We start from the raw sequence: 113,187 nt of genomic DNA, 5'->3' as shown, positions 1-113,187 counted from the left end.
ATTTCTCAGGAACAAATCTGTAAAACAGCTTTGTAATTTCAGTTGAAACTCTGATGAAAAGCTTCATTTGTGGATTTACAATGTGTATTCTTGGATCTTCAGGTATCTCAAATAGTCTCGATCCTGTTTTGATTCCAAAATCTTTTTTAAGTGCAGGAGATGCAGCTCACACTACACTTCCCTGTCTCTCCGTATTTCCTACAACTGCAAGGTAGCATGTTAAAGGATTAAGTCCCATTGTTACAGCCGATACAGAAGCATAGAAGGATTTCATATCGACACAAAGTATATTCTTACGTGGAAATTGTGAGTAATCAATCATTGTATGTAACTCCTATGATGTTATTCATGTTGATATATTCTGTTTTGTCATGCTGATCTTTTACATGAAGCCTGTGTTGTTCAAAATTAATGTAATGGACTCTGAATGTTCTTTATTCAATATAAATAAGAACAAAAGTTCGATGTAAATGTTGGTAATAAAATATAAAGGTCAATAATGATATACGTAGTATTAATAAAGGAGAGATTCTTATCGACAAGGGAGAGTGAGATGGTGAATGAAGAAGAGGTTAATTGGATTTTTGATTTTAGTTCCTGTTTTGATTATATCGGGTATTACTTTAATCGAATCAAACAAAAAAGCACCTGAAGAAGTTTTAGAAAGTGCTTGGGATGAATTTGGTTTATTTAGTTTTCAAATTGGAATAACAGATCCGGCAATTACAATTGGCATGGATCAAACCAAAAGTGAAGCAAAGCTCCGTGAATATTTAGAACATAATCTGTCAAGAGAAGCAAAGGAAAAATATAAGATTTATATATTCAAAGATGATATTGATAAATTGGAGAAAGAGCATCGAGAGTATTTGAAAGCAAATAACCCTAATAAGTAAAACGCCCAGCACTTTTATTAAGCTGGGCGTTAGTTCGTACCTATTTTCTAAAGCCCGGAGAGAAGAGTTCTAAATTGTACCTAAGGAATGTCTATTAAGAATATCTTAATATAGACTGCTGCTTCAAAATGCACTTTTAAAGAATATCTTAGGTATTTGTTATTATAAGTAATATGGTGTATCAAAATAGTTTGTTCCGTACGTTTACTTCTTCAAATGTACTAACTCACTATACATTAGTGCTACAAAAAGGTAAGGGTATAGTGTTTTTATACCTTATTGTCCCTCAAGCACATCTCTTAGAAAAAATTTAGCTATATATTACCGTGCCATCACTCTATGTCACGTTGCAAGCGAATGATTATTCTTTCCGCTTCAACTGACTTAATTGGCTGATTAGCTAACTTACTTAATAGAACGTAGCATTGCTCCCTTTCAAATCTCTTGCATTCTGATCTTTTTGAAATGGATTGAATAACTTCAGCCGCATAATCGGAAATTTTTCTCCAAGAATACCATTCATTATTTTGGGGATCTGTAACATTAATTTCGTCAGGAGTAGCAAGGATACGCTGAATAAACAATTCAATTAATTCAATACCTTCTAATGCCTGAACCATTTCTATCTCGTTTCTACTTAAAGCAAAGATAACCGTCTGGACTTCGCTTCGTGTACCTTCAAGTACTACTCTTTTTAACAGTGGATAAATAGAATGCCACCATACAGAAATGTCATTTATTTCTACATCACTGTCAGGGTTTACAATCCAATGCATGGAAAATAGTATTAAATCTTTACCCCTGTAATATTTCTCGTCTTTAATTATTTCCCAAAAACGAAACATCCAGTTCCCATATTCGTATGCAAGTTCATTATTGCTAACAGACTTAGAGGCGCCCTCTTTCAAACCGAACGCCATTCCGTTGAAGAAATCGACTCTATTCTTTTTATCATCTAATAACGGAAATTCTGAAGGTTTATATATAATATCATCAATCAACTTTCCAATTAATAACCGCTTATTTTTATCATTCGTGGGCATTGCCCGATATCCGGTAAACCGGCCTAGCTGATCCACGAATTTACCAATAAAAGGAATTGATTTTCTGCTTAGCAACACTCTTATTATTCTATCTAATTCCAAAGCAGGAAAATAGTCTAATAGATTGATACACCAACTCAGAGCAATGCCTGTTGTATTATCTCCTAAAATGAGTCTTTTTAATAATTCGATTCTTTGCTTGTCGGGTCTAAACCAATGCCATGCCCGAAACTCAATCATACAAAGACATTGTTGAAACGGCAGAGCTTGACTATATACTTTTTTTATCTCAGCATAAGCATTATTAAATAGCTCATCCATATTACGAACTGTATCCTCAGTCATTACCTGATCAAGTAAACATAAGCTTTGTGTCCAAGAATCCCCAGGAGTCAACATGCTATTACCCTGGTAAAAGTCTTCTGGAGTCTCTGGCAGAGGGCTTTGCTGTAGCAATTTCGTAGCAACTTGTGCAATAGTGTAGATTATCTCTCTTTGGAGAGGCAGTAATCCTTCACTATTGGTTTTGGTTTGAAGCAACTTTTGATAAGTATTTAACAATATTTGAATCTGCCTAATCGGCCACGAATTATTTTGTAACTGATTGAGAGATGCAGAAATAGCGGGCAACACTTTTTGAATTAGGATTATAGCACGATTAACAGTGGCAACTTCATAAGACTTATTTGGTTTATCAAGCTCACACATTACTTTATAAAAACTAACCATTAATCCTTTATCAATTGGTTCTTCCCACTCACCTACTGCTTTTAAAATGAAACGTTCGTTGATTTCATAATCCATATCCTTCCATATACTCTTATCAATCTCTTCTCTTGGATCTCTAAGACTGGTACTGTAACCTTGTTCGTTAAAATCATTAAGAATAGTTTTTAACTTGTCATCGCTATTACTTAAAGGAATACAGGATAAAATAACCCCTGCAACATACAAACCATTTACGTAAGGAGATTCAGACACATTAATCAAAATATTAAAGATTTGTTCTTGTTCTTTTTCGTTAAGAAAATTCCATATACTTTGTATAGTTCGTCCTACCCAATAGTGACTTTCCAATACATGATAAATTCGTTCGTCAAGAATAATTCCTTTTATAACTGATAGAAGTTTCTCTCCATTTTTCTCCTCTAAAAAAATTTGCAATAATAAGGTTCGAAAACTAGCTAGCGGGGACTCTAAAAAAAATGTCATAAGGTCGTCGATTAACATTTCAGGTTTCGTTGCCAACCAATTTTTTAAACGTTGGTGAAGCCCATTGTATAGTTTAATTTCCATATCATGCTCATAGGATCTATTCCAATAATACATCGAAATCTTATCATCCAATATCTTTTTCCCTGATTTGATCTTTACCTCTATGCCTTTTTGATAAGAAGCCTCTGTTAGTTGCAAAGCTAATAGAAAATCTATCAAAATAGGAAAAAAAATGCTTGGCATTTGGTCGACTAAAGGAAGAGTGTTAACATTGTGAGTACCGATTAAAGAGCAGTCAACAGCATAGTGTTGTAGCATGTTATCAGAGGCTAATGTTTTATCTAAAACGGGCAAATCCCCATTCCGATATAATCCTATAAACCCGCAATATATTTCGCCCAGAACCTTGCCATGTCCTTGATTTTCGGTCTGATCTCTAGCAGCAAGTAACACTAAGGATTCAAGTGCCACGTGTCTAGTCCGCCATGTGCTGTTAGGTATTTCTTCAAATAGCCACTCAATGGCTCGTTCAAGGTCTGACCATCTACTAACAATGGGAATGATTTTCATCATTAGCCAAGAATCGTTTTTCCTCAATTCTGATTGAAATTTAGCTGCGCTTGCCCATTCTAAAATAATATTTCCTATTAAATGATTATTTTCATTAGCGTCTTTAGTTTCAAATAATTGAGGGTTTGCTAGTACTTCTAAGTAATCAGAGAGCCTTTCTAGAGTAGTTTCACCAATCCACGTTTGCTGTTCAGTCCAAACTTTTGAAGCTGGCCAAGTTGAAAATATAGAAGCCCAGTTACTATTCAAGTGATATTGTGCTGAGAGGATCAATGAATCTACGAAGGTTGGTTCTGGTTTCCTATTCCAGGCGACAATATCCATTGATGGATTAGGATTAAGTCCCCCTAGAATCCGTGCAATTTCCTTTTTTTCAAGATCATTTGCATGGAAAACGTAATCTTCAATTTTGCAGCCGGTATTATCTACATCAGACAAAGCTTCTAATAAGGCTCTCTGAGCTCCAAACCGAATAATAGCAGAGGATCGAATTGCATCTAGACTGGAATCAATAGCAGCTGGGTCTTCTTCACTCGCTTCAAGAATCCATTGGGATAGGGCGAAGTCTCTCAACAAAGAGTGACGGAAATCATAACGAGCCCGAGCGTTTACTCTTATGAATAACCCCGATGATATTAATGACTCTAAAATGTCATCATCTATTTGCTCTGAGGGTATCCAATAATTTTTTTCCGAAATTTGATCACAGGCTTCTTTTAGAACTTTCCATTTCTTTATACTTTGGTCGTTAAGGATAACATGCTCCCAATAAGCCTTTAATAATCCATGCCTCGTTTGCAAATATTTCTCCTTTTTGGTTGGAATTGCAAATACACGGATGAAAATATCAAGATAAAGGGGAATGCTAAGTAGCGCAATAATCCCTTTGCTCAAATTCCGATTAATACCATACTGGTTCAGAGCAGACCTCACAACAATTTCAGGCCATTTAGCCAAAGATTTTTTTTGCCATGTCTGTAAATTTTCTTTTAGCTTTCCTTGCTCTTCCCAATCTACCTTGCGACTTGTGATTACACCTAAAAATCCAGGACGTTGACTTACTATATGTAGCAGGGAAGATAAGATTGAGCGCTTTTGTTTTGAAATTTGGTCTAACCCATCGACAAGAAGTAAAAGCCTCTTGTCGCTTAGAACTGCCAAATCTACTAATAAAAGCAGTGCTCTCAAGAGAACAGATTTTTTCTCTCCTGCTAGATATTCGACAACGTCTTCAGTCAAAAGTGTTACTATGTCAAATTTGACTGAAGTTGCTCGGTTTAATTGTTTATGTAGCTCATACAAAGTGCGTGACTTTCCATACCCAGCATCCGCTAAAAGAGCAATCGACTGTTGTTGTTTATCCCAATCAATTTCAAAGATACTATACTGTACTTCTTTTAATGGCTTATACTGTAGACCATTTTGTTCCGAGAATTTACTTTTCCAATTATTTAAACATCCTAAGCTATATTCGTTCTTTAGTAATTTAGCAAGACGGAGGGTATCAGAATCTTGTTCTAAAAATTTTTCTAATAACCTTATTTCATGAACCATTTGATTAACAGTAAATAGATGAATCGAATGTATCTCGCTGGTAGCACAGTTGGATATCCATCCTTCAAGCTGGTGCCGTAGAACGGAAGGTTCTGGGATAAACGTCAGCCTTTCGATTATTGATTCAACCTTTTGTTCCAAATTTTTTCCGGATACTTGATAAAGTTTGAATTGAAGCAGTACACTTAAAGCCTTATCTTTTGAGACTTTGCTACTCAAAACTCTTTCCCCTATGGTTTCAGCTGAACAAATCCAGTATAGAGCCTCATCAATTAATTGCGTTTCTGTTGCTACACGTTTTGGAGCTTCATTTGGGATTTTCCAATTGGTATTATTATCAAAACTGGTTCTTTTGCTTAAATCCAGCCAAGCCTGCAAGGCAGCTGGTTTTTTATCTGAGTTTATAACTAACCCCGGAGAAATGTCATTTGGTTTAATATCAGTTTGAAATATTTCTTCTCGAATCCTTAGCCAAAAACTTACTCGGTCTTTTTGATTAACGGCCCCACTTTTCACTTCTAACACTTTATGCTTTTCATCATCAATGACAAGAATATCCCAATCTGTTGTTCCTGTATCTGGCGTTTGAGCTTCAACGCCGAATTTCTTTTCCTTATGGACCTTACCAGAAATTTCGTCCTTTTTCCGACTGGCTATATCCAAGAAAATTTGCTCTAGTAAATACAAATCTTGAAACCGAAAGCCATATCTTGATGTTTGCCCTGACATAATACACCCCTAACTTCTTGTTGGCTTGATCCGTCGAATCGTAGTAATAATCCAATCTTTTTAATTCAAATCCTGGTATGCTATCTATTCCTGACCTTGTGAAAAAAAGTATCCTTAAAAGATCTATTTGGCCTATTGGTTGACAGAACCTTTTCCCTTCTAAAACAGTCTTTATAATGAGTGGAGAGATTATTCAATTTCTACGCCATCATATGCATCACCTAGTGATATATGATCATCCCTTAACCAATACCAATGTTTACCCTTATTCTCAAGCAGTCGCTGTATTAAATCTGTAAATGAATTTGCTATCACCTGTGTTTCACCAACTATTCCATGTCGATCAAAAAAGCTGTCATAGCATTTTCCTTTTCGTTCTTCGTTTAAGTCAATTGTTAGGTATTCTCCTTTTCCATCCGTGCAAACAATATACCACTCGGATGAAATGTCTTCTTCACAGAGTTCCCCAACAATAATGGGATTAGCCAATTCAAACTCAGCTGGTCGTACTATGTATATTGGATAATCCGCATTTTCATATAAAACTGCTCCACCACACTGTTCATAAAATTCACCTATATCTTTTGGTAGTTGATGCTTCTCGTCTATTACTGGGAGACCATCTGCTTCAAACAGCCGGCAGTCTGGTGTGGAAGCAATCTTCTTGATTAACATATCAATGCTCAAGTCTGCACCTACTTTCTAAAGTTGTATTGATTAAATGCGTTATAATATTGCTGTCTCGCTTCTTTAGGAACATTTGCAGCATCAAACATCTTCTCAGTAAGCTCTTGTATTTCCCTAGGTGATACTTCTTTCCAATTTACTTTACCGCCAACTTTTTTCCCTGTTTTTTTGTACAGCCATTCTCTATAAACTTTCTTGGTAGCATTGTGTTGCTCCTTAGTTAAAGCTACTGTTGGCGTATTACTACCTCTGCTCACATAATTCGGAACATTATGTTTAGCCCATACATCCATTACACCATGGTGATTCTCTAAAGGACTGTTACTTGGTCTATAATCAACGACATCAAAAGGTTTAACTTCTTTATCTGATCCTTTAGCAAAAATCATTAGTTGATTTTTTAAGTTTTCTCCATCCACTACATTGTATGGCACGCCCCCTGCCATAGCAAAGTCGTACTTAGGATTATAAGGCAGCAAATCTGGAATCTTGACGTCTTTTATTTTCTTCCCTGCCTGACTTGCTTTGTTTATGACCTTCCCCGTTGCATCTGCTTTGTTAATGGCTCCTGCACCTTTTGTACCAACAACAGCTACAGCCACTGAACCAATAGCATAGGTAACCCATCTTGATCTAGAATAGGCATCTCCATTCACCATATCCTTTTGATATGACTCTTCTATGGCTACTGAAATGGCATCATATGTTTTCACTGGATGAATAACTGCATTGCCCAGCGCTAAGAGTGTTTCTCCTGGATCGGTGATGAAGTCCCATATGCCGGTTACAGTGTCTTTTCCTACATCATATAAGCCTACTCCTACACCTTTTACGATATCCCAAGTGATTTCTCCTGCTCCTTCTAGTTGCTTCGCTTGTTCAATTTGCATTGCAAGCTGTACTTGAGCTGGCTCCAGATTCTCGTACCCTACTTTCTTAGCAATCTCTAAATATTCATCAGGGTCAGAGACACCGTCATTAAGTTTTTTCTTTAATTCCTTGATTTCACGTTCCTTTGCTTCTTCTTTCTTCACGCTTAAGTAAGCTTCAGAATGCTTCTCTATGTCGCCTTTTTTCTTATGTATGTCACTTTCTCTATACGCTTTGGCGTTATAGTGAATCGGAGTGGCGTTCTTCCCTTTGCCTGTTGATTCCTGCAGCTTTTTAAAATCTTGCTGGATGAACTGTTCGTTAGGCTCTGTTTCAGCGTATTCTGTTTTTAAATCCTCATCAAGCTTGTTTAGCTTATCGATTGTTTTTTCACGTTTGTCATCTGCAGAAGAAAGTTTGTCTTTGAAGTCTTCTGTTGAGAATATTTCAAGGGGAAGAATATCATTGATGTCGTTTAATATGTCTTTCATTGCTTTTTTCTGTTTAGACATAATGGATTTTGATTTTGTATAGGCGTTAGCCAACTCGTGTTCTAAAAAGGATTCTTCTATGTAAGCATCAGACATCTTAGCATCTTCAAGTTTTGCAGACATGCTGCTTAAGAAAGCAATCTTCATGTCAATTAAATCAATCCATTGATCGGTAACACCGACATGACCATGATAAAATGCTTTAATGTTGTCAGCACCCTTGCCTGAAAATTCACTGTCATCTAGGTTAGCTACGTTTTGAAAAGCTTTTCTTAGCTTCACCATTTGCGACCTTAGTTCCTTAAACTCTTTGGTTCTTTTATCGGCCTCAAAGAGTAATGAATCAGCCTCAAATACCTTCATATCATTCTCCTTCCTAGACTACTCTATGTAAATTTTACCACAGTAATCTATTTGAATAACAGAAAAAGACAGCCCAAATGACTGTCTTATACATCACACACTATCTTGTTCTATAATAATTTTCTGCGGTATAGTAGCGCCAATCCCAAAAAGGTTCTCCATTGGCCAATATATACCGGTCTAAAAATATTTCAAAGTTTACATTTAATGGATTATATTCTAAACCACTTTCAAATATATAGAGATAGTTGGGATCACCTTGGTTCACTTTATCTTTATCAATCATTAAATGGCATTCTTCCAATAAGTAGCCAATTGGAATACCATTGATATCTTCAAACAAATCCTCATATTTTAACTCCTCTTCAATCACTTCAAGGCTAAATAGCTGAAGTCCTCCACCTATATTCTCCCCATCAGAAAGAATCTCAAAAATTTTCGCGCCGTTATGCAGTGTCATGAACTTCTGATAATCTTCTGGAAGGGTAATCTGATGTTTAGCTTCAAGGCTTTGAATGTCATTCAGGGTTGCTTTGTCCTGTGAAAATGTAACAAGGAACTCCATGATATCCCCTTCAGAACAAAACAATTGAATGGCTCCTTTTTCATCCAAAAGACTTTTCAAGCCATTTACCGTCTTATGAACAAAGTTAGTCACATACATCACCCCTTTATTTCCTTTTAACAATAACCTTTCAAATTCCAAAAGATGTGAACAGATCGTGATAGGTGCTCTTTTCAGCGAATATAATGCAATAAATTCTAAAAAGAGGTGCCTCCAAAAATTGAATTCTCTAATGAATGATGACATGGTAAAGATCATTAGAAATGGCCTTAGCGCATCCCAGCATCCAAAGCATATTCTTGTTGTAGGAGCTGGATTGTCCGGGCTTGTATCAGCATCATTGCTGAAAAATGCCGGTCACAAAGTAACGATTCTCGAAGCGAGCGGCAGAGCGGGCGGCCGTGTCTGCACTTTGAGAGCTCCCTTTAGTGATGATTTGTATTTTAACGCTGGCCCGATGCGCATACCGAATAACCATTCGTTAACCTTAGAATATATAAAAAAATTCAAATTGCCAACAAATGTATTTCTCAACAGAACCCCGATGGACATCATTTATGCAAATGGAATCAAAACACGTCTCCAAGTTTTTGAACGAGCTCCTGGAATATTGAGATACCCAGTTGCACCAAATGAACAAGGGAAAACATCTGAAGAGCTGATGCTTTCTTTACTGCAGCCTATTCTAAATTTTATCAATCAAAATCCAGCGAGAAATTGGCGGATTGTCGAAGAACAATACAAAAATCATTCGTTAAGCTCTTTTTTAAACACGTATTTTTCATATGGCGCGATCGATATGATTGGTGTACTTTTGGATATGGAAGCGTATATGGGGATGTCCCTTGTTGAAGTATTGCGGGAATCTATCTTTTTTTCATCGCCCGCTCACTTCTATGAGATAACTGGCGGCATGGATCTGCTGCCTCACGCGTTTCTTCCTCAATTAAAAACAAACATTCTATACCATCAAAAAATGATGAAAATTTCTCAGGGGGAAAATCGTGTTACGATCCATTGTCAGCATCAACAAACGGCAGAATTCACATCATTCACAGCTGATCTCGCTATTGTAACCATTCCTTTTTCAACATTGCGATTTGTAAAAGTCGAACCATACCATTCATTCTCGTACTATAAACGAAGGGCAATCCGTGAGCTAAACTATATCAGTGCAACAAAAATCGGCATAGAGTTTAAAAGCCGATTTTGGGAAAAAGCCGGGCAGCGCGGCGGCAAATCTATTACTGATCTACCGATTCGTTTTTCGTATTATCCAAGCAGAAATATTGGAGCAAATGGACATGCCGTCATTCTGGCAAGTTATACTTGGGCTGATGAGGCACTGATATGGGACAGTCTTTCAGAAGGAGAGCGAATCCAGTATACTTTACTGAATTTATCTGAAATCTATGGTGATATTGTGTGGTCTGAATTTGTGTCTGGCACTTCTTTTAGCTGGAGCCAGTACCCGTATTCTGCGGGAGGTTTTACAGCTTTCGAACCAGGACAAGAATTAGAGCTGTATCCCTATATTCCTGTCCCTGAGGGCAGAGTTCATTTCGCCGGAGAACACGCCTCACTCACTCATGCGTGGATGCAAGGCGCGATTGAATCTGGAATACGTGTTGCTTATGAGGTCAATCGCTTACCTTAGATCATGCTCACATCTTGTTAAAACTGGTTGATATAAAAAGAAGTGAAGAATTTATACTCCTTTGTTTAAAAGATTAATTCAAATATGGGATGTCTCAACATTCGGTTCTTTATTATTTTTATACACGTTTTGAATGCGGACCTCCCTTTTCTTCCATAATCATTAATAAATACCCAACCATAGAAAACGTTTTAATTAACCATCGGGGGAACTTTCTTTCACTGTATAACGATTCTTAATGTTGCTTTTTATCCTTTACTTGTCCTCTCTTTTTTTCATTGACTTACATTTCTTGAAAACCAGAATAATCCTAAAGGAATTTTGTAACAAATACAGAATTGGAAAGATAAGCGCCAAAAGAAATACTAACTCCTTATCTCAAAGACAAAACAGCGCTTATATTAAAAGAAAGAGGTGTCTTTAGAATGGTTCATTTTAAAAACTGCCCTGATCCTTCTCTAAACGCCAATTCTCAGTCTCACCCCGAATTTTCATCCGAATTAGAACATATTAAGACAAGAATGCAAAACTTTATTAAGCACTCGGTTACAGACCAAAATATCGAAGTTACTGACGCAAGGGTGACGGCCGAAGGAGAGGTCACCTCTCTTTTAAAAGAACGTCTCGACAAGGAATACTATAGGCTTTTATCTAAAATCACCCGGGAAGTAAATGTGGCTGACTTCGGCGCTGTTCCAGATGGAAGAGACAATACTGAAGCTTTTCGAAAAGCAATCGGGAATGGCCGAGTCAAAGTACATGTTCCAGCGGGAGAATACCTCGTTCAAGGGATTAAACTTCCATCTTGGACAACAATTGTTGGACAAGGTAAAGGAATCACAGTGATTAAATTGCATGAAGACACTCCAGCGCATGAATGGGTGATTACAAATGATGATTATCAAAATGGAAATCGCAATATTTTTGTCCAAGGAATGTCATTAGACTGGAATCCAAGTAGACAATGCGGTGTGAGGAATCCAGGGGGACAGTTCTCCAGTTGTTTAACTTTTGCTAAGGTTGAATATGGGTGGATCAAAGATGTGGAAGCGATTAACGCAGGTCTTCATGGTATTGATATTACATCGCCAACGTATGACCATTTACCTGATACCGATTGGACAAAAGACGGATCAAGATATATTTGGATCGATAACTGTGTGACATATGGTTCAGGAGACGACGGCATTACCACCCATTATAGCGAATACATCTTTATTTCAAACTGCCACTCAGGAAATCCGCGGGGAACAGAATTTGCTGAAGGTGTTTCAAACTCCAACGGAATAGAAATTGACGACGGCTCTAGGCATGTGTGGCTTTTGAATAACTTTACAAGCGGCAACATCCGCGGAGTTGAAGTAAAAGCCCATGAACTGTGGCCGGCCTCTCAAAACGTCCATATCATAGGCCATATTTCTTATCGCGATGTTCGTGCATTTGATCTTCGTCATATTGGTCACCATCAAATTACAGATCCTGAAAGCACAACAGCATACGATGTCACACTCATTGATTGTTCAGCAGTTGAACCAGTTTTCAACTCGCTTTACGATGCTGTGACCCCAAGAGCGCTGGTTATTTCGGCATATAAAAACGTTAATGTAAGCGGATTCACAGCGATTGGTGATCCAGACTATGATTATAAAGAAAACCCTGTCGTAGCCTTGCAATATCGCAGCCAAAATATAACCATTAATGGTATTAAAATTCGCGGGTTTAAAAAAGCCGGTGTTGATATTAATTTATCAGGCGGATCAAATAAAACTGATTATATAAAAATTTCAAATTTTGATATTTATAAATCTGCTCCAAAAGGAATTTCAATCGGTGGAGGCCTCTACAATGTCAATATTCTAAATGGAACGATGATTACTGACAATGGGACAGTTGGAATTCAGTCCCCCAATAATCAGGCCACAATTCTCGGTGTACAATCAGAAGGTTATAGTGTGGCAGCCTCAATCAAAGGTCAAACATACCAACAAGTTCCAATCAATTTGAAAGGAGGCATACAGCTTGCAACGACCTCTGGCTTTGCTGTTAACCAAACAAGCGCAGTTATAGCAGGTACCGGCGACATTACGGCCCGTGGAGAAAGAAATGCGGTCATTAGCTCTTCTGGAGGCTCCAGTACTGAAGGCTCTCGCGCATTAATCGCTTCTTCAAATAACGCACATATTAGAGGAAACCATGCGTCAAGAACAATACTGTCTTCTGAAAATATTATACTTGAGGAACCATACACCGTGGCAGGAGGTCACCAATCAATAAAGTGGCTTCTTGACTCTGTTCGGGGAAACGGGACGTTTGCCGGTGCAATCAGTTCTTCTTTAGGTGGATATGTAGAGTATTTTGAGAGTACAACTGGACAGTTAATCCATACTGGTACAATCGTGACTTTAAGAGGTGAAAAAATTGTGCCCGCGAATGTTGGAGATTATATGCTTGGCGTTATTTCAGAAACTTCAGCTTTCATTTCAGGAGCCTCCAGTTTCGTCTGGCAGGGGCGTTATTTGACAAATGAGTTCGGCGGATTTATTTATGAAACGGTGACTGATGAGGAAAGCGGTGAACTCATACGTGTTCCCAAACAAAATCCAGACTACGATACAGCGCTGGAGGCAAATTATCATTCACGGGCAGCAAGAGACGAATGGCACGTAGTAGGGTTGGTAGGCCAACATTATGTTCGTATTGACGAAACTGTCAATCAAGGAGATTATCTTACGGCACATAATGGAATAGGAACAAAAGCCGCTGAAGGAAGCTGGAAAGTAATGAAAATAACCTCTGCTTACACATCAGAAAAAGGGTATGGTATCGCTCTAACCTTCATCAAATAGTGGATACGCCGACCAGTTCAATATATGTTTATCCAAATAATTAAATCTCTTTTCTAGGTTCGTTATTCCTTGTATGTTATTATCAATTTTCAATATATACCAAAATACCCTTAATATACTATCGTAATTAACTTATATTATAATCAAAACAATTTTGACAGCTGTTCCTTCTCGTTATTCATGAAAGTTGCTATTGAAATGAGTAAATGGATATCATATTAGACTTCTATAGCAAATACACCATATATATCCTTTAAGTATTTACAAATTGAAAATGTTTCATGAGGCTTATTAAAAGTATTGTTCTTTTATCATCTGTAAGTCGATACAAACTGCATTAAGATCACACCTAAATCTCACTGAGTTTTTTCTTACAAATAAAATGAAAACTCTTTCCATTATAAATTCATTTCACCGTTACTAAAAGTAATCCTTGCATTCCTTCGCCCTCCATGCTATATTCATATAGCGATGAGCTGAATTGTGTAAGCCGATGTACATGCCTTACGGCACACACGAATGTGGCGTGTGGTGCATCGCCTCAATACGCAAAGACGTTTGCCTTAGGCAAACGTCTTTTTTTGCGTTATCCGATTTTTGTGCCGTTTGGGACAGGCTGATCCGGCTGCAAAAGGACGACGTCGCCCTGGCCGGGTATGCCGCCGAGGACCAAGACTTCCGATTTAAATCCGGCGATCCGGCGGGGCGGAAAGTTCACGACTGCTATGACTTGCTTGTTGATGAGATCTTCTGGCTTGTAACGCTTCGTGATTTGTGCGCTCGATTGTTTTATGCCGATTTCAGTCCCAAAATCTATCACAAGCTTGATTGCCGGTACTCTTGCTTCAGGAAATTCTTCCGCTTTTACAATTGTTCCCGTTCTGATATCCAATTTCTCAAAGTCTTCAATGACTGCCATATCAATAACTCCTTTTTCTCCTATTGTAAAGGAGATATTCAAGATTTGTTTAACCAAATAGCCATTATTTTTTATCTGAATATAAGGTGTTTCGATACAGGCGGGGCGGCATTCCTGTGCTTTTCGTGAACCATCTTGTAAAAGAAGAAAGGTTTTGAAAGCCCAGCGCCTCGCTCACGACGGTAAGGGTTTCATTTCTCTCCATCAGCATTCGTTTTGCTTCCTCAAGGCGAAGGTCGGCAATATAGTTCTGCGGGGACTTCCCTGTCTGTTTTTTGAACCAGCTTGAATAGTAAGCTGGGTGATAATGCTCGATTTCTGCCAGCTTCTTAATCGTCAGCCGCTCAAATAAATGGCTGTGAATGTATGCAATTGAGGCATAGCTATGGGATTGAAGCTTTTCTTTTATGTATTGTACTAGCATATGAAGCGAGTTGGCTGTTCCGGCCTTTGCTTCCTCTGTCAGCAAGTACCTGATTGAAGACCAGAAAGGATCGAGGGCAGCTTCAATTCCCGATCCTGCACGATACTCATCAATTTTCATTGCATGAAGCGGAACATCCAGTACAAGACATTCATTTCTTCCGATAGAACGGAAACGATGCTCACACTGCGGAGGAATATATAAAAAATGATCTGGCTTTAATTTCACCTGGCGCTCTTCAGTCTCAAGATCAATACTCCCTTCAAGCGGAAAAAGAAATTGGCTGTATGCGTGCTTATGTGAATGATAAAGGCGTGTGTACGTCCGTTTTTCGCAAATCATCTCTTGAAGCGAGTCCATCAGCAAACCCCTTCCTTTGGTCATCTTTTAATCCGGTAATGGTGTTCCGATATAGGCGAAAATCCGATTTTTTTATATAAAGAAACTGCCGCCAGATTTTCTTTCATCACTTGTAAAAACATGCGTTCCGCTCCGTTGTTTTTTGCCCATTCAGTCAACACCCTGATCACTTGGGTTCCTGCCCCTTTTCCTCTGTGCTCCTCAGCTACAACGATATTACTAAGTCCGCCATAACCATCAATGACAGAAACCGTGCCAAGCGCTGTCAGGCTTTCTTTGTCATACATCTTGAAAAAAGTTTTACACGGCGGCATGCGTTCGAATATGTGTTTGTAACCTTTGTGACGCTCGGGTGAAAACCCTTCTAATTGAATAAATTCATCTATCCAAACAGATGATGGCTCTTGTTCCCACTTGTATGTAAATCGGCTGTTGTCATTTGTTCGGCTCATAATTGACCGGCACAACGCTGTCATCTGGAAGCACTCGTCTACCTTTTCATAACGGCTGTCTGCCAATGCGTCATCAAGCCCTTTCGGTGATGCGTTGCTAATATGAAAACAAACAGGTAAGCCTAAACTTTGATAAAAAAGTTCGGCCTCTAGCTGAAAATCCCCTTCAGGCATATCCGCAGAAGTCCATACGCTATTTGCCCTTTTGGTTACGCCAAAATTCGCTCTGAGAAGCCATTTCCCTATGCTTTTTTGAAAATAAGCCGGCCATGAAGCTGCCGCTAACCGTTCAATCTTGTGAATGTCATCCATTGCATAATGCCTCTCCCCTATGTATACTCCCTTGATATTATACAATATTCAGAAATATAAGACATCCATTTGTTTGTTTACATAATATTTTTATTGTTTATTAATAATCCTGACAAAAATGTCCTAATTGAAAATGACAGGCTTTCTAAAATGTCCTCCTCACGTTCAAATGCTTCTTTTGCGATTAAAGCAGTAAAGCCATGCAGCAGGCTTCTGAGCCCCCTTGTCGCATGAATGGCAGTCTTTTCACTTGCATAGCCGTTTTCAATGAGCAGCTTCGTCACAAGACAGACAATTTGGTCAGAGACGATTTCCGTCCGTTTGTCCTGAACCTTAAGCAGAGCCGCTTCATAATATCCGGGATTTTCAATTGCAAAATCAACATATGCATGAGCTAAAGAAAGCATAGCGGAATCTCCCTTTCGTTCGGTTACGGAGTCCGCCATTTGATCAAAAAGCTTTGTCAGTCCTCTGACAGCAAGTTCTGCTCTGATCGCTTGCAGCCCGTTGATATGGTTATACAATGACGGGGGGCGAACATTCATTTTTTTAGAAAGTGCGGCAAGTGAGACACCATTTACCCCTTCCTGATCGGCAATCTCTGCTGCAGCGTCTACAATCATTTTTTGGGTCAAACCTATTCTCGGTGACATGCTCATCATCCTTTCTTTGCTTTTTGGATCGCCTGTCTCATCCGCTCTGAAGGTGATCGCAGGAATTTTCCATGTCCGACAGCGAGACAGGAAGGCGCCTTATCGGCGAGCAATTGTGCGCTTTTGATGGCCTCCTCCTTATTCCATGTGGCGAAAGCGGGAAAAGGAAACGTCCATTTTATCTGACCTGATACAGCGATTCCTCCGCGCAACTGAAACGCATCTCCTGCTATTAAAGTGCCGTTTCTTGTATCAAGAAATGACATGCTGCCCGGTGTATGGCCCGGTGTTGGAATGGCAAGCAGAGAACCAATTGTTTCACCGCCCGTCAGCAGTTGGTGAGGCTTTGTTTGTATGTGTTTCGGAATACCTCCTTTTATAGGCGTCTGCGGCTCATCTTGCCGCAAGGATGTGTCACCTTGGAGCAAGAATGAATCCCGTTCCGAGATCATGACCTTTGCATGCGGAAATGTTTGTGCCAATGTATCCAGTGATCCGACATGGTCCCCATGTGCATGAGTCAGTAAAATATGCTGAAGCGGTTTTCCAAGCTGATTCACAGCTTGAATAATCCCTTTATAGCTGCCTGGCAGTGCGGCATCAATAAGGGTGACTTCGTTTTCTTCCTCTACTAAATAGCAATTAACCGGAAACAATGCTGGAAAAAAAGTCAGCTGCCAAACCGTTTGGTACTGAGTCATTCTCATCTTTTTATTCCTCCTAACAAAAACTAATGGTGTTAGTTTTATTATTAACTAACACCATTAGTTTTTCAAGAGTTTATTATTTTTTTATCGCTACATAAATGTTAACTTGTGCTCGCTGTGGCACTGCGGCATTTTGATCATACATCTCAAAGTCACCTGTAAACGTGCGCAGATGCCGCTTATCCCAAGTCCAAATTTCCTTCCACGTTTCAAGCACAATCTCTTCAATAGGACCGATTCTGGAAGTGAAAACGGCGTAAGCGGAAGCCGGCAAATCAATATTTTCATATGGTCCCGGAAGAATGTCGTCGTATTCCTGAAACGTTCCGACTGAAAACGTATAAAACCCATTCGTCTCTTGTTCATAATTCGAATATAAGGCAATAATGCTCTTGTCTTTTTCAGCCTGTGATAAAAGAGCGCTCATATCCTGCTTCCAGAATTGATCCCACAGTGCCGGAATCCTCCTTTCTTCCGTCATTTCCAGTGCGTTGCTTGTCCGTTGTGACAGTCCGGCAAATCGTTTCAGGTCTAAGTGTGTTATATGTGAAAAGCCCATACGATCTCCTCCTTTTTTTAAGATTATAGACAAAGAAACCTGACAGCAGTGTGTCAGGTTTCATATATTTTTTGCATGTGATGAATGGTTTCTTTTACTTTATCCCTTATATGAAGAGGCTGCAGAACCTCAATATCCTTTCCGAACTGGAGCAAAAAACCGATCAGCCATTGATCTTCTGGAAGTGAAATCACCGCCTGGCAGATTTCATCTTCCTCACAACAGTGAAGGACATCATATCCGAACCATTCACCTATACGCTGACGTGCTGACGGCTGAACAAGAATAACCAATTCAGTTAAACGGTCCTTTTGGTACCAACTCTTATCCCATGGCAAAGTGTCCAGCTGAATGTCTTTTCTGATAAATGTCTGATGTAAGATGGCCAGATCTTTCATCCGGTTCAGTTTAAAAAAGCGAAAATCATTTCTTACCAGGCAGTAGGCATATAAATACCAGTGCCCCGCCTTGCAAACCAATGTATAAGGTTCAGTTTCCCGAAGTAGTGTTTCCCCGCTTGCGCTTGTATATGTAAAAGATATCGTTGACAATCGATCGATGGCAGCGCTGATTTTCTCGCGCAGCGTCTTTTGATCCTCAGTATGGCCCCAAGCCGTCATGTCAATAAACCATTTTTCTGTTTGGTGCTTAAATGCTTGAGCAGATTGCTCAGGTATAAGGTGTTTGATTTTTTGATAGGCTGTGCTGTGAGAAACGGGTTCATACATAGATGAAACGCTCTGCAAAGCGGAAGCAATTGCAAACAATTCCTCCTCCTTCAGCCACTCTCTTTCAAGCCGATACGTTTCCATGATGCCAATTCCGCCCCCGGAACCCTGTGAGGTCACAATCGGAATACCAGCCCTATTGATCGTCTCAATATCACGGTAAATTGTTCTGACAGATACTTCAAACAGCTCAGCAAGCTCTGCAGCCTGCACTTGTTTTTTGCTGATCAATAACACAACCATCGCTAACAAACGTTCCAGTTTCATTCTGCGCACCTTTTCTTCTTGTATTTTCCAACAAAACAATCATAACATTTTGATAAAGCTTGGGCATATCTATTATGCGGCGGAATACACCTCGCATATGCTATGAAAACAGGGGTTTCCCCTTCTTTTTTGTGTTCAGTATTTATTTCAGCTACTATTTCTGACCGGATAAGCATACACTTCTCAACGGAGGGGATTTCACATCATGCATCTTACACTGCAGAGCGTTTATCCTGCCATGATCATCATCTTTTTTCTGTATAAAAAAATTAAAAGGTCCATCGGATACCAGCCGCTGAAGCCCCGCTGGCTGTTCACCCGTATCATTCTTTTCTCGCTGTTTGCTTTTGGCCTTTCAATCTTCAGCGCCATTCACCCTTTTTTATATGGATATCTCATTTTGGGCATTCTTGGCGGATGGCTCCTTGTCTTTTTCGCTAAGAAAAACATCTCCTTTGAAAAACGCAGAGGAAAGATCTATTTTCGGACTCATATTTGGGTAGAGGTGATTCTCTTAACTTTATTTCTATCAAGATTTCTGTATCGAGTGACGGAGCTTTATCTTACCTCACCTGATCTAAACAGCCTTGGATCATACAGTCAGTCAATCGGAACGGACCCTCTGACAATTGGCGTCTGTTTTCTGATAGCCGTTTATTATATCGGTTTTTCTTCTTTTGTCATCAAGCTCAGCAGAAACGAACTCGAACAGCACGGACACAATAAAGAAAAAGACATCCTTGCCCGCTAACAGCGTGTTAAGCAAGGATGTCTTTTTCAATCATGCTGCGTATGATGGATCATTTGCTGAAGAACATCTAAAACATGTTCATCCTCCGGAGAGTAATAAATCGATGTTCCTTCTCTGCGCGATTTGACAAGCCGAAGATTTTTCAAAAATCTAAGCTGGTGGGACACGGTGGATTGCAGTAAATTCAGCTTTTCTGCAATTCCGTTTACAGCATGCTCACCCTGGGACAATAAATGTAGAATCCTGATTCGGGTTGGATCAGAAAGCGCTTTGAATGTTTGCGCGACAAGAAACAGCGTCTCCTCGTCCAGATCAGCAGCCGATTGTTCCGTTTCTCTAAATTCAGTCATATGGTATCACCTTTCTTTATTCATAGTTTTATCTTATAACAAATGCGCTTGAGTGCAAACCAGCCTGCTTGTATTCCATTTCAATCTCATAGTTTAAATTTATGTTTCAAATCAGGTTTTTACTTGGTCTGATATACCGTCTTATGTCATAATAAAAAAGGTCAAACTGCTCCAAACATTGAGGGTGAAACACAGTGAAGAAAAAGAGAAAAGGCTGTTTCGCTGCTGCGGGTTTTATGATGATTTTTGTCTTTGTCATCGCCTCTTTTTTATTGGTCCTGCTTTTTTTCAACCGGGATTTAATCAAAAAACTTCCGATCGATACGAAAACGATTGTTTTGGAACGTTTAACCGATTACAAACCTTTGGTGGAAGAAGAGCTTGAAAGCCAAGGACTCTCTAATTATACATCACTCATATTAGGCATGATGTATCAGGAGTCAAAAGGAAAAGGCAATGATCCCATGCAGTCCTCTGAATCTCTGGGGTTAAAACGCAATGAGATAACAGACCCTCAACTCAGTGTTAAACAAGGCATCAAGCAATTTACCCTCATGTACAAGACCGGTAAGGAAAAAGGCGTGGATTTGGATACCATTATTCAAAGCTACAACATGGGGGCAGGTTACATTGATTTTGTAGCTGAACATGGAGGAACGCATACTGAGGAATTGGCAAAACAATACTCCGAGCAGCAAGTCAAAAAAAATCCTGATCTGTATACTTGCGGGGGAAATGCGAAAAATTTCCGCTATCCGTATTGCTACGGTGATTATACGTATGCAGAAAAAGTAAAAGAAAAAACAAAAACTGTTGAAGAATCTTTGCAGGTTGCAACACTTGAAACCATGGAATCCAAGGCTCATGAATAAGAGTCTATCAATTTACTGACAAAAGCCCAAAAATGAATTTGGGCTTTTGCCATGTTTACACGTAAAAAAAGCCATACTGAGTATGGCTTTTAATAATACGGTGAAATCATCAAATATACAATAACGCCTGTAAGGCTTACATACAGCCATAGAGGCATTGTCCATCTCGCAATTTTTTTATGGCGCTCCACCTGCATGCTGAAGCCTCTGATCAGCGTAAACAGCGCAAGCGGCACAATAATTGCAGAAAGGCAGATATGTGTAATTAAAATAAAGAAATAAATCGGGCGCATAATACCTTCTCCGCCATAGAGCGTGTTTTCCGCAATCGAGTGGTACGTCACATAGCAAATCAAAAATAGTAATGTTGTTGTGAACGCAGCCAAAATAAAGCGTTTGTGAGCTTTGATATTTTTCTGTTTAATCATAATCAGCGCGGCCAATAAGAAGATAAACGTAAAGCTATTGAATATCGCATTCAGCATTGGCAAAATGTGAATATTCGCATGGCTGAACTGATCTAATTTAGGCATAAAAAACAGCACTGCGATTAAACCGTTAATCAGAACTGTCAGCGTAAGGACAATCCCCGTGTAATTTTTCGGTTTATTTTCTGTTTGGTTCATTTGGTGACCTCTCCTAATTTGTACTGGCTATCCAAATCGTATGCAAATTCAAAGAAGATGTCAACGGTTTCGATTGCTTCGTCAGAAATTAGACACACTTCAAAGGCCGGAGGCTATTAGCCCCGGCCTGTTAGGTTTACGCCTCTTTTATCAAATGTTCAATGACCTTATGTTCATTTTCATTCAGCAGGTTCTTTTGAATTTTCGAATGAATGGGTTTATTCATATGCTGATCCAAGATATCGGCCGTTTCTTTATCCCCGGCAATAACCATTCGTTCCCATCTTTTCGCGGCAGCTTTTTGATCAAGGCTGGCAGCCAGCCGCTTATACAGTCTCGATTGGTTCTCTGTTACATGTTCCCTCATCCGGTTCTCTTCAAATGGTGGCGCTTTGTCTACAGCGGAATGGCTATTCTTCCAAGACTCATTGATCATATCATACTCATAACGCTCCACCGCCTCAATTTTTCCTAAAACGGTTTCAATAATTTTCACTTCATGCTGCTGAGTTAAAATAAACGCCGTACTTGGGTATGCCTGGCGCAAACCCTTCAGCTGATCCAGGACAGCTGTTTCTTCCCAGTAAAATCTTGTATCTACAGGGACTTGAAGCTTAATAGGCTCCCATATGCCGCTGTCGGAAACAAAAAACACGAGACTGCGGGGCATGTCTTTTCCCATTGCATTCAAGTATTGATTCATTTTAGCCCTGATTCCATCCAGACACTTTTCCTCCTCTGGATCACTAGCTGCCAAATACTCTTTTAATCGGCTGAATCCTGACTTTAGGGCAATCTTCCATTCTCCCCCCTGCTGCTCTGGATCTCTCATGTCTGTATTGAGATACAGAGAGAGAATTTTATCCGGCGGTTCCAATTGGACATACTGTAATTTGTTAATCAATGAATCAATCGCCATTCCGATTCCTCCTTTTTCACAGGTTAGTTTTCTTTTTCCTCTCTTAAAAACGATCAAACCTGACTTTCCGCTAATTTCTAGTAATAATGGAATTGTTGTTTACAATACGCCTCTCTTCTAATACAATTGGTAACTGTGTTTCTAAGCTGATTTTTGAAAGGAGTTTGATCTTGTTTACTATTAAAGAAAAAAATCGTCAAGAGCTTGAAGAAGAATTAAATGATTTAGAATTTCAAATTTATCGCATGCAGGAGAATATGAAGGATTTATCTAAAGATGCCAAAGTGCTTGGTATTGATCAATCGAAACATGATGAGTGGATGATTGTTTCCTCGATTGATGATGGCCAAACATGCAAAATTATGCTAACTGATTGTAAAACGGCTTACCGAGGAAAAGGCTGTTTTTCACTTGTAGCGTCTTACAAGGACGATGCCATTCATATAGGCGATATAAAAGGCCCTCCGAATCACGGGTTTGGTTCCATTTGCATGAAATATTTAAAAGATATAGCAAGAGACCACAATATACCGAAAGTCACAGGAGACATCGCCAAACGGGATTGGAATCATGTAGACCGGCTGATTCACTTTTATGAAAAACATCAATTCAAAGTATGTATCGATCATGATACCCAATCCGGCAGCATTAAGTGGGTTGATTTGTAGAAAAGTCTGGAAGAAAGAGCCAAGATATGCTGTAATGGTAAAAAACCATTGATGGAGGGTTCTATGTACGCCTCAAAACTGAAAAAGGGAGACGAAATCCGGATCGTGTCTCCCGCGACCAGCATGTCTATATTATCAAATGAAGCAAAAATCCGAGCAAAAACGGCGTTAGAACGCTTAGGTTATCGGGTAACCATCGCTGAACACGCAAATGAATGTAATGAATTTGATTCATCCTCTATCGAGTCAAGAGTCCATGATCTGCACGCTGCCTTTTTTGATCCAGGCGTCAAAGCGATTTTAACGACACTCGGAGGGTTTAATTCAAATCAGCTGCTGCGTTATCTTGATTACGAGAAAATCAAACGGCATCCAAAAATTCTGTGCGGCTATTCCGATATAACCGCTCTTTGCAACGCAATTTATCGAAAAACGGGTCTTGTTACGTATTCAGGCCCCCACTTCTCAACATTTGCAATGAAAAAAGGGCTTGATTATACACAAGAGTATTTTCTTTCTTGCTGCGCTTCGGACGACCCGTTTGAAATTCTTCCTTCAAGTGAGTGGAGCGATGACCGCTGGTTTTTGGATCAAGAAAACAGGCGTTTTTATCCTAATAACGGCCCTGTTGTAATCTAAGAAGGTTATGCGGAAGGCACTTTAATTGGCGGAAACTTATGCACGCTTAATTTGCTGCAGGGAACGGAGTATTTTCCCGAAACAGAACATACTATTTTATTGATTGAAGATGATTATATGTCAGACATCCATATGTTTGACCGCGATCTGCAATCACTCATCCACCTCCCCGCTTTTTCACATGTAAAGGCGATTTTGATCGGCAGATTTCAGAAAGCATCAAACGTATCAATGGATCTTGTAAAAGCCATGATCGAAACAAAAAAAGAATTATCCGGCATCCCGATCATCGCAAATATAAATGCCGGACATACCTCGCCAATTGCCACGTTCCCTATAGGAGGAACATGCAGGATTGAAGCTATTTCGGGTACATCACGAATATGGATTGATAAACATTAATCAGCTTGTAAATTTTTTTACAAGCTTTTTTAGCGCAATCGGTTATGCATGCCGCACGAGACATGACAAATGTCATATAGGAGGCATGATGTGTGCTACTACAAAAGACTTCTCTCATTAGCGTATACTGAACCGAGACACACAATGAGAGGATACTTACTATGACTGAACAAACCATTGCACATAAACAAAAACAGCTGACAAAGCAAGTCGCTGCATTTGCTCAGCCTGAAACAAAAAACAGCCTGATTCAGCTTTTAAACACGTTTATCCCATTCTTCGGCCTATGGTTTCTTGCTTATCTCAGCCTCGATGTCTCCTATCTTCTTACGTTAGCATTAACGGTGATTGCCGCAGGTTTTCTGACAAGAATTTTTATCATCTTCCATGACTGCTGCCATCAATCTTTTTTCAAACAAAAACGCTATAACCACATTCTCGGTTTTCTGACAGGTGTCCTGACTTTATTCCCGTATCTTCAATGGCAGCACAGCCATTCGATTCATCATGCAACTAGCAGCAATCTGGATAAACGCGGAACAGGAGACATCTGGATGTTAACAGTAAACGAATATAAAGCTGCATCCAGACGAACAAAGCTTGCATACAGACTTTATAGAAACCCGTTTATCATGTTTATTCTCGGACCGATTTATGTTTTTCTGATCACGAACCGTTTTAACAAAAAAGGAGCAAGACGAAAAGAACGTGTAAACACATACCTTACGAATCTGGCAATTGTCGCGTTGGCTGCCGCTTGCTGTCTGATCTTTGGCTGGCAATCGTTTTTACTGGTGCAAGGCCCGATATTTCTGATTTCAGGTTCAATCGGTGTTTGGCTGTTTTATGTGCAGCATACCTTTGAAGATTCTTATTTTGAAGCGGATGAAAACTGGAGCTACGTTCAGGCTGCTGTTGAAGGCAGCTCATTTTATAAACTCCCGAAACTGCTTCAATGGCTAACAGGCAATATTGGTTACCACCACGTTCATCATTTGAGTCCAAAGGTGCCTAACTATAAGCTTGAAGTTGCTCATGAACATCACGAACCATTAAAAAACGTACCGACAATCACCTTAAAAACAAGCCTGCAATCACTTGCGTTCCGTCTATGGGATGAAGATAACAAACAGTTTGTGTCATTTCGGGCTATAAATCATATAGCTGTAAGCCTTCCGCCTGATTCACCAGAAAAACAGAAGCTGCGGAAGAATGCCTGATGATAAAGGAGGTCTTCTAATATACTAGAAGGCTTCCTTTTTATTGTTGGAGGGTGCATTCTGGCTTTCACAATGATAAAGTTACAAGTAAGATGAAAAGCTGAAAATGAGGTAAGATCATGATTAAAAAGCATTTAACATTTCAAAAACTAAACGGGATTACGCCCTATATATGGACGATATTTTTCATCCTCCCCTTCTACTTTATATGGAAATCATCATCTACATTTGTTATTATTGTCGGCATCATTTTGACGCTTTTATTTTTTTCGGTATATCGATTTGCTTTTGTCTCAAAAGGCTGGACCATTTATTTGTGGGGATTTTTATTAATTGGCATTTCAACCGCTTCCATTACCCTGTTCAGTTATATTTATTTTGCTTTTTTTATCGCGTATTTTATTGGAAACATTAAGGAACGCGTCCCTTTTCATATTTTATATTATGTCCATTTAATAAGCGCAGCCGTCGCAGCCAATTTCAGTCTCGTATTAAAGAAGGAATTCTTTCTGACACAAATTCCTTTTGTCGTCATTACCCTCATCAGCGCAATTTTATTGCCCTTTAGTATAAGAAGCCGCAAGGAGCGCGAACGGCTTGAAGAAAAGCTCGAGGATGCAAATGAACGGATTGCAGAACTGGTAAAATTAGAAGAACGTCAGCGAATTGCCCGCGATCTCCATGATACGCTTGGGCAAAAGCTTTCTCTTATTGGTTTAAAAAGCGACTTAGCAAGAAAATTGATATACAAAGATCCCGAACAAGCAGCTCGTGAACTGAAAAGTGTTCAGCAAACAGCGCGAACTTCTTTAAATGAAGTAAGAAAAATCGTTTCCTCTATGAAGGGCATCCGGCTCAAGGATGAATTGATCAACATCAAACAAATTCTCGAAGCAGCTGACATTATGTTTATCTATGAAGAAGAGAAATGGCCCGAAAATATCTCATTGCTGAATGAAAACATTTTGAGCATGTGCTTAAAGGAAGCTGTCACAAATGTCGTCAAACACAGCCAGGCTAAAACTTGCCGAGTTGACATTCAGCAGCTCTGGAAGGAAGTTGTGATAACAGTGTCTGACGATGGAACATTCAAAGGAGAAGAAAATTCCTTTTCAAAAGGACATGGCTTACTCGGGATGAGAGAACGGCTTGAGTTTGCAAACGGAAGCCTTCACATCGATACCGAAAACGGAACCAAGCTTACCATGGCAATTCCTAATAATTCAAAATAAACATAAAGGATGGCTTATATGATTAGTATATTTATTGCAGAAGATCAGCAAATGCTGCTGGGCGCTTTAGGATCACTTCTAAACCTCGAAGACGATATGGAAGTCGTAGGCAAAGGTACAACCGGCCAAGATGCTGTTGATTTTGTCAAAAAACGCCAGCCTGATGTATGTATTATGGACATTGAAATGCCCGGAAAAACAGGGCTTGAAGCTGCTGAGGAGCTAAAAGATACAGGCTGCAAAATTATCATCTTAACCACCTTCGCCAGACCCGGTTACTTTCAGAGAGCTATTAAAGCTGGCGTTAAAGGCTATTTGTTAAAAGACAGTCCGAGTGAAGAGCTGGCCAACGCCATCCGTAGCGTCATGAACGGAAAACGCATCTATGCACCTGAGCTGATGGAGGACTTATACAGCGAAGCTAACCCTCTTACAGATAGAGAAAAAGAAGTGCTCGAACTTGTGGCTGACGGTAAAAACACAAAAGAAATCGCTCAGGAACTCAGCATCAAAAGCGGGACGGTGCGGAATTATATCTCAATGATTCTAGAAAAGCTTGAAGTGAAAAATCGAATTGAAGCCATTACCCGGTCAAAAGAAAAAGGCTGGTTTAAATAAAAAAGGATCTTGGCATCTGCCAGGATCCTTTTTGTTAACCTGAAATTCCCGTTTGAGAACCTCGCCGCAACCAGAATTAAATTGATCCATATCCTCGCTCCTACGCCCGCTGAACGATTGCTTGGTTAACAGCCCAATAAAAGACTGGATTGAATGATATCCCTGTTAAAATGGTCGGCCATTGCACATCAGCAGAATTTCTGATATTGATTATATTGTATTTTCAGTATGACAAAGTTGTGCCACTTCTCTCCCGAAGCTGCCATGCCCAACTGCAAGAGCCTAATATCACAATAAAAAACCGTCTGAAATCAATCCGATTCCGTAAATGGCATTTGCTACATCCAACTGCTTATTATCTGCCAAAAAAGATACAACACCAGTCGTTTCGCTGATCAAAGATAGTAACAACCAGCTATAAATGTCATGATGCCGAATGTCTCTGTAATGTGGAATCAATCTTTTAACCCGAGAGCCCCTGAATCGCACATAAAGAAAAACGGGACCACTTTCTTTTATCAGCATATGATATAAACAGCTCTAAGCAGAACAAAAAAAGACACAAGCCAAAAGCTTATGTCTTTTATCACAATCTATATTATTAGTTTAAGACTTTAACACTTACAGTTTTGACGCCCCAATTAGAAGCATCACTTTTACTTGGTACAAATACGTCGATTTTATTTCCTTTAATAGCGCCGCCAGTGTCTGCTGCTGTTGCTTCCCCGTAGCCTTCAACATAGACTTTAGAACCTAGCGGAATTACATTAGGATCAACCGCAATAACTTTCGCGTTCGGGTTCTTATTTAAGTCAATGCCTGTAGCTGTAACGCCGGAAATGCCGCCGTCGTTAGCAGTGTAAGCAGTAGCAGTAACTGTTAGTTCTTTTGAAGCTTCTTGATTATTTGTATTTGATTGAACAGCCTTCTCCTCTGTGTTAACAGAAGTTTCTGCCTCAGCCTTTGTTTCTTGTTTAGGTTGCTGTTGTACAGCTTCTTGTTTAGGTTGCTCTTTTTGCACAGCCTCTTGTTTTGGCGCAGCTTGAGGTGCGTTTGTTTGCGCATTCTCAGTAGCTGTGTTTGCTGCTGTTGCCTGACCTTTTACTGAAAGAGTTGATCCAGCATAGATCATGTCAGAGCTTAAGTTATTCCAAACTTTCAGGTTGTTGACTGTCGTGCCGAATTTTTGAGCAATCTTAGAAAGCGTATCTCCCGCTTTAATTGTATATTGCCCAGTCGTGGTTGTTTCTTCTGAAGAAATGGTCAGTTTTTCTCCTGCAATGATTTTATCAGAAGTTAACTTGTTCCATTCTTTTAAGTCCTTTAGGTTCACTCCATTTTTCTGAGAGATTCCCCAGAGCGTATCACCCTTTTGCACCGTAATTTCTTTTGCAGAAGCGTGAGCTCCGAATGCAGTTGTTGAAAGTGCAGCAACTGCCACAAAGGACATAATCGTCTTCTTCATAAGTAAATCCTCCCTTGTTAGCTTTTTATTGGCGGCTAACAGGTGATATCGTAACACACGTAAATGTCAAATCAATAACAAAAAGATATGATTTAGATTACAGTTCCTTTACATGAAGGATTTCTCTCTGATGGAAAGACTTGCTGAACCCTTGATATAATAGGCTTCGCAGGTCTTTTTATTTTGAGGCGAAACAGAGAAAATAAAATGTGTTTTTTATAGAAAAAAAGATTGTTTTTCTGTTTTTTTAGTCTGTCATCCTTGCATAAGCTTGTATTTCTTGTAAAAAAAGCCGGCCGTATTTTGCTCTTTTTTGTTCTCCGACTCCTTTTATAGACAAAAGTTCATCATCATTTACGGGCTGTTTTCCTGACATTTCTTTTAACGTTTGGTCAGAGAAAACAACAAATGGCGGAACACCCTGCTCAGCCGCAATTTCTTTCCGAACCATGCGCAATCGTTCAAATAGCTCGTCATTTTCAGTAATCGCTGCCGCTTTTAACGCTTCTTTTCTCGCTACTGATAATTCTCCTTTCAGCACATTCCTTCCTTTACTGCTGACAAAAAGAGTCGGAAACGTTCCGTCTGACATCCTGATGAAGTCGTCAGAAATAAGAAATTCGATAAAATCACTGATTTCGCCAACGGATTGGTGTTTTAATATCCCGTATGTTGAAAGGTCGGAAAAGCCGTTTTCAAGAACTTTTTTATTTTTGGAGCCGGAAAGCACCTGTGCAACCATCGTCTTGCCAAACCGTTCTTTCATGCGAATGATACAAGATAAGACCATTTGCGCCTCCCGCGTCACGTCATGGGCCGCTCTTGTATCGGTACAGTTTCCGCACTGTCCGCACGCATCAGGCTCCTTTTCTCCGAAATACATAAGGATAAAACGCTGCAGACAATCTTCCGTATGACAGTAGTCGACCATTTGTCTCAGCTTTTTTAAATCCTGCTTTTGTTTCTCTTCATGTTCTGATTGCTCAATTAAGAAACGCTGCACCATAATATCCTGCGGTGAAAACAGGAGAACACATTCACTGGCAAGACCGTCCCGTCCAGCTCGTCCTGCCTCTTGATAATAGCTTTCCATATCTTTCGGGATTTGTGCATGCAGAACAAATCTGATATTTGATTTATCAATACCCATTCCAAAAGCAGAGGTTGCCACCATCACTTGAAGCTCATCATTAAGAAACCTTTCCTGCTGCTCTTTTCTCTCATCATCAGCCATACCTCCATGATACCGGCCTGCCCTGACCTGATTTCGTTTCAATCTCTCATATATCCGATCAGCTTCTTTTCTGGTCGCTGTATAGACAATTCCTGCTTCATGCCTGTTGTTTTGTACATATTCGTCTATAAACCGATCTTTATTTTCTCCTTTTACTACTTTAAAGGTTAAATTATCTCGGGAAAATCCGGTATATACCGTGTTTTCTTTTTGAATATGCAGCTGTTTGCAAATATCATCATGAACCTCGGGTGTGGCTGTTGCTGTTAACGCCATGATAACAGGCTTGTCGTGTAATTCACGGAACAAGATTTCAATATTCCTGTAGCTTGGCCTGAAATCATGACCCCATTGAGAAATACAGTGCGCCTCGTCTATTGCGACCAGAGGAACATCTATGCCCTGCAAAATCCGGATAAACTCTGTGGACGTTAGTCGCTCTGGTGTAATGTAAAAAAGCTTATAAGCCCCTTCTTTGAGTCCGTTCAGCCTCTCATATATTTCCTGATTGGATTGTGTGCTGTTAATGTAGGCGGCGTTAATCCCCGCTTCTTCTAACGCATCAACTTGATCCTTCATCAAGGAAATCAACGGTGAAATGACGATCGTCGTCCCTTCAAACATTAATGCCGGAATCTGATAGCAAATCGATTTGCCGCCTCCCGTCGGCATAATGCAGGCCGTATTTTGCCTCGCTTCCGTCACCAAGCGGATCGCTTCATCTTGGCCGCTCCGAAACTTCTCATAACCAAAATAATGAGCCAGAAGGGATTGGGCTCTATGTAACATAACGTGTAAACCTCGCTTTTCCTTGAATTTCTCCCATCATATCATAAAAAAGCGGCCTTCATTTCTTTCACATAAAAATGGAATATTCACTATACCAAACCTTTTTAGATAAAATAAAAAGCCATTTCCGAAAAGGAAATGGCTTTCGCTACGTCTTGCCGTATGCAAGTAAGAAAGTTTTAAACCACCACTCCTCAAAGTGGGTGTTTGCAGAAACGTTCCTGTCGTCCTCTGCAATGGAGGCATGACATTCCGGCTTCGATATAAAACTCCCTATTACAGCTTAAAGGTTAAAACTTAATTAACAATACGCACAAAGTAGCTTCTTTAATATAGTACACCATCAGGCGCTTTTAATCAAGAGGCCAAAACAATTGTTTAGAAAAACTTTTTCCAGTGAATAAAACTGCTTTTTCTCCAAAATACCTGACAATTCGACAAACAAAAAAATATATTACAATAAAAAAATAGCCTTTTTTGCTAAAAGCGAATGATTATTTTCTTCTATATTAATGTGTATATACAAAAAGACTCCTATTTGTAACGATAGGAGTCTTGGCTTTATTAGAATTTTGCAGCAAGATCTTTTGCTTCTTGTAAACCTTTTTCAACGATTTCTTGCGCTTGATCAGGTGCTGCGTTATGTCCTTCGATGACAACTGTGTGCAAGTCTTGAACACCCCAGAAACCAAGAACTGTTTTCATGAAGTTTAATGACATTTCAAGTGCAGCCATTGGTCCTTCTGAGTAGACACCGCCGCGAGCGTTAAGAAGCGCAACTTTTTTGCCGCCCATTAAACCGACTGGTCCTTCTTGTGTGTATTTGAATGTAACGCCTGCGCGAGACAGATAATCAACATAAGTATGAAGCACTGCTGGCACTGTGAAGTTCCAAAGCGGGAATGCGAAAACAACTTTGTCAGCTTTTACAAACTGGTTCAGATATTTGTCAGCAATTGCTGCTTGTTTTTTCTCATCTTCTGTCATTTCCATTCCTTGACCTGCTTTAAATGTTCCGTTAATCATATCTCTGCCAAGGTAAGGAAGGTTTTCCTTATGAAGATCTAATTCAACCACTTCATCATTAGGGTTGTTTTCTTTATAAGCAGCTAAGAAAGCTTCGTAAAGTTTAGTTGAAACGCCTTCTTCAGCTGTACGGTCGCTTGATTTTACAAATAAAACTGTAGACATTTGTATTCCTCCCGGTAAACTTTTTATATTTACTTACAAATAGTATGTTACTTTCTTTTTTACGCAAAGTCAATCACTTTATTTTGAATATGAGATTTTTTTTCAAAAAAAAGCAAGTACATCTAATATCGGTGTACTTGCTTGCCATTTTTACTTCGAATCTTGTTCACGATCCAAGATTTCATACGTCTGCGAGCTTTTTTGATCAATTGTTTCTTTGTTGGATAAGTCTTTTACCTGTTCATGAAACTCTCTTTCATAAGAAGGAGCATCTGTCTCCAGATCATCCTCCACATCAGCTTGGGCCTCAACTGTCATTCTTGCATAAGGAACAGCTTCAAGTCTTTCGTAAGGAATCTCTTGGCCGGTTTTTTCACACACGCCGTAAGTTCCGTCTTTCATCTTTTGTAATGCACGGTTGACCTCCTCTAACAGCTCCCGGTCAATCTCTTTCACTGTTTGGTCTGTCATCCGGTCTGTGACGAGCGTCCCGTGGTCTGCCATATGGTTGTCAACCCCGTTGGAAAGCTCCCCCACTTCTTCCGTCATTGATTCTGTTTCCTTTTTCTCGCCAGACAATTCTTTTTGCATATCGAGCAATTTATGATAGAGATGCTGTGTTTGTTCTTTTGTCAGTGCCATGTATATCCTCTCCTTTCTATCCTGTTTCCCGTTTTGCCTTCTGTCAAACATGGAAACATCGATGGAAAGATGAGCTACTGCCTTTTTGAACGGATCGTGACCGCTGGCGTCGATGGTGCTTCGGGTTTTCGTTGGCACTTTTTGTCCTTCTCTTCTGGCGGTATATAATAGGTTGCGCCTATATTTAATCTGCCGCTCAGTTCATCAATGGTCAGCTCGCCGAATTCAAGATGATAGTCAACCTTTTCGACATTCAGCGTTTCAATATGTATATAGGTTTCTTCAGACTCTTGTTTGCTGCTTTGTTTTTGTTTCTCAATCACTGAGAGTCTTTCTTCACATTCACGCAGTTTGTCAAGTTCTGGTTTCAAGCAATGCCTGATCAGCGACCGGAACATTTTTTTCATGACATCACGACCCTTTGCATACTCCTCTTTCGTCTACATATATAATGAGGTATATCCCATAGAAAGGAGAGGTTTTCATGCTTCCGACTAACATCAATATTTCTCATCTCAAGACTAACTCGATAGGCACCGGCTCATCCCTTACCTTTGGTTCTGCGGAGTTAAGGAACAGGTGCTCTGCTATCAAAAGAAATAACGGTTTTGGGGAACAAAATGCAGATGTTATTGTCATGGTCATTCCGATTGAATCAATTGATGACCGTGATGGGTCAGATGCACTCAGTATGAAAATCAATCATCAATAACAATGGTTTTCGCTTGACCTTCGTCTTTTTGAATAGTGATGTATAGGATTCCGTCTTTAAAAATGGCATTCATCTTTCCATGAAGATGATCGGAAAGCGGAATTTTCTTTTCAAAACTTCCGTATTTCCCTTCTTTTTGGCGAAAGTCCTGTTCATTAAAATAGGAAAAGCGCTGCCCCTTCACCACTAAATAATCTCCGTACGATAATATGTGAACGTCTTGTTTACGGTAGCCTGGAAGATAAATTAAAAACTGCACTTCCGCAACGGTATCTACAATATCCATGCTCGGAAATGAAGCATCTCCTTTCCCTCGCTGATCTTGCTGCGAAAACGGAAACGGAGATTGGCCATTTGTCATAAAAGGGGTTTTTTGGTCTTCATCAAATACCTGTTTCCAAAAGTCACCGCCGTACATCTGCTGTGCGAATTCCATCCACTGCTTCATCTTTTCGAAATCCATTTGAAGCCCCCTGTCTTAACATACTTTATAACCGCCAGCATACAACTATAGAAAGGAGGTTTGCCTGTGGTTCAACCAACTCCGTATATCAATATTAATATTTTCATGCTGAAAATTAATTCCTTTGAAAATGCTTCAGCTGTAAACGTAGGACAAAATTTATTGGCAGAATGGCAAAATTCAGATAAAAAAAATCAAGGCTACGGACAGAATTTTGGAGATGCGAGCGGATTTATGGGCACGAGAAGCCATGTGGATGACAGAGACCAAATTGATTCTCCGGCCTCTTTTGAAAGTGAAGCGGTTAACTCCTCAATCAAAAGGAAGTGATGAGATGTTCTTTTCACCCTCCGTCGTGAATGTCGGCGGATTTAAAATCAATACGATGGACCGTGGTTCCTCTTTAACACTCGGTCCGTATCAGCAGGTCGATTACTTTTTATCAGCTAAAATAAATCAAGGGTTTGGAGAAGAAAATGGCGACTTTACTCCTCTTGTCGTGCCGATTTCAAATGTATTAGATGCAGATCTTGTTGATTCGAACTCAGCGAAAAACAGTGTGGTGTAATAAGAACAGGGCGCACATGCCCTGTTCTTGTTTTTATATATAAAAAAAAGCCTAACCATTTTTTGAACGGCTGGCTCATCAAATGTTCAGCTGCACAAATGCTTTGTCAGCACCGCCTGAACCTCGCTTAAATCGGTGTCTTTCGCAAATTCTAATTCGAACGTTTTGCTTCTTGTCATCAATAAAAGCCCAGTGTCCGGATCAAACATTCCCGCTTCTTGGATGGCAAAGCTTTCAATTGTTTTATATGGAAGAAATACACGAACCTTCTTTTTAGAAAACATTTTATTGTCAAAGAAAATGATCCGCTTATTTGTAAAGCAAATTTGGTCCACTCGGAGCTTATAAATCGATTCTATTCTTTCCCCTTCAACGAGCAAAGCCTCAAGCTTCTTTGCGTCCGTTGATCTGCTAACAGAAAAAATACCCAATGAAGAACCCCTCTTTCTGCATTTATCTATTTGTTTTATCATTCACTACATAAAAATAAGTCCTTTATCCCTATATAAGAATACGACATAGAAGACATTTAAACCATTACGAACAGATTACATTTTTCAAATTTTTGATTTGTTTTTTGGCTTTTAAGCTGTTGTCATCAAGTAATACGCACATATAGAGAAAAAAGTTTCAATATTCAGCAATGTTTTTATAAAAAAGCGGTTTTTAATGATTTTTTTAATTTTGTTTTATATTTCCTGTTTTAACCACAAAAAAACCGCAGCTGAGCTGCGGTTTTGTGGATTGACCACTTTTAACAAAATATTCCTGATTATTCAAGGAAGCATTACATCTCTTCGAAGTATTCTTTATAATAGCCGCCGACTTTATTCGTATTGTCGACCACAAAGAGAAACTCCTCTGTTTCATTTTTTACTTCATATTCTTTTCCCGGCGTTAAAACGCGGTTTACGATATATTTTTTTGCGTTTGTCTGCACACACTTTACTTTTTTAATTGTTTCTTTTTCAAGCCAATTTTTATGAATCATGATGAAATCTCCTTTTCTTATCTATAAGCTTATTGTAGCTTTTTTCTTTTGTAAATTGCAATATCGGTTATTCATTGATTTTGCCTTGATTTCTATTATAGAATGTTTGTATACGCTTACGTTTGAAGCAACTATCACAGCTTATTTCTGCTATTCAATCCAGGAATCAATGTGCTATCACCAAGAATCTCAGAACAGACCATAAAAAATGACTGGAGGTTTGTTACGGATGAGTTCTTTAACGATGCAAGTGACGAAAAGGCTGGAGACATTTTTACAGGGAACAAAGAAGCTTTATATTGACGGAAAGTTTGTTCCGAGTGCCTCAGGGGCAACCTTTGACACTCCAAACCCGGCGACCGGCGAAACCTTGATGACGCTGTATGAAGCCCAGGCTGCGGATGTGGACAAAGCGGTTAAAGCTGCCCGGAAAGCCTTTGACCAAGGTGAATGGAGAACAATGTCTCCAGCTTCGAGAAGCAGACTGATGTATAAGCTGGCGGACTTAATGGAAGAGCATAAAACTGAGCTTGCTCAGCTTGAAACACTTGATAATGGGAAACCGATCAATGAAACGACTAATGGAGATATTCCGCTGGCTATTGAGCATATGCGCTATTACGCCGGCTGGTGTACAAAAATAACAGGACAGACGATTCCGGTTTCCGGCGCTTATTTTAATTATACGCGTCATGAGCCTGTCGGTGTCGTCGGCCAGATCATTCCATGGAATTTCCCGCTCCTGATGGCGATGTGGAAAATGGGCGCGGCACTTGCAACAGGCTGTACAATCGTCCTCAAACCGGCTGAACAAACACCGCTTTCAGCTCTTTATTTGGCAGAATTAATTGACCAAGCCGGTTTCCCTGCCGGTGTAATCAACATCATCCCGGGATTCGGTGAAGATGCGGGAGAAGCGCTGACGAACCACGAAGCGGTTGATAAAATTGCCTTTACCGGTTCCACTGAAATCGGAAAGAAAATCATGTCCACCGCAGCGAAAAGCATTAAGCGTGTTACATTGGAGCTGGGCGGAAAATCACCTAATATTCTTCTGCCGGATGCGAATTTGAAAAAAGCCATCCCGGGCGCTTTAAACGGTGTGATGTTTAACCAGGGCCAAGTCTGCTGTGCGGGCTCACGTGTCTTCATTCATAAAGACCAATATGATGAAGTTGTTGATGAAATGGCGTCCTATGCTGAGTCACTCCGCCAAGGAGCGGGACTTCATAAAGATACTCAAATCGGGCCTCTCGTAAGCAAGGAACAGCATGAGCGCGTTCTTTCCTATATTCAAAAAGGAAAAGATGAAGGAGCAAAAGCAGTGACCGGCGGAAGCTGTCCTTTTGAAGCAGGATATTTTGTCGCACCGACTGTGTTTGCGAATGTTGAAGACGAAATGACCATCGCAAAAGAAGAAATTTTCGGACCTGTGCTGACTGCAATTCCGTACGAAACTGTTGATGAAGTTATTGAACGGGCAAACCATTCAGAATATGGGCTTGCGGCCGGACTATGGACAGAGAACGTCAAGCAGGCTCACTATATCGCGGACCGACTTCAAGCCGGAACCGTTTGGGTGAACTGCTATAATGTGTTTGACGCGGCGTCTCCATTTGGCGGTTATAAACAGTCAGGACTCGGACGAGAAATGGGATCATATGCCTTGGATAATTACACAGAAGTCAAAAGTGTATGGATAAACCTTGAAGACTAACATGTATTTTTAAAAAACTGCTGCATGCCAGCAGTTTTTTTCTTTCTGTAATGGCAGTAAAAGACGCTGAATATATATGCTTCTGAAGGAGTTGAGCGTGATGGGCACACTTCAGGAGAAAGTGAGGCGTTTTCAAAAGAAAACCATTACCGAGTTAAGAGACAGGCAAAATGCTGATGGTTCATGGACATTTTGCTTTGAAGGACCAATCTTGACAAATTCCTTTTTTATTTTGCTCCTTACCTCACTAGATGAAGGCGAAAATGAAAAAGAACTGATATCATCCCTTGCAGCCGGCATTCATGCAAAACAGCAGCCAGACGGCACATTTATCAACTATCCCGATGAAACGCGCGGAAATCTAACGGCTACCGTCCAAGGATATGTCGGGATGCTGGCTTCAGGATGTTTTCACAGATCTGAGCCGCACATGAAGAAAGCTGAACAATTTATCATCTCACATGGCGGTTTGAGACATGTTCATTTTATGACAAAATGGATGCTTGCCGCGAACGGGCTTTATCCTTGGCCTGCTTTGTATTTACCATTATCACTCATGGCGCTCCCCCCAACATTGCCGATTCATTTCTATCAGTTCAGCTCATATGCCCGTATTCATTTTGCTCCTATGGCTGTAACACTCAATCAGCGATTTGTCCTTATTAACCGCAATATTTCATCTCTTCACCATCTCGATCCGCACATGACAAAAAATCCTTTCACTTGGCTTCGGTCTGATGCTTTCGAAGAAAGAGATCTCACGTCTATTTTGTCACATTGGAAACGCGTTTTTCATGCACCATTTGCTTTTCAGCAGCTGGGCCTACAGACAGCTAAAACGTATATGCTGGACCGGATTGAAAAAGACGGAACATTATACAGCTATGCGAGCGCAACCATATTTATGGTTTACAGCCTTCTGTCACTTGGTGTGTCACGCTATTCCCCTGTTATCAGGAGGGCGATTACCGGCATTAAATCACTGGTGACTAAATGCAACGGGATTCCTTATCTGGAAAACTCTACATCAACTGTTTGGGATACAGCTCTAATCAGCTATGCCCTTCAAAAAAATGGTGTGACCGAAACGGATGGCTCTGTTACAAAAGCAGCCGACTTTTTGCTAGAACGCCAGCATACCAAAATAGCAGATTGGTCTGTCAAAAATCCAAATTCAGTTCCTGGCGGCTGGGGGTTTTCAAACATTAATACAAATAACCCTGACTGTGACGACACTGCAGCCGTTTTAAAAGCGATTCCCCGCAATCATTCTCCTGCAGCATGGGAGCGAGGGGTATCTTGGCTTTTATCGATGCAAAACAATGACGGCGGATTTTCTGCTTTCGAAAAAAACGTGAACCACCCACTGATCCGCCTTCTGCCGCTTGAATCCGCAAAGGACGCTGCAGTTGACCCTTCAACCGCCGACCTCACCGGACGTGTACTGCACTTTTTAGGCGAGAAAGTTGGCTTCACAAAAAAATATCAACATATTCAACGCGCTGTGAACTGGCTTTTCGAACATCAGGAACAAAATGGGTCATGGTACGGCAGATGGGGTGTTTGCTACATTTACGGCACTTGGGCTGCTCTTACTGGTATGCATGCATGCGGGGTTGACCGAAAGCATCCCGGTATACAAAAGGCTCTGCGTTGGCTCAAATCCATACAAAATGATGACGGAAGCTGGGGAGAATCCTGCAAAAGCGCCGAAATCAAAACATATGTACCGCTTCATAGAGGAACCATTGTACAAACGGCCTGGGCTTTAGACGCTTTGCTCACATATGAAAATTCCGAACATCCGTCTGTTGTGAAAGGCATGCAATACCTTACCGACAGCAGTTCGCATAGCGCCGATAGCCTCGCGTATCCAGCAGGGATCGGATTGCCGAAGCAATTTTATATTCGCTATCACAGTTATCCATATGTATTCTCTTTGCTGGCTGTCGGGAAGTATTTAGATTCTATTGAAAAGGAGACAGCAAATGAAACGTGAATCTTATCAAGCGGAGATGTTCAATTGGTGTGAAGCCCTGAAAGATCAGATTCAAAAGCGAGGTCAGCTTGACCAGTTTGAAGATCAAATCGACAAGATGATTGAGGCTCTGGAAGATGACCAAACAACAGAAGAAGATTGGTATAAACAGGCCGCTGCCCTTTATCGGGATATTACAGAATCAGATGATACAAGTGAAAGACGCGCTTATGTCCCTATAGGGAAACACGTGCTGCCAAAGCTTCCTTACAAATACTCCGCCTTAGAACCTTATATATCACGCGATATTATGATCCTTCATCATACAAAACATCATCAAAGCTATGTCGATGGCCTGAACAAAGCAGAATCAGAGCTTAAAAAAGCGAGAGCGACAAAGAATTATGACTTAATCACTCATTGGGAAAGAGAGCTTGCGTTCCATGGAGCAGGCCATTATTTGCATAGTATTTTTTGGTTTTCTATGCATCCAAACGGAAAACGGCGTCCTACAGGGGCATTGTTCCAAATGATAGACCTTTCATTTGGAAGCTATTCCGCTTTTAAAGAACATTTTACCCAGGCCTCTAAAAAAGTGGAAGGCGTCGGCTGGGCCATTCTGGTCTGGGCACCTCGATCAGGACGGCTGGAGATTTTAACGGCAGAAAAACACCAGCTCTTTAGCCAATGGGATGTGATCCCCCTTTTACCGCTTGACGTATGGGAGCATGCCTACTATTTGCAATACAAAAATGACCGGGCCAGCTATGTCGATCACTGGTGGAATGTCGTGGATTGGCGCGAGGCTGAAAAACGTTTTGAGCAGGCAAAAGAAGTCGTTTGGAAGCTCTATTAAAAAAAGCCCCCTTTCCTCGGGGGCTTCGTGTGTTAAAAAATACCTATCACATGCAAAAACACGATGATGATGGCAACAGGAGATAAATATCGAATGAGCAGCAGCCAAACCGCAAACCACTTTCGTTTGAGATTGGAACCGCTTTTCAGCTCGTCAAACAAATCCTGTTTCGGTATTTTTAGCGGAACAAAAATCGAAATCAGTAACGCACCTAACGGCATTAAAATATTGCTCACAAGATAGTCAGCCGCATCAAAAATAGACAGATGAAATATAGTGACGTCACTTAAGACACCGTATGATAATGCAGACGGCACACCGACAATAAAAATAGCAATACCGCCTAACCAAGCGAATCGTTTTCTCTTATTGATATCGCCTTTCGACAGTACTGCGACCAAAATTTCCAGCATTGAAAAAGCAGATGTCAATGCAGCAAATAAAAATAGAAGTAAAAATGCTAATAAAAAGATAATTCCGAACGGCATTTGATTAAACACAGTCGGCAGAACGTTAAATAACAGAACCGGGCCTTGGTCTGGCTTGAGGCCGAATGAAAATACAGCTGGAAAAATCGCAATTCCGGCCATTACAGCAACAAGCATGTTCATAACAGTTACAGATACAGCGGACTGTACCAGATTTTCCTGTTTCTCTAAATAAGCGCTATACGTTACCATGACAGATACACCGACACTTAATAAGAAAAAGGATTGTCCCATTGCATATAAAATGGTATTGGCATCAATTGCAGTTAAATCAGGCATGAGGAAAAATTTGATTCCTTCCATCGCGCCATCAAGTGTAACCGAACGCACCATTAAAATGATGAATAATAGAAAAAGCGCCGGCATTAATACTTGGCTTGCTTTTTCAATTCCGCTGCTTACCCCTTTTGCAACAACTAAAATTGTTACCACCATAAAGAGCAGCTGGCCTCCTACAGCCAAATAAGGATTTGAAATGGTACTTGCAAATATCGTATCAAAACCAGATGTTTGCGATAAACCGCCAGTGAAGCCTTTTATAATATAAATTAAAATCCATCCGCCTACGACACTGTAGAAAGATAGAAGAATAAAGCACGTCACCATGCCTAAATAACCGATCCAATGCCACTTCGTTCCTGGAGCAAGTGTTTTATAGGACTGAACGGCATCTTTCTGTGTTCTTCTGCCTATGATGAATTCACCTAACAATAAAGGCAGTCCGATTAAAACCGTAAATAAAATAAAAATAAGTAAAAATGCGCCTCCTCCGCTGGTTCCGGCAACATATGGGAATTTCCATATCGCACCAAGCCCGATAGCTGATCCTGCCGCGGCTAAAATAAAGCCGAGCTTCGAAGACCATTGATTTGCTTCCTTCACCGTATCACTCCTATTTGATCTAACCATTATAAAGGTTCATTGTAAGAATATCTTCCTATATAGTCAAGAACATTTTAATTAGTTTACATCATATATCTATAGACATCTGCCAAAAACTAATATTGAATTATTCAGAAAATTATTTATAATAAGAGAATGTTATGAAATTTGTAAGAATTTCTGCTGAAGTTCTTGATAAGTGTGTTAGGAGTGTTTTTATGGACATCATTAGAAAAATAAGCCATTTTGCAGGACAAACCTTTGGCATATGGGTCATTGTTTTTGCAGTGCTGGGATTTTCTTTCCCATCTTTATTTACGTGGATCAGTTCTTATATTACGATTTTTCTCGGCATTATCATGTTTGGGATGGGCCTTACACTGCAAGCCGATGATTTCAAAGAGCTGGTCAGAAAGCCTTGGCAAGTTATTATTGGAGTAATAGCTCAGTATACGATCATGCCGCTCGTTGCTTTCGGCCTCGCATTTGGGCTTCATCTTCCAGCTGAAATCGCAGTTGGTGTTATTCTTGTCGGCTGCTGTCCCGGGGGAACTGCATCTAATGTTATGACATTCTTAGCAAAAGGAAATACTGCCCTTTCTGTTGCGGTTACGACAATTTCTACCTTATTGGCACCTGTTGTAACACCGTTGTTGATTATGCTGTTTGCCAAAGAATGGCTTCCTGTCTCGCCGGGGTCTTTGTTTATCTCAATCTTACAGGCGGTTTTATTTCCGATCATTGCAGGTCTGATTGTCAAAATGTTTTTCAGAAAACAAGTGGCAAAAGCCGTACATGCCCTTCCGCTTGTTTCTGTCATTGGCATCGTTGCGATTGTCTCAGCTGTCGTCAGCGGCAATCGGGAAAATCTGCTTCAATCGGGGTTGCTCATTTTTTCAGTTGTTATCCTGCATAACGGTATCGGTTATTTACTGGGGTTTCTTTGTGCAAAGCTTTTAAAAATGGATTACCCGTCTCAAAAAGCGATTGCAATCGAAGTCGGCATGCAAAACTCCGGGCTTGGGGCTGCACTTGCCACGGCTCATTTCTCACCGCTATCTGCCGTACCAAGCGCAATATTCAGTGTGTGGCATAACCTTTCAGGTTCTATGCTTGCAACATATTGGTCAAAAAAAGTGAAAAAGAAGCAAGCTGGATCCAAAAGCAGCAATCTATCACTTTAAATATGCATCAAAAAGGGTACATCACTTTATCGTGATGTACCCTTTTTTATTATCCTTCTAATAAAAGCTGTTCAGGATCTTCCAGTAAATTTTTGATTGTCACGAGGAAACCAACCGCTTCTTTACCGTCTACAATTCGGTGATCATAAGATAAAGCGATATACATCATCGGACGGTTTTCGAAACGCTCTTCATCAATGGCTACAGGGCGCAGCTGAATCTTATGCATGCCCAGTATACCGACTTGCGGGCTGTTTAAAATTGGAGTTGACATCAATGAACCGAAAGTCCCTCCGTTTGTAATCGTGAAGGAGCCTCCCTGAAGCTCGCTAAGGGTTAATTTATTGTTTCTTGCTTTTTTCGCAAGCTCGCCGATCTCTTTTTCGATTCCTGCAAATGTCAGGCGATCCGCATCCCGTACAACCGGAACGACAAGACCTTCATCAGCAGCAACAGCGATTCCGATATCGTAGAATTTTTTAACGATCAACTCATCGCCTTGAATTTCTGCATTCAACAGCGGATATTTTTTCAATGCAGCCACGACCGCTTTCGTGAAGAAAGACATAAAGCCGAGCTTCACTTCATTTTGCTCAAAAAATTGATCTTTGCGGCGTTTTCTGAGATTCATGACAGCCGTCATGTCCACTTCATTAAATGTAGTCAGCATCGCTGATGTTTGCTGTACCTCTACAAGGCGTTTTGCAATCGTTTGTCTGCGGCGTGACATTTTTTGCACTTCAACAGGTTTGTCAAAGCTTTGCTGTGCTTTTTGAGCCTGAGGCTGCTGCTTTTGCTGAGGAGCCGGTTTTGATGCCGGTTTTTCGTACGCTTCGACATCCTGCTTGCGCACTCTTCCAAGCGGATCTCCAGTTGGAACTTGAGACAGGTCAATTCCTTTTTCTCTCGCAAGCTTACGGGCCGACGGAGAAGCGATCGTTCTTGATTTTGCTTCAGATTGTGCTTCCTCGCTCACCTCTTGTGCAGCTGGTTCAGCCTGTTTCTCTTCTTTTACGCTTTCCTTGCTTTCTGTTTTCTCTGTAGGAGCAGGGGCAGAACTTTCACCCGCGCCTTCTGAAATCGTACCGATAATTTCTCCGACCTGGACGGTATCACCCGAATCTTTCAATACCTCTTGAAGTACACCCGATTCTTCTGCTGTCAATTCAACATTCACTTTATCCGTTTCTAGTTCAAGCAGATATTCACCCTGTTCTACATAGTCACCAGGCTGCTTTAACCATTGGGCTATTGTTCCTTCTGAGATTGATTCTGCTAATTCAGGTACCTTAATTTCCGCCATTTTTTCATTTCCCCCTTAGTTTTTGCGAGTCAAGCTATCAGATACAATACGTTCCTGTTCTTTTTTATGAACTGTCGGATCTCCCTCTGCAGGGCTGGATCGTCTTCTTCGTCCAATATATTGAACGCTTACTCCCTCTGGTGCAATCTCTGTCAAATACGGGCTGATATAACCCCAAGCCCCCATGTTCTGCGGCTCTTCCTGCACCCAAACGATTTCTTTCAGGTTCGGAAGTTTTGCAAATAATTCTTTGACTCCTTTTGCCGGGAATGGATACAGCTGTTCGATTCTCGCAATGTGAAGCCACTCTTTACCGTCTTCTAACTTATTAAAATGATCGCTAATGTCTATAGACACTTTACCGCTGGATAATACAAGTCTGGTTACTTTTTCATAGTCATGAGAAAGTCCCGACTGTTCATAAACAGGCTGGAAGCGGCTTTCGCTGAGCTCCTGCACTTCCGACACCGTATTTGGGTTGCGAAGAAGGCTCTTCGGCGTCATAATGACGAGCGGTCTGATTTCTTCACGAAGCAGCATTTTAGCCTGTCTTCTTAAAATATGGAAATACTGTGCCGCGCTTGTCAGGTTGGCAACCGTCCAGTTGTTTTCCGCTGCAAGCTGCAGGAATCGCTCAATTCTTCCGCTTGAGTGCTCAGGCCCCTGTCCCTCGTAACCGTGCGGGAGCAGCATGACTAATCCGGATTTTTGGCCCCATTTCGCGCGTCCGGCAGAAATAAATTGGTCAAAATACACTTGAGCAGCGTTGGCAAAATCTCCGTACTGTGCTTCCCACAAAACAAGCGTTTCCGGTGAATGCACGTTATAGCCGTATTCAAAACCGAGAACCGATCCTTCAGACAGCGGGCTGTTATGAACAGCAAATGATGTGCTGCAGTCAGATAAGTGATGAAGCGGCACAAATTCTTTGCCCGTCTCACTGTCATGAAGCACAAGGTTTCTTTGGGCGAACGTTCCGCGCTCGGAATCCTGTCCTGTTAAACGAATCGGTGTTCCGTCTTTCAAAATTGAAGCAAACGCGAGTGATTCTGCCAAAGACCATTCCACTTTTCTGTCATCATCGAACGCCTTGGCGCGTCTTTCTAAAATGCGCTTTAGCTTGCCGAAAACATTAAATGACTCCGGCCAGTTGATCAATTCGCCATTCAGCTTGCGGAGCACATCAAAATCAATCGAAGTGTCCACATCTGGGAAACCGTTTGATACAGGCTCTGGAAGTTCAATTTCACAAGCAGTGTGTTCCTTTTTAGACGGAACTTTCTGATATGCATCCTCAATGCGCTTCGTTACCGATTTTTCGATGTTTTGAACGACTTCCTCGGTAACCACGCCTTCTTTTACCAGCTTTTCAGCGAAAATTTGTTTGACGGTCGGATGCTTTCTGACAGCATCATACAGCATTGGCTGAGTGGTTGACGGTTCATCCATTTCGTTGTGTCCATAGCGTCTGTACCCGATCAAATCAATCAGAAAATCCTTGTTGAATGTTTTTCGGTATTCGACCGCAAACTTAACAGCTGAAAGACAAGCTTCAGGATCGTCCGCATTCACGTGAACAATCGGAATTTCATAACCCTTGGCCAGGTCGCTGGCATATTTTGTCGATCTGGATTCAGCGCTTTCTGTTGTGAATCCGATCATGTTATTGGCGATAATATGAATCGCACCGCCTACTTGATACCCTTTTAAAGAGCTTAAATTCAATGTTTCAGCTACAATTCCTTCCCCAGGGAATGCAGCGTCTCCATGGATTAAAATGGCCAGCGATTTTGTTTCATCTTGTACCGGGTATCCGCTTTGTGTTCGCGTTTCCTGTGCCGCTCTTGTGCTGCCTTCAACAATCGGATTGATAAATTCCAAGTGGCTCGGGTTGTTCGCTAACGTAATGCGCGCTGATTTTGTTTCAGCGTCTTGAAGCTCCCGATTCGCCCCCAAATGGTATTTGACATCCCCCGTCCATCCGTAGCTGATTCCAATGGATCCCTCAGACGGTACAAGATCTTTGTTCGGCGCATGCTGGAATTCAGAGAAGATGATTTCATACGGTTTGCCGAGCACATGTGCCAAGACATTCAGGCGTCCCCTGTGCGCCATCCCGATGTTGACACTTGTCGTGCCTGATTTGACAGATTGTGCAATAATGTCATCAAGCACTGGAACAAGAGCGTCCAGACCCTCAATGGAAAAGCGCTTCTGCCCGACGAATGTGCGGTGCAAAAACTGCTCAAAGCCCTCTACTTCTGTCAATCTTTCCAGCACAGCTGACAGCTTTTCAGCTGAGTTCTTCTGGAACAGCTCGCCAGATTCAATCTTTCTTGTCAGCCACTCGCGCTCTTTGAAGTCATGCACATGGTCAAATTCAAAAGAGATGGTTCTTTTATACGTATTTCGTAAATACTGAATGGCTTCTAAACCGTTCGAAATGTTTTTAGGAGCGTCTTTGCAGATGACAGACGCAGGTATTGCTTTTATTTCCTCTTCTGTTAGCCCGTAATCGGATAATGGAAAAAGTTCGCTCTTTTTCTCATCCTTTCTGAGCGGATTGACGGAAGCGTTCAAATGGCCATAGGTTCGGATATCTTCTGCAAGTCTGACTGCGGATGCGATCTTTTGAATCAGATCGGCTGTAACACGTCCCTTTTCTTTTGTTCCCGAGGCCTCTTTTATATCGCTTGGCGGAGCACCGAGCTCGTCGAACATTTCCTTCAAATCCGGGTCAATGCTGTTCGGATCCTGGGTATACTGATCGTAAAGCTCCAGCGCATAGCCGAGGTTCGGACCGTAAAAATCTTCCCAATTCATTCGTTGTTTCATACTATTTTGAAACATTTGAATATTACCCCCAACTTAAATAATCAAGTGATTGATTCACTATCTTGAAATAACTTTCGAACGCTGTGTCCAAAATTATGTAATAAAAACGCTTCCAACGATATTTTACCACTGTTTGCAATTTGATTCTACCTTGATTGTTCACAAAATAGTAAAAAACCTTTATAAAAAACAAAAAATTTAATCATTCGAAAAAACAAACGCCAAAAAGCATAGGATTAAGGGCTATCCTATGCTTTTATGAAGCAGTTTTTTCAGCAGCGGATACAAAACATCCGGTAGCTGATCAACATCCGGGACAAATATACTGAATTTTCCGTACATATCCTGGATCGTCTTCATTTGCGATTCTTCTATTTCTGAGTTGGAGAGAAAAACATTTATCACTTCTATTCCTCTTTTTCGGGCTTCGATAACCGCCTCACTTGTATCAACGATCCCATTTTGTTCGTAGCCAAATGCGGCCGGCTCTCCATCTGAGAAAACAATTAAGAACTTTTGCGCCTCGCTGCGATGCAGCATTTTTTTCGTCATCTGCCTAATTGCGTACCCGTCACGGTTATCTTCTTCTGGCTCAAGCTGCATAATGGCCGGTCCAGAATCTTGTCTTAATGATGATTGGAAGGGAATAACCGTATTGAAATAGTTTGGCTGGCTTTTTTCGGTTGCATCATTTGTGTCCTCCCAAAAACCGACAATCTGATGCGGAACCGCTACCGATTTCAACGCTTCGTGAAACAGCACGATTCCTCGTTTTGTTTCGTCCATTTTGTCGAACATGCTGGCGGAACAATCGACCAGCAATGTAAAAACTGCGTCGATTTCTGAAGATGGTTCTTGCTTTTTGTAGAACAGGCGCGGATTTCGCTCAGTGAAGTAACGAAGAAGCTTATTGTTCAGTCTCCCGGCATGAAGGTCTGTTCTCGGCAATGTTTTTTTATGCTCCAGCGTTTTTTGAATCATTTGTTTCAAACGCTTTTGATACGATTCAATCGTTTTTGCCTGCTGTTTATAAGAAAGCTCTTCTTCACTGGTTGCCGGCTGCGGTTCTTTATAAATTGGAAATGCATATTTATTTTCTTTGCCGTCAGCCATACCCGCTCCGTTCGGCTGGTCTTTTTGGGACTCCAGCGCTTCCAGCTTGGAATAGTCTTTCCGTTTCGTTTGTCTGGCTGATCCTTGAACAGAGCCAAGGGCCTGATCTCCATCGTCGCCTTCCCTTGAAGCATCTTTTCCTGAATCTGATTTTGCGCCGTGTTCAATATCAAATTGAAGGAAGCTTTTAGACGGTGCTTCTGTTTCCCGGTGCCATGTCGGCATTTCTTCTTCATGGATATCCTCATCACCGTCTGATTGTTTTGGAAGCGTGATGTCATCACTCAGCTTCGGCGCTTTTTTCTCTTCTTCAAATAACGGCTGTTCTGCAGCTTTTGCGTAATCAAGCTCAGGCAAAAAGAAGTAGGTGTTCAACATGTCTTTATCGAGTACCTCTTCAAGTCCGTCCATGAGGTCCTCAACAATTTTCAGAACCTGCCGTGTCGAATCTGCTTCATACACACGCAAGAGCTGCTGCTCAATAAACGGGCGCATCAGATCGATATCTTCACGCATGGATGGAAGGGTCTCGAGCGGCGATTCCGCTGTGAGCTTGAAATAGATCGCGCAAAAGAGCGCATCGGTAAAAATGCTTCGTTCCAAATTTAAGGTCAGCTGGGTTGAGAAATGTTTTCTGTACATGTCTTTTCGCTTCGCAAATACATGTTTCGTACCCGGACGCTCACGTTTGATGCATTCTTCGATCCTAATGTCTTCAAGCAGCATAAAGAGCTGCTTGGCAAAACTTTTAAAGGTGAGATGACGATGGGTATCATTCAAAAAGTTCGCAAACTCATGCAGCGAGCTATATCTTGTTCCGACTGAACGCAGGTAGACGTCGCTTTTCAGACCCGCTTCCATGTCCTCAGCTGCCCTGTCTTTCCAAAAATGGCTCATATAGATTTTCTTTTCAAATGGATTGTAATAGGACTGAACGCCATACTCCACTTCTACCGCTTCACTCTTGGTGAGTGTTTTAGCCAAATCAGTCAGCATCATAAATAAAAATGAATCAATCGTGCTGTCGTTAAATTTGATAAATTTCATCGCAGCCCCCTCATTCAAACAGAGTTTCTGCAATATTTCGGACGGCCGCTTTTTCCCGATCATCATCAAGCTTTTCTACAATTCCCCGCTCAATGGCACGACGCGGCGGAATATAAGCAGCTAAATCACATGTATCGATTAAAGCTCTGATGGACGCCGCTTCTTCAGACACCTGTCCGTTATTGGCCTGAACGATCAAGTCAGAGGAAAGCGTGATAAATCTGTCAATCAATTTCTCGTCTTTCAGGGCTGACTGAGACATGAGCACTTGTTTCAGCAGCTCGCCTTTAATATAAGGCACATCAATGATGACAAAACGGTTTTTCAACGCTTCATTCAGAGGAACAGTTCCGACATAACCTTCATTGATGGCTGCAATGACTCCGAAACCGCTTTTAGCCCGTATGACCTCGCCTGTAAACGGATTTGTCATCATTTTTCTGTAATCTAATACACCGTTTAAAATAGGCAGTGTTTCTGGCTTCGCCATATTGATTTCATCTATATAAAGAAAATGGCCTTCCTTCATTGCCTTTGTAACAGGTCCTGAAACAAACTCGATTGTCGCCTGCCCAGATTGATTTTCAATCGTTTTATAACCGACCAATGCCTCAGCGTCCAAGTCGACTGAACAGTTGACGCTGTGCATCGGTTTATGAAAATAGCTGGACAATGTTTCTGCCAACTTTGTTTTTCCTGAACCTGTAGGCCCTTTCAGCAGGACATTTTTCCCCATGGCTAATGCAATAATGGCGTCAAATAAAATGGCTTCATCCTCCGCCTCATAGCCTGATGTTCCTATAAGCGATTGAAACTCTGGGGAAATAGGCTGCTCTTTATATGATAAAAGCTTTTGTTGTATATCTTCCGGCAATGTTAAGTGCTGTAGTTGAGTTGTCATAGACAGATTCCCTTTCCTATTCATATTCCATTAACGAGTATACTAAAAAAGCCCCTGTATGCTCAATACAAAAGGGCTTGGATGATATTACTGCTTCTCGTTATTTCCCAAAAGGGCTCCGCAGACAATACGCGCACCGGAATTGCCGCTTGGGTTTGTCAGATAATCGTCCGCTTGTTCATGAATAATAAATGCACTTCCGTCCTCGTCGAGAATATTTAGTTTACTTCCTTTTTTCAGTGAAGTGTCAGGCGCATTCATTATGACATCTACCTTTCCATCAGCACCGACTTCAAGGTTCGGCAGATCTCCGGCATGATGCCCCATCGGATTGTTGAAGCCGTGTTCTTTGTTCAGTGGATTAAAGGGACCGCCCGCTGATTCAAAATCCGGCCTGACACAAGAACCTTTCTCATAAATATGAAAACCGAGAGAAGCACCTGGACGCAGGCTGTTTGCGGAAATATGAATATCGAGGCCTTCATCATCTGATTCTTTGATCTCTATAAAACCGACTGCTTTCCCTTCACGATTGACCAGCTGGACATGATGACCAAACGCTGACGTTTCAACCACTTTTTTTTCCGGCACCCGGTTAGGAGGGTCTGGAGGTTTTTTTTGTCCGCATCCGGCAACTCCCAGTGCCGTCAGCATCATCAACAGCAAGAGACGGTGCATACTGTCTCCCCCTTGTTTTTTCTAACAGTGTGGTCAATCATTGTCTGGTATAAACAAAAAAGCCTATAAAAGGCTTTTTGTCATACTCATTTTTAAAAATAACTTCTTGCGCCCAAGTACCGCTGTTTCCAATACGAATTGCTGAGATTGGAAATGTCGACGCCCGATGAGCTTGCATGAATAAAATCACCGCCGCCTAGATAAATCCCCATATGAGACGGGCCGGATTTATATGTGGTAAAGAAGACAAAGTCTCCTACTGACGGCTGGCTGACTTTCTGCATGACATTCCAATATCCTGCCGTACTCAATCTTGATATAGATGATACATTATTAATGAGGTAATAAATGAAGCCGCTGCAATCAAAACCGGCAGGCGTGTTTCCGCCCCATCGGTAAGGCACTCCGACATATTTTTTCGCTTCCGTGATCATTCTGTCAATCTTCGAGCCTATTTGAATGTTTGACCCTGAGTTATCTTTTGGCTTTGTTGGCTTTGTCGGATTTGAAGGATTAGATTTTGATGCTCCAGAAATAGTCAGAACCTGCCCGATTTGCAGCACATCCGATGATAAATTGTTTTTATCACGGATGCTTTGGACAGTGACTCCGAGCCGATTTGCAATTTTCCACAGCGAATCGCCTGCTTTTACCTTGTACGTCGTTGTTTTTGAGGGATTGGACTTTGACGGCTTTTTGGAACCGCTGTTTCCGTTCTTAGGCGAACTGCTTCCTTTTATTTTGAGCACCTGTTTAGGATAAAGTGTATCTGATGTTAAGCCATTTAAAGTTTTTAATTCGGCTACAGTCATATTTAAGCTGTTTGCGATTTTCCACAGTGAGTCACCAAGCTTGACCGTATATGTACTTTTTGAAGAACCTGAAGAATTGGAACCACTGTTTTTCTTTGATCCATTTGATCCGCTTGAACTGCTTGTCCCTTTGATCTTAAGCTTTTGCCCCGGACGAATCAGGTCACTGCTCAGGCTGTTTAAGCTTTTAAGCTCAGAAACACTCATTTTATGATTTTTAGCAATCATCCATAGGGAATCACCATATGCAACTGTGTATGTTGACGTTTTGCTTGAATTAGATGGGGATGTCGTGCTTTTTTTGCTGCTTTCAGGAACCTTAAGACTTTGTCCGACATAAAGCACCGTTGATTTCAATTTGTTTTCGGATTTCAGAGCTGATATTGTCGTATCATACTGGCGGGAAAGTTTCCAAAGAGAGTCACCGCTTTTTACTTTTATCGTTTTTGCTTCCGCGGGTGCTGCGGCCATCGACGACCCAACAACTGCAGAAACAGCCAAGCCGGCTACAATCTTCTTTTTCATTCATTCAACCTCCTAAACTGTTTTTTTGTAAAAACAGCTAGTATTTTGTTTCCAAAAATGGCACACAACTGTTTTATCGTCAATTTTTCAGCAAGTTAAACCCTTTTCAAACATTTGGCGCAGCATTTTCAGCATCGTTCGACCTTTAAACCTTCAAATAAACATCTAACATTTTACATAAGCACGATATGTTTTTCGAAAGTCTAAGGAACTATTTAAGTGAGGGTAAAAATGATGGTTCTCTATCGATGAACGAAGCAGTTTCTCCTCCTTTCTTGTCTATTTTTCTAATCAATTCTCTATCGGCGTGTCAAATCCCTTCCTCTGCATTCTTATGAAATGGCAAAAAGCCTGTTCTTTCGATAAGAACAGGCTTTTACACTATGCATTTGCTGATTGAGTTTTTTGTTTTACAGCTTCAAGAATGCTGTCGGCTGCTTTTTTAGAGCCGCCTGCCGCTTTCAGTGATTGTCCAATTTCTTTTGCCTTTTCAGCATACGAACGATTATTCATTACTTCTTGTATCGTCTCTTTCAGTAGGCTTTCAGACAATTCTTCCTTTTTAATTACTTTTCCTGCGCCGACTTTTTCTACCTGATCTGCGACAACAAATTGGTCGCCTCCCATCGGAATGACAACGAGCGGGGTTTCAAAATACAAACCTTCACTTGTGCTGTTCATTCCGCCGTGGGTCACAAATAAGCTGGCTCTTTTCAAGATCTCAAGCTGAGGGACATACGGGCGTACAATGAAATTCTCCGGAATGTCGTTTAACTCACTTGTTTTAATATGCTTGCCGATGGAAAGCACAACTTTACCGTCAAAGTCCTTACACACTTCAAGGCATTGATTAAAAAACTGCTTTTGATTATTAAAAATGGTTCCCATTGAAATAAACAGCACGTTTTCATTGTCAATCTGATCAAATGGGAAATCATTGTTTCCGGCTCTTTCTGTAATGGAAGGACCGACAAATACATATCGCTCGCCAAATTGCTCAGCCAGTGGCTGAAATCCCCTTGATGTAAAGACGATTGTCAAGTCACCATCAGCTAAAAAAACATCAAATGGCTTCTTGATCTCTGCTTGAAAATCAGCATTTAACGTTTCTGCAAGCTGCTGGTATGATTCATAATGAGGCGAATCTTCAAGTGATCCTTTCATGTACGCTCCCATCATTTCCTTCGCAAATTCCTCATTCATCGCAAAGGTTGTACACAATGAAAATCTTGGCAGCTTCAGCATGTTGGCAATGACTTTACCCGCGAGAAGATGGTGATCATATATGACATAATCATACGATTCATGTTTGACTTCCTCATAAATATGAGTCGCGATATCCTTACAGGCTTTCAAAAAAGCGCAGAGCATTTCTGTGAAATCTCTTTCTTCATCGCCGGTTGCGTTTTTCCCGAAGTAATCTCCTCTGAAATCATGATACTCACGAAACTCTATATCAAGAGCTGTGATTTTTTCTTTATATTCCTTCACTGCGTAGTACGTAATGTTTTCTCCCCGGGATTTCAGCTCCTTCATCACACCGATAGAGGGATTAATATGCCCTTCACCGGGGAAACCGATCATTAATACATTAGCCATGCGGCAGCACCCTTCCTTTGAGAATTTATGTAATATTTTATACGGTACTATAAATGCATAAACAGGTAAAGTATTTCACTTAATTAATATTCATCATATATAACTTTTCTACCAGTTTATATTCCCTGTCTTCAAGACAAAAAGCATTCAGCTTGAAGCGAATGCTTTAATAAAGATGCGAATTCAGTCATTTTGTCTCATGATAGGATTCTTAATCAGGCCCTTTTTATTATTTTTACGTTCTTGGTGAAATTAACGGATATAATACACCGTCTTTGGCAAACGACATCTTCCCTGTTTCCTCTGAAACCACGAGCACCAGTGCATCCGTATAGCCCGACATACCGAGAGCCGCCCGGTGCCGGGTTCCCAAATGGATATCCACTTCCTTCGTCGTCAGCGGGAGCACATTGGCTGCTGACACGAGTTTGTTTTCCCTCACTAACAAAGCGCCGTCATGAAGAGGGTTTCCGGGGAAAAAGATGCTTTCAATTAATGAAGAGCTGATCTCGGCGTGTAGGGAGGTGCCTTTTTGAATAAAATGTTCAACCGGGTCTGCTCTTTCAATCACAATTAAAGCTCCATGCTTATGTTCCGATAAGGCTTTAATCGCCTTGGCCAGCTCAATAAATGCCGGCGTAAATTCCTCAATGTATGATTGCAAATAAAAGGAGGATGCAATCCCCTGCATGTCCTGAAATATGTGCCCCAAATCATCTAATTCACAAAGAAGACACTGGTCTTTTTCGTGAAGCGTTTTCAAGATTAGAGATGCATCACCTAATATTTGCTCTAGGTACACCTGTATTTTCCCCTTGAACGTATTTTCTGATATCTGCTCATAGCGCATAGCCTTCATCTCCTGTTCAAATTTCCAACTTTTCACGAATGCTTATCTTATTGATGCACATTCTATTGGTAAAGGAGGGATGTAAAGAATGGAAATCGAAAGAATCATTCAGTATATTTGCACCTTTTTAGGCGTGATTTCGCTTTCTTTTATTTATGCCCAAATGTTTAGAAAAACGAAACCGACAAAAAAAGAATAGGCCCGGCGTTCATTGCTTTTTATACATAAAATGTTATAATTTCTCTCGTTATGAAAAAGAAACGGAGATCAATGTATGAAAGAAACTCAAAACGCCCGGGAAAAAATCAAACAGCTCTTGCACATTTTAATACCGATATTCATTACCCAGGCGGGGCTTTCTCTTATGACTTTTCTAGATACGGTGATGTCAGGGAAAGTCAGCCCCGCTGATTTAGCTGGTGTCGCCATTGGCTCAAGCCTTTGGACCCCTGTTTACACAGGACTTGCAGGTATATTAATGGCGGTCACCCCGATTGTCGCTCAGTTATTAGGCGCAGAGAAAAAACAGAAGATTCCCTTTACTGTTTTACAAGCTGTATACGTGGCCGCGCTTCTTAGCATCGCCGTTTTAGTGATTGGATATGCTGCAGTTGACCTTATTCTTGGCCGATTGAATCTTGATATTCACGTGCATCAGATTGCTAAACACTTTTTAGGCTTTTTATCACTGGGAATTTTCCCTTTATTTGTTTACACCGTGTTGAGATCATTCATCGACTCATTAGGAAAAACGAGAGTCACCATGATGATTACACTCAGTTCTCTTCCAATCAATTTTGTATTGAATTATGTATTTATCTTCGGGAAGTTCGGAATGCCGGCACTTGGGGGTGTAGGCGCGGGGCTGGCATCCGCGTTAACTTACTGGTGTATCTGCATCATCAGTTTTTTCATTATTCATAAAAACGCACCGTTTTCTGAATACGGGATTTTTCTTACCATGTATAAGTTCTCTTGGAAAGCATGCAAAAATTTGCTCAAAATCGGGCTGCCTATTGGGTTCGCCGTGTTTTTTGAAACGAGCATTTTCGCAGCTGTCACGCTTCTAATGAGCCATTTTCATACAGTGACCATCGCGTCCCACCAGGCAGCCATGAATTTTGCGTCTCTTTTATATATGCTGCCGCTTAGCGTGTCCATGGCTCTAACAATTGTTGTCGGATTTGAAGCGGGTGCAGCCCGTTTTAAGGATGCACGCTCATATAGCTTAATCGGCATCATGATGGCGATCGGCTTTTCTTTGTTCACTGCCGCCTGTATCCTTTTATTCAGAGAGCAAATTGCGGGCATGTACACTTCTGACCCCAATGTGCTCCGGCTGACACAGCACTTTTTAATTTATGCGCTATTTTTTCAGCTTTCCGATGCTGTTGCCGCACCGATCCAGGGAGCACTCAGAGGGTACAAAGATGTGAACTATACACTTGCGGCCGCTTTTGTCTCTTACTGGGTCATTGGCCTTCCGGTCGGTTTTATGGTCGGTACGTTTACAAGCCTCGGTGCATTCGGCTATTGGATTGGATTAATAGCGGGACTCGCCGCCGGAGCAGTTGGGCTGTTTTTCAGGCTGGCAAAACTGCAAAAACGTTATTCGCAAAAACAACACATTTAAAAGAGGTGATCAATCATGGCAAAAAACAAAAAATTATTCGAGTATCTTTCCCAGCATGCGGAAACCATCAGTTCAACATGGTATGAAACAATCGAGGAGACTGATCCCAATTCCATTTATGCCTCAACAGACCCTGTTGTCATTCACAATTTAAAGAGCCAGAATCTTGCCTTTAACTATAAAATAAACCGTATTTTTATAGATGATGAGGACGTATACTTGCCTATACTGAAAGAATGGGCCTTTGAAGTCACACAGGATCAAGAGCATTTAAAAACTCCTATCCACTATATTATTCGGGAGTTTGTCAGAGTGAGAGATTTATATGTTTCCTATGTGAAAGAATTTGTCCATCTCAATCAGGATACTGTGAAAAGCGAAGAAGCCGAAGACCTGTATCACGCCCTTATAAAAGCGTTTGATCTTGTGATTCATATTTTTATAGAAGAAATGTACAAAAACACAAGCCTTCAGCTTCAGGCCCAAAAAGATATGATTACTGAATTGAGCGCTCCGGTCATCGTGCTGTTTCACAGCGTCGGACTGCTGCCTTTAATCGGAGATATTGATACAGTCCGCGCCAAGCTGATTATGGAAAACACACTGCATCAATGTGCGAAAAAAAAGGTGACACAACTGTATATTGATTTGTCAGGAGTAGCTGTGATTGATACGATGGTTGCCCATCAGCTGTTCAGTCTGATTGAGGCGCTTCGTTTAATCGGTGTTTCTTCAACTTTGTCTGGAATCCGTCCGGAAATCGCGCAAACAGCGGTTCAGCTAGGTTTGTCTTTCGAAGGTATTTCCTTGAGATCCACTCTCGCTTCAGCAATTGCATCGGACTTAAAATTAAAAAAGGTATAAGGCTTAAGGCCTTATACCTTTTTGATTAATCATTCCATTGATACGTCCAATAAATTTCTTCTTCAAACCATGTTGCCATAACAGGTTCATTATTTTTCAATTTCTCTTCAAGCTCTCTGAGCATGCCTTCTGTTTGTGTGCGGTGAGCTCTTAACGCATTCATTTTAATATCAGCTACTTCTTTGATATCAAGCACGACATCAGCTTCGCCGAGAACCTCTTCTCTGTTGCGGGTAATGGCCATGCAGATTGTACGCGGACGGTCTTCTTTCTTTTTGCGGTACAATGCACGGATAACCGCTTCCCCGCATGCATCATGGTCAGGGTGCACACCGTGTCCGGGATAAAATGTGACAATTAAACTTGGTTTTACATCATCTATGATCTCTTCCATGATATCAGCTAAATACTCATCATCTTCAAATTCGAGCGTTTTGTCACGGAGTCCAAGCATACGAAGGTCATTGATATCCATTTCTTTGCAGGCATTGATGAGCTCTTGTTTTCTTAATAGCGGCAACGTTTCCCGATTCGCGAAAAATGGATCGCCCATATTTCTGCCCATTTCACCTAAAGTGGCGCAGGCATACGTAACGGGAATGTCTTTTTTTCTGTTTAAGGCAATGAGGCCTGCCACTCCATATGATTCATCATCAGGGTGAGGCAGGATTACTAGTACATGTTCTTTCATTATTATTCACCCTTTTCTTTAAACTGTGAACGGTTTTTCGCTGATTTGCAGAGAAATAGCCAGTTTACCGCCCGGCAGGTGTCCCGCCATTAATAAACGGTTTTCTTCATCTACCGTGTATTCAGTCAAGCCTTCAGCATAAATCCAGCCTTCTTCTGTTTTCAAGCCAACGCGGTAAGGCCCGTTGCCTTTGATTTTTGCCTGATGATAAGTGACTTTTGCATTGCGGATATACGCAACAACCGTCATGTTCTTTTCATTTAAGTGCGCTGAATAAGAACCTGTGGTGGTTTCTAAATGGATATATACAGGGCGGTCCGCATATCGTTCTAAAGATGCTTGCACATCTTCTTTTATGATCGCTTTCATGATTGCTCCCCTCTTTCTTCTTTTAAATACTCTGCACGTTCTGTATGTAATTTGACCAGCTGATATTTCACAGCCGGTTCGAGCTGTGAATTCACAATGCGCTGAATCGCGGCAAAATATTTTTCCAGCATCGGTTTTCGGAGTCTTGGATGTGTTCGTTTATCCAAGAGCTCAAGATCAATCGCCTCTGCTACCGCTTCTGCGTCATCATGTGCGAGAGATCGGTTATTCCAAAGTGAAGCATAGGCTTTCACTATCTCTTTATCATTGTCCATCGTCTTGCTCCTTTATGTCTTACATACATGAAATGATTATACATAATATATGCATCAGCTGAAAAGCCAAAGGCCTCAATGGCTTTTTGACGCCCGTTTCCACTTCACTTGTGAAAACGTAAACAAGAGCAGCGCAGCCCATATACAGCTGAATGTAAAAGCCTTCGAGCTTGAAAATGGCTCATGGTAAACAAACAGCCCGATCAGCAGGGTAATGGTCGGCGCAATATATTGTAAGATACCGACTTGATACAGCGGCAGCCGTTTCGCTCCTTCCGCAAACAATAAGAGCGGCAAAGCCGTAAACACACCGGCCAAAAAGAGAAGCAGCCACGTCCCTCCGCTTTCTGCACCCGCTGGCTGAACATGTCCGCTGAACAGCAAATACCCTAATGCAATCGGCATAATCATGAATGTTTCCAGCGTTAAACCGATGGCGCTCGGCAGGCTTGTTCTTTTTTTGCTTAACCCGTACAGCCCAAAGCTGAATGCGAGCAGAAGCGCAACATAAGGAATGGAGCCGTATTGGAACGCTGAGATGATGACACCGGCTGCCGCAATCGAAACGGCCACTAATTGCAGGCGATTCAGTTTTTCCTTTAAAAATAAAATCCCAAGGAGCACTGATACAAGCGGATTAATGTAATAGCCAAGACTAGCCTCAAGCAAAAAGCCATGGTTGACAGCCCATATGTATACAAACCAGTTGATCGAAATCAGGATAGAAGCAAGAAATAAAGAGAGGATCCCTCCGTTCTTTTTCAAAGAGCACAGTTCCTGCCATCCTAATTTCCATTGCCGCAAGAAAAAAAGTACGATACACATAAAAACAAAAGACCATATAATACGATGAGCCAAAATATCAAGAGCCGGCAGCTGTTCGAGAAGCTTCCAATAGAGCGGAAACAGGCCCCACATGATAAAGGAAACGGCTGTGTAAATAACGCCTTTTTTTGTTTCTGAATATTGCATTTATATCCCTGCCTTTCTTTAGAGCATCTTATATTATATCACGTGAAAGATCTGGCGGGCATATACTATTTTGTCCGTGAAGAAAGGATGTGAAGACAATGTTTGAGTGGAACAAGTACTTTCCTTTCCACAATCAATTTTCTAAAGAAGCATTAAAAAAAGCTGATCCGAAAGAAGTTGAAACGTATGTCAATCGTGTGATGGAAAGTGTGTTCGGCAGTGATTATGCGGCTCAATTTCCTTTCCGCGATCCTCTCCCCCAAAAAGAACAGCCCGCAAAACCTGATGCAAAACCTGATGTCAAACCTGATATTGATATATTCGAAACAGCAGACCATGTGTTTGTAAAGGTGCCAATCAGCGAAGAATGGCTGGAACAAGTGAGAATCAAACACACATCTCACGAATTATGGTTGGAAAACCTCCCAAGAGCAGATCATCCGAAAAAAGTAAACCTTCCTTGTTTAGTCAAACGCAAAGGAACAAAAGCCGTCTATAAGGATGGCCTTCTGGAAGTCATGTTTCAAAAGCAGCAAGACTACAATATGTCCGAGGTAGAAATCATCCGATAAAAAACGGCCTGCAATCGATGCAGGCCGTTTTTTATTAATAGAAGCCGGGATATCCCCCGTATGGCACGCCGGCACCAAAACCGTACGGTCCGCCTCCATATCCATAAGGGCCAGGAGGATAGGCATAGGGACGAGAATAGTTAAACAGCGCACTCCCGAGAAAACCGCCTAATAAACCGCCGACTAGAGGAGCGCCAAACAAAAAAGGACTACGCGCCGGATATCCGGCTGGACCTGGGATTCCGCGTAAATACGAATGATGAGGGTACATGATTTTTTCCTCCTTTATGTCTGCCTATACGTAAAGTATTCAGCAAGGAAGAAAAACGATTGGGCTACGGACTGTCTATGATTGTTACATCACAAGCCCTGCCAATAACACACAGCCGAGCCCTGTAACCGAAAGAATTGTTGTAAGCAGCGTCCAGGTTTGAAATGTTTCTTTCATGCTCAAGCCGAAAAATTCCTTTACCATCCAAAATCCTGCATCATTTACATGACACGCAATGACACTGCCGGCTCCTGTTGCAAGCACCATTAACGCGGGGTTTACACTGCCAGCCTCCATAAGCGGAGCTGCCATTCCCGCTGTGGTAAGCGCAGCCACGGTAGCAGAGCCTAGACACAGACGCAGAACCGCGGCGATGGTCCATGCAACGAATAGCGGCGACATGTTTGTTTGACGGAAAAAATCAGCGACATAATCGCCGACCCCGCCGTCAATCAGCACCTGTTTAAACGCTCCTCCCCCTCCTATGATGAGCAGCATCATCGCAATTTGCGAAATTGATTCTGAAATAGATCTGCTGATTTCCTGCATAGATATTTTACGGGCATATCCCATCGTATAGAGTGCAAGCAACAGCGAAATGAGCATTGCCGTTCCCGGAGTGCCGATAAATTCTATAATGTCTTTTCCTTTTGAATGTTCACTCAATAATAAAGAAAAAACTGTTGCCATTGCCATAAAGATAACCGGGAATAAAGACGTGACAGCACTGATCGCAAAGCCCGGTGTTTCATTCAGCTGAAATTCTTTCCTTGGTCCTAACCCCGATAGGTTTCCATGCTTTTGATACGCACCAGGAAACCGTTTCATCGCAAATTTATTAAATAAAGGCCCGGCAATCACAGTTGTCGGAACAGCGATGATGATTCCAAAAAGCAGCACCTGGCCAATATGGGCACCATATGCAACTGAGATAGCAGTTGGAGCAGGATGCGGGGGCAAAAATCCGTGAGTAACATTTAAGGCGGCGGCCATCGGGATTCCCAGATACAGAAAAGACATTTTTAATTCTTTAGCAATCGCGTAAACAATCGGTATCAACAGAACAAGACCCACTTCAAAAAACAGCGCAATACCGATGATAAAAGAGGCAACCACAACCGCCGCCTGTATTCGTTTCCTCCCGAATTTGCCAATCAGCGTAATGGCAATCCGATAGCCGCCCCCAGCATCTGAGACAAGCCTCCCAAGCATCGCGCCAAGTCCAAACACTAAAGCTAAATGCCCCAGCTGCCCGCCAATTCCAGCCTCAATTGAAAGAACAATTTTATTGATATCCATTCCAAGTCCGATGGCTACTAAAAATGAAACGACAATCAGTGAGACAAAGGTATTTAATTTTACTTTAATAATGAGAAATAACAGAATCAGCACTCCGACAGCTACAATTAAAATCGGCATGGAACCCCCTCCAAAAGTGTTTTATATGATTCTCGCGACATTGTTTCGGCGCTTTTCATGCCTAAATTAATAGAAAACGCTTTTATTTTAAATAACAACGTCTTGGTTATATGATTGTTATCTTTTGATCAACTAATATGTTCATACTAATCTCCTAATCAATGACTGTCAATCGTTTTTATGAGCTTTTCTCGATTATCTACCGCCTAACCTAATGATTCATTAGTTATATGTTGATTAACTTTTGGTTATATGTTATGTTTTTTAAAATTGACAGCCAATCATTATATCTCTCCATTGTCTGAAAGCAAACGAGACAATATGAGAACAGACGGATAACAACTTCACAAGAGGAGGAGTACACATGCCATTATTGCGTTTTGATGTAATTGAAGGCCGTGACGAAAAATCGCTGCAATTGTTATTAGATACTGCTCACCAAGCGATGGTTGAAGCGTTTGGTGTTCCGGAAAGAGACCGTTATCAAATTGTCCATCAGCATCCCGCAAACGAGCTTATAATCCAAGATACGGGATTAGGGTTTCAGAGAACCAAGGATATGGTCATCATTAGCATGACAAGCAAAGCAAGAACCGAAAGCCAAAAGGAAAAATTGTATGCTCTGCTTGCTGAAAGGCTAGAAGAAAAATGCGGAATTTCCCCTGAAGACCTCATGGTATCTATTACTGAGAATGGTGACGCAGACTGGAGTTTTGGTCTCGGTGAGGCGCAATTTTTGAATGGAAAACTATAAGATTTCGTCTCCCCACAAAAAAAAGAAGAGAGAGCTCCAAAGAAGCTCTCTCTTTTTTCATAAATGCGGAAGTCATCAGTATAGAAGCATCCAGCAATACGAAAAACCTGGATTTCCTTTTATATCCGGTTTAAATGCCAATTGGAAGCTGACTGGGTTTTGGCCGAAAATATAAAATTTTGCTGATTTGCATAATAAGATACATCATAATCCCCATTTACAATAGGTTGGATGTTATAGCTTATTGATCATTTCCTATTTTATATATCCCCTTCATATGCACATGACACTTTTGCCAATCCGGAAATGTCAGTCTGACAAATATAAAAAGTCATGTAAACGGGTGTGAACCGTACTTACATGACTCACCATGGAAACAAGAGCGCTTTTTCAGACGCCGCTTTCCTTATTTCTCTTCTTCACACACTGTGTCACCAGGCTCGCAAAATTGATCGGCCCATGCCTGCATCTCTTGAAATACAGCTTGAAGCGCTGTTCCTTTTTCAGTCAGCGTGTAGATGACTTTGACCGGCGTTTCAGGGAGAACCTGCCGTTCGACAATCTCGTTTTGTTCAAGCTCCTTCAAGCGCTCTGCCAACATTTTTTGGCTGATCATCGGTATTGTTTCCGTTATCTCTTTAAACCGTTTCGGCCCATCCATTAGCACATGGATGATCAGACCGTTCCATCGTTTTCCCAGCAATGAGAATGCGGATTCCATTTTAGGGCACATCGTATTTCCCATAAGTCTTCATCCCTTCATCTATTGATTGACATGTATTCAATGATCCATTACAATAATCTTTCAAGTTACATTTAGTAAGCTTCTAACTTTTCTATTATCATACCACGTTTATCCGAAGGAGGAAACACTATGACGAATACTCTGGATGTTTTAAAAGCACGTGCATCTGTAAAGGAATATGATACAAATGCCCCGATCTCTAAGGAGGAGCTGACTGAGCTATTAGACCTTGCCGCTAAAGCGCCTTCCGCTTGGAACCTTCAGCATTGGCATTTTACAGTATTCCACAGCGATGAATCAAAAGCGGAGCTTCTTCCTGTAGCGTATAATCAAAAACAAATCGTTGAGTCTTCTGCTGTTGTTGCCATTTTAGGCGATTTAAAGGCAAATGAAAACGGTGAAGAAGTTTATGCTGAATTAGCAAGCCAAGGCTATATTACGGATGAAATCAAACAAACATTGCTCGGCCAAATCAACGGTGCTTACCAAAGCGAGCAATTCGCACGTGATTCCGCTTTCTTAAATGCTTCTTTAGCTGCTATGCAGCTTATGATTGCCGCAAAAGCAAAAGGTTATGACACTTGCGCAATTGGCGGATTTAACAAAGAGCAGTTCCAAAAGCAATTTGATATCAGTGAGCGCTATGTTCCGGTTATGCTTATTTCAATCGGCAAAGCAGTGAAGCCTGCCCATCAAAGCAACCGCCTGCCACTTTCAAAAGTATCAACTTGGCTGTAAGGATATGAAAAACCTTAGTCCGAAATCCGGACTAAGGTTTTTTTATACAATCGCCTCTTTGTACCATTCACGAGCCTGTTCAGCTTCATGCTGAGTCAGCTGATGGCCCCCGTCCTGCCAGAAAACGGAGGCTGATGCCCCGCTGTCACGTAAATAGCGGTAAAGCTCTTCTGATTCTTCCTTCGTGCAAAGAGGATCGTATTTCCCGGCACCGATAAAAACAGGGAGCCCCGCCATATCAGGCAGCTCGATACCCCGAATCGGAACCATTGGATGATGCAGAATAGCCCCTTTTAACACATCTTTATAATGAAAAAGCAGGCTTGCCGCAATGTTTGCGCCATTTGAATATCCGACTGCAATCACTTTGCCGCGATCAAACTGATGCGTTTCTGCAGCCTCGTCGATAAAATCTTTCAATTCTCTTGTCCGCACCACAAGATCTTTTTCATCAAAAACTCCTTCACTCAGACGTTTGAAAAATCGCGGCATTCCATTTTCAAGCACCGATCCTCTGACACCAAGCAAATGAGCATTAGGGTCTATAAACCGCCCCAATGAAAGCAGATCGTGTTCATTACCGCCCGTGCCATGCAACAGCAAAAGTACGTTGTCAGATGTTCCTTTTTCATAAATATGCTTCATTATAAATTCCCCCTTTTAAAGTTCAGATAAAATGTCTGTAATTTGGTGTCTATGTTTCTCCAGCCATTCAGGCAGTTTTAAGGAAGTCCCTAGCTCAGAAAACGTTTCATCTGTCATAAAGCCCGGTTCATCTGTGGCAATTTCAAATAAGATACCGCCTTTCTCCCTGAAATAAACTGATGTAAAGTATTCCCTGTCGAGAATTTCTGACGAAGGCAGATGGTTTTCAGCAATAATCGGCAGCCATTTCGCCTGTTCGTTTTTCTTTGTCCGAAACGCTATATGGTGTACCGTACCATATCCTCCGACTCCTCTTTTTTCAGGGTGTAAATGGACATCAATGACACCGCCGACGGCCGCTGAGGTTGCCAGTCTGACAATCTGGTCTTCTTCGGCCACTTTGGTGTATCCAAAGCTTTCCGTTAACAATTGTATGGTCGCCTGCGGGTCGTAGGAATATAGCAGCACACCTTTCATTCCCGTAATTGCTTCATTTGTTGTGATCCCGTCAGGCGTCCACTCGCTTTTGCCGCTTTTCGCATCCTCCATGATCGCCAGCGGAAGGTCTTCTGTATCATCAAAAATAAGACCTTTTTCACCAAACAACGTTTTTTCCTTTAGGCTCAGCCCGCTTTTCTCAAGACGCTCCTTCCAAAAAGACAGGGAGCCTGAGGGAACTGAAAAGTACACCCGGCCCGCTTGGCCTTTTCCTACCGTTCCCTGTCCGCTTCCTTGGAACGGAAAAAAGGTCATTATTGTACCGGGATCTCCGTTTTGATTCCCAAAGTAAAAATGATACGTTCCGGGATCATCAAAGTTTACTGTTTTTTTAACAAGCCTGAGCCCAAGCACTTCTGTATAAAATCGCAAGTTTTCTTGCGGATCTCTGGCGAATGCTGTGACATGGTGCAATCCTTCTGTTTTCATTTTCTCACTCCTATTTATCTCGATTTCAAGATATTTATTATTTTAAACCTTTATTGAAAAGGATGCAAACCATGTGTTTTGATTAAATAATTGAAAAAATCATTTTTTTCTAATAATTATCTTGTGATCTTTTCTTACAACTGCTATTATAGTGAGCATTATCATGTTTCAGGAGGAAAGTAAATGGTTAAAAAAGCACTTATTGTTATTCTCATTCTTTTGCCATTCGTTCAGCTCGCGCTTTTGCCGCTTGTGAATCGAATAGAACCGATTATGTTCGGCCTGCCGTTTTTCCACTTTTGGCTGCTGCTGTGGATTATTGTTACGCCGTTATGCTCGTTTGGCATTTATCAGATGCAAAAAAAAGATGGAGGACTTGAATAATGCAAGGGAATCTGACTGCACTTCTCATTACTGCTATTATTGTTTTAACCGTTGTCTGTATCGGCTTTCTCGCCGGAAGAGACAAATCCTCACGCACTTCTGTGGAAGAATGGTCTGTCGGCGGCAGACGCTTCGGCGGTCTTCTCGTCTGGTTTTTAGTAGGCGCTGACCTTTATACGGCCTATACTTTCTTAGGGTTGACCAGTACTGCTTTTACAGGCGGAAGTGTTGCATTTTTCGCCATTCCTTATTCTGTGTTGGCCTACTTTATCGCCTACTTCTTCTTGCCGAAACTTTGGAAAGTTGCGAAAATTCATAAATTAACAACACTCGCGGATTATGCCCGGGAACGTTTTAACAGTAAGCTTTTGGCAAGCCTCGTTGCCATCGTCGGGGTACTCATGCTTATTCCGTACATATGCCTTCAGCTGAGCGGCATTCAAGACACGCTTCAGGTTGCCGGCACTGGATATATTAACGTAAAATTCGTTGTGATCATTTCATTTATTCTTGTTGCTCTTTACACATTCTTCAGCGGGATTAAAGGGCCTACATATACAGCCATCATTAAGGACATTTTAGTATGGGTCATTATGCTGTTTATGGTGGTGTCCCTCCCTCTCATTCATTTTAACGGCTGGACACCGATGATTGACACGTTAGTGAAGGAAGCGCCGCAAATGCTGACGATACCTGCAGAAGGGCCAAAAGGCATCCCTTGGTTTATCACAGCATCTATTGTTTCCGCTCTGGCACTTTTTATGTGGGCACATGCCGCTACAGGTGTTTTCACGGCGAAAAGCGCTGATGCAGTAAGAAAAAACAGCATGTTTTTGCCGCTTTATAATATCGTGTTAATATTGGTTATTTTTCTTGGCTTTATCGCCTTTCTTGTCCTGCCGGAAGATACAAATCCAAGGCTGGCGCTGCTGCATTTGATTCAAACATCTTACGGCGGCGTGGCACAAGGCTTTGCATATGCCACTATCGCTCTTGCTTCATTAATACCTTGTTCCATTATGGCAATCGGCGCATCGAATTTATTCGCCAACAACCTATACCGGGATTTGATTCATCCGAATGTGTCGCAAAGCAAGCTGACCCTCGTCACACGTTCAATGGTCTTTGTTGTCATCGGTCTTGCGCTGCTGTTTGGAATGCTGTTCCCGACTGCCTTAGTGACACTTCAGCTATTAGGTGTATCCGGTATGGTGCAAATCTTCCCTGCGATTGCTGTCAGCCTGTTCTGGAAAAACCAAACGAAAGAAGCAACGGTTATCGGATTATTAGCCGGCCTAGCGGTAACGTTTATTGTGTATATCACTCAATCCGCACATGGCATTTATGAAGGATTCTGGGGATTGGCCGCCAACATGATCGCTGTGGTTATCCTGAATCCGCTGTTCGTTAAAAACGCGGGATCCAATCCTGTCATTGAAGGTTTATTTGGCAAAAAACAAGACGCTAATCCAAATCAAAAGGGCGCATAAAAAAACCATACGCGGCAGCCGCGTATGGTTTTTTTTACATTTCTTTTTTCAGTGTTTCAATTGCCTTTTCCATTTGCGTATCATTATCAGACAGCTTCTTTTGAAGTTCTATCATTAATTTCGTTGTTGTATCGCCAGTCAGTATGCCTGTTTCATTCAGCTTCTCTTTTTTCTGGAACTGTTTGACGACAGATACAAAATCCTGGTCATACGTACTGTTAACCTTTACCTTGTAACCAAGTGCTTTGAGCATTTTCTGAGCCACTTTGACGTTTGTGCCTGTATCACCTGATTTGTACGTTTTATCTGCGTCCAAATACGGCAGCTTCGCGTAATCAGGCAGCTCTGCTTTCACTTGAGGCTTGATGCCTTTTTTGTGAATCCATTCGCCGTCAGCAGTCAGCCATTTGGCAACTGTCAGTTTGACGGTAGAGCCATCATCATATTCTTTTGCCGTTTGTACTGTACCTTTGCCGAATGTCGTCTCGCCGATTAACGGTACGTTTGACGATTCATGAAGGGCAGCGGCCATAATTTCGGCTGCGCTTGCTGTACCGTCATTTACTAAAACGACGGTCGGCTTGGTCACTTTCCGTTCTTTTTCGGCCTTCATGACTTCTTTTGAACCGTTTTTGTATTCAACCTGCATGATGTTTTTCCCTTTATCAATGAACAGGTTGCTCATCGTAATCGCCTGTTCCATTAAGCCGCCCGGGTTGCCTCTCAAGTCTAAAATATAGCCTTTGGCGCCTTTTTTCTCTAAACTGTCAATCGCATCTGTCAGTTCTTTAGCTGTTGTTTCAGAGAAAGAAGTGATTTGAATTTCTCCAATGTTGTTGTCTTTCATCTCTGAATAGACAGTCTCTACAGGAATGGTATCGCGCTTAATGGAAAGATCGATATTCCCCACTCCCGCTCTGTTCAGTTCAAGCTTTACCTTTGTGCCCTTTTTGCCCCGGATTAAAGCGACGGCTTCATTTACATTCATGCCTTTTACGCTTTTTCCATTCACCTTAATGATTTGGTCTCTCGGTTTGATACCGGCTTTTTCAGCAGGTGAACCTTTAATTGGGGATACAATAAGGATTTCTCCATCTTTCTCCTCTACTTGGGCTCCGATTCCTTCAAAAGATGCTGAAATCGTCTCGTCGAATGATTTCGCTTGCTCTTGATCCATATATGTAGAGTACGGATCATCCAGTGATTGAATCATTCCTTTAATTGCTCCGTCTACTAATTTGTCATCATCTGTTTTTTGGTAATAATCACTTTTGATTTGCTCATACGCTTTATTTAATTTGTCGAACTTACTGTCTCCTGTGCTTGCTGATTTTTGGCCCAGGATACTGGAATTGCCCGTAATAAATAAAGTAAGCGCCGAAGCGACAACTGCAGTGATCAGCACAATAAAAAACAGTTTTAATTGCCGTTTCAATTAAACACCACCTTTTTCTTCTTACATTATTATCATGGACGAATTCTTATTCGTCAACTCGGAGCAGAAATGAAAGAGAAACGCCCTTCTTTTGCTTTTCATAAACCTATGTCTTTATACGACATATGATAAGGAAAAAGGAGGATTCGATATTGAGCCGATATTTAGAAATGCTGTCCTTATTCGGTGTCGCAGGGGCGCACCCAGGCGGGCTGGCTTTTTCAAAAGCGGTCTTGCAAAAGGCTGCGCCCTCCCCGGATCAGCCGATTCTTGATGCCGGATGCGGAACAGGGCAAACGGCGGCTTATTTAGGACATTTGCTGTATCCTGTAACAGTCGTTGATAAAGATCCTATTATGCTTGAGAAAGCGAAAAAAAGATTTGCGAATGAAGGGCTTGCCATCCCTGCATATCAGGCGGAGCTGGAACATCTCCCGTTTTCTTCTGAGTCCTTTTCCTGCGTCCTGTCAGAATCGGTCCTCAGTTTTTCACGCCTGACATCCTCTCTTCAAGAAATTTCAAGAGTTTTAAAACCCGGCGGGATGCTGATTGGTATCGAAGCTGCTTTAAAAAAACCGATGCCCCCTGCAGAAAAGAAGCAAATGATGGATTTTTACGGATTTACTTGCTTACATGAAGAAAGCGAATGGCATAAACTCCTAAGATCCTATGGATTTCAAAAAACAGAAGCGATGACACTTCTTCCGGAAGACATGGAATTTGAACCAACCACAGAAATGGATTTATCGCAAACGATTGATCCCATCTATTACGATACGCTTCAAACACATTATCAGCTCATGCAGTTATATAGTGAGTACATGGGTCATTGTATTTTTATCGCGTACAAGTAAAACGGCGTATCGCCCCCTGTTTTCGTCCAACCTTTTTTCCCTATCTATCATATGCTGATAGAAAGTCAGGATAGGAGGGGAACAATATTGGAGAGATATTATCATCTTTGCAAAAACCATCAAGGTAAAGTCGTCAGAATTACAGAGAGAGGCGGGAGAGTTCACGTCGGCAGAATTACCCGTGTAACAAGAGACAGAGTTTTTATAGCTCCGACCGGCGGAGGGCCAAGAGGTTTCGGTTACGGATATTGGGGCGGTTATTGGGGATACGGAGCAGCTTACGGTATTTCCCTCGGTTTAATTACAGGGGTCGCTCTTGCTGGTTTATTCTTCTGGTAAGCATAGAACAAATGCTAGATTCACCAGACACAATGAAGCCCGCTTATCTAGTGTAAGCGGGCTTTTCATTTTAAATTTTCTTCACTTTTTCAAAGTACTCTTCAAGCGTTAAATCATTATCTTGGATGACCTTTGCGGCTTTTTTGCCTACATAGCGCAGATGCCATGGCTCATATTCATATTTCGTGATATCTTCTTTATTTTTCGGATAGCGAATGATAAAGCCATATTTATAAGCATTGTCCTGCACCCATTTCCCGTCTGCCGTGCTTCCGAACGCTTCATTTAGCTCAAAGCCATTGCTCCGGCTCGAAATGTCCATCGCGAGGCCTGTTTGGTGCTCGCTTTCACCCGGGTAAGCAACCGCTTCCTTTGCCTTCTTTTCCCCTTTTAGGCTTACTTCATTGTCAAAAATAACTTTCTGTCTGTCATACGAACGGTACCCTGAGACAGCTGCCAGTTCATAGCCTTCCTTTTTGGCAGCATCGAACATTGTTTTTAATGCGTCGGCCGCTTCTTTTCTGATGTAACGTTTTTGAATCTTTTCTTCAAAAGAAAACTCTACATCTGGTATGACAAGATCGCTAGGTTCATAGTTTCCGGGCAGTGCATATTGTTTATTGACAAGCGCGAGTATATTTTCTGGATTTTGAATGGTTTCCAGACCATCGACTTTTTTAATATCATTGAAATACTGGCTTTCCAATGAAAACTCACTGTTTTGAGTGTTTGATTTTTTGCTGTCAGCTGTTTTTTGTTCTGTTTGCTTTGTTTCTGCTGTGGTTTTCGTATCCTTTTGAGCATCTCCGTTCGACATGCTGCAGCCGGCTCCGACTATTGCCGTTACACTCAGAGCGGCAGCCAGTGAGAACCATTTACCAGACTTTTTCATATTACATTACCTTCCTTTTATCAATCGTTTCCGCATTCATAAAGAAGAGGCTGCCGGCACCCAGCACGCCTCTTGATATATTTTATTGTGATACGGAATGTAAAGCCACTTCTATCATATCATGAAATGTCGTTTGACGCTCTTCCGCTGTCGTTTCTTCTCCTGTTAATACGTGATCACTCACGGTGAGAATTGACAGGGCTTTTCTTCCGTGCTTCGCTGCTAATGTATACAATGCAGTTGTTTCCATTTCAACGCCAAGCACACCGTATTTTGCAAGTTTTTCAATTTGTGAATCGTCGTTGTAGAACTGGTCAGCAGTAAATACGCTTCCTACAGTCACCGGCACACCTTTATCCTTTGCGGCATCATAGGCATTTTTTAAAAGCTCGAAATCTGCGCAAGGCGCAAAATCAATGCTTCCAAAAGCGACTCTGTTCATTTGTGAATCAGTTGAGGAGGTCATCGCCAAAATGACGTCTCGCACTTTGACATCTTTACGAATAGCGCCGCAAGAACCGACTCTTATTAGATTTTGCACATCGTAGCTTTGAATTAATTCATTCACATAAATTGAAATAGACGGAACACCCATTCCCGTGCCTTGTACTGAGATTTTTTTACCTTTATATGTACCCGTAAATCCATACATGCCTCTGACTTCATTGTAGCATTCTACATTTTCAAGATACGTTTCTGCAATAAATTTTGCTCTGAGAGGATCTCCCGGCAAAAGCACTGTATCCGCAATTTGTCCTTTTTCAGCACCTATATGTACACTCATCTCATATCCTCCTGTAAATCAAAATTATCATCCAGCCCGTCCATTTTACAACGAATGTCATGATGAAACAAACTTCAGCATTGATTATAAAGGAATATGTCGAAAAAAGAAATGTTCGAGGATCTGTTAGGCACTTCCTCAGAAAAACGGATAATCGGGGTGTTAATTTGAAAACCTAACCGCAGGAAGGAGGGGTGGGACATGGGTAAAAAACATCGTAACCGGATCACCGGCCAAAAAAAGAACAATCATATACCTGAAAAAGATATCATTGCAGCTGAAGAAGCACACGGGAAAGAATATTCTGCTGCCAAACGCAAGCCTTAAAACTGCAGAAAACTGCGGGTTTCCGCAGTTTTCTTTTCATTATGTCGTTTGTACAATCAGACGATTGATTTTCCTCCAGCCGGCGGGAAGCAGTTGATAATATGTTTTCCCTTTTCTGCCTTCATCAATCAGGATCACGTCCCCTGTGGCCATAAATCTTGCATCATAATCACTCGGAACAGTGTCGAATACATTAAACAAAGAGAATGCTCTTTTCAGCACGTCTTGATGATCGCTCCCGTTCAGTTCAGTTCGATAGACGGCTCTGTAGCCCTTTTTTTCGCCAAACCGGGGTGTCTGAAATATTGTCACGTCATAGGAACAAGACTTCTTTTTAAACACGGATAACATCATCAAGATCCCCTCCCTTTTATTTCTTTAACATATTGGCGTTTTTGCTGTGTTTTCCTCTCTCTATTTTTGTCGAAACCGCTTAATCTTTTCGTCAAAACCTTTTACTAGGAAAAACAGAAGCAAGCCGAGGCTAAAGCCTCCTAACACATCTGTCACAAAATGAACCCCCAGATACACTCTGCTTATGCCGACTAAAACAGCAATTACACCGGCTATGATATATACCATTTTTTTATGCTTGGACAAAAACGGGAGGTGTTTCACTAAAAAGTAAGCAATAACAGGATAGACACAAGCAGCATTCATGGAATGGCCGCTCGGAAAACTGAAGGATGATTCATGAACCAGCGGTGCAAAATCAGGCCTCACTCTTTCGATCCATTCTTTTAAGACTTTGTTTAACAGCCGATCTGTGCCGAATATCAAGAGCATCAACAGACCGTCCCATGTTTTTCTGTAGAAAAACAGGCCTGCTCCAATGATGACAATTAGAGGGAGCAGAAAAGAAGAAGCACCAAGATGCGTGATCCCCGTCATGACTTCATTAAGCCATGGCTGACGGATCAAAACAGCTGCCTTGCTTATTGCTTCATCTGCAGATTGAACAGCATTTGTATGAATGGCCGCAGCTAGAATTAAAAAGAAAAGAAACAAACTAACGGGCTTGTACAATTTTAACCACCTCAATTTTCACAGAAGTCATAGAACATGAATAATAAAACCGGAGCTGACCGCTCCGGTTTTAAGCCTCACTCATCTTCATCCAGCTCTTCATCTATCATACATTTTTCTATCAAATAATCAAAGGTAATATCAGCGATTTCAAACAGCTCATCCTCACTCGGTATGTAGCCCCGTCTTGCAAGCTCTCTGTAAAAAAATTCAGCGATTTCTTCCGTATCAATCACAAGATCTATTTCTTTCATCTCCGTACCGCCTCCTTTTTTATGTTTTATGAAAAAACAGGCTGAATTATACCCGGTGTTCTAAACAATTCTTTCAGTCATATATTGAATAAAAAACGAGCCATGGGAGGCTGACGCTATGATTGCTAAAATGATGGAAGCACTGGACGGAGAAAGATTTGATATCATAATGGAAAAAACGCTCAAAGGAATGACGCGTGTGATGATTTGGGGCTGTCTGCCATATTTTTTATATGTCTTGATCCGTATGTTCACAAACTAACTGAAATGCTCTTTTAAACTTTCCAAAACAAACATCATCATGTCTTTATATTCTTCATCATGAAACATTTCGTACAGAATTTTGTAGTCATTATAAATATCCAGAAGCTCATCAACAATTGACACAGCAAGGATGTGAAGGGTATCTTGATCTTCATCATCGCCTTCAAACTGAAGAAGAGCAGACGATGCGATATCTTCGCCGATCTCATGGCCAGTTTCTCCGACATAATGGACAAACAACAGCTGATGCACAAACTGGTCCATTTCATATTTTCTAAGCACCAGCGTGAGATCCTCTTCCTCCGTTTCAAGCCACTCTCCATCCTTTAAACGGGTCAGCTCATAAATGATATCTTCCCAGCCATCTTCTAAATATCTCCAAATTTCTGTTCTATGGCCGATAATGCGAAAGAGTTCTTTTCCATAATCTTTTACATAAACAACGTCCCCAATAAGGAATTCATACTCAATATCAAGCTTCTCCATGTCGACAATGACACCCTCATAATCTTTATAAAGCTGAATAGATGATTCAAAGTATAAAACTTCGTTATGATTGACTTCATAAAGATAGTGTTTATCAATTTGGTGTACTTTTGTGATGGTGCCGACTGTTCCATACATAATGACGACTACGATATCCCCTACTTGGAATTTCGGTTTATTTTGCTTCATGGTGTCTCCCCCTCGCCGCAACATTTCTCATACGCTATCGTATGCCGGGTGAAGCCAATTCGCATGGGCATGAAAACCAAAGGAAATATCCAATTATGGTATGGGGGACATAAAAAAATCCGCAGTGATCTGCGGATGAAACAGCTATTATCTGCCGTGCACTTCAGACTCGTATTGATCCCAAGCTTCATCAAACGTCGCCATCGTGTGAAGGTAATCAGCATTCAGCTCCAAATATGAACTGATTTCATGATAATCGGTTGATGTTTTTGGAAAGCTGTGATCCTCATACGCCTGATTGGCAAATTCACTGATGCTGTCCTTCGGCTTAGGGTGTCTGTATTTCAATAAATAGTGATAAAAGGATTTCATGGGTTTCCCCTCCTGGTGTCTGTCTTTTGTTGTTCTATTATACAGTTCAAGTGTAAAATTACAACAAAAGAATACTGAAACATGACTCAGGAGAAGTCAAAATAGTTGCGTTTCAAAATTCTTTCTGTCTCCATGAGCTGCTGATATGTCAGGCTTTCAGGCAGTTTTTTTGTTTGAATTAAAAGCAGCTGATCCTCAATCTCCTTAACCGTGTTTTCCTCTTGATAGGTCATACCGCAGGAAGAACATACCATGGCAGGAGTGTCTGTCAGTTCTATAGCCCTCGTTCCATCAGGAAGCTCCCAGTACACCGTGTTCCTGCCGGGCACCGCTTCAAGCTCGCCGCACCATTCGCATGTTTTCATGAAGAATCCCCTCCGCATTCAGTCTCTTTCTGTTTTTTCTGCTGCGCCAAAAATTTCTTTTCTTTGAGCTGATCTCTTTTCTCACGCCGATCTTTTAATGTTTCATGCTCCGGATTTGCGATGTATGCCTCTCTCCTTTTGATTCTGTCTACATTTTCAGGTGTAAACGAAACTTCTTTGTCAGCAAAAATGGCACTCAGCCCGATCGGCTCCTTTTTGTCAGCGGTTTCAGGGAAAACGGACTCAAAATAGGCGTCTGCCTGATTGGGGATATAATTCTCTGGTTCCGGATATGACGTAATCACACCTTCAAAATTTCTTAAGATCACTTTGTCAGGACTTTGTGACAGGACATAGTTTGGCTGCAGGGCGATTTTACCTCCTCCGCCTGGTGCGTCAACGACAAAGGTAGGAACCGCATAGCCTGAGGTATGACCTCTCAGCCCTTCAATGATCTCCAAACCTTTGGAAACAGGAGCTCTGAAATGCCCGATTCCTTCTGACAGATCACATTGGTAAATATAATAAGGACGGACTCTGATTTTTACCAAGTCATGCATGAGCTTTTTCATAATTGGAACCGAATCATTAATACCTGCTAATACGACAGCCTGATTTCCGACCGGCACTCCCGCGTTCACCAGCTTTTCACATGCCTTAACGGATTCTTCTGTCATTTCGATGCTTGTGTTAAAATGGGTGTTCAGCCAGACCGGATGATATTTTTTCAATATCTCGCACAGATGATCGGTAATGCGCTGCGGAAAGACGACGGGCGCTCTTGTTCCGATTCTGATGACTTCCAGATGCGGAATGCTGCGCAGCTCTTTTAAAATATATTCTAAAATTTGGTCGTTGATGAGCAGCCCATCACCGCCTGAAATTAAACAATCACGGATTTCAGGTGTTTCCCGGATATAAGCAATTGCAGCATCAAGCTGTTTTTTAGGGACGCCCATTCCGATTTGTCCGGAAAAGCGCCTTCTTGTGCAGTAGCGGCAGTACATAGAACATTGATTCGTGACAAGAAACAGCACACGGTCGGGATAGCGGTGTGTCAGACCGGGTACCGGTGAATCTTCATCCTCATGAAGCGGGTCTTCCAGATCGTATTTTGTTTTGTGCATTTCTTCAGAAAGCGGCACAGACTGCATGCGTACCGGGCATCTCGGATTGTCGGGGTCCATTAAAGAAGCATAGTAAGGTGTAATATTTAAGGGGATCGTTTTGGTAGAAATTCTGACGCCTTCCTCTTCATCCTCAGTCAGATTGATGACTTTCTTTAAATCATCTAACGTTCTTACAGTATGTGTCAGCTGCCAAAGCCAATCGTTCCATTTCTCTTCCGGAACGTCCTTCCATAACTCGATCTCCTTCCAATGCCGTTTCGGTTTATACCATTTGTTTTTCAAACGAATTCCTCCTCGCGCATATTTTGACTTACAGTTGCTTGCACCAAATATTCATGTTTTCAAGGCCTTCGGCTATAAAGCAATTATTGATCAGCCTTCCGCCATACTGATAACCTGAATGGTACAACACAGCATTCATCCCAAAAGACGAAGCACGGGCGAGAGAAAATACATGAAAGATATCCTTTCCAGCCATTTCTTTTTCTAACGCCTCGATTAAAAAGCTTGTTAACGAATGGCCGCGATATTCCGGCAGCACAGCGCAATCGGTTATTTCTGCATGCCCAAGCTCTGGATTGATTTCTGCGCTTGCTGCGCTGATCAGGCGGTCATGATCAAGCATGATATAATACACCGTATTTGCATTCATCGTCTTTTCAATATAAGCGGGGTCAAATACCGGTGTTGGGTACGTGCGGAATACTTTTTTATACAGCATCGATAGCTGGTACATGTCGTTTGTTTCTGCTTTTCTCATCGTAAAAACGGGTGTACTGTCGTTGCGAAGACGGGGCGCTGTGCGATATATGGCTTCGATGATTTCCTGTTCCTCTGTATAAGAATCTGTTTGTCTCCGGCTTTCTGAAAGGTAACGTACCATGACACAAGCCGAATAGCCGAGATAATAGCCCTTTAGATAACCCTCCGGCGCAAATAATTGTTTGGCAAGGATTGGCTCATCATGCTGCTTCGCATAGACGATGATTTTTTCTGCATTCTCTTCTTTTGCCGCTGCCACGATATCCGGCAGGGCCTTCTCAATAGCTCCGTCATAACGGACCACTCTGATTCGTTTATTAAAGCCGTCATGGTCCAAAACTGCTGTGACACCGCTACTCTTTATTGACTTGAGCATCCGCATCCTCCCCATCTGTATGAAGCCCGCACCAATCCATGACAAAAAGTGCAATAATTTTAGCAGATTCTATCATGGCTTCAACCTCAATGTATTCATTGGCCTGATGAGCCGTTTTTGTTTCCCCCGGCCCGAAAACGATCACTGGTGTATCTCCTGCATGGTACAAAAGCCCTCCATCCGTTCCCCACGGGGAAGCCTCAATAATCGGCTCTGTCTGTTTCATTTTTTGATAGGCTGATTGCAGCACAGAAATTAAAGGGTGATCATCAGGTAAATCATTCGGCAGCCATTGAGCGCCAAACCATTCGACTTGTACGGGATGGCGTTTAAACCATTCGTCATGGTATTCTAAATCCTTCAGCCAGTTTTCCAATTCAAGTTTTACAGCTTCTGGTTTCTCATGGGGAGCAATTCCGCATCTCCCTTCTATAACGACACGGTCTGCAACTGAAGATGGCCAGGCACCGCCCGAGATCGTGCCGATATTCACCGGTACCGGTATTGGGATATTGTCATACAGCGGATCTGAAATTCTCGCATTGCGGACTTTCTCCAGCTCTTGTATCGCTGTGATAACGTGCATGCTTTTTTCAATCGCGCTTACCCCTTCATAGCGTGTGCCCCCATGTGCGGCTAATCCCTTCACAGTGATCCGAAACCACATTGAACCCTGCTGCTTAATAAATAGTTTCATATTCGTCGGTTCAGGAATCAGCGCCCCGTCAGCACGATAGCCTCTCATGATGGCGGACAGTGTACCGGCGCCGCCGCACTCTTCATCTACAACACTCTGAAACAATACATCTCCCTTCAGTTTGACATCGCAGGCGTGCAGGGCTTCTAAAGCAAAAAGAAGGGCTGTATTGCCTCCCTTCATATCCGTTGAGCCGCGGCCGTATATTTTACCGTTTTCTTCGACAGCTTGATACGGTTCATACTTCCAATCCTTTACGCTTCCTTCAGGCACAACATCGATATGGCCGTTCAAAATCAGGGACCTGCCTCCGCCGGCTCCCGTTTTTTTAGCCACGATATTCGGGCTCTCATGAAAATCGGATCGGTTAGATTTAAAGTAGGGATGCTGTTTTAATTGCTTTATGCTTGGCTCCCATACATCAATGTCCATATGAAATTGCCGCAGCTTTTCAAGCACAACAGCTTGGGCGTTAAACTCTGACCCCAATGTGCTTTTTTCCCCAATCAGCCTTTTGAGAAGACGAATGGCTTTGGCCGAATGCTGATCAAGCCACTCGATTACTTTTCTTTCAATGTCTTGCATCCTCATTCCCCCTCTTAAGAAAAAGGCATATCTATTTTGATTTCAGCTTCTGTCAGCCTCGTCACCTCATCTATTGTCGAGCCATTCATCAGCTCTTTTAAAATGAAGTGATGGCTATCGACCTCAAGAACCGCTTTTTCGGTAATAATCAAATCTACACAGCCTGCAGCAGTTAATGGCAGCGTACATCTTTCTGTTAATTTAGGCCTTCCCTTTTGATCTGTATGACTCATGACGACAACCACTTTTTTCGCTTTTTGGGCAAGCTCCATCGCCCCGCCCATACCAGGCACCTTTTTTCCCGGAACAAGCCAATTTGCCAAATCTCCTGATTGGCTCACCTGCAGGGCGCCTAAAATCGTAATGTCAATTTTGCCTTTTCTGATCATCGCAAAAGACATGGTTGTATCAAAATAAGACGCCCCTTTTACAGCGCGGACAGGATATCCCGCGGCGTTGCATAAATGCGCATCCTCTTCTCCCTTTTCGGGACTTTCTCCAATGCCAAGGACACCGTTTTCCGCTTGAAACATGACCTGCATGTCAGGCTTCAAAAAGTTCGGTACCAAGGATGGGATACCGATACCGAGATTCACAATCATGCCCTGCTTAATTTCAGTAGCAGCGCGTTTTGCAATCTGTTCTCTTTCTGCTACTCCCAAGCCCATTTCCACTTCACTCCCTCGCTTCGTACAACCCCCTCAACAAAAACCCCCGGTGTGACAATCATTTCTTCAGAAATCTCACCTTTCGGAACGATACGCTCAGCTTCGGCAAAGGTTCTCCTGGCGGCCATTGCCATAAGCGGGTTCATATTGCGCGCGGTTTTGTCATACGTTAGATTGCCGAATTCATCTGCAATGTAAGCATTGATGAAAGCAAAATCAGCCGTCAGCGCCTCTTCAATCAAGTATCGTTTTCCCGCCACTGTTACGATGTTCTTTTTTTCGCAAACCATTTGATTATCAATGCCCACGTCGGTTAAAATACCGCCAAGCCCCGCTCCGCCGGCGCGAATCCGTTCCGCAAGCGTTCCCTGAGGTGAAAATTGAACCTCTAACGTCCCCTCTGTCATCTGTTTTCCGGCTACAGGATTGGAACCGATATGCGAGGCGATCAGGGTTTTGACCCGTTGATTAACAATAAGCGGGCCGATCCCGATATCCGGGAAACCGGCGTCATTGCAAATCACAGTTAAATCCGTTACACCGCTGTCCAATATCGCTTCAATCAATGAAGGAGGCGACCCGACTCCCCCAAAACCGCCAAACATCAGAACCGATCCATCCCGAACATCTGCAATTGCTGTGTCAATGCTGATTGCTTTTTGAAATGGCGCCATTTAATGTCAATCCTTTTTTAAGTTTTTTTCGACCGCTGCAACTGTTTCTGAAAAAATAGAGATAAGCTCTTCCATTTCACCGTCTGAAATGTTAAAAGGAGGAGCAATAATGACAGCATCTCCTTCTCCACTGTCTATTCCAGCTTTGGAAGGATAAACAATCAGCCCGCGTTTTTTCGCCTCGCTGACAATAAGCTGGGTTACCGCCTGCTCTGGCGGAAACACTTTCTTCGTTTTTTGGTCTGCCACAAATTCAATGCCTAATAGCAGTCCTTTTCCGCGCACATCACCTATAATGCCGCTTTGAGATGCCGCCTCATCAAGCTTCTTCTTCAGCACAGCGCCCTTTTTTTCTGATTGTTTGATCAAGCCGTGCTTTAACACATATCGCAAAACTTCAAGAGCAGCTTTGGCTGAATAGGGATGTGCACTATATGTGTGACCGCTCATAATCACACCTGACCCTTGTTTTATCGTTTCAATAATAGAATCAGATACGACGGCAGCAGCAATAGGCGCATACCCCGCACCGAGTCCCTTCCCCAGTACAGCAATATCAGGTACGGTATCCCAATGCTCTGTCGCGAGCATCCTTCCTGTTCTCCCAAGCCCCGTCATCACTTCATCTGCAATAAAAAGCACATCGTGTGTGCGGCATACCTCACTTAATCTCTCATAATATCCCGGAGGCGGAGTAATCGCTGCACCTGCAGCACCAATAATAGGCTCAGCCACAAAGCCGGCGATGAATTGGCTTCCGATTCTTTTGATCATGGTGTCCAGTTCATCAGCTGCAGTCTGAACAAAGTCTTCTTCCGTCTCGTGATTCAGCCGATAAATATGTGGAGCTGAGATAGCTGGATACCGCTCAATGAGATGGGTGAACCGGTATCTCCTTTCATAAAAACCAGACAATGAAAGCGCTCCCAAAGTTATTCCGTGGTAACTGCTCCATCGAGACAAAAAGATGGATTTTTGTGTTTGCTTTTTTTCCTGCCAATACTGAATGGTGATTTTCATAGCTGTTTCTATTGCTTCTGAGCCGCTGTTGACAAAAAAAGACCAATTCACATCTCCGGGCAGCTCCTGTGCCAAGAGAGCGGCTAATTGCTCGGCGGGCTCACTCGTAAACTGTGAGCGGTAAGCAAAAGACACCTGATCAAGCTGTTCTTTCAGCTTCTCAGTCACATCACGAACTCCGTGGCCGATATTACATGTCACCGCACCTGACGAGCCGTCGAGATATTTTTTTCCGGTCTGATCATAAACATATGAACCCTTCGCATAACTGACAACCGGATAGGCCGAGCTAAGCTCTGGCTTAATCAAATAACTGCTCATGCTCCCACCTCAAAACCCCTTTTACCATATTGTATGAGTGTCCAAATGGCGGCATGACGTTCCCCGCAAAAACTTTTTCACATAAAAAGAGCCTTCCTAATAGGGAAGGCTCTTTTGGAATTTCAGCATCTAGCAAATAAAAGCGGCTCCAACAATAATTAATAAAATGAACAAGACAACAATTAACACAAATGTATTTGTCCCGCAGCCAAATCCGTAACCGTACCCAGAGTATCCATACATGCTGTTTTCATCCTTTCTTATCACGATATACGGCATTTTATGCGGGCCAAGTCCCAAATGGTTTGTGCAAACGCCTATTTCATGTAAGGAAATAATGAAATACAGTATGCACCCGCTCATATTTTTTAAACGTCAGCTTTTCGTAAAACTGAGTTGCACCGTCAGTGCTTGCAGCCACTAAGTAGGCTGCTTCCATTCCTAGTGATTTGGCGATGGACAGCATTTCTTTCACTAAGATACTGCCGTAGCCCTTCCTTTGAAACTGATCTAAAATTGCCACTTCTTCGATTTTAGCCGTTTTCTCTTGATGATCGATAAACAGCTCGCCGCACCCAATGGGAACTTTCTGTGCCTGGTCGCTGTAACAAACAACAAGAATGATTATACCTGCTTCATAGAAAGGATATTTTCTTTTTAATTTTTGTTCAGCGATTGCTTCTCCAATATAAATGGAATCGTAAATTTTCATAATAGAAGATCCGTCGCTAAGACTTTTCGCCGTCCCCCATGCGGTTAAAGGATGTCCCATCTGCCCCTTCCAGTCACTAAGCTTCATGTCATATAGTAGCTCATCCTCGACGACAAAACCGCTTTTTACAAGCGACTGCTTCAAACCGAGCGGAAAAACATGCTGCGGCGACGCTTTTAAATGGAGATAATTCGCATCAAGCAGCTTTGGTACGGAGGGTAAAAAGTTAAGTAACCGCTCCAATGGAAACGTATCATGGAGCTGAACAAAGTTATGAGAAAAAATTTGCGGAAGCTGCGGATCTCTGTATACGCTGTAATGATCAAACGATGCCGATTCAGACGTTAACAATATATATTGATGTTCCGTTTTTGAATAATGTCCTGTCATGAACGTCTCCTTTTTATGACCTATACCTTTACTCTGTTGCAATATTCAATTTCTTTATAATCTCATCGTACACCGGATAAAACGGCTTTCCAATTGGAAATTGCTGAATATTTCGGAAAGAAGCGGAGATTGGCTTCTGATGTAAAAAAAATTTCCTTGTTACTTGTTCACTAATCGGGTGAAAGACGCCGTTTAGAAACAAAAACGGCTCGCGTTCGATGAAAAACACCCGTCGGCCAGGCGGATTTTTGATCAATTCAGATCGTTTCCACGTAATCGGCGGTCCTTCCGGAAGCATCTCCATCTCTTCTTTTCCAATTGTCACTATGTCTTTTCTTTGAAATTGATAAAATTGAAACGCATACTGGTCCACAATTCGCCTTTTTTTTCCGGCTTCGATATAAAATATTGCAGGATGGTCAGCTTCCTTTACTAAAATATAATTCGGAATGTTTAAAATTTTGCCAATCCTATATTGGAATAAATATGGGTCTGGAACAGCGACAGTCCGATTTAGATACAAAAAACCCCACTTTTCTCCAACAGGATGCCTTACACCCTGATCAAAAAAATACACATTTTGATCTGAACCTTTTACAAAAGAGCCGTCAATCAAATCGGCGGGCAGAAACCGATATGCATTTTGAAATGAATCTGGGGTTTTATAGGTTGTGTCTAATACTTCATTTATCGGCAGAAATGGGGTAAAGTTGTTGAGTCTCGCCCAAAAAATTGCGTCTCCATGATTCCAATGCTTCATATCATCATCCCAGTAGCCTCCAAATTTATGGTGGATGAGATTAAGTAACGAACGGCGATGCATAACGGAGCAATGATCAACTTGAAAAGCGGCCTGATCAAGCACTGCATTGGCATTTCTGTAGAAATGTGAGATTTCCTCTCCCCTTTCGTTTACATGTACAACTTTTTGTTTTGAATAGACCGCCTGCGCTTCAGGTTTATGTGAAAACTCTTGCACCATACGGCTCAGCCGCTCAGGATGATAAACAGTGTCGTCAGTAAGATAGGAAATGTAATCGCCGTCTGCAAATGGGAGCGCACTGTTAATTAATGTGGCATAACGGGCTGTTTTTAATCGATCTGCAGGATGCACGAAACTGTTATGATATTGAATGCGCCGGTCATGGAGATACTTGTGAATCACCGCAGTTGTTTCTGCATTCGAATGATCATCCATGATAAAAAGCTCCCAAAGATCATGCGTTTGCTGTATCACGCTTTCGATCGCTTTTTGCAAATAATCGGGTTTGTTGTAACTTGTTAAAATAATAGACACTTTCTCTCCCATCTATACCGCCTCCCGCCGTCAAACATAAAAACGGCTCCGCAGCAAGCAGAGCCTCTGTCATCATTTAAAAAGCACCCCAGCTTACAACACTTGAGAGTGAAACATGAGATCTCGTGTTATGTAACGGGTTTTGGAAAATAACCAAATCAGTCAGAACTTCTTTTACGATGACATTTTGAAGTGTATCTCCGTTGATCAAATTGACTTTTGAAACCGGTACGCCCAGCTCTTTTGCAAAAACAAGCTGGCGTCTGAGGTCAGATGGATTTCCTTCAGAAGACGATTGACGTATAAGCAGAATCAGCAAAAGCAAAATAAAATGCAGATCATCTTGGTTTTCTTCTCGATCCACTTGTTTCTCTAAATCCAAATCATCCCTCTCCCTTATCCTTATCTCTGTTTCACAATATGTGCGACTTCGATTTATGGTATAGGCTATGTCCACTCCATTAAAAAATCAGCATTTTCCTTAAATAGATGAAAAATAGATCAGGTACGGCGTTCGACTCATACCAAATAACAGCCGGAAGAATATGAATAACGTGAGTTCACTATCGAATAGGAGGTGTGTGTAATGAGCTCTGAAAATGCACAGTTAAAAAAGGATTTAATTAAAGCCGTTTTAAGCCCTTTATTTCCAACTGCAACAGAAGGAGGAGAAAATATGGATAGTAATCTTAAAGCCTTGCTTGATGCTGCCATCGATCAAAAAGTAGATGAAAGTGAAACGGTTACGGCAGAATCTATTTTAGACCCTTCTCTTCCGGCAAGATGGATTTTTGCCAGAATTACGCCAGGCACGACAATCAGCATTGTGACTGATTCAGGTGACATGATCGGACCGGTTGTTTTCGTTGCTTTCGATCAAGTTCACGGTATCGTCTTTGTAACACAGGAAAGCTCCGTCACTCCGGCAGGCCAAGCTACAACATTAATTGATGTAGACAAAGTAGAAAGCGTTACGTTCTTTTCATAACATCCGATGAAAGTCTTGTATATCCAGTCGGGATACGGAGGAATATACAGTTATTTTGATCGCTGGGCTGAAGAATGTTTTCAGAACACTCATACAGAGTATATGATTGCAGATAAACCTGAAGCAGAATCTTTGATGAAGATCGAAGCGTTTCAGCCGGACTTCACACTTATGATGGTTGGAGACCGCGTTCCTCACGACTGGCTGACCTGGTTAAAGGGTAAGGATATCCCCGTGTATGTTTGGCTGACCGAAGACCCATTTTATATGGATATCAGCCTTCAGGTAATTAAGCTTGCTGACGCCATATTAACGATAGAACAAAATGCAGCTCTCTACTATCAAGAGCTCGGCTACCAGAACGTCTATTATGTTCCGATACCAGTCAACCATCGGCTGTTTAAAAAAATGGGCACCGAACATTCCTATCATTCAAATCTGTTAATCATCGGCTATCCTTACCCTAATCGGGTTCAGCTTATGAAAGAAGCGGTCCATCTGCCATTGACGGTTCGGGTAATCGGCAAGGAATGGGGAAAATATCTGCCTAAAAAAGTGCTCAAACAGCCGCATATTGATGTCGTCAGCACATGGGTTCCACCCGAACAGGCCGTTCATTATTATAATGGGGCAGACATCGTAATTAATGCGCATCGTCCCTATCATTTTGCTTTCAACCAAAATACTATGCGCATCAAAAATGCCAGTTTTAATAACCGAACGTTTGATATCGCTGCATGCGAAGCATTTCAATTAACAGATTTACCCGCGGCGCATCCTTTTTCATCCTTTATTTCTTATCACGGCATGAACGACTTTAAGGAAAAAGCCGCTTTCTATATCAACCACCCTGAAGAACGGCAAAAAGCTGCAGCAGCCAATTATAAAGAGATCGTACCCGCATTTACGTTTGATGAGTTTCCTGCAAAACTAAAAGCGATTCATCTGGCGCTCTCATGAAAAATCGTTCATTGCTATGAACGATTTTTTTATTCATAGAAAAAAGCAGCCGCACAAGCTGCTTTCTTTTCTAGCCGTCAGAACGGTCTTTCAGCTTCCTCGGGTTCACCTGTTTATGAAGATCAGGCATTTCGCCGAGATGCTGTGCAATTTGTTCCCACGATACAATTTTGAAATTTTGATTGACGGCTTGTCCGTTATCGATATTTTCGCCGTCCTGCACCACAAAAATCCCGTACGGATATTTTGGGCCAAGTCCGAAACCGAGAACATCAATACCATCCGTGTCACTAGTACCGTCTATCTTCTCGCCATCTGTAATCTCAAAGTTGGCTACATAGCGATTTTTCCCCTGCCGTTCATACATTGCATAGCTGTTATTTCCTTGACTTGAAGCCATGAGATATCCTTTGCCATTTGGTGCATAATAGATTGTCAGTCCTTCAATATCAGCTGTCAAATGATCTCCTGTCGCACGGTCAACAACCTGCCCCTTTGATCCTCCGCCGGGCTCAGCTTTAAATTTCCAGATGGCCTCATCTTCCTCTGCTATGTATAGGTTTCCGTACTCATCATCCGCAACAAGGCCTTCGGTCTGAGAATTCAACTTAAATTCACGCACTTTTTTTCCTGTTACATAACCCTTTCCACCATCAACAATTTCATACTGCTCAAATTCCCCTTGTTTGCCTGTCACTAATGCGTAAAATGCTCCTGTTTTCTGGCTGTGATACAGGCCGAATCCATAAACCTCAGAAATATTGGTGGAAATAGGATGTTTCGGATCTGTAATGCTTTTCAATTTTCCTTTATCCCCGTCTATTGCATATACTTCAATTGTATTTTTTCCTTCGGACCGGTTGGATGCGGCAGCAATATCAATTTTTTCGCCGTTCAATGGAAAATCATAGCGCAGATCGACATTATTGAGCTTGCCAAACTCATAAGAATGAAGCTGTTTTCCGTCTAAATCATACACGACGAGCCCTGACTTCTTATTTGTCGTAATCAACTTGCTTTTTTCCGGGTGTTTTTCATGAACCCAAATGGCCGGGTCATCTGCTGCGTCATCGCCAGATGCGACCGGATCTGTCTCCGTGTGTGCAGTCACTTTGAAATGATGTTCCTCATTCACATAATGAGCCGACACCGAGGTTGCTGTCAGGCTAAGCAATAAACCCGCGGCAGTGCTTAGCAGCATTGTTTTTGAAACCTTCATTTGGTACCCTCCTCTTTTATCACTATCACTACTATTGTAAAATATATACAGGTGATTACCGTGAGGAAAATGAACCTTTTTTTATAGGGTTTCTGACTCATAAACAACTTTTCCCCAAAGAGGCACGTGAGATGGACTTTGCCAGGTTTGCTTTTGCGGAGCGAAATAAAAATATGTTGAATATTTAGTACATTGTTTATTTAGTTTTGTTGTTCCCTAGTTACGTCCGTTTTTCCATTTTCTATTAAAAAAGAACACTTTGTGACATGATCATTCCCCTAAATTTTGTTTTATTGGTTGCTTTCATTAATTCGATTACAAAGTTGAACATATGATGCATGGTAGAGAAACGAGAGTTGGAGGATAAGCCATGCCTAAACAGCAAACAGCAGAACTAAAACCATTTTTCCATAACAAAACAGTTTTAGTCACTGGCGGAACGGGTTCAATCGGGAGTCAAATTGTCAAACGCCTTTTGATGCTTACACCTAAACAGGTGATTGTATTCAGCAAAGACGACAGTAAACAGTATGTCATGAGCCAAAAGTATGCGGAGGATAAGCGGCTATTATTTGTACTTGGAGATGTACGCGATCACAGAAGGGTGAATCAGGTGATGAAAGGCGTCGATATCGTCTTTCACGCGGCTGCGCTGAAACAGGTTCCGACATGTGAGGACCATCCATTTGAAGCGATCCAGACCAATCTCATCGGCGGACAAAATGTGGTGGAAGCTGCCCTTTCACACCGAGTGCAGCATGTCATTAATATCAGTACAGATAAAGCTGTATCTCCTGTGAACACAATGGGTGCCACCAAGCTGTTATCTGAAAAGCTGTTTCATCAAGCAAACCGCCACGTCCAAAACAAAGGAACCTTGTTTTGTTCGGTCCGCTTTGGAAATGTTCTCGGTTCCAGAGGTTCGGTCATCCCCATATTATTTGAACAGATGATGGAGGGTGAACCTCTGACCATCACAGACAAAAACATGACCAGATTTTTCATGTCAATAGACGATGCAGCTACATTGACATTACAATCGGCTGCTATTACAAAAGGCGGAGAAACCTTTATTTTCAAAATGGAATCACTGAAACTTGAAGAACTGATTCATGGGTTTGAAGAATATGCATCGCAGCACGGGCTCCCGCGGCCGGCTGCAGTAGAAGTGGGCAAGCGTCCAGGTGAAAAGCTTCACGAAGAATTAACATCTCCACATGAAATTGAATCACTGTATGAATGGGGCAACCTTTATGCAATCCTTCCAGAGCCGGAAAAACATCCTGACTTTCGCAAAGTCAATCTGCCTGGGTATCAATCAGATCAAGCCCCGCTCATTACGAAAGAAAGAATTGCTCAGATTATTGAAGAATTGCATCAAGAGAAAAAGGCATAAAAACAAGCCTGTCTATCCATTAGGCAGGCCTGTTTTTAACATTTTATTTATTAAAGAGATGCAGATAGCTTTCGTATCCTTCTTCTTTCAGCTTATGTTTCGGAACAAACCGCAACGCTGCTGAATTTATGCAGTAACGAAGTCCGTTTGGCCCTGGTCCGTCATTAAATACGTGGCCAAGATGAGAATCAGCAGTTCGGCTTCTTACTTCTGTGCGAATCATGCCGTGGCTCGTGTCCAGTTTTTCTTCCACTTCTTCTTCTTCAATCGGCTTTGTAAAGCTTGGCCAGCCGCAGTGGGAATCAAATTTATCCTTGGATGTAAACAATGGCTTGCCTGACACAATGTCTACATACAACCCTTCTTCCTTATGATCCCAATATTCATTTTGAAATGGCGGCTCCGTGCCGTTATTTTGCGTTACTTCATATTGCATGCGATTTAATGACTTTATTTTTTCTTCTTTATTGTACGCCATTTATTTAGCCCCCCAATGCTCACTGATAAACCCCGCACGTCCGGAACCTGTCCGGTAGCGCTGATAATGTGCTGGATTCTTTTTATAAAAATGCTGATGGTAGCCTTCCGCTTCATAGAAAGGTTCAGCTTTTAAAATGTCCGTTACAATCGGATCTTTAAAGATGCCGCTTTCAGCCAGACGTTGCTTGGAAGCTTCCGCAAGCTCCTTTTGTTTATCATTATGATAAAAAATGGCTGCGCGATAGGAACTGCCGCGATCAGCAAACTGCCCCCCGGCATCTGTCGGATCGATTTGCTGCCAAAATAATTCAAGCAGTTTTTCATAAGGGAATACATCAGGATTAAACGTGATTTGAACGGCTTCACGATGTCCCGTCGTTTCACTGCACACCTCTTCATACGTAGGGTTTTCAGTATGGCCGCCTGTATACCCGGACACCACTTTTTCAATTCCCGGCTGTTCGTCAAAAGGTTTAACCATACACCAAAAACAGCCTCCTGCAAATGTGGCGATTTCTTTTTTTTCAGACATACTGGTGCCTCCTTTGTTAATACGTGGTATTATTATATTATAGCATGTAAAAATAGAATGAAAATGATTCTGCTTTTCAATAAAATCTATAGGTTTTAAGCAATATGCTTATGTAATGGAGGTTCACAAATTTGAAAGTAAGAACACAGATGATGTACGATATGGAAACTTTACTCCGTAAAGTCTTTAAACAAATACGCAATGAAATCAATGAAATTTTAGATAAAGAGCTGTCGCGGAATGAATTCACCATTCTTCGGATCCTCAGTGAACAAGGGCCTAAAAAAGTCACTGAATTTGCGCCTATTTTAGAGGTATCGGCAAGCCACATTACGGCTGTGACCGATGCGCTGGTAGAAAAGGAATGGATTACGAGAATCAGATCGAAGGAAGACAGACGCATCATCCGCATTCATATCACTGAAGCGGGCGAAAAAGTCCTTCAGCACTTTAACGAGAAAAAAACGGAATATTTCTTTAAACGCTTTGACTGCTACACTGATGCTGAACTTGCCACGTTAATCGAGCTCTTCAGCAAACTTGATAAAAAACGGTGAAAAAAAGCACATACCGATATATAGGTATGTGCTTTTCGCAGTGCTTCACTTATTTTTCAGTAAACAGCTTCATTGCTTTCCAGCGGCCATATCTATAATACAAAAATGCCGCGCAGCTGCTAAATAAAAAACTCATTCCGATTCCAAGCCCGATTCCTTTTTGTCCAAGCCAAGCTGAAAATAGAGCTGTGAAAGGATATCTCAACACCCAAAACGAGATCAAATTCAATACCAGAACCTGCAGCATCGCTCCCGCGGCCCTGACGATTCCGTTCAGCACAAAATTAATCCCAATAAAAGGGTAGAAAAACGCGATCCACTTCAAATATTGTTCACCAAATGCGACCGCATCGGGCTCACTGATAAATAACCTTATGAGATATTTACCAAATACCCAAATCATACCCGCAATCACCAGCATGCAGGAAATAACAGCTATCACACCTAGCCTTGCAATTGTTCCCACTCTTTTTTCGTTTCCGATTCCAATATTTTGCCCTGCCATACTATTGACGGCCGTACCGGCAGCCATTGCTGGAAGCGTGATGATACTATCAAGCCGCTGCACCGCGCCAAAGCCTGATACCACGTGATCCCCGTATGAGTTAACAACACTCATAATCGCCATCATACCGCCTGTAATCACCATCATCTGCAGACCTGCCGGAATCCCGAGTTTCAAAATCAGCGCGGACTCTTCCCACTTGGGCATTCTCGGAATTGAGAATGGCACAAGCTTGTGTTTGACCACATAAAACAACCCATACAAAAACGCAATGCCCTGTGACAAAATCGTTGAATAAGCCGCTCCCGCTATTCCCATGCGGAACACAGAAATAAAGAGCGGCGCAAGCACTGTATTCAGTACAACAGCAAACGCAATAAACCGGAGAGGTGTCTTGCTGTCGCCCAGCGCACGAAGCACAGTACTGATAAAGTTATAACCAAACAAAAATAAAATGCCGATAAATTGAATCTGTAAATACGTCTCAGCAAGCGGTATCATTGACTCCGGCGTTTTTAGAAGACGCAGCAAAAGCTCTGAGAGAAAAAAACCGGCCGCGCCGAATCCGATGCTTAGGCCTGTTAATAAAACAACAAAAGCGTTAATATACGACGCCATTCCTTTTACATCATCTTTTCCTTTTTGCTGAGATAAAATGGTTAACGTCGCATTGTTAAGGCCCAAAATAAAAGACAGCACGGTCAAAACAATCGTGCTTGATACCGCGGCTGCCCCAAGGGCCTTTGCCCCCAGTAAATTGCCGATCCACAAGCTGTCTATAAATTGAAAGGAAACCTGCAATGCGTTTCCGAGCATAATAGGCATTGAAAACAGTACAAGCTGTTTCAGCACGTTCCCCTGTGTAAAATCGTATGCTTTCATCTTTTCTCCTTGTGTTCTCAAATTTTCTTCGGACCGCACGAAAAAAGAGACGTTGTTTCATGTCTCTTTTTTCATGACTTATCGGTTTTTTTTCGGTCTCGCATACCGAATGTAAACACCATCACACTTAGGAACAAGGCACAATAGGAAACATTCAAATACATTTGATCCATGTCTTCAGCAGCCAGATGATGATAAGCAAGCCAGCCGAAGTACAGGGAAAATGTAAAGGATAATAAACTGAAATACTGGTAAATCCGTTTCATTTTCAGTCACCTCTATTGCTTAGGATGGTAATAGGAAAACTCAATTTCATCTTTTTCTAAATTTATCTTATCCGCTTTGACATACATTCCATTCGTTAAAGGCATTTCTGACAAACGCACTTCAATGCTTTTATCTCCGGGGTGAACATGGACAAATGACGGCAATTCATAAAAGCTGTCCATATAATTTAACACAAAGCTAATTGGTATACTCAATTTCCCTAACGAAAATTTCGTGACATTCAGCTCTACATCACCGTTTTTTTTCACAGTCGGCTCAAAAGCGATAAACGCATCAATAGACGTGGAAAATGCCTTGATTTTCCCTGCGACATGAACATCATCATCAATCTCTACTTTATAATCAAGCTTGTTTGATGCTTTGTCGTTTAAATATGAGTTAACAAACGCAGCTAATGATTCTTTTGTGCTTGTCACTTGAAATCCATACTCGCTCTCAGATGAATCCTTCACCTGAGCCTGTTCCCCCGGGAGCAAAACAAGTGCCACAAACCCGGCGGCGAGGATAAAATTGATTGCAAGCAATATAAAAAACAGTCGCTTCCACTTATTCATGCTGTCACCCTACTCTTTCGGTAATCCTTCTTTTTTAATGGCTTGATAGACGCGCTTTGCGATAAGAGAATAACCCGTACCATTAGGATGAAAATCATCTTCCTCAGAAATTCGGCTGCTGTCACTTTTTTGATTGAACAAATCTTCGATATGAACGACTTTTGCATGTTTATCTTTTTTCAGCTCTTTTTCAGCAATATGGTTCCAATCCGTGACGACACCATTTATTTCATTTAGTTCTGATAATGTAAACGTAAACGGATTGTACATGCTGACATAAATCAGCTCAGCGTGATCATTCAGCTCGCGAATTTCAGAAATGATTTTTTCAAAGCGCTTTTCGTACGGTTTTTCCGCTTCCTGAAACGGTTCAACGGTTAATTGCAGAAAGTTTTGGCGAAGGATTTTCATCAAATCATTACCGCCAATTGTAAAAAAGACATAATCTGCGTCCTTTATGCCTTTTTGAACCTTTTTATCTTTTAGTTTTTCTAATAAATCATCCGAACGGTTCCCTTTTACGGCATAATTTTTCACGTCGACCGTTTTGACTTGTTTATCTGACCGGATAGAATCCGCCACCTTGCCGACATATCCCTTTCCGTCGGGATCTCCGACTCCTTCTGTCAGCGAATCTCCGACAGCCGCTATGACAATGTGTTCTTTTGTTTTCGTTTCATGGGCTTTTTGTTTTCCCTCAGATGATGTACGTATGCTCGTACACGCAGTAAGAAGCAAAATCAAACTGGCCATGATTGAAAAAATGCGCAGCTTCAATCTTGTTGCTCCTTCCCATTCTACTAGTGGAAAGTGTATCATGTTTTAGAAGATTTGCAAATGCCTAGTCTCTTAGCTTACTTGAGTGTACTGGCTGACTTCACATCGGAAATGATATCATCGTACGGTGTATTCTCCACTCCATTGTAATCTTTCAGCACCTTACCGTCCGGACCTACCAAATAAAAAGAAGATTGATGAATCACTTGGTCCTCTCCCTCCGGCTTCTTTACGATCGCTTTAAAGCTCTTAAGTGCGAACTCCTCAATCTCACTCTGGCTGTATCCCGTGAGAAAATCCCAGTTATCAAAAGATAATGGATAATTTGCGGCAAATTTCTTCAGCTGTTTCGGCTTATCGTTTTCTGGATCAACACTAAATGATATGATGCGGACATCTATATTTTCGGCTTTCAATTTTTTTTGCAGATCGGTCATATGAGCGGTCATTGGCGGACATATAGTTTCACAATTGGTAAAAATAAAATCCGCCAGCCATACTTCTCCTTTTAAACTCTCTAAAGAAACGTTCTTGCCGTCTTGGTTTTGAAATGTAAAAGGCTCCACCTCGTAATTGAGCGGATCTTTAATCTGCTGTCCTCCGCATGCACACAAAAACAGAAAAATCAGCCCAGCCGTTAACCCCTTGATAACCTTCATGACATCCACCCTTTCCAGCCAGCATAAAAACGCTTTCTAAAACCGTCCTTACTGTCCCATGTTTGTATTCGATACTGAGCAAAAAAAATCCTGCATGCCTCCCATTAACGATTACAAAGGAGGGCATGCAGGTAAAAAACAGCATGTTACGCGTTGTGCTTTAACACCTCTTGATGAAAAACAGCCTGATAATCTGCCCACTTCATCCGGCGCTTCATATAATGTCGGAAAGAATACACTTTTGCCCTGCTGTTTGATGAAAACACTTCTTTTAAGTAGAATTGCAAATGGTGATGTAACATAAAGAAATAGTGCTCATCTTCCTTTAATACAGGTATTTCTGTCACTTTCACCTGAATCCCGTCATCGCGTTTGAACTCTAGGCTTTTGAGTAACAAGCTATCAATCCTCTTTTTTGTTTTTCTTCTATTATATATGATGCCAGCCGGGCTGTCTGTCATTTTGCGCGGTTGTGTAAAAAAATTAGATTAGCAAATGGAACAAGTCCTCATCCTTGTTCACCTCTACATAATGAAACGGTTTTTTGTTCATCCGTTCAATCAGCGGCCCATAATCGGCTTTGTTCTGCAGCTCGATGCCGACAAGAGCAGGTCCGTTGCTTTTATTATTTTTCTTCGTATATTCAAATCTTGTAATGTCATCATTCGGTCCGAGGACTTCGTCAAGAAATTCGCGGAGCGCCCCCGCTCTTTGCGGAAAGTTGACGATAAAATAATGCTGAAGACCTTCAAAAATTAAGGAACGCTCCTTCATTTCCTGCATTCTTCCGATATCGTTATTGCCCCCGCTTACCACACACACCACGTTTTTCCCTTTAATTTCATCCTTGTACAAATCAAGCGCTGCGACAGAAAGAGCTCCAGCCGGTTCAGCAACAACCGCACATTCGTTATATAATTCAAGAATGGATGTACATACTTTTCCTTCAGGCACAAGGAGAATGTCATCAACGACAGTTTCCAGCGTCCGGAAGGTTTCCTCGCCAATTTTTTTAACAGCCGCACCATCTACAAACTTATCAATTTTATCAAGTGTGACGACATGCCCAGCTTTGTTTGATTCAAAGTAGGCTGCCGCTCCCGCCGGCTCAACAGCAATTACCTTTGTATCAGGAGACACGTTTTTCAAATATGTACCTACCCCAGAGAGAAGGCCGCCGCCTCCGACACTTGCAAAAAGAAAATGCGGTTCTGTATCAATGTCGTTTAAAATCTCGACTGCGAGCGTTCCCTGTCCGGCCATCACATCCGGATCATCGAACGGATGGATAAACGTCCGAGATTCCGCCTCACAGCATTCAGCAGCGCTTTTATACGCGTCGTCAAACGTATCGCCTGTCAAAATAATATCGATAAATCCTTTTCCGAATAGTTCAACTTGAGATACTTTTTGTCTCGGTGTAGTAGACGGCATAAAAATTTTCCCGTGAATGCCAAGATGTTTACACGAAAATGCCACACCTTGAGCGTGGTTTCCGGCACTTGCACACACAACTCCGTTCTCTGTCTGCTCGCTGGAAAGCTGTTTCATTTTATGATAAGCCCCTCTGAGCTTAAAAGATCTGACAACTTGCAAGTCTTCGCGTTTTAAATAGATATTGCATTCATATCTCTCAGAAAGTCTGTCATTCCTCTGCAAAGGTGTGTGAATGACAACGTCCTTTACGTTTTGGTGAGCCTTCAAAATGTCTTTCACTTGGATGAGAGAGTTTTCTTTAAGCAACGGTTTCATGTACAGATTCCTTTCTTGTTTTAAATCCCTATTTAATATGCCATTATAACATGAATATTCAAAAAATAAGACAATTATTTTTATTTAATTATTAAAAAAATACAGGCTATGTCCACCACATCTTGTGGTAACTTCTGTTCAACCATTATCCTGCAGAGTCAAGAAAAAAGATGATCGTAAAATAAAGGGTGTTTTCAACCAAAAGGCATGATATAATGAAACCAATTAGAACCAAAAGGAGCCAATTGATGAATAGTGCACCAAAACTCAATACATTTCAACATCTAATCGGAGAACATCAAACTTTCCTGGAAGCGAAGCGAATCGCCAAGCAGTTCTCGTTATCGGAGCTTCCTGTCTTAATAACAGGAAAAATCGGAACAGGCAAAAATCACTTCGCACATGCCATACACTTGGAATCTTCGAGAAGCAATGAACCGTTTATAAGCGTCAATTGCAGCACCCATTCGGAAGAAACCCTTATTCATGAGCTTTTTGGCCCTAACGGAAACACAGGTGTTTTTCAAAAAGCGGTACGAGGAACCCTTTTTCTTGATGATGTATGGCGCATGCCTGCTTCTGTACAAGCTCAGCTGTTAAAAGCGCTTGATTCAGACACGGAGAAACCGCGAATGATCTGTGCTTCTGCAGACCGATCCGTGGAACATACATTCAGGCAAGACTTATTCTACAGACTGAACATTTTAACGCTCACACTGCCCGAATTATCGGAACGAAAAAGCGATATTCCGCTTTTGACACAGCATTTTCTCTCAAATTCCGGTCAGCAATTGTTAATCGATCCCTCCGTTTTTCCCGTGCTTGAGAAGCATGCATTTGAAGGCAATGTCAGGGAATTAAAAAACGCTGCAGATTATATGGCGGCAGTATCAAGCGGGGGAACGATTCAGCCATATGACCTGCCGCCGTATATTAGAGGCACGATAGACGGAAAAACGTCGAAGAAAAAAGCGAAGCTGCTGACTTTAATGGAAAAAGCTGAGTTTTTGTTTATTTTGGAAACAATAAAAGTATTGAACGAAAAAGGAGAACCTGCCAGCAGACGGATCATTTCTGAACACAGCAAAAATACCCAAACCTCGTTAACTCCTCAGCAGGTCAGGAGCCGTCTCGACTATTTGGAGAAAAAAGATTATGTCACCAAAAGCCGCGGACGCGCAGGCACAAAAATTACCTTTGAGGGCTTGAGCTTTATAGAGACGTTAAAAAATCAAATGATCTAGCGATCGAAAGGAGAATGCACTTGTTTACAATCAAAGAAGAGATCGCCAATGCGATTACACACGGCATCGGTGTCCTCTTATCCATCCCAGCATTAGTGTTTCTAATCATATTTGCGGCTAATTACGGGTCTGCATGGGACATTGTCAGCTTTACAATATTCGGTGTCTCTATGCTGCTGTTATATTTGAGCTCCACCCTGCTTCACAGCATTACACATAAAAAAACGAAGGACATTTTGGAGATTATTGATCATAGCGCAATTTACGTACTCATCGCCGGAACCTACACGCCTTTTTTGCTTGGGCCGCTGAAAGGCACACTCGGCTTTACCCTGTTGGTTATCGTATGGTCACTTGCCCTAGGCGGAATCGTTTTTAAAATTTTCTTTGTGAAACGGTTTATCCTATTGTCAACCTTCGTGTATTTAGTCATGGGGTGGCTGATGATTATTGCAGTTAAACCTTTATATGCTTCACTGAGCGGAGCGGGATTCAGCCTCCTTTTTCTCGGCGGCATTTTATACTCTGTCGGAACCATCTTTTACATTTGGAAAAAGATCCCCTTCCATCACGCCATTTGGCACAGCTTTGTATTGGGCGGGAGCGCTGCCATGTTTTTCTGCGTGCTCTTCTATTGTGTAAAGGTGCCGTTCCTTTCGTAACAGTAACAGAAAAGCGCAGACTTCACGACTGCGCTTTTTTTATGCACGTAATTGTTTTTCATTGGCAGGTATATAAGCTTTTGAAAAGGACAATTCAATGTCTGCCGGTTTTAAGCGTTTAAAAAACGAGCCCGTTTGCATGTTATCTGTTCCTTTCGTTTCCACCATCACCAACGGAAGATGATAGCGGGCCGCAAGTTCTTCAGGATCAATAGAACCATCTAGTGAAAGAATCAGGCTTTGTCCCTTTTCCAGCTGTTTTGTCACATCTTCATATACCTTTTCTGAATCACCGTCTGAAATCACATCCATCCGATCCAGCCATTGCCCGATAAAAGGCAAGCGGAACACTTTTGGGTTGGCGATAAAGCCGGCCGGTTCCTCAATATATCCAGCAATTAGGGCCAGTTCAGCCAAACGCAAACGGGGATGCACATACAAAACAGGACCGTGTGGTATTGGCTCTGGCTGATGGATCGTCACAACTGAACCGGAGATGCCGATACAGCCTTCCAAAAACGCCTTTGGCTGTTCGTACACAAGAGTCATCTGTTTTTTGTATGACAGACGGGGATCGAGCATTGTTTGATTAAATAATTGTTTCATATTTTTTAACAGCATGTACACAATATAAACCACTAGAAAGCTGTAGCGAACCAATTAAAATCCTCCCGCTTTAGAAGAATTCTTTTTTTCATACATTAGAAATTCGTAATCATACGGGTTTTTTTCGTCTTTGATCCCCTGCTCAGAAGAAACCAGTTTCCAATTGGATTCATCAAATTCAGGGAAGTGACGGTCACCCTCAAACTCGTGATGAATTTTCGTCATATACAGTCTGTCCGCATAAGGGAAAAGGTCCGTATAGAGCTGAGCCCCTCCGATCACAAAGCATTCTTCAGGGCCTGAACAAATGTCCAGTACATCCTTTAATGAACCGACAACCGTGCATCCCGGAAATTCTGAAGCCGGCGCTGAGGTAACGACAATATTTTTCCGATTTGGAAGCGGACGTCCGATCGATTCAAATGTTTTTCGGCCCATAATGATTGAATGGCCCGATGTTACTTTCTTAAAGTATGCAAGATCATTGGGCAAATGCCACGGCAAATCATTGTCTTTGCCGATAAGCCTGTTGGCATCCATCGCAAAAATGAATGAAATCATACGCTGACCGCCCCTTTTTGCTCTAAAACATGTCTGCATAAATCCTTATACTGTTTCATTTTTTTCATCCTTTAAAAGTAGTCTTCTAGTAGTGTAACACAATAAAAAATCATTTCTGAACCCAGAAATGATTTTTTTATAGTCAGCTGACGACAGGCTTTTCATCCTGTTCTTTTTCTTCATCTTGCAGATCCTGATGCGTATGGGCAATTCTGCTCGCCGCTGCTGCAGCAAGAGCTGCCACAATATCATCCAAAAAGGTGTGAATACCGTCTGGACTTTCATCAAGTTCCTTAATAATTCCAATCTTCTCTTTATCCAAATAACCGAAATTGGTCAAACCGATCGACCCGTACACATTAACGATTGAAAGCGGGATAATTTCATCTATGCCGTAAAGCGGTTCATCCGTTTCAACAAGGTGCTGCAGCGGTTCGGGGAGAAGCTTCTGTTCTGCAAGCTGATCGAGTGCAAGGCCTGTCAAAACAGCATGAATAATTTCACGTTTGTTCAGGACTCTTTCTACATTCTCCATGCAAACACTGAGCGGCAGATTTGGATTGTATTTTTCCTGAAGTTTTTGAACAATCCGTGCAATATCTTCTATCATAACGCCCCGTTTGTTCAGCATATCCTTTGTTATATCGACCATTTCATTCATTGTGTACTTTTTCATGTCTAATGGCATCTCCTTTAGGCACTCATCCAGTTGGGAGGCGTGTTGCGGTCCCAGTAAATGCTCCCAAGCTCATGATGTGATTGAAATCCATCTTCTGCTGTATGATAATGAAAATTAAACCAGTAGCCGTCATGAGGCGGGTGGTCTCTTCGCACATGGAATCTGAGAAGATCTTCTCCAGTTGTCCGATTATAAACGTTGAAAATTTTTTCCGTTTTGCCCGCTGAAGGCATGCTTGAGATCACAACATCTTGGTACGCCTCATCATCTTGCAATGTCGCTAAATAATCACTAATCACATTTTCGATTTTTGGCAGGATCTCTTTCCGATAGTCATCCTCAATGACAGGAGCGATTCTGCTGCCGAATTTTAAAAAGGACTGATCCTCAGCGCTGTCAAGGAGCTGTTCCTTGTACGATTGAAAAAGCAGTTCAGGATCTCGCCTGTCATCCGACTCATCATCGTACAGGTCATGCTCATCATAAAAAGCGGTGTAATCATTCTGCTCAAGACTGCTCGGCTGTCCGGAAGGCTTGTCCGCCATAAGGGCAGCCGGAGGAGATACGAGCCCGAACGTTACAATGGTAAATAAAACCACAAGGGTCTTTCTCATCCACAATTTCATGACTGCTTATTCCTCTCTATTTTATTGTCATGTTTCTCTTATTTTAGCACATCCAAAACATGCAAGTCATGTACTATATGAAACTGATATGCAAATTAGGAGATTCGTTGCTATGCACTTTGTGTAAAAACGCTTACAATATTCCATGAAAGGAGGCTTTCCGCATGATTGACGCTCTGTTTGCCACAGTTTCACTCTTAACATTATTATACTTTGTCGTCATGGAGGTCACCGATTAACAGAAAGCCCGTGATATGAATCACGGGCTTGTTTGAATGACGCCATAATGGAACAGTGCTGTTTTTCTTTTCATGACGTTAAAACCAAACTGTTCAAACCGCGGACTTTTCCAGTGGTCTTTTAGCATAACGCTTTTTCTGGCGACTCGTACCGCTTCATTGATACATCCTTCGTGTAAAACTGAATCCTCTGCCAAATCACGTAAAGGCGCGATGCCGTCAGAGGTCTCTACAGGTTCATGAAACATTGGATCGAAATAAACCACATCAACAGAGTTGTCAGGAAGCTGTTTGATGTATTCTAAGCAATCACCATTCTTCACCTGGATTCTTCTCATCGCAGCTTGAAGCTCTTCTATACCCGTTTCCCATGAATGCAGCCCCGTCCTCACTAAAACAGACACAAGATGGTTTTTTTCAATCCCAACAACAGAACCCGTTTCGCCTACTGCCATACTTGCGATAATGGCATCTGACCCCAACCCGAGTGTGCAATCTAAAAACGTATCCCCTTCAGATAAGCCGGCAGCCCGAAGCATAGGTTCTTTCTCCCCCTGTAAGAAGCGTTTGGCTCTGAACATCGCTGTATTCGGATGAAAAAAGAATTTGGCACCTTGTTTCGTATACAGCTCAAACCGCTCTTTGCCGACCACAAGCAAATCACGTTCAGCTGATTTCAGCAGGTGCTCAACCGTTTGTTTATTCCGGCCGCAGTATGGCATATTTAGCTCTTTAGAAAGCTGCTTTGCAGTTTTTATGGTGTGTTCAGACGGTCTATAGCTTGTTGTTATCATCTTCTGTACTCCCAAAAAGAAAATGCCCGGAGAACGGGCATTTAGCAGTGCGCATCGAAGGCAGCAGTCAGATTTTTCATGATTTCTTCCATATCGTGTCCTTCAATTTCATGACGCGGAATAAAATGTACGACTTCTTTGCCTTTCAAAAGAGCCATTGATGGTGAAGAAGGCTCCTGGCCAGTAAAATACTCACGCATTTTCGCAGTAGCTTCTTTATCTTGGCCCGCAAATACAGTCACCGTATTGTCAGGTGTTTTGTCATTCTGGAGGACTGCCTGTGTAGCCGCAGGACGCGCAAGGCCTGCCGCGCAGCCGCATACAGAGTTAACGACTACAAGAGTTGTGCCCTCTGCCTTTTCCATAAAGTTTTCTACTTCTTCCACTGTTGTTAACTCTTCAAAACCTGCTCCAGTCAGCTCGCGGCGCATCGGTACGACAAGCTGGCGCATGTATTCTTCATAAGCCATTGACATAAAAAAAGCCCCCTCTAGTATCCTTCATCTGAAGTAAAGGATACTATAGAGAGGGCCGGATTTCAAATGTTCACGCCTTAAAATAAAAGAAAGTGTCCCCAGCTATCTAGATTTTCATAATACCGCCGGTGTTGGCACTTGTCACAAGTTTAGAATAACGTGCCAGGTAGCCGGTTTTCACTTTCGGTTCAAAACCTTTCCAGTTCGCTTTTCGTTTTTCCCACTCTTCTTCTGGCACTTGTACATCCAAGATGCGTTTTTCAATATCAACGATAATATGGTCTCCGTTTTCAACAAAGGCAAGCGGCCCGCCCTCAGCGGCCTCAGGTGATACGTGGCCGATTGAGAGGCCACGGGAGGCTCCGGAAAAACGTCCGTCCGTAATCAATGCCACTTTTGGCCCGAGTCCCATTCCAACGATTTGGGATGTTGGCGCCAGCATTTCCGGCATGCCAGGTCCGCCTTTTGGCCCTTCGTATCTGATGATGACAACGTCGCCTTCTTTTACTTTTCGGTTGATAATGCCGTCAAGCGCCTCGTCCTGAGAATCGAATACGACAGCCGGCCCTTCGTGTCTTGTAATCCCATTCTGTACGCCGCCTGTTTTAATGATAGCGCCGTCCGGAGCTAGATTACCGAATAAAACAGCAAGGCCTCCCTTTTCAGTGAATGGTTGATCCAGCGGGTGAATGACGTCATAATCCTTTACTTCATGTCCGGCAATGGTTTCTCCAAGAGTTTTTCCTGTAACAGTCAGCGCATCTAAATGAAGCGCTCCTTCTTTCTTCGAAAGCTCATTCAGAGCCGCTGAAACGCCGCCCGCTTCGTGAAGATCTTCAATAAACACATCCGATGCAGGCGCCAGCTTAGCCAAGTGCGGCACGCGCTCAGCGACTTCGTTAATGCGTTCTAAAGAGTATTCAACGCCGGCTTCGTTTGCAAGGGCAAGGGTATGAAGAACGGTATTTGTAGAACCTCCGAGCGCCATATCGAGTGCAAACGCGTTATCAATCGCTTTTACTGTAACAATATCACGCGGTTTGATATCTTTGCGAATCGTTTCCATTAATTGCGCAGCCGATTTTCTCACAAACTCTTTGCGTTCCGGAGATGTTGCCAGAATGGTTCCATTACCCGGCAAAGCAAGACCAAGTGCTTCTGACAGACAGTTCATTGAGTTCGCCGTAAACATGCCTGAGCAAGACCCGCACGTTGGGCATCCGAACTGCTCTAGTTCTTGAAGCTCGTTTTCGTTGATTTTCCCTGCTTGGTAGGCGCCTACCCCTTCGAATACTGAGGAAAGGGAGATTTTTCGCCCGTCACTTGTTCTTCCTGCCGCCATCGGTCCGCCGCTGACAAAAATCGTCGGAATGTTGATGCGCATTGCCGCCATAAGCATTCCCGGTGTGATTTTGTCGCAGTTCGGAATACAGACCATTCCGTCAAACCAGTGTGCGGATACAACCGTTTCCACAGAGTCTGCGATAATTTCACGGCTTGGCAGCGAATATCTCATACCGATATGCCCCATTGCGATGCCATCATCTACCCCAATGGTATTAAATTCAAACGGAACGCCCCCTGCTTCTCTGATTGCTTCTTTTACGATTTTCCCAAACTCCTGCAAGTGAACATGACCGGGAACGATATCAATGTATGAATTACACACCGCAATAAACGGCTTGCCGAAATCCTCTTCTTTTACCCCTGCTGCACGAAGCAAACTGCGGTGCGGAGCTCTATCGATTCCTTGTGTGATCATATTACTGCGTAATTCTGCCATGGTGATCCTCCTAAATTCTTTCAATTGTTTGATTGGATTTTATTTTGACAATTTTCAGTTTATTTATGGGCTGTTTTTGCAAATAAGATAAATACAGGCCGCCCTCACCTTGTTTTGTTCTTTCGTGTTTTTATATTTATATAGCTTTCTTTCGATTTGAACCCTCCAACTATTAATATTGTTACTTACTATAAATAGTTTTCGGATATTTTTCAACAATATTCGAAATAATTTTTATAAAAAGTGAATTCACATAAAAAAGGTGCATGATCTGCACCTTTTTTATCTTTATTCGCCTTTTTTTCTGCTTTCCGTCATTTGTTTCCAAACAGAACCTTTTGCTTCTTCTCCATGCTCAATACGTTCAAGCGCCATTTTGACTTGAAGGCTGACCTCAAATTCGGGGTCATCTTCGGCAGCGCGCAAAGCTTCAATTGCACTTTCATCGCCGACTTCGTACAGGAACATGGCGGCACGCCAGCGAACAAGCTTGCTGGAGTCGCTTAATGACTTGATCATAGCAGGAATGGCTTGAGGATCGCCGATATCAGACAGGCAGTCTCCGGCCGTTCTTCTGACTGATACAGCTTTGTCCTCAAGTGCTTTATACAATAGAGGAAGAACATCAGGTGTTTCAATCATTCCTAAGTACACAACAGCCTGTCTTCTGATGGACACCTTTGGATCATCCAATGCCTTCTGTAAAACCGGGATATCCTCTTCTTTCGGATCCATCTGTTCCAAGTGTGCATAACGCTTTTTCCAGTCCTCATCATCCAGCATATCAAGCGTTACTTTATACGCTTTGCGCTGTACAGCTTGTTTTGCTTCGCCCTTTCCTTGAGCGGCTGCTTCAGTCAGTCGTTTCAGCCGTTCATCACTGTATGCCGCTTGAAGCTCTTCTGTCACATCATGGCCGATTTCATCAAAGTCACCGAATCTGACACCTTGTTCTTTCCAAGCCCGCTCAAACACAACATTGGAAGCTTCAGATCTAAGTTTTAAGATCGCCTGCTGAAAGCGTTCAGGTAAGCCGAAGCGTTCTTCCCGCTCTCCATCGGTTAATTTAACTTGCATAGGAATGCCGCTGAACATCTGCACAAAAACTTTTACCTCTCCAAAAGATTCTTGATCAGAACGATTTTCTTCTGCGCTTTCAGCACTTTCCATCCCAAATGCAGTGCGGACTTGCGGTAAAATGTCTTTCCAGTCGTATCTTGCATTCCGTTCAACAGCAAGAAAATCTGCGACGTGATATACCCCTTTAACTCCATCTATTTTAAGGATTTCCGCTATAACAAGCGGTGCACCTTCTGCTTGCTCAGGTTTATAGTTATTGCTTTTGCCCGCCGGAAGCTCTTCCGTTAAGATGACTTTCATTGTATTCGGGCTTGGTGTAGGTTCAATTGATTTTATCTTCATGATCGTCCTCCTATAGCATATCTGTGACTTATTCTATCATAGTCGCTCCAAGCCTTCTATTACGACGTTTCGGCATCAATCCCGGGTATGTCTTTTTCTAATTGGCGGACAAATTGAAGCATAAAATTGTGTCTTTCTTCTGCCAGTTCCCGTGCAGTGTCTGTATTCATCATATCTTTCAGCCGCAGCAGCTTATGAAAAAAATGAGCGTAGGCGCTTTGATCATCTCCATAAAGGCTATGCCCGTTTGCGCCCGCAAACATGAAAGCTCTCGCAATGCCGACAGCACCAATCGCATCAAGTCTGTCAGCATCCTGTACGGCTTTTCCCTCAATTGAGAGCGGCTCCTTCGCCAGCTTTTCCCTGTCTCGAAAGGACATCCTTGTTATAATATGAATCACCCTGTCAGCATTCTCTTTTCCTACTCCGAAAAAAACGAGCTGATCATATACTTCGCTCACAGAAAGCCTGACCGTGTCAGGCAGCTTCACATCAATTAAATCATGAACCAAAGCCGCCGTTTCAACAATGAACAAATCCGCTTTTTCCTTTTCTCCAATATACGCTGCAAGATCTGCTACTCTTGATACATGATGCCAGTCATGTCCAGAGCTTTCGTCAGTCAGGATAGATTGAACCCATGCCCTGATTTGCTCTGCCTGCTTCAATTCCTTCACAAAAACACCCTCTTTTTATTGCTCTAATAGCTTCACGATATCGTTTTCCAGCTCTTTCGGATTTGTATTTGGTGAATAACGGCCAACGATTTCTCCATTTCTATCCACTATAAATTTCGTGAAATTCCACTTGATCGCCTTAGTTCCCAGCATCCCTTTCGCATGTTCTGTCAAATACACAAACAGCGGGTGGGCGTTTTTCCCGTTTACATCCACTTTTGAAAACATAGGAAATGTAACACCGTAATTTGTTTCACAAAATTCCTGTATGTCAGCCTCTTCGCCAGGCTCTTGGTTCATGAATTGATTGCAGGGGAACCCTAAGATCTCCAGCCCCTCCTGCTGATATGTATCATATAATTCCTGCAGCTGCTTTAATTGGGGAGTAAAACCGCACTTACTTGCTGTATTCACGATCATCAATACCTTTCCCGCGAAAGGCTGAAGTGTCATGTCTTTCCCTGTGATTGTACGTACCTTCATATGATAAATAGACATGTAAGTCCCTCCTATGTCCTTGGTGCTGATTATTTTACCTTTTTTAAATCGCAATTCAAAATGTAAACATCAATTAAGAACTCATAAGAAACCTAACGATATGAGCGTCAGTTCATTATCAATTCATATGGCTCGTTTTTTATCTTATCATTCTATAAAACATTACAATTCCCTCTGACATCTTTGAAAATCATTTTACTGTGAAACCAAAAGGCGTGTCAGTGCGTTTTATTTAAAGAGTTTTCTGTTGTTTCCCCCTCAACACGTATAGATAGATTGAAAATTGGCGTGAAAATTCCTATAATGAAGAAAATTAAACGGGGAAATAATGGAGGTGGCACGTTGCCTATTAATATACCAACACACCTGCCGGCAAAACAGGTGCTTGAAAGTGAACATATATTTGTAATGGATGAAAGCAGAGCATTTCATCAGGATATCCGGCCGCAAAAAATTATTATATTAAATTTGATGCCGAAAAAAATCCAAACAGAGACTCAGCTTCTCAGATTGCTTGGAAATTCGCCTTTACAGGTTCATTTCACATTTTTAATCCCAAGCACACACACGCCGAAAAATACTGCGAGAGAACACCTTGACGAATTTTACACGACTTTTTCCAATATCCGTCACAAGAGGTTTGACGGCATGATTATCACCGGTGCGCCGATCGAGCATTTGGCGTTTGAAGAGGTTTCATATTGGGAAGAGCTCAAGGAAATCATGGAGTGGAGCAAAACAAATGTCACTTCAACCTTGCATATTTGCTGGGGTGCTCAAGCAGGTTTGTACTACCATTACGGTGTGGAAAAAATTCAAATGCCGAAAAAAATCTTCGGTGTGTTCGAACATACCGTTCTTTCAAAACACGAAAGATTGGTAAGAGGTTTTGACGAGCTATACTACGTGCCGCATTCCCGGCATACAGATATAAATATGGAACAGCTTCAAGCAGTGCCCGAGTTAAACATTCTTACCGCATCAAAGGAAGCCGGGGTGTGCTTAATTGTGTCCAAAGACGAAAAACAAGTCTTTTTGACAGGGCACCCTGAATATGATACAAATACGCTTCTGCAAGAGTATGAAAGAGATTTGGAACGAAACCTTTCTACTGTCGAGGAGCCTAAACATTATTTTGCAAAAGGCAGCAACGAGCCAGTGAATCGCTGGAAAGCGCATGCCACATTATTGTTTATGAATTGGCTGAATTATTACGTTTACCAAGAAACTCCTTATGAATGGGACTAATTTTTCTTTTTTTAGTGATACGCTGAGCAAAAAATATGATAAAATACATCTGATTCAGTCTGCGTATAACAAAAATTTAAAATACTGGAATCCAAATCATTTAAAATTAGCTTAACTTTTTCACTGCATTAATAATTCGATTATGTATTTGTGTTATGTTTATGTATAGACAATAACTCCTTACGATGCATGAAGCTTGCTTGTTGTTGATTACATTGAGGTGAATTTACTTGAATACCAATAAAAGAGTATTAATTTTGACTGCAAATTACGGAAATGGACATGTGCAGGTAGCCAAAACACTTTATGAACAATGTGTACGGCTCGGCTTTCAGCATGTAACAGTTTCTAATTTGTACCAAGAGTCAAATCCGATTGTTTCAGAGGTAACTCAATACCTTTATTTAAAAAGCTTCTCAATCGGGAAACAGTTTTATCGTTTGTTTTATTACGGAGTTGACAAAATCTATAATAAACGTAAATTCAATATTTACTTTAAAATGGGTAATAAAAGATTGGGCGAACTTGTCGATGAACATCAGCCCGATATTATTATTAATACATTTCCGATGATCGTCGTGCCGGAATACAGACGCCGAACTGGAAGAGTCATTCCTACCTTCAACGTTATGACTGATTTTTGTCTTCATAAAATTTGGGTTCACGAAAACGTGGATAAATATTATGTGGCGACAGATTACGTGAAGGAAAAACTGCTGGAGATCGGCACTCATCCAAGCAACGTAAAAATCACAGGAATTCCAATCAGGCCGCAATTTGAAGAATCCATGCCGGTTGGCCCGATATATAAAAAGTACAATCTTTCACCAAACAAAAAAGTGCTTCTGATCATGGCAGGTGCTCACGGTGTATTAAAGAACGTAAAAGAGCTGTGCGAAAACCTTGTCAAGGATGACCAAGTGCAAGTGGTTGTCGTGTGCGGGAAAAATACGGCTTTAAAAGAATCTTTGAGTGCGCTTGAGGCGGAAAATGGTGACAAATTAAAAGTTCTGGGCTATGTGGAGCGCATTGATGAGCTATTTCGGATCACAGATTGCATGATTACCAAGCCCGGCGGCATTACTTTGACAGAAGCCACAGCCATTGGAGTGCCTGTCATTCTGTACAAACCCGTGCCTGGCCAGGAAAAAGAAAATGCAAACTTCTTTGAAGACCGCGGAGCTGCCATCGTTGTGAACCGTCATGAAGAGATTCTCGAGTCAGTCACTTCCCTTCTTGCAGATGAAGATACCTTGCATCGCATGAAGAAAAACATTAAGGACCTTCATTTAGCAAACTCCTCTGAAGTGATTTTAGAGGATATCCTGAAGGAATCAGAAATGATGACTGCCAAACAAAAAGCCAAAGCACTATCTTAATGGCGTACTTGAGAGCATACGAAAATCGTGTGCTCTTTTTATTTATATTCAGCCATTAATAAAAGCGGTTACATTTTTTTATGAAACTTGCCCTTCTTTTGAAAAATAAGCCGTTTCGAAACTTGACGGGTGCTCCCAGATGGTGTATAGTTGAACCATCATTTAACAATGAATCAAAGTTAGATGATGACAAAATTTTTTTTAGCACATGGGTGCTACAGTACTAGGAGGAATTAAGCAATATGCAAAACGGTAAAGTAAAATGGTTCAACAACGAAAAAGGATTCGGCTTCATTGAAGTTGAAGGCGGAGACGATGTATTTGTTCACTTCACAGCTATCGAAGGAGATGGATACAAATCATTAGAAGAAGGACAAGAAGTTTCTTTTGAAATTGTCGAAGGTAATCGTGGACCTCAAGCTTCTAATGTTGTAAAACTCTAAACTCAATACATGATGATGAGATGACAAATAGAGGAGAGGCATTCGCCTCTCCTATTTGATTTTCATCTGGATTTCAATCGCCAAAATGTTTTGTTTACACCTCTGTTCAATCTCTTCAACATACTTTTCCATTGATGGTTTTCCTTTTTTCGCGATATCCGCCAGTTCTTCTAAATCACTGTATATTTCTATAAATGTTTTGTGAAGGATCAACTTCAAGTCTTTATCATCCATAGCTGCGTTCCCCTTCTCTATCAAGATACCTCAAATAGTAAAACAGTCCTATTTATTCTGGTTCAATAGTTATATCGGCTTATTTTTATTTTCTTTTCTATTTTGGTACATAAATTTCAAAAAAACTCTGCAAAATAATGGCGGAGGTGTTTTTTGTGACTTCAGAATTTCATAATGAGGATCAGACTGGCTTTACGGATAAGCGGCGGCTGGAACTAGCGGTGGAAACAGCGCAGAAAACAACAGGAGCCGCGACGAGAGGCCAAAGCAAAACATTAGTCGACTCTGCATACCAAGCCATTGAGGATGCTAGAGAACTGTCACAATCTGAAGAGCTGGCAGCTCTCGATGATCCTGAATTTGTAAAGCAGCAACAGCAGCTGCTAGATGACAGCGAGCATCAGCTGGATGAATTCAAAGAATAAAAACCGCAGCTTCTGCGGTTTTTATTTTTAGTGATTGGTTAAGACATCTCCGTATTGTTTCAACTTTTCACCAACCGTACATTTATTGATACAAAATGAATGCGCATAAGTTTTGCCAAATTCTTTGCGAAACTGCTTCTTAATAAAACAGTCCTTGCAATATTCATCGTGCAGTTCTGTCAGTTCTTTAAAGATCATTTTCTTATCCAATATCGTCATCTCCGTTACGGTCTAATTTCGTGTGGCTTTCTACGAATTGATGGGATAGAATTTTTTTAGCGAGGCCGTCAGCTTCCTGATTGTCTTTTCGTTGTATTGTTTCGTAGGTTGGAGTAAGCTTCAGCGATTCAAGGAGTGCTTCTATTTTGTCAAGCCATTCATTATGAGATGGATCATAACAAGGCCAGCTGCCGTCAAGCTGATTCAGCACAACAAGCGAGTCCCCTTTGATTGTAATTGAATTTCTGCTTGCCCCCAGCTCTCTTACTTCTCTTATTGCTTCATAAAGCGCTGCGTATTCAGCTTCATTATTGGTTTTCAGCCGGAAGCTTTTATTTTTTCTCAAGCGATGACGGATTCCTCCAAATGAATAATAGATGACGATCCCGAGACCGGCCAGTTCGCTCTCCTTATCGAAACTGCCGTCAAAATAAACAGTAATGTCATCAGGCTCTTGAGCAAGCTCCTCTGTCAGCTTTTCCAATTCCTTCAGCGTCCAGCTGCCGCCTTTCTCGTCTTCGAACTCTAGCTCTTTCATGTATGGAAAACGTCCAAGTTCTCTGGCGAGCATACGTGCCTGCTGTGCTGTCAGCCAGTCTTCGCTAAAAAATGAGACGGATCCTGTTCCTTTTGCTTCTATTTTCAAATGCGGTCTGAGCTTCATTACAATCACCTTACCATTCATTAGTTGTCGGGCTTATGCTATAATCAAACCAATCTTACCCCGGAAAGGAAGCTTTTTCATCTTGTTTAATAATTCGTTTTGGATCTTTTTTGCGATCATTCATTTTATCATTGTTCTTTTATTTTATAAAGGATTTGGCAAAATGGGACTGTTTGTTTGGATCGGTTTTGCGACAGTCTGCGCCAACCTCCAAGTCGTCAAAACAGTCGAACTGTTTGGCTTAACAGCGACACTCGGGAATGTGATGTATGGCACAATCTTTTTTGCGACAGATGTGCTGAATGAAAAATACGGACCAGCTGAAGCCAGAAAAGCGGTATGGCTCGGATTCTCAACGCTCCTGACGCTGACATTTGTCATGCAGGGCGTGCTGCTTTTCGAACCGGCTTCCAGCGACATATCACAAACAGCGCTGGAAACGATCTTCGGATTCCTTCCGCGAGTTGCGTTAGGAAGTCTGCTTGCCTTTATCTTCAGCCAAACGCTGGATGTTTATGTATATTCGGCAATTAGAAGGATATTTCCTTCTGATCGGCTTTTATGGCTCAGAAACGGCGGCAGTACAGCAGTCAGCCAGCTGTTTGATACATTCATATTCACTGCAGTCGCCTTTCTCGGCATTTATCCGGCAGGCGTGTGGCTTCATATTTTTATTTCTACATATTTGATTAAGTTTGCGGTATCTTTGATTTCATTGCCTTATGCTTATGCAGCCAAAAAAATGATACCTAAAGATGAAAGGAGTTCATAATGCCTACAGAAATATACGTAGACGGCGCAAGCGCCGGTAATCCCGGACCTTCCGGTATCGGCATTTTTATCAAACATGAGGGAATAGCAGAATCCTTCTCTATTCCAATCGGAGTGCATACAAATCAAGAAGCGGAATTTCTTGCATTAATTGAAGGGATGAAGCTATGTGCAACGCGCGGGTATCAATCGGTTTCCTTTCGAACCGATTCAGATATTGTGGAACGCGCAACTGAGCTTGAAATGGTTAAAAATAAAACGTTTCAACCGTTCGTAGAAGAAATCATCCGATTAAAAGCGGCATTCCCTCTTTTTTTCATCAAATGGATACCGGGCAAGCAAAACCAAAAAGCCGATCTTCTGGCAAAAGAAGCGATTCGGCTGAATGAAAAGAATTAAATCTTGATCATTGGTTCATCCTAATGGCGAGGTGAACTAACATGAAAAAGAAAGATAAAGGCCGGCTGACCGGCGGTGTTACTCCGCAAGGCGACCTGGAAGGCAATACACATAATGACCCTAAAACAGAGCTTGAGGAGAGAGCAAAAAAAAGCAATACAAAACGCTAGAGAAGATCTAAACGATCTCTCTAGCGTTCAGCTTTTCAAGCATACGCTCAATTCCTTTGATTTGGTGGCGGCGAAGCATGTCAGCCGCCTGCTTCATTTGCAAAGTAAATAAAGCGTCTTTCAGTGTGCAGGCCAGCGGCACTGAGCAATGAATTTCCGCCAGCTTCCTCGACATCTCCAAATCGCTTAAACCTTGCTGAATTTTTCCCTGCTGTCCTTTTGGAAGAAGAGAAAGATTTTCCAATAAACGGTCAATCGTTTCATATTCACGAATCAGTTTGTAGGCTGTTTTTTCTCCAATGCCTTTGACTCCGGGATAGTTATCACTGGAATCACCCATAAGCGCTTTAATATCAATCAAAGCCTTCGGCATTACGCCTGTTTCTTCATAAAAAGTCTCTTTTGTATAGACTTTATAATTTCCGATTCCTTTTTGAAGCAAAGCAACGCTTACTTTATCCGTTAACAGCTGAAGTAAATCTCTGTCCCCTGTTACGACCGTAATGTCCGCTTCATTCGCAAATAAATCGGCAAGAGTACCGATACAGTCATCCGCTTCATAGCCGGCAAAGCCAATATTCATGATTCCAAGCTCTGCGGCTGCTTCCTTTGCCAAATCAAACTGCGGAATCAGCTCCACAGGCGGCGCGCTGCGGTTGGCCTTATAATCTTGGAACAAGTCATTTCGGTACGTTTTGCTCCCCATGTCCCAGCAGCAGACGACGTGTGTCGGCTGGAATGTTTCCACAGCTGTAATCAAATGCTTTAAAAAGCCGTTGACGCCGTTCGTCGGCACCCCGCTGTCATTTATCATAAAGTTGCGATGTACGGCCGTGGCAAAAAAGGCCCGGAATAAAAGAGCCATGCCGTCAACCAGCAATAGTTTATTATTATTCATCAAATAACTCCCTTTTCTTTCATTCCTTCTATTTTATCATAAAGCAGCCCAAAAATAAAAAACAGTATCTCTTTAATTAGAGATACTGTTTGGATATTTATCAATCGTTGTGTCTTTTGTTGCTGGCGATCAGCTTTTCAGCTTCGCGTCCTGCGTAAGAGTCAAAATGGGTTTGAAATCCGTTTTTCTTTTTGGCATTGTTATTCGCCTGTGCATTTCTGTTTCCGAGCTTTGTTCTGCCCAACATGAATCCCCCCCTTACGTCGGATGCATATAGTATATGCTTCCGGCAGGAGGTTCACTCGCGACAGGATCATCCAGCTTACATGCGGCTTACGTATTCTCTGACCATTTCTTTTGATACAAGCCGTCTTGTCGGGACGATGCCTTTTTTAGCGAGCTGATTCATTTGCTCGGTAATTTCATTAATTGCATCTGTAGTATAAGGCTCATCGTTTCTGCATTTAGCAACAGCTTCTTCAATCGCCAATTCACGCATATTTTCAAGACGCATAAATGCTTTGATATGCTCGTGCTGTTTTGATGAATGTGCTGAAATTGCTTTATGTACCTCTGACATTAATCGTTCATCTCGCTTTTTTCTATTTAGTCTATCATGACTTGAAATACAAGCCAACTGAATTTTACATTTTTATTGTATTGTCTGAATTTTTCCAGGAGATGCAAGCCTGATACGCCATTTCAATCTCTTTCGCATGTTCCCCTTCCGCATATCCTCTTAAATATGTCTCTTTTTGATCCGTTATTTGCGCGATTGCTTTTTCGCCCATATCTTCCTGTAAGCGTCTGAGGTGAGCTGTGTAATGAGAGATCAGGCTTTCTTCTTCATTTTTTATCCATGCCTCTGTGATTTTCGTAAGTTTCATCCGCACAGCTTCGATAAAGGCCGCTTTTCCTTTCTGCTCAAAAAACTGCTTCGGTGATTTGATCTCTTTTAGTTCCTGCTCAAAAGCACGTTCTTCTATTTCCGGTTCAACTTCCTTCAACTGTATGCCGTTCGAATGCTGATCACCCGCATAAACGGAAAAATAACCGTCCTCGTTTAATGTTTTTTGAAAATGATCCAGCCATTCTTCATTGATATGCCGTTCGATGAAACCGCTCATGCGAACATCAAGCGTTTTGATTTCCTGAATATATTCAAATTGATATTCATGTAAGGCTGTTGTCATCGCCTTACTGACGTTCTTTTTCCAATCCCCGTTTTGCAGCCCGGGATGAAATGCGGATTTTAATAAATCATTTGCAAAATATGATAATCGCTGTGTAATGTGATATAGCTGCTCTCTTGTATCTTTTTTTACTTTTTCAATGATGGTTTTTGAGTTCCGCCGTTTCTCGATATCGGCGGCTGTCCGCTCAAATGACAGCATAAGGCGCTGTTTCTGCGCTTCCTTCTCTTCTCGGGACTGATGCTGGGATTGGTGAAGCTGAAAAACGGTTTCGCATAGTTTGTCTGCCTCCGAACTGAGCTGCGCTGCTGACGCTTTTTTTACATCCACTTCGATAAAACGGTCTAAGTGTTTTCTTACTTTCGAGAACTGA

Annotated in this window: 128 protein-coding genes, 1 other RNA gene and 3 pseudogenes (2 of these 132 cut by a window edge); 42 read left to right on the top strand and 90 right to left on the bottom strand. The window is 41.8% G+C overall.

Annotated elements, in window-relative coordinates; genetic code table 11:
- Both SB658_RS05680 and SB658_RS05675 read right to left on the bottom strand, forming a co-directional pair.
- A pseudogene (locus SB658_RS05680) lies at positions 1-322 on the bottom strand (Y-family DNA polymerase) (it extends 929 nt beyond the left edge of the window).
- Positions 315-431 (bottom strand): annotated as a pseudogene (locus SB658_RS05675) (YolD-like family protein); the annotation flags it as partial. The pseudogenes SB658_RS05675 and SB658_RS05680, both read right to left, overlap by 8 nt.
- Positions 432-560: 129 nt before the next feature.
- Between SB658_RS05675 and SB658_RS05670 the strand changes: the two are divergent.
- A complete protein-coding gene (locus SB658_RS05670; protein ID WP_124048204.1) occupies positions 561-896 on the top strand; it encodes a YolC/YozM family protein in 336 nt (111 codons plus the stop codon).
- A gap of 332 nt (positions 897-1,228) precedes the next feature.
- Here SB658_RS05670 and SB658_RS05665 read toward each other — a convergent pair whose 3' ends face one another.
- From SB658_RS05665 to SB658_RS05650, 4 genes are all read right to left on the bottom strand, one after another.
- Positions 1,229-6,007, bottom strand: coding sequence for an NACHT domain-containing protein (locus tag SB658_RS05665; RefSeq protein ID WP_144500743.1), 4,779 nt, complete (start codon positions 6,005-6,007; stop codon positions 1,229-1,231).
- Between the two features lie 189 nt (positions 6,008-6,196).
- Complete coding sequence (locus SB658_RS05660; RefSeq protein WP_124048201.1) at positions 6,197-6,694, bottom strand: SMI1/KNR4 family protein; 498 nt, start codon at positions 6,692-6,694, stop codon at positions 6,197-6,199.
- Positions 6,695-6,702: 8 nt separating this feature from the next.
- Positions 6,703-8,418 (bottom strand): T7SS effector LXG polymorphic toxin, encoded by a 1,716-nt coding sequence (locus SB658_RS05655; RefSeq protein ID WP_410601297.1) that lies wholly within the window; start codon positions 8,416-8,418, stop codon positions 6,703-6,705.
- A gap of 100 nt (positions 8,419-8,518) precedes the next feature.
- Positions 8,519-9,076, bottom strand: a complete 558-nt coding sequence (locus SB658_RS05650) for an SMI1/KNR4 family protein (protein WP_049141184.1) — start codon at positions 9,074-9,076, stop codon at positions 8,519-8,521.
- Between the two features lie 127 nt (positions 9,077-9,203).
- On the opposite strand from SB658_RS05650, the gene SB658_RS05645 reads away from it, so the two are divergent.
- Both SB658_RS05645 and SB658_RS05640 read left to right on the top strand, forming a co-directional pair.
- Entirely contained in the window at positions 9,204-10,640 is a 1,437-nt protein-coding gene (locus tag SB658_RS05645; RefSeq protein ID WP_128740388.1) for a flavin monoamine oxidase family protein, read from the top strand.
- A 425-nt stretch (positions 10,641-11,065) separates the two neighbouring features.
- Positions 11,066-13,486 carry a peptidase G2 autoproteolytic cleavage domain-containing protein gene (locus tag SB658_RS05640; protein WP_144500741.1) on the top strand — a complete coding sequence of 807 codons (2,421 nt, stop codon included), beginning with the start codon at positions 11,066-11,068 and terminating at the stop codon, positions 13,484-13,486.
- A gap of 586 nt (positions 13,487-14,072) precedes the next feature.
- Here the strand turns inward: SB658_RS05640 and csaA are convergent.
- From csaA to SB658_RS05605, 7 genes are all read right to left on the bottom strand, one after another.
- A complete protein-coding gene (csaA, locus tag SB658_RS05635; RefSeq protein ID WP_047182724.1) occupies positions 14,073-14,405 on the bottom strand; it encodes a chaperone CsaA in 333 nt (110 codons plus the stop codon).
- A gap of 64 nt (positions 14,406-14,469) precedes the next feature.
- On the bottom strand, positions 14,470-15,195 hold the full coding sequence (locus SB658_RS05630) for a helix-turn-helix domain-containing protein (RefSeq protein WP_080477820.1): 726 nt from the start codon (positions 15,193-15,195) through the stop codon (positions 14,470-14,472).
- Positions 15,196-15,209: 14 nt separating this feature from the next.
- A complete protein-coding gene (locus SB658_RS05625; protein ID WP_069703920.1) occupies positions 15,210-15,953 on the bottom strand; it encodes a GNAT family N-acetyltransferase in 744 nt (247 codons plus the stop codon).
- A 77-nt stretch (positions 15,954-16,030) separates the two neighbouring features.
- A complete protein-coding gene (locus SB658_RS05620; RefSeq protein WP_017697555.1) occupies positions 16,031-16,606 on the bottom strand; it encodes a TetR/AcrR family transcriptional regulator in 576 nt (191 codons plus the stop codon).
- A gap of 5 nt (positions 16,607-16,611) precedes the next feature.
- Entirely contained in the window at positions 16,612-17,313 is a 702-nt protein-coding gene (locus SB658_RS05615; RefSeq protein ID WP_017697554.1) for an MBL fold metallo-hydrolase, read from the bottom strand.
- Positions 17,314-17,389: 76 nt separating this feature from the next.
- Positions 17,390-17,872, bottom strand: a complete 483-nt coding sequence (locus SB658_RS05610) for a GyrI-like domain-containing protein (protein WP_033884023.1) — start codon at positions 17,870-17,872, stop codon at positions 17,390-17,392.
- 53 nt (positions 17,873-17,925) lie between these two features.
- Positions 17,926-18,867, bottom strand: a complete 942-nt coding sequence (locus SB658_RS05605) for a helix-turn-helix transcriptional regulator (RefSeq protein ID WP_069703919.1) — start codon at positions 18,865-18,867, stop codon at positions 17,926-17,928.
- A gap of 205 nt (positions 18,868-19,072) precedes the next feature.
- Between SB658_RS05605 and csk22 the strand changes: the two genes are divergently transcribed.
- Positions 19,073-19,618: a mother cell-specific sporulation protein Csk22 gene (gene csk22, locus SB658_RS05600; protein WP_069703918.1), complete on the top strand. Its 546-nt coding sequence runs from the start codon at positions 19,073-19,075 to the stop codon at positions 19,616-19,618.
- 26 nt (positions 19,619-19,644) lie between these two features.
- On the opposite strand, the gene czrA is transcribed toward csk22, so the two are convergent.
- Positions 19,645-19,968, bottom strand: coding sequence for a Zn(II)-responsive metalloregulatory transcriptional repressor CzrA (gene czrA, locus SB658_RS05595; RefSeq protein ID WP_003231284.1), 324 nt, complete (start codon positions 19,966-19,968; stop codon positions 19,645-19,647).
- 194 nt (positions 19,969-20,162) lie between these two features.
- On the opposite strand from czrA, the gene SB658_RS05590 reads away from it, so the two are divergent.
- Positions 20,163-20,840 carry a lysozyme family protein gene (locus tag SB658_RS05590; protein ID WP_003231283.1) on the top strand — a complete coding sequence of 226 codons (678 nt, stop codon included), beginning with the start codon at positions 20,163-20,165 and terminating at the stop codon, positions 20,838-20,840.
- Positions 20,841-20,929: 89 nt separating this feature from the next.
- On the opposite strand, the gene SB658_RS05585 is transcribed toward SB658_RS05590, so the two are convergent.
- Both SB658_RS05585 and SB658_RS05580 read right to left on the bottom strand, forming a co-directional pair.
- Entirely contained in the window at positions 20,930-21,466 is a 537-nt protein-coding gene (locus SB658_RS05585) for a DUF420 domain-containing protein (RefSeq protein ID WP_003231280.1), read from the bottom strand.
- A 136-nt stretch (positions 21,467-21,602) separates the two neighbouring features.
- Positions 21,603-22,385 (bottom strand): VLRF1 family aeRF1-type release factor, encoded by a 783-nt coding sequence (locus SB658_RS05580; RefSeq protein ID WP_015251912.1) that lies wholly within the window; start codon positions 22,383-22,385, stop codon positions 21,603-21,605.
- Between the two features lie 170 nt (positions 22,386-22,555).
- Here SB658_RS05580 and SB658_RS05575 point away from each other — a divergent pair, with 170 nt between their 5' ends.
- The 5 genes and pseudogenes from SB658_RS05575 (at position 22,556) to desR (ending at position 27,164) form a co-directional block, all read left to right on the top strand.
- Complete coding sequence (locus SB658_RS05575) at positions 22,556-23,053, top strand: N-acetyltransferase (RefSeq protein ID WP_014477061.1); 498 nt, start codon at positions 22,556-22,558, stop codon at positions 23,051-23,053.
- A gap of 63 nt (positions 23,054-23,116) precedes the next feature.
- Positions 23,117-24,094, top strand: a pseudogene (locus SB658_RS05570) (S66 family peptidase).
- A 161-nt stretch (positions 24,095-24,255) separates the two neighbouring features.
- Positions 24,256-25,314, top strand: coding sequence for a Delta(5) desaturase DesA (desA, locus tag SB658_RS05565; protein ID WP_029318044.1), 1,059 nt, complete (start codon positions 24,256-24,258; stop codon positions 25,312-25,314).
- Positions 25,315-25,433: 119 nt separating this feature from the next.
- Positions 25,434-26,546: a two-component sensor histidine kinase DesK gene (desK, locus tag SB658_RS05560; RefSeq protein ID WP_029318043.1), complete on the top strand. Its 1,113-nt coding sequence runs from the start codon at positions 25,434-25,436 to the stop codon at positions 26,544-26,546.
- An 18-nt stretch (positions 26,547-26,564) separates the two neighbouring features.
- A complete protein-coding gene (gene desR / locus SB658_RS05555) occupies positions 26,565-27,164 on the top strand; it encodes a two-component system response regulator DesR (protein ID WP_004399356.1) in 600 nt (199 codons plus the stop codon).
- 601 nt (positions 27,165-27,765) lie between these two features.
- Here desR and SB658_RS05550 read toward each other — a convergent pair.
- The 6 genes from SB658_RS05550 to SB658_RS05525 form a co-directional block, all read right to left on the bottom strand.
- Positions 27,766-28,629, bottom strand: coding sequence for a LysM peptidoglycan-binding and 3D domain-containing protein (locus SB658_RS05550; RefSeq protein ID WP_003231267.1), 864 nt, complete (start codon positions 28,627-28,629; stop codon positions 27,766-27,768).
- A gap of 247 nt (positions 28,630-28,876) precedes the next feature.
- Positions 28,877-30,652 carry a DNA helicase RecQ gene (recQ, locus tag SB658_RS05545; RefSeq protein WP_069703917.1) on the bottom strand — a complete coding sequence of 592 codons (1,776 nt, stop codon included), beginning with the start codon at positions 30,650-30,652 and terminating at the stop codon, positions 28,877-28,879.
- Between the two features lie 141 nt (positions 30,653-30,793).
- A non-coding RNA gene (gene ssrS, locus SB658_RS05540) (6S RNA) lies at positions 30,794-30,980 on the bottom strand.
- A gap of 236 nt (positions 30,981-31,216) precedes the next feature.
- Positions 31,217-31,843, bottom strand: coding sequence for an FMN-dependent NADH-azoreductase AzoJ (gene azoJ, locus SB658_RS05535; RefSeq protein WP_003231260.1), 627 nt, complete (start codon positions 31,841-31,843; stop codon positions 31,217-31,219).
- A 150-nt stretch (positions 31,844-31,993) separates the two neighbouring features.
- On the bottom strand, positions 31,994-32,485 hold the full coding sequence (locus SB658_RS05530; protein WP_003231259.1) for a TraR/DksA family transcriptional regulator: 492 nt from the start codon (positions 32,483-32,485) through the stop codon (positions 31,994-31,996).
- A gap of 74 nt (positions 32,486-32,559) precedes the next feature.
- The gene (locus SB658_RS05525; protein ID WP_003231257.1) at positions 32,560-32,892 is read right to left on the bottom strand and encodes a hypothetical protein; all 333 of its coding nucleotides are present in this window, start codon (positions 32,890-32,892) and stop codon (positions 32,560-32,562) included.
- A gap of 77 nt (positions 32,893-32,969) precedes the next feature.
- Here SB658_RS05525 and SB658_RS05520 point away from each other — a divergent pair, with 77 nt between their 5' ends.
- Positions 32,970-33,197 (top strand): hypothetical protein, encoded by a 228-nt coding sequence (locus SB658_RS05520; protein WP_038429125.1) that lies wholly within the window; start codon positions 32,970-32,972, stop codon positions 33,195-33,197.
- Here SB658_RS05520 and yocM read toward each other — a convergent pair.
- The gene (yocM, locus tag SB658_RS05515) at positions 33,184-33,660 is read right to left on the bottom strand and encodes a salt stress-responsive protein YocM (protein ID WP_085187518.1); all 477 of its coding nucleotides are present in this window, start codon (positions 33,658-33,660) and stop codon (positions 33,184-33,186) included. The genes SB658_RS05520 and yocM overlap by 14 nt on opposite strands.
- Before the next feature lie 66 nt (positions 33,661-33,726).
- On the opposite strand from yocM, the gene SB658_RS05510 reads away from it, so the two are divergent.
- Positions 33,727-33,990 carry a hypothetical protein gene (locus SB658_RS05510; protein WP_004399338.1) on the top strand — a complete coding sequence of 88 codons (264 nt, stop codon included), beginning with the start codon at positions 33,727-33,729 and terminating at the stop codon, positions 33,988-33,990.
- A 4-nt stretch (positions 33,991-33,994) separates the two neighbouring features.
- The gene (locus tag SB658_RS05505) at positions 33,995-34,228 is read left to right on the top strand and encodes a hypothetical protein (protein WP_003231251.1); all 234 of its coding nucleotides are present in this window, start codon (positions 33,995-33,997) and stop codon (positions 34,226-34,228) included.
- An 86-nt stretch (positions 34,229-34,314) separates the two neighbouring features.
- Here SB658_RS05505 and SB658_RS05500 read toward each other — a convergent pair whose 3' ends face one another.
- Both SB658_RS05500 and SB658_RS05495 read right to left on the bottom strand, forming a co-directional pair.
- The gene (locus SB658_RS05500) at positions 34,315-34,659 is read right to left on the bottom strand and encodes a PH domain-containing protein (RefSeq protein WP_003220141.1); all 345 of its coding nucleotides are present in this window, start codon (positions 34,657-34,659) and stop codon (positions 34,315-34,317) included.
- Positions 34,660-35,015: 356 nt separating this feature from the next.
- Entirely contained in the window at positions 35,016-35,219 is a 204-nt protein-coding gene (locus tag SB658_RS05495) for a DUF6501 family protein (RefSeq protein ID WP_003231245.1), read from the bottom strand.
- Between the two features lie 229 nt (positions 35,220-35,448).
- Here SB658_RS05495 and dhaS point away from each other — a divergent pair, with 229 nt between their 5' ends.
- The 3 genes from dhaS to SB658_RS05480 all read left to right on the top strand — a co-directional run bounded on the left by dhaS (position 35,449) and on the right by SB658_RS05480 (position 39,770).
- A complete protein-coding gene (dhaS, locus tag SB658_RS05490) occupies positions 35,449-36,936 on the top strand; it encodes an aldehyde dehydrogenase DhaS (protein WP_015714095.1) in 1,488 nt (495 codons plus the stop codon).
- 100 nt (positions 36,937-37,036) lie between these two features.
- Positions 37,037-38,935 carry a sporulenol synthase gene (sqhC, locus tag SB658_RS05485; protein WP_144500740.1) on the top strand — a complete coding sequence of 633 codons (1,899 nt, stop codon included), beginning with the start codon at positions 37,037-37,039 and terminating at the stop codon, positions 38,933-38,935.
- Positions 38,925-39,770, top strand: a complete 846-nt coding sequence (locus tag SB658_RS05480) for a superoxide dismutase (protein WP_004399227.1) — start codon at positions 38,925-38,927, stop codon at positions 39,768-39,770. Before sqhC ends, SB658_RS05480 begins: the two co-directional genes overlap by 11 nt.
- A 32-nt stretch (positions 39,771-39,802) precedes the next feature.
- Here the strand turns inward: SB658_RS05480 and SB658_RS05475 are convergent, their stop codons facing one another.
- Positions 39,803-41,140: a sodium-dependent transporter gene (locus tag SB658_RS05475; RefSeq protein ID WP_004399312.1), complete on the bottom strand. Its 1,338-nt coding sequence runs from the start codon at positions 41,138-41,140 to the stop codon at positions 39,803-39,805.
- Positions 41,141-41,358: 218 nt separating this feature from the next.
- Here SB658_RS05475 and SB658_RS05470 point away from each other — a divergent pair, with 218 nt between their 5' ends.
- Positions 41,359-42,324 carry a bile acid:sodium symporter family protein gene (locus SB658_RS05470; RefSeq protein WP_004399225.1) on the top strand — a complete coding sequence of 322 codons (966 nt, stop codon included), beginning with the start codon at positions 41,359-41,361 and terminating at the stop codon, positions 42,322-42,324.
- Between the two features lie 49 nt (positions 42,325-42,373).
- Here the strand turns inward: SB658_RS05470 and odhB are convergent, their stop codons facing one another.
- The 8 genes from odhB to cdaS form a co-directional block, all read right to left on the bottom strand.
- On the bottom strand, positions 42,374-43,627 hold the full coding sequence (odhB, locus tag SB658_RS05465) for a 2-oxoglutarate dehydrogenase complex dihydrolipoyllysine-residue succinyltransferase (RefSeq protein ID WP_004399364.1): 1,254 nt from the start codon (positions 43,625-43,627) through the stop codon (positions 42,374-42,376).
- Positions 43,628-43,642: 15 nt separating this feature from the next.
- On the bottom strand, positions 43,643-46,477 hold the full coding sequence (gene sucA, locus SB658_RS05460) for a 2-oxoglutarate dehydrogenase E1 component (RefSeq protein ID WP_004399330.1): 2,835 nt from the start codon (positions 46,475-46,477) through the stop codon (positions 43,643-43,645).
- A 228-nt stretch (positions 46,478-46,705) separates the two neighbouring features.
- On the bottom strand, positions 46,706-48,622 hold the full coding sequence (locus SB658_RS05455; RefSeq protein WP_144500739.1) for a nitric oxide reductase activation protein NorD: 1,917 nt from the start codon (positions 48,620-48,622) through the stop codon (positions 46,706-46,708).
- 10 nt (positions 48,623-48,632) lie between these two features.
- A complete protein-coding gene (locus SB658_RS05450; protein WP_010886530.1) occupies positions 48,633-49,547 on the bottom strand; it encodes an AAA family ATPase in 915 nt (304 codons plus the stop codon).
- A 63-nt stretch (positions 49,548-49,610) separates the two neighbouring features.
- Positions 49,611-50,201: a superoxide dismutase family protein gene (locus SB658_RS05445; RefSeq protein WP_004399243.1), complete on the bottom strand. Its 591-nt coding sequence runs from the start codon at positions 50,199-50,201 to the stop codon at positions 49,611-49,613.
- A 92-nt stretch (positions 50,202-50,293) separates the two neighbouring features.
- Positions 50,294-51,538 carry a D-gamma-glutamyl-meso-diaminopimelic acid endopeptidase CwlS gene (cwlS, locus tag SB658_RS05440; protein WP_032725982.1) on the bottom strand — a complete coding sequence of 415 codons (1,245 nt, stop codon included), beginning with the start codon at positions 51,536-51,538 and terminating at the stop codon, positions 50,294-50,296.
- A gap of 381 nt (positions 51,539-51,919) precedes the next feature.
- On the bottom strand, positions 51,920-53,137 hold the full coding sequence (locus SB658_RS05435) for a macrolide family glycosyltransferase (RefSeq protein ID WP_004399256.1): 1,218 nt from the start codon (positions 53,135-53,137) through the stop codon (positions 51,920-51,922).
- Positions 53,138-53,372: 235 nt separating this feature from the next.
- Positions 53,373-53,996, bottom strand: coding sequence for a cyclic di-AMP synthase CdaS (gene cdaS, locus SB658_RS05430; protein ID WP_144500748.1), 624 nt, complete (start codon positions 53,994-53,996; stop codon positions 53,373-53,375).
- A 265-nt stretch (positions 53,997-54,261) separates the two neighbouring features.
- Here cdaS and SB658_RS05425 point away from each other — a divergent pair, with 265 nt between their 5' ends.
- Together SB658_RS05425 and rsbRC are read left to right on the top strand one after the other, a co-directional pair.
- On the top strand, positions 54,262-55,620 hold the full coding sequence (locus SB658_RS05425) for an MATE family efflux transporter (protein WP_144500738.1): 1,359 nt from the start codon (positions 54,262-54,264) through the stop codon (positions 55,618-55,620).
- 15 nt (positions 55,621-55,635) lie between these two features.
- The gene (rsbRC, locus tag SB658_RS05420; RefSeq protein ID WP_014480032.1) at positions 55,636-56,484 is read left to right on the top strand and encodes an RsbT co-antagonist RsbRC; all 849 of its coding nucleotides are present in this window, start codon (positions 55,636-55,638) and stop codon (positions 56,482-56,484) included.
- A gap of 25 nt (positions 56,485-56,509) precedes the next feature.
- Here rsbRC and bshB2 read toward each other — a convergent pair whose 3' ends face one another.
- From bshB2 to rarD, 4 genes are all read right to left on the bottom strand, one after another.
- Positions 56,510-57,175 (bottom strand): bacillithiol biosynthesis deacetylase BshB2, encoded by a 666-nt coding sequence (gene bshB2 / locus SB658_RS05415; protein ID WP_003231215.1) that lies wholly within the window; start codon positions 57,173-57,175, stop codon positions 56,510-56,512.
- Between the two features lie 18 nt (positions 57,176-57,193).
- Positions 57,194-57,544 carry a YojF family protein gene (locus SB658_RS05410; protein ID WP_003231213.1) on the bottom strand — a complete coding sequence of 117 codons (351 nt, stop codon included), beginning with the start codon at positions 57,542-57,544 and terminating at the stop codon, positions 57,194-57,196.
- Positions 57,541-57,819 carry a hypothetical protein gene (locus SB658_RS05405; RefSeq protein WP_003231211.1) on the bottom strand — a complete coding sequence of 93 codons (279 nt, stop codon included), beginning with the start codon at positions 57,817-57,819 and terminating at the stop codon, positions 57,541-57,543. The genes SB658_RS05410 and SB658_RS05405 overlap by 4 nt, the downstream gene beginning before the upstream one ends.
- A gap of 75 nt (positions 57,820-57,894) precedes the next feature.
- On the bottom strand, positions 57,895-58,791 hold the full coding sequence (gene rarD, locus SB658_RS05400) for an EamA family transporter RarD (RefSeq protein WP_015714103.1): 897 nt from the start codon (positions 58,789-58,791) through the stop codon (positions 57,895-57,897).
- A 98-nt stretch (positions 58,792-58,889) separates the two neighbouring features.
- Between rarD and SB658_RS05395 the strand changes: the two genes are divergently transcribed.
- Positions 58,890-59,363 (top strand): Hsp20/alpha crystallin family protein, encoded by a 474-nt coding sequence (locus SB658_RS05395; protein WP_144500737.1) that lies wholly within the window; start codon positions 58,890-58,892, stop codon positions 59,361-59,363.
- A gap of 34 nt (positions 59,364-59,397) precedes the next feature.
- On the opposite strand, the gene SB658_RS05390 is transcribed toward SB658_RS05395, so the two are convergent.
- Positions 59,398-59,634 carry a hypothetical protein gene (locus SB658_RS05390; RefSeq protein WP_004399366.1) on the bottom strand — a complete coding sequence of 79 codons (237 nt, stop codon included), beginning with the start codon at positions 59,632-59,634 and terminating at the stop codon, positions 59,398-59,400.
- A gap of 84 nt (positions 59,635-59,718) precedes the next feature.
- On the bottom strand, positions 59,719-61,053 hold the full coding sequence (locus tag SB658_RS05385; RefSeq protein ID WP_144500736.1) for a gluconate:H+ symporter: 1,335 nt from the start codon (positions 61,051-61,053) through the stop codon (positions 59,719-59,721).
- Between the two features lie 364 nt (positions 61,054-61,417).
- Here SB658_RS05385 and SB658_RS05380 point away from each other — a divergent pair, with 364 nt between their 5' ends.
- Positions 61,418-61,807, top strand: a complete 390-nt coding sequence (locus SB658_RS05380; RefSeq protein WP_021481482.1) for a tautomerase family protein — start codon at positions 61,418-61,420, stop codon at positions 61,805-61,807.
- Between the two features lie 406 nt (positions 61,808-62,213).
- On the opposite strand, the gene yodB is transcribed toward SB658_RS05380, so the two are convergent.
- The gene (gene yodB / locus SB658_RS05375) at positions 62,214-62,552 is read right to left on the bottom strand and encodes a transcriptional regulator YodB (RefSeq protein ID WP_004399427.1); all 339 of its coding nucleotides are present in this window, start codon (positions 62,550-62,552) and stop codon (positions 62,214-62,216) included.
- A 129-nt stretch (positions 62,553-62,681) separates the two neighbouring features.
- Here yodB and SB658_RS05370 point away from each other — a divergent pair, with 129 nt between their 5' ends.
- A complete protein-coding gene (locus tag SB658_RS05370; RefSeq protein ID WP_014477092.1) occupies positions 62,682-63,290 on the top strand; it encodes a nitroreductase family protein in 609 nt (202 codons plus the stop codon).
- Positions 63,291-63,332: 42 nt separating this feature from the next.
- Here SB658_RS05370 and SB658_RS05365 read toward each other — a convergent pair whose 3' ends face one another.
- Positions 63,333-63,935, bottom strand: coding sequence for an alpha/beta hydrolase (locus tag SB658_RS05365; protein WP_014480039.1), 603 nt, complete (start codon positions 63,933-63,935; stop codon positions 63,333-63,335).
- 15 nt (positions 63,936-63,950) lie between these two features.
- Positions 63,951-64,862, bottom strand: coding sequence for a ring-cleaving dioxygenase (locus SB658_RS05360; protein WP_129092470.1), 912 nt, complete (start codon positions 64,860-64,862; stop codon positions 63,951-63,953).
- A gap of 183 nt (positions 64,863-65,045) precedes the next feature.
- Between SB658_RS05360 and SB658_RS05355 the strand changes: the two genes are divergently transcribed.
- Complete coding sequence (locus tag SB658_RS05355; RefSeq protein WP_003231189.1) at positions 65,046-65,246, top strand: DUF3311 domain-containing protein; 201 nt, start codon at positions 65,046-65,048, stop codon at positions 65,244-65,246.
- On the top strand, positions 65,246-66,736 hold the full coding sequence (locus tag SB658_RS05350; RefSeq protein WP_015714110.1) for a sodium:solute symporter family protein: 1,491 nt from the start codon (positions 65,246-65,248) through the stop codon (positions 66,734-66,736). The genes SB658_RS05355 and SB658_RS05350 overlap by 1 nt, the downstream gene beginning before the upstream one ends.
- 34 nt (positions 66,737-66,770) lie before the next feature.
- Here the strand turns inward: SB658_RS05350 and ctpA are convergent, their stop codons facing one another.
- Complete coding sequence (ctpA, locus tag SB658_RS05345) at positions 66,771-68,171, bottom strand: carboxy-terminal processing protease CtpA (protein ID WP_043940138.1); 1,401 nt, start codon at positions 68,169-68,171, stop codon at positions 66,771-66,773.
- A gap of 152 nt (positions 68,172-68,323) precedes the next feature.
- Here ctpA and SB658_RS05340 point away from each other — a divergent pair, with 152 nt between their 5' ends.
- Both SB658_RS05340 and SB658_RS05335 read left to right on the top strand, forming a co-directional pair.
- On the top strand, positions 68,324-69,025 hold the full coding sequence (locus SB658_RS05340; RefSeq protein WP_015714112.1) for a class I SAM-dependent methyltransferase: 702 nt from the start codon (positions 68,324-68,326) through the stop codon (positions 69,023-69,025).
- An 87-nt stretch (positions 69,026-69,112) separates the two neighbouring features.
- Positions 69,113-69,364 carry a hypothetical protein gene (locus SB658_RS05335; RefSeq protein WP_014477099.1) on the top strand — a complete coding sequence of 84 codons (252 nt, stop codon included), beginning with the start codon at positions 69,113-69,115 and terminating at the stop codon, positions 69,362-69,364.
- Positions 69,365-69,434: 70 nt separating this feature from the next.
- On the opposite strand, the gene ldcB is transcribed toward SB658_RS05335, so the two are convergent.
- Both ldcB and deoD read right to left on the bottom strand, forming a co-directional pair.
- Positions 69,435-70,256 (bottom strand): LD-carboxypeptidase LdcB, encoded by an 822-nt coding sequence (gene ldcB, locus SB658_RS05330; RefSeq protein WP_014480046.1) that lies wholly within the window; start codon positions 70,254-70,256, stop codon positions 69,435-69,437.
- A gap of 82 nt (positions 70,257-70,338) precedes the next feature.
- The gene (deoD, locus tag SB658_RS05325) at positions 70,339-71,040 is read right to left on the bottom strand and encodes a purine-nucleoside phosphorylase (RefSeq protein ID WP_003241589.1); all 702 of its coding nucleotides are present in this window, start codon (positions 71,038-71,040) and stop codon (positions 70,339-70,341) included.
- Between the two features lie 201 nt (positions 71,041-71,241).
- On the opposite strand from deoD, the gene SB658_RS05320 reads away from it, so the two are divergent.
- Positions 71,242-71,367 (top strand): hypothetical protein, encoded by a 126-nt coding sequence (locus SB658_RS05320; RefSeq protein WP_003231174.1) that lies wholly within the window; start codon positions 71,242-71,244, stop codon positions 71,365-71,367.
- 39 nt (positions 71,368-71,406) lie between these two features.
- On the opposite strand, the gene yodL is transcribed toward SB658_RS05320, so the two are convergent.
- The 3 genes from yodL to SB658_RS05305 all read right to left on the bottom strand — a co-directional run bounded on the left by yodL (position 71,407) and on the right by SB658_RS05305 (position 72,647).
- Complete coding sequence (gene yodL, locus SB658_RS05315; RefSeq protein ID WP_004399431.1) at positions 71,407-71,721, bottom strand: shape determination protein YodL; 315 nt, start codon at positions 71,719-71,721, stop codon at positions 71,407-71,409.
- 60 nt (positions 71,722-71,781) lie between these two features.
- Positions 71,782-72,393 (bottom strand): phosphatidylglycerophosphatase PgpB, encoded by a 612-nt coding sequence (pgpB, locus tag SB658_RS05310; RefSeq protein ID WP_024572726.1) that lies wholly within the window; start codon positions 72,391-72,393, stop codon positions 71,782-71,784.
- Between the two features lie 77 nt (positions 72,394-72,470).
- Complete coding sequence (locus SB658_RS05305) at positions 72,471-72,647, bottom strand: YozD family protein (RefSeq protein ID WP_003231166.1); 177 nt, start codon at positions 72,645-72,647, stop codon at positions 72,471-72,473.
- A gap of 118 nt (positions 72,648-72,765) precedes the next feature.
- On the opposite strand from SB658_RS05305, the gene SB658_RS05300 reads away from it, so the two are divergent.
- Positions 72,766-72,909 carry a hypothetical protein gene (locus tag SB658_RS05300; RefSeq protein ID WP_003231164.1) on the top strand — a complete coding sequence of 48 codons (144 nt, stop codon included), beginning with the start codon at positions 72,766-72,768 and terminating at the stop codon, positions 72,907-72,909.
- On the opposite strand, the gene SB658_RS05295 is transcribed toward SB658_RS05300, so the two are convergent.
- The 14 genes from SB658_RS05295 to cgeC all read right to left on the bottom strand — a co-directional run bounded on the left by SB658_RS05295 (position 72,906) and on the right by cgeC (position 83,337).
- Positions 72,906-73,586: a hypothetical protein gene (locus SB658_RS05295; protein WP_014480050.1), complete on the bottom strand. Its 681-nt coding sequence runs from the start codon at positions 73,584-73,586 to the stop codon at positions 72,906-72,908. The two genes, SB658_RS05300 and SB658_RS05295, sit on opposite strands and share 4 nt — an antisense overlap.
- 147 nt (positions 73,587-73,733) lie before the next feature.
- Positions 73,734-73,958 carry a YozE family protein gene (locus SB658_RS05290; protein ID WP_003231160.1) on the bottom strand — a complete coding sequence of 75 codons (225 nt, stop codon included), beginning with the start codon at positions 73,956-73,958 and terminating at the stop codon, positions 73,734-73,736.
- 86 nt (positions 73,959-74,044) lie between these two features.
- Positions 74,045-74,323, bottom strand: a complete 279-nt coding sequence (locus SB658_RS05285) for a YokU family protein (protein ID WP_004399539.1) — start codon at positions 74,321-74,323, stop codon at positions 74,045-74,047.
- The gene (gene kamA / locus SB658_RS05280) at positions 74,320-75,735 is read right to left on the bottom strand and encodes a lysine 2,3-aminomutase (protein ID WP_129092471.1); all 1,416 of its coding nucleotides are present in this window, start codon (positions 75,733-75,735) and stop codon (positions 74,320-74,322) included. Before kamA ends, SB658_RS05285 begins: the two co-directional genes overlap by 4 nt.
- Positions 75,736-75,763: 28 nt before the next feature.
- Positions 75,764-76,591: a putative beta-lysine N-acetyltransferase gene (gene ablB, locus SB658_RS05275; RefSeq protein ID WP_086343949.1), complete on the bottom strand. Its 828-nt coding sequence runs from the start codon at positions 76,589-76,591 to the stop codon at positions 75,764-75,766.
- Positions 76,569-77,879: a peptidase gene (locus tag SB658_RS05270; protein WP_144500735.1), complete on the bottom strand. Its 1,311-nt coding sequence runs from the start codon at positions 77,877-77,879 to the stop codon at positions 76,569-76,571. The genes ablB and SB658_RS05270 overlap by 23 nt, the downstream gene beginning before the upstream one ends.
- 8 nt (positions 77,880-77,887) lie before the next feature.
- Positions 77,888-78,541, bottom strand: coding sequence for a 3-oxoacid CoA-transferase subunit B (locus tag SB658_RS05265; protein ID WP_004399417.1), 654 nt, complete (start codon positions 78,539-78,541; stop codon positions 77,888-77,890).
- Positions 78,526-79,215 (bottom strand): CoA transferase subunit A, encoded by a 690-nt coding sequence (locus SB658_RS05260; protein ID WP_088326305.1) that lies wholly within the window; start codon positions 79,213-79,215, stop codon positions 78,526-78,528. Before SB658_RS05260 ends, SB658_RS05265 begins: the two co-directional genes overlap by 16 nt.
- A gap of 6 nt (positions 79,216-79,221) precedes the next feature.
- The gene (locus SB658_RS05255; protein WP_144500734.1) at positions 79,222-80,556 is read right to left on the bottom strand and encodes an aspartate aminotransferase family protein; all 1,335 of its coding nucleotides are present in this window, start codon (positions 80,554-80,556) and stop codon (positions 79,222-79,224) included.
- Complete coding sequence (locus tag SB658_RS05250) at positions 80,537-80,692, bottom strand: hypothetical protein (RefSeq protein ID WP_015714119.1); 156 nt, start codon at positions 80,690-80,692, stop codon at positions 80,537-80,539. The genes SB658_RS05255 and SB658_RS05250 overlap by 20 nt, the downstream gene beginning before the upstream one ends.
- Complete coding sequence (locus SB658_RS05245) at positions 80,686-80,835, bottom strand: YjcZ family sporulation protein (RefSeq protein WP_015251877.1); 150 nt, start codon at positions 80,833-80,835, stop codon at positions 80,686-80,688. Before SB658_RS05245 ends, SB658_RS05250 begins: the two co-directional genes overlap by 7 nt.
- Before the next feature lie 43 nt (positions 80,836-80,878).
- Positions 80,879-81,658 carry a spore maturation N-acetyltransferase CgeE gene (cgeE, locus tag SB658_RS05240; RefSeq protein WP_015383898.1) on the bottom strand — a complete coding sequence of 260 codons (780 nt, stop codon included), beginning with the start codon at positions 81,656-81,658 and terminating at the stop codon, positions 80,879-80,881.
- 28 nt (positions 81,659-81,686) lie between these two features.
- Positions 81,687-82,967, bottom strand: coding sequence for a spore maturation glycosyltransferase CgeD (gene cgeD, locus SB658_RS05235; protein ID WP_015714121.1), 1,281 nt, complete (start codon positions 82,965-82,967; stop codon positions 81,687-81,689).
- A gap of 64 nt (positions 82,968-83,031) precedes the next feature.
- Entirely contained in the window at positions 83,032-83,337 is a 306-nt protein-coding gene (gene cgeC / locus SB658_RS05230) for a spore maturation protein CgeC (RefSeq protein ID WP_129092477.1), read from the bottom strand.
- A 204-nt stretch (positions 83,338-83,541) separates the two neighbouring features.
- Between cgeC and cgeA the strand changes: the two genes are divergently transcribed.
- Together cgeA and cgeB are read left to right on the top strand one after the other, a co-directional pair.
- Positions 83,542-83,943: a spore crust protein CgeA gene (gene cgeA, locus SB658_RS05225; protein WP_003230824.1), complete on the top strand. Its 402-nt coding sequence runs from the start codon at positions 83,542-83,544 to the stop codon at positions 83,941-83,943.
- A 6-nt stretch (positions 83,944-83,949) separates the two neighbouring features.
- Positions 83,950-84,903, top strand: coding sequence for a spore maturation protein CgeB (cgeB, locus tag SB658_RS05220; RefSeq protein ID WP_410601271.1), 954 nt, complete (start codon positions 83,950-83,952; stop codon positions 84,901-84,903).
- Positions 84,904-84,973: 70 nt separating this feature from the next.
- Here cgeB and SB658_RS05215 read toward each other — a convergent pair whose 3' ends face one another.
- Positions 84,974-86,122 carry a phytase gene (locus tag SB658_RS05215; RefSeq protein WP_129092478.1) on the bottom strand — a complete coding sequence of 383 codons (1,149 nt, stop codon included), beginning with the start codon at positions 86,120-86,122 and terminating at the stop codon, positions 84,974-84,976.
- 370 nt (positions 86,123-86,492) lie between these two features.
- Between SB658_RS05215 and SB658_RS05210 the strand changes: the two genes are divergently transcribed.
- Positions 86,493-87,518, top strand: a complete 1,026-nt coding sequence (locus SB658_RS05210) for an SDR family NAD(P)-dependent oxidoreductase (protein WP_003230816.1) — start codon at positions 86,493-86,495, stop codon at positions 87,516-87,518.
- 43 nt (positions 87,519-87,561) lie between these two features.
- Here the strand turns inward: SB658_RS05210 and msrB are convergent, their stop codons facing one another.
- Positions 87,562-87,996, bottom strand: a complete 435-nt coding sequence (gene msrB, locus SB658_RS05205) for a peptide-methionine (R)-S-oxide reductase MsrB (RefSeq protein WP_014480061.1) — start codon at positions 87,994-87,996, stop codon at positions 87,562-87,564.
- Positions 87,997-88,530, bottom strand: a complete 534-nt coding sequence (msrA, locus tag SB658_RS05200; protein ID WP_014477117.1) for a peptide-methionine (S)-S-oxide reductase MsrA — start codon at positions 88,528-88,530, stop codon at positions 87,997-87,999.
- Between the two features lie 131 nt (positions 88,531-88,661).
- Between msrA and SB658_RS05195 the strand changes: the two genes are divergently transcribed.
- Positions 88,662-89,087 (top strand): MarR family transcriptional regulator, encoded by a 426-nt coding sequence (locus SB658_RS05195; protein ID WP_004398634.1) that lies wholly within the window; start codon positions 88,662-88,664, stop codon positions 89,085-89,087.
- Positions 89,088-89,136: 49 nt separating this feature from the next.
- On the opposite strand, the gene SB658_RS05190 is transcribed toward SB658_RS05195, so the two are convergent.
- From SB658_RS05190 to ilvA, 7 genes are all read right to left on the bottom strand, one after another.
- Positions 89,137-90,474: an MATE family efflux transporter gene (locus SB658_RS05190; protein ID WP_015714124.1), complete on the bottom strand. Its 1,338-nt coding sequence runs from the start codon at positions 90,472-90,474 to the stop codon at positions 89,137-89,139.
- Between the two features lie 71 nt (positions 90,475-90,545).
- Complete coding sequence (gene ypmT, locus SB658_RS05185) at positions 90,546-90,740, bottom strand: protein YpmT (protein WP_003230808.1); 195 nt, start codon at positions 90,738-90,740, stop codon at positions 90,546-90,548.
- A gap of 12 nt (positions 90,741-90,752) precedes the next feature.
- The gene (locus SB658_RS05180) at positions 90,753-91,316 is read right to left on the bottom strand and encodes a YpmS family protein (RefSeq protein ID WP_015251867.1); all 564 of its coding nucleotides are present in this window, start codon (positions 91,314-91,316) and stop codon (positions 90,753-90,755) included.
- A gap of 9 nt (positions 91,317-91,325) precedes the next feature.
- Positions 91,326-92,093 (bottom strand): SGNH/GDSL hydrolase family protein, encoded by a 768-nt coding sequence (locus SB658_RS05175; RefSeq protein WP_015714125.1) that lies wholly within the window; start codon positions 92,091-92,093, stop codon positions 91,326-91,328.
- A 77-nt stretch (positions 92,094-92,170) separates the two neighbouring features.
- On the bottom strand, positions 92,171-92,752 hold the full coding sequence (gene scuA, locus SB658_RS05170) for a cytochrome c oxidase assembly accessory protein ScuA (RefSeq protein WP_003245947.1): 582 nt from the start codon (positions 92,750-92,752) through the stop codon (positions 92,171-92,173).
- 146 nt (positions 92,753-92,898) lie between these two features.
- Positions 92,899-93,150, bottom strand: a complete 252-nt coding sequence (locus SB658_RS05165) for a DUF2535 family protein (protein WP_014480066.1) — start codon at positions 93,148-93,150, stop codon at positions 92,899-92,901.
- 85 nt (positions 93,151-93,235) lie between these two features.
- A complete protein-coding gene (gene ilvA / locus SB658_RS05160; protein ID WP_015714126.1) occupies positions 93,236-94,504 on the bottom strand; it encodes a threonine ammonia-lyase IlvA in 1,269 nt (422 codons plus the stop codon).
- Positions 94,505-94,752: 248 nt separating this feature from the next.
- Between ilvA and SB658_RS05155 the strand changes: the two genes are divergently transcribed.
- Both SB658_RS05155 and trhA read left to right on the top strand, forming a co-directional pair.
- Positions 94,753-95,748 (top strand): sigma 54-interacting transcriptional regulator, encoded by a 996-nt coding sequence (locus SB658_RS05155; RefSeq protein ID WP_004399025.1) that lies wholly within the window; start codon positions 94,753-94,755, stop codon positions 95,746-95,748.
- Positions 95,749-95,768: 20 nt separating this feature from the next.
- A complete protein-coding gene (gene trhA, locus SB658_RS05150) occupies positions 95,769-96,410 on the top strand; it encodes a PAQR family membrane homeostasis protein TrhA (RefSeq protein WP_004398522.1) in 642 nt (213 codons plus the stop codon).
- A 39-nt stretch (positions 96,411-96,449) separates the two neighbouring features.
- On the opposite strand, the gene SB658_RS05145 is transcribed toward trhA, so the two are convergent.
- The 10 genes from SB658_RS05145 to SB658_RS05100 form a co-directional block, all read right to left on the bottom strand.
- Positions 96,450-97,070, bottom strand: a complete 621-nt coding sequence (locus tag SB658_RS05145) for a lysophospholipid acyltransferase family protein (RefSeq protein ID WP_015714127.1) — start codon at positions 97,068-97,070, stop codon at positions 96,450-96,452.
- Complete coding sequence (gene dfrA, locus SB658_RS05140) at positions 97,071-97,577, bottom strand: dihydrofolate reductase DfrA (protein WP_015714128.1); 507 nt, start codon at positions 97,575-97,577, stop codon at positions 97,071-97,073.
- Between the two features lie 142 nt (positions 97,578-97,719).
- On the bottom strand, positions 97,720-98,253 hold the full coding sequence (locus SB658_RS05135) for a phosphatidylglycerophosphatase A family protein (RefSeq protein ID WP_087961595.1): 534 nt from the start codon (positions 98,251-98,253) through the stop codon (positions 97,720-97,722).
- A gap of 17 nt (positions 98,254-98,270) precedes the next feature.
- A complete protein-coding gene (locus tag SB658_RS05130) occupies positions 98,271-98,882 on the bottom strand; it encodes a YpjP family protein (RefSeq protein WP_009967559.1) in 612 nt (203 codons plus the stop codon).
- Between the two features lie 259 nt (positions 98,883-99,141).
- Positions 99,142-99,915 carry a class I SAM-dependent methyltransferase gene (locus SB658_RS05125; RefSeq protein ID WP_128422287.1) on the bottom strand — a complete coding sequence of 258 codons (774 nt, stop codon included), beginning with the start codon at positions 99,913-99,915 and terminating at the stop codon, positions 99,142-99,144.
- Between the two features lie 41 nt (positions 99,916-99,956).
- The gene (gene brxA / locus SB658_RS05120; RefSeq protein ID WP_041053139.1) at positions 99,957-100,391 is read right to left on the bottom strand and encodes a bacilliredoxin BrxA; all 435 of its coding nucleotides are present in this window, start codon (positions 100,389-100,391) and stop codon (positions 99,957-99,959) included.
- Positions 100,392-100,497: 106 nt separating this feature from the next.
- Positions 100,498-102,174, bottom strand: coding sequence for a dihydroxy-acid dehydratase (ilvD, locus tag SB658_RS05115; RefSeq protein ID WP_009967560.1), 1,677 nt, complete (start codon positions 102,172-102,174; stop codon positions 100,498-100,500).
- 288 nt (positions 102,175-102,462) lie between these two features.
- Positions 102,463-103,596 (bottom strand): conserved virulence factor C family protein, encoded by a 1,134-nt coding sequence (locus tag SB658_RS05110; RefSeq protein ID WP_004398677.1) that lies wholly within the window; start codon positions 103,594-103,596, stop codon positions 102,463-102,465.
- 59 nt (positions 103,597-103,655) lie between these two features.
- On the bottom strand, positions 103,656-104,273 hold the full coding sequence (gene hdhQ, locus SB658_RS05105) for an Mn(2+)-dependent (deoxy)ribonucleoside pyrophosphohydrolase (protein ID WP_015251859.1): 618 nt from the start codon (positions 104,271-104,273) through the stop codon (positions 103,656-103,658).
- 15 nt (positions 104,274-104,288) lie between these two features.
- Entirely contained in the window at positions 104,289-104,771 is a 483-nt protein-coding gene (locus SB658_RS05100; protein WP_015251858.1) for a glutathione peroxidase, read from the bottom strand.
- A 342-nt stretch (positions 104,772-105,113) separates the two neighbouring features.
- Here SB658_RS05100 and metA point away from each other — a divergent pair, with 342 nt between their 5' ends.
- The 4 genes from metA (at position 105,114) to cspD (ending at position 107,841) form a co-directional block, all read left to right on the top strand.
- On the top strand, positions 105,114-106,019 hold the full coding sequence (metA, locus tag SB658_RS05095) for a homoserine O-acetyltransferase MetA (protein ID WP_015714134.1): 906 nt from the start codon (positions 105,114-105,116) through the stop codon (positions 106,017-106,019).
- A 230-nt stretch (positions 106,020-106,249) separates the two neighbouring features.
- Positions 106,250-107,398 (top strand): diglucosyl diacylglycerol synthase, encoded by a 1,149-nt coding sequence (locus tag SB658_RS05090; protein WP_015483359.1) that lies wholly within the window; start codon positions 106,250-106,252, stop codon positions 107,396-107,398.
- Positions 107,399-107,478: 80 nt separating this feature from the next.
- Positions 107,479-107,625: a hypothetical protein gene (locus SB658_RS05085; protein ID WP_123373170.1), complete on the top strand. Its 147-nt coding sequence runs from the start codon at positions 107,479-107,481 to the stop codon at positions 107,623-107,625.
- Positions 107,626-107,640: 15 nt separating this feature from the next.
- A complete protein-coding gene (gene cspD / locus SB658_RS05080; RefSeq protein ID WP_003230776.1) occupies positions 107,641-107,841 on the top strand; it encodes a cold-shock protein CspD in 201 nt (66 codons plus the stop codon).
- 51 nt (positions 107,842-107,892) lie between these two features.
- On the opposite strand, the gene degR is transcribed toward cspD, so the two are convergent.
- Positions 107,893-108,075, bottom strand: coding sequence for a transcriptional regulator DegR (degR, locus tag SB658_RS05075; RefSeq protein WP_003230774.1), 183 nt, complete (start codon positions 108,073-108,075; stop codon positions 107,893-107,895).
- A gap of 155 nt (positions 108,076-108,230) precedes the next feature.
- Here degR and SB658_RS05070 point away from each other — a divergent pair, with 155 nt between their 5' ends.
- On the top strand, positions 108,231-108,500 hold the full coding sequence (locus SB658_RS05070) for a DUF2564 family protein (RefSeq protein ID WP_015251856.1): 270 nt from the start codon (positions 108,231-108,233) through the stop codon (positions 108,498-108,500).
- 27 nt (positions 108,501-108,527) lie between these two features.
- On the opposite strand, the gene SB658_RS05065 is transcribed toward SB658_RS05070, so the two are convergent.
- Together SB658_RS05065 and SB658_RS05060 are read right to left on the bottom strand one after the other, a co-directional pair.
- On the bottom strand, positions 108,528-108,710 hold the full coding sequence (locus SB658_RS05065) for a zinc-finger domain-containing protein (RefSeq protein WP_004399003.1): 183 nt from the start codon (positions 108,708-108,710) through the stop codon (positions 108,528-108,530).
- The gene (locus tag SB658_RS05060) at positions 108,703-109,383 is read right to left on the bottom strand and encodes a ribonuclease H family protein (protein WP_259013275.1); all 681 of its coding nucleotides are present in this window, start codon (positions 109,381-109,383) and stop codon (positions 108,703-108,705) included. The genes SB658_RS05065 and SB658_RS05060 overlap by 8 nt, the downstream gene beginning before the upstream one ends.
- A gap of 82 nt (positions 109,384-109,465) precedes the next feature.
- Here SB658_RS05060 and SB658_RS05055 point away from each other — a divergent pair, with 82 nt between their 5' ends.
- The 3 genes from SB658_RS05055 to sspL are packed head-to-tail and all read left to right on the top strand — an operon-like array spanning position 109,466 to position 110,723.
- The gene (locus tag SB658_RS05055) at positions 109,466-110,155 is read left to right on the top strand and encodes a queuosine precursor transporter (protein ID WP_014477139.1); all 690 of its coding nucleotides are present in this window, start codon (positions 109,466-109,468) and stop codon (positions 110,153-110,155) included.
- On the top strand, positions 110,155-110,553 hold the full coding sequence (locus SB658_RS05050; RefSeq protein WP_015383923.1) for a reverse transcriptase-like protein: 399 nt from the start codon (positions 110,155-110,157) through the stop codon (positions 110,551-110,553). Before SB658_RS05055 ends, SB658_RS05050 begins: the two co-directional genes overlap by 1 nt.
- A gap of 41 nt (positions 110,554-110,594) precedes the next feature.
- On the top strand, positions 110,595-110,723 hold the full coding sequence (gene sspL / locus SB658_RS05045) for a small, acid-soluble spore protein L (protein WP_003218255.1): 129 nt from the start codon (positions 110,595-110,597) through the stop codon (positions 110,721-110,723).
- Positions 110,724-110,730: 7 nt separating this feature from the next.
- Here the strand turns inward: sspL and exnP are convergent, their stop codons facing one another.
- The 4 genes from exnP to dynA all read right to left on the bottom strand — a co-directional run.
- Positions 110,731-111,621: a 5'-3' exonuclease ExnP gene (exnP, locus tag SB658_RS05040; protein ID WP_046663416.1), complete on the bottom strand. Its 891-nt coding sequence runs from the start codon at positions 111,619-111,621 to the stop codon at positions 110,731-110,733.
- A gap of 100 nt (positions 111,622-111,721) precedes the next feature.
- On the bottom strand, positions 111,722-111,868 hold the full coding sequence (locus SB658_RS05035; protein WP_003230761.1) for a hypothetical protein: 147 nt from the start codon (positions 111,866-111,868) through the stop codon (positions 111,722-111,724).
- A 75-nt stretch (positions 111,869-111,943) separates the two neighbouring features.
- On the bottom strand, positions 111,944-112,201 hold the full coding sequence (locus SB658_RS05030; RefSeq protein WP_003230757.1) for a YpbS family protein: 258 nt from the start codon (positions 112,199-112,201) through the stop codon (positions 111,944-111,946).
- A gap of 64 nt (positions 112,202-112,265) precedes the next feature.
- Positions 112,266-113,187: the 3' portion of a dynamin GTPase gene (gene dynA / locus SB658_RS05025; protein ID WP_410601258.1), read on the bottom strand. Its footprint extends 2,660 nt past the window's final position; the window shows 922 of its 3,582 coding nt (coding positions 2,661-3,582); the start codon falls outside the window, past its right edge; its stop codon occupies positions 112,266-112,268.

It is taken from the genome of Bacillus sp. SIMBA_008, assembly GCF_046535495.1.
GTDB lineage: Bacteria > Bacillota > Bacilli > Bacillales > Bacillaceae > Bacillus > Bacillus subtilis.
This window is presented reverse-complemented; position numbering and strand designations above follow the sequence as displayed.

What these genes read in the sequence shown, in the direction of transcription:
- SB658_RS05670 (WP_124048204.1), top strand. Translation starts at nt 561, where the DNA reads ATGAAGAAGAGGTTAATTGGATTTTTGATTTTAGTTCCTGTTTTGATT.
- SB658_RS05665 (WP_144500743.1), bottom strand. Translation starts at nt 6,007, where the DNA reads ATGTCAGGGCAAACATCAAGATATGGCTTTCGGTTTCAAGATTTGTAT.
- SB658_RS05655 (WP_410601297.1), bottom strand. Translation starts at nt 8,418, where the DNA reads ATGAAGGTATTTGAGGCTGATTCATTACTCTTTGAGGCCGATAAAAGA.
- SB658_RS05640 (WP_144500741.1), top strand. Translation starts at nt 11,066, where the DNA reads ATGGTTCATTTTAAAAACTGCCCTGATCCTTCTCTAAACGCCAATTCT.
- csaA (WP_047182724.1), bottom strand. Translation starts at nt 14,405, where the DNA reads ATGGCAGTCATTGAAGACTTTGAGAAATTGGATATCAGAACGGGAACA.
- SB658_RS05625 (WP_069703920.1), bottom strand. Translation starts at nt 15,953, where the DNA reads ATGGATGACATTCACAAGATTGAACGGTTAGCGGCAGCTTCATGGCCG.
- SB658_RS05620 (WP_017697555.1), bottom strand. Translation starts at nt 16,606, where the DNA reads ATGTCACCGAGAATAGGTTTGACCCAAAAAATGATTGTAGACGCTGCA.
- SB658_RS05615 (WP_017697554.1), bottom strand. Translation starts at nt 17,313, where the DNA reads ATGAGAATGACTCAGTACCAAACGGTTTGGCAGCTGACTTTTTTTCCA.
- SB658_RS05610 (WP_033884023.1), bottom strand. Translation starts at nt 17,872, where the DNA reads ATGGGCTTTTCACATATAACACACTTAGACCTGAAACGATTTGCCGGA.
- SB658_RS05605 (WP_069703919.1), bottom strand. Translation starts at nt 18,867, where the DNA reads ATGAAACTGGAACGTTTGTTAGCGATGGTTGTGTTATTGATCAGCAAA.
- csk22 (WP_069703918.1), top strand. Translation starts at nt 19,073, where the DNA reads ATGCATCTTACACTGCAGAGCGTTTATCCTGCCATGATCATCATCTTT.
- czrA (WP_003231284.1), bottom strand. Translation starts at nt 19,968, where the DNA reads ATGACTGAATTTAGAGAAACGGAACAATCGGCTGCTGATCTGGACGAG.
- SB658_RS05585 (WP_003231280.1), bottom strand. Translation starts at nt 21,466, where the DNA reads ATGAACCAAACAGAAAATAAACCGAAAAATTACACGGGGATTGTCCTT.
- SB658_RS05580 (WP_015251912.1), bottom strand. Translation starts at nt 22,385, where the DNA reads ATGGCGATTGATTCATTGATTAACAAATTACAGTATGTCCAATTGGAA.
- desA (WP_029318044.1), top strand. Translation starts at nt 24,256, where the DNA reads ATGACTGAACAAACCATTGCACATAAACAAAAACAGCTGACAAAGCAA.
- desK (WP_029318043.1), top strand. Translation starts at nt 25,434, where the DNA reads ATGATTAAAAAGCATTTAACATTTCAAAAACTAAACGGGATTACGCCC.
- desR (WP_004399356.1), top strand. Translation starts at nt 26,565, where the DNA reads ATGATTAGTATATTTATTGCAGAAGATCAGCAAATGCTGCTGGGCGCT.
- SB658_RS05550 (WP_003231267.1), bottom strand. Translation starts at nt 28,629, where the DNA reads ATGAAGAAGACGATTATGTCCTTTGTGGCAGTTGCTGCACTTTCAACA.
- recQ (WP_069703917.1), bottom strand. Translation starts at nt 30,652, where the DNA reads ATGTTACATAGAGCCCAATCCCTTCTGGCTCATTATTTTGGTTATGAG.
- azoJ (WP_003231260.1), bottom strand. Translation starts at nt 31,843, where the DNA reads ATGTCTACAGTTTTATTTGTAAAATCAAGCGACCGTACAGCTGAAGAA.
- SB658_RS05530 (WP_003231259.1), bottom strand. Translation starts at nt 32,485, where the DNA reads ATGGCACTGACAAAAGAACAAACACAGCATCTCTATCATAAATTGCTC.
- SB658_RS05525 (WP_003231257.1), bottom strand. Translation starts at nt 32,892, where the DNA reads ATGAAAAAAATGTTCCGGTCGCTGATCAGGCATTGCTTGAAACCAGAA.
- SB658_RS05520 (WP_038429125.1), top strand. Translation starts at nt 32,970, where the DNA reads ATGCTTCCGACTAACATCAATATTTCTCATCTCAAGACTAACTCGATA.
- yocM (WP_085187518.1), bottom strand. Translation starts at nt 33,660, where the DNA reads ATGGATTTCGAAAAGATGAAGCAGTGGATGGAATTCGCACAGCAGATG.
- SB658_RS05505 (WP_003231251.1), top strand. Translation starts at nt 33,995, where the DNA reads ATGTTCTTTTCACCCTCCGTCGTGAATGTCGGCGGATTTAAAATCAAT.
- SB658_RS05495 (WP_003231245.1), bottom strand. Translation starts at nt 35,219, where the DNA reads ATGATTCATAAAAATTGGCTTGAAAAAGAAACAATTAAAAAAGTAAAG.
- dhaS (WP_015714095.1), top strand. Translation starts at nt 35,449, where the DNA reads ATGAGTTCTTTAACGATGCAAGTGACGAAAAGGCTGGAGACATTTTTA.
- sqhC (WP_144500740.1), top strand. Translation starts at nt 37,037, where the DNA reads ATGGGCACACTTCAGGAGAAAGTGAGGCGTTTTCAAAAGAAAACCATT.
- SB658_RS05480 (WP_004399227.1), top strand. Translation starts at nt 38,925, where the DNA reads ATGAAACGTGAATCTTATCAAGCGGAGATGTTCAATTGGTGTGAAGCC.
- SB658_RS05470 (WP_004399225.1), top strand. Translation starts at nt 41,359, where the DNA reads ATGGACATCATTAGAAAAATAAGCCATTTTGCAGGACAAACCTTTGGC.
- odhB (WP_004399364.1), bottom strand. Translation starts at nt 43,627, where the DNA reads ATGGCGGAAATTAAGGTACCTGAATTAGCAGAATCAATCTCAGAAGGA.
- sucA (WP_004399330.1), bottom strand. Translation starts at nt 46,477, where the DNA reads ATGTTTCAAAATAGTATGAAACAACGAATGAATTGGGAAGATTTTTAC.
- SB658_RS05455 (WP_144500739.1), bottom strand. Translation starts at nt 48,622, where the DNA reads ATGAAATTTATCAAATTTAACGACAGCACGATTGATTCATTTTTATTT.
- SB658_RS05450 (WP_010886530.1), bottom strand. Translation starts at nt 49,547, where the DNA reads ATGAATAGGAAAGGGAATCTGTCTATGACAACTCAACTACAGCACTTA.
- SB658_RS05445 (WP_004399243.1), bottom strand. Translation starts at nt 50,201, where the DNA reads ATGCACCGTCTCTTGCTGTTGATGATGCTGACGGCACTGGGAGTTGCC.
- cwlS (WP_032725982.1), bottom strand. Translation starts at nt 51,538, where the DNA reads ATGAAAAAGAAGATTGTAGCCGGCTTGGCTGTTTCTGCAGTTGTTGGG.
- SB658_RS05435 (WP_004399256.1), bottom strand. Translation starts at nt 53,137, where the DNA reads ATGGCTAATGTATTAATGATCGGTTTCCCCGGTGAAGGGCATATTAAT.
- cdaS (WP_144500748.1), bottom strand. Translation starts at nt 53,996, where the DNA reads ATGAAGGCTATGCGCTATGAGCAGATATCAGAAAATACGTTCAAGGGG.
- SB658_RS05425 (WP_144500738.1), top strand. Translation starts at nt 54,262, where the DNA reads ATGAAAGAAACTCAAAACGCCCGGGAAAAAATCAAACAGCTCTTGCAC.
- rsbRC (WP_014480032.1), top strand. Translation starts at nt 55,636, where the DNA reads ATGGCAAAAAACAAAAAATTATTCGAGTATCTTTCCCAGCATGCGGAA.
- bshB2 (WP_003231215.1), bottom strand. Translation starts at nt 57,175, where the DNA reads ATGAAAGAACATGTACTAGTAATCCTGCCTCACCCTGATGATGAATCA.
- SB658_RS05410 (WP_003231213.1), bottom strand. Translation starts at nt 57,544, where the DNA reads ATGAAAGCGATCATAAAAGAAGATGTGCAAGCATCTTTAGAACGATAT.
- SB658_RS05405 (WP_003231211.1), bottom strand. Translation starts at nt 57,819, where the DNA reads ATGGACAATGATAAAGAGATAGTGAAAGCCTATGCTTCACTTTGGAAT.
- rarD (WP_015714103.1), bottom strand. Translation starts at nt 58,791, where the DNA reads ATGCAATATTCAGAAACAAAAAAAGGCGTTATTTACACAGCCGTTTCC.
- SB658_RS05395 (WP_144500737.1), top strand. Translation starts at nt 58,890, where the DNA reads ATGTTTGAGTGGAACAAGTACTTTCCTTTCCACAATCAATTTTCTAAA.
- SB658_RS05390 (WP_004399366.1), bottom strand. Translation starts at nt 59,634, where the DNA reads ATGTACCCTCATCATTCGTATTTACGCGGAATCCCAGGTCCAGCCGGA.
- SB658_RS05385 (WP_144500736.1), bottom strand. Translation starts at nt 61,053, where the DNA reads ATGCCGATTTTAATTGTAGCTGTCGGAGTGCTGATTCTGTTATTTCTC.
- SB658_RS05380 (WP_021481482.1), top strand. Translation starts at nt 61,418, where the DNA reads ATGCCATTATTGCGTTTTGATGTAATTGAAGGCCGTGACGAAAAATCG.
- yodB (WP_004399427.1), bottom strand. Translation starts at nt 62,552, where the DNA reads ATGGGAAATACGATGTGCCCTAAAATGGAATCCGCATTCTCATTGCTG.
- SB658_RS05370 (WP_014477092.1), top strand. Translation starts at nt 62,682, where the DNA reads ATGACGAATACTCTGGATGTTTTAAAAGCACGTGCATCTGTAAAGGAA.
- SB658_RS05365 (WP_014480039.1), bottom strand. Translation starts at nt 63,935, where the DNA reads ATGAAGCATATTTATGAAAAAGGAACATCTGACAACGTACTTTTGCTG.
- SB658_RS05360 (WP_129092470.1), bottom strand. Translation starts at nt 64,862, where the DNA reads ATGAAAACAGAAGGATTGCACCATGTCACAGCATTCGCCAGAGATCCG.
- SB658_RS05355 (WP_003231189.1), top strand. Translation starts at nt 65,046, where the DNA reads ATGGTTAAAAAAGCACTTATTGTTATTCTCATTCTTTTGCCATTCGTT.
- SB658_RS05350 (WP_015714110.1), top strand. Translation starts at nt 65,246, where the DNA reads ATGCAAGGGAATCTGACTGCACTTCTCATTACTGCTATTATTGTTTTA.
- ldcB (WP_014480046.1), bottom strand. Translation starts at nt 70,256, where the DNA reads ATGAAAAAGTCTGGTAAATGGTTCTCACTGGCTGCCGCTCTGAGTGTA.
- deoD (WP_003241589.1), bottom strand. Translation starts at nt 71,040, where the DNA reads ATGAGTGTACATATAGGTGCTGAAAAAGGACAAATTGCGGATACAGTG.
- SB658_RS05320 (WP_003231174.1), top strand. Translation starts at nt 71,242, where the DNA reads ATGGGTAAAAAACATCGTAACCGGATCACCGGCCAAAAAAAGAACAAT.
- yodL (WP_004399431.1), bottom strand. Translation starts at nt 71,721, where the DNA reads ATGATGTTATCCGTGTTTAAAAAGAAGTCTTGTTCCTATGACGTGACA.
- SB658_RS05305 (WP_003231166.1), bottom strand. Translation starts at nt 72,647, where the DNA reads ATGAAAGAAATAGATCTTGTGATTGATACGGAAGAAATCGCTGAATTT.
- SB658_RS05300 (WP_003231164.1), top strand. Translation starts at nt 72,766, where the DNA reads ATGATTGCTAAAATGATGGAAGCACTGGACGGAGAAAGATTTGATATC.
- SB658_RS05295 (WP_014480050.1), bottom strand. Translation starts at nt 73,586, where the DNA reads ATGAAGCAAAATAAACCGAAATTCCAAGTAGGGGATATCGTAGTCGTC.
- SB658_RS05290 (WP_003231160.1), bottom strand. Translation starts at nt 73,958, where the DNA reads ATGAAATCCTTTTATCACTATTTATTGAAATACAGACACCCTAAGCCG.
- SB658_RS05285 (WP_004399539.1), bottom strand. Translation starts at nt 74,323, where the DNA reads ATGAAAACATGCGAATGGTGCGGCGAGCTTGAAGCGGTGCCCGGCAGG.
- ablB (WP_086343949.1), bottom strand. Translation starts at nt 76,591, where the DNA reads ATGCTCAAGTCAATAAAGAGTAGCGGTGTCACAGCAGTTTTGGACCAT.
- SB658_RS05270 (WP_144500735.1), bottom strand. Translation starts at nt 77,879, where the DNA reads ATGAGGATGCAAGACATTGAAAGAAAAGTAATCGAGTGGCTTGATCAG.
- SB658_RS05265 (WP_004399417.1), bottom strand. Translation starts at nt 78,541, where the DNA reads ATGGGCTTGGGAGTAGCAGAAAGAGAACAGATTGCAAAACGCGCTGCT.
- SB658_RS05260 (WP_088326305.1), bottom strand. Translation starts at nt 79,215, where the DNA reads ATGGCGCCATTTCAAAAAGCAATCAGCATTGACACAGCAATTGCAGAT.
- SB658_RS05255 (WP_144500734.1), bottom strand. Translation starts at nt 80,556, where the DNA reads ATGAGCAGTTATTTGATTAAGCCAGAGCTTAGCTCGGCCTATCCGGTT.
- SB658_RS05245 (WP_015251877.1), bottom strand. Translation starts at nt 80,835, where the DNA reads ATGCCGTATATCGTGATAAGAAAGGATGAAAACAGCATGTATGGATAC.
- cgeE (WP_015383898.1), bottom strand. Translation starts at nt 81,658, where the DNA reads ATGACAGGACATTATTCAAAAACGGAACATCAATATATATTGTTAACG.
- cgeD (WP_015714121.1), bottom strand. Translation starts at nt 82,967, where the DNA reads ATGGGAGAGAAAGTGTCTATTATTTTAACAAGTTACAACAAACCCGAT.
- cgeA (WP_003230824.1), top strand. Translation starts at nt 83,542, where the DNA reads ATGAGCTCTGAAAATGCACAGTTAAAAAAGGATTTAATTAAAGCCGTT.
- cgeB (WP_410601271.1), top strand. Translation starts at nt 83,950, where the DNA reads ATGAAAGTCTTGTATATCCAGTCGGGATACGGAGGAATATACAGTTAT.
- SB658_RS05215 (WP_129092478.1), bottom strand. Translation starts at nt 86,122, where the DNA reads ATGAAGGTTTCAAAAACAATGCTGCTAAGCACTGCCGCGGGTTTATTG.
- SB658_RS05210 (WP_003230816.1), top strand. Translation starts at nt 86,493, where the DNA reads ATGCCTAAACAGCAAACAGCAGAACTAAAACCATTTTTCCATAACAAA.
- msrB (WP_014480061.1), bottom strand. Translation starts at nt 87,996, where the DNA reads ATGGCGTACAATAAAGAAGAAAAAATAAAGTCATTAAATCGCATGCAA.
- msrA (WP_014477117.1), bottom strand. Translation starts at nt 88,530, where the DNA reads ATGTCTGAAAAAAAAGAAATCGCCACATTTGCAGGAGGCTGTTTTTGG.
- SB658_RS05190 (WP_015714124.1), bottom strand. Translation starts at nt 90,474, where the DNA reads ATGAAAGCATACGATTTTACACAGGGGAACGTGCTGAAACAGCTTGTA.
- ypmT (WP_003230808.1), bottom strand. Translation starts at nt 90,740, where the DNA reads ATGAAACGGATTTACCAGTATTTCAGTTTATTATCCTTTACATTTTCC.
- SB658_RS05180 (WP_015251867.1), bottom strand. Translation starts at nt 91,316, where the DNA reads ATGAATAAGTGGAAGCGACTGTTTTTTATATTGCTTGCAATCAATTTT.
- scuA (WP_003245947.1), bottom strand. Translation starts at nt 92,752, where the DNA reads ATGAAGGTTATCAAGGGGTTAACGGCTGGGCTGATTTTTCTGTTTTTG.
- ilvA (WP_015714126.1), bottom strand. Translation starts at nt 94,504, where the DNA reads ATGAAACCGTTGCTTAAAGAAAACTCTCTCATCCAAGTGAAAGACATT.
- SB658_RS05155 (WP_004399025.1), top strand. Translation starts at nt 94,753, where the DNA reads ATGAATAGTGCACCAAAACTCAATACATTTCAACATCTAATCGGAGAA.
- dfrA (WP_015714128.1), bottom strand. Translation starts at nt 97,577, where the DNA reads ATGATTTCATTCATTTTTGCGATGGATGCCAACAGGCTTATCGGCAAA.
- SB658_RS05135 (WP_087961595.1), bottom strand. Translation starts at nt 98,253, where the DNA reads ATGAAAAAGTACACAATGAATGAAATGGTCGATATAACAAAGGATATG.
- SB658_RS05130 (WP_009967559.1), bottom strand. Translation starts at nt 98,882, where the DNA reads ATGAAATTGTGGATGAGAAAGACCCTTGTGGTTTTATTTACCATTGTA.
- SB658_RS05125 (WP_128422287.1), bottom strand. Translation starts at nt 99,915, where the DNA reads ATGATAACAACAAGCTATAGACCGTCTGAACACACCATAAAAACTGCA.
- brxA (WP_041053139.1), bottom strand. Translation starts at nt 100,391, where the DNA reads ATGTCAATGGCTTATGAAGAATACATGCGCCAGCTTGTCGTACCGATG.
- ilvD (WP_009967560.1), bottom strand. Translation starts at nt 102,174, where the DNA reads ATGGCAGAATTACGCAGTAATATGATCACACAAGGAATCGATAGAGCT.
- SB658_RS05110 (WP_004398677.1), bottom strand. Translation starts at nt 103,596, where the DNA reads ATGAAGATAAAATCAATTGAACCTACACCAAGCCCGAATACAATGAAA.
- SB658_RS05100 (WP_015251858.1), bottom strand. Translation starts at nt 104,771, where the DNA reads ATGTCTATTTATCATATGAAGGTACGTACAATCACAGGGAAAGACATG.
- SB658_RS05085 (WP_123373170.1), top strand. Translation starts at nt 107,479, where the DNA reads ATGAAACTTGCCCTTCTTTTGAAAAATAAGCCGTTTCGAAACTTGACG.
- cspD (WP_003230776.1), top strand. Translation starts at nt 107,641, where the DNA reads ATGCAAAACGGTAAAGTAAAATGGTTCAACAACGAAAAAGGATTCGGC.
- degR (WP_003230774.1), bottom strand. Translation starts at nt 108,075, where the DNA reads ATGGATGATAAAGACTTGAAGTTGATCCTTCACAAAACATTTATAGAA.
- SB658_RS05060 (WP_259013275.1), bottom strand. Translation starts at nt 109,383, where the DNA reads ATGAAGCTCAGACCGCATTTGAAAATAGAAGCAAAAGGAACAGGATCC.
- SB658_RS05050 (WP_015383923.1), top strand. Translation starts at nt 110,155, where the DNA reads ATGCCTACAGAAATATACGTAGACGGCGCAAGCGCCGGTAATCCCGGA.
- sspL (WP_003218255.1), top strand. Translation starts at nt 110,595, where the DNA reads ATGAAAAAGAAAGATAAAGGCCGGCTGACCGGCGGTGTTACTCCGCAA.
- exnP (WP_046663416.1), bottom strand. Translation starts at nt 111,621, where the DNA reads ATGAATAATAATAAACTATTGCTGGTTGACGGCATGGCTCTTTTATTC.
- SB658_RS05035 (WP_003230761.1), bottom strand. Translation starts at nt 111,868, where the DNA reads ATGTTGGGCAGAACAAAGCTCGGAAACAGAAATGCACAGGCGAATAAC.
- SB658_RS05030 (WP_003230757.1), bottom strand. Translation starts at nt 112,201, where the DNA reads ATGTCAGAGGTACATAAAGCAATTTCAGCACATTCATCAAAACAGCAC.